Genomic DNA, 111,268 nt, shown 5'->3' with positions numbered 1-111,268 from the left:
GGTCGTCGGGTCGGTCGGATGCGCGGCGCCGACCCAGGGCCCCGGCCCCGACTACGCCCTGTCCGAGTGCACCGGCCCGGGCCCCGCCGAGCAGGCGGGCATCAGGACCGGCGACGTCATCACCGCGGTCGACGGCAAGGACACGGCGACGTTCGCCGACGTGGCCGCCGCGACCCGCTCGCTGTCCGGTCCGGTCGACTTCACGATCGAGCGGGACGGCGAGGAGCAGACGATCGTCGTCCCGGTCCAGCAGGTACAGCGCTGGGTCCAGGAGAAGGGCGAGACCGAACCGCACGAGGCGACAGTCGGTGCGATCGGCATCGGCGCGACCCCGAGCGTCGTCGAGCACTCGGCCCTTTCCGCGGTTCCCGCGTCGTTCGAGTTCACCGGCGACATGTTCGCGATGACCGCCGAGCGGATGGTGCAGATGCCGAGCAAGGCGGTCGACCTGTGGCACGCCGTGACCGGCGGCGAACGCGACCCGGAGACCCCGATCTCGGTGTACGGCGCCAGCGTCATCGGCGGTCAGATCGCCGAACAGGGCATCTGGGAAGCGTTCGTGCTGCTGCTCGCGAGCCTGAACTTCTTCCTCGGAATGTTCAACCTGCTGCCGCTGCTGCCGCTCGACGGCGGGCACATGGCGGTCACAATCTACGAGCGGGTCCGGGACTGGTTCCGCAGCAGGCGCGGACTTCCGCGCGGCGGACCCGTCGACTACATGAAGCTCCTGCCCGTCACCTATGTGGTGATCGTCATAGGCGGCGCATACATGCTCCTCACACTGACCGCCGACATCGTCAACCCGATCAAGCTCTTCCAGTGATCGCTAAACTCGGATTTGAAGCTACGAAAGAAGGCACCCACGTGACCAGCCCTGTCGGATTGGGTATGCCCGAAGGCCCGGCCGCCGTTCTCGCACCTCGCCGCAAGACTCGCCAGCTCCAGGTCGGATCTGTCGGTGTCGGCAGCGACTTCCCGGTATCCGTGCAGTCGATGTGCACTACCAAGACCCACGACGTCAACGCCACACTCCAGCAGATCGCCGAGCTCACGGCATCCGGTTGCGACATCGTGCGCGTCGCCTGCCCGCGTCAGGAGGACGCCGACGCGCTCGCGACGATCGCGAAGAAGAGCCAGATCCCGGTCATCGCCGACATCCACTTCCAGCCGCGGTACATCTTCGCGGCCATCGAGGCGGGCTGTGCGGCCGTCCGCGTGAACCCCGGCAACATCAAGGAGTTCGACGGACGCGTCAAGGAGGTCGCGAAGGCGGCGGGCGACGCCGGCATCCCGATCCGCATCGGCGTCAACGCCGGATCCCTCGACCCGCGGCTGATGCAGAAGTATGGCAAGGCCACTCCGGAGGCGCTCGTCGAGTCCGCGCTGTGGGAGGCGGGACTGTTCGAGGAACACGGGTTCGGCGACATCAAGATCTCGGTGAAGCACAACGACCCGGTGATCATGGTCGAGGCGTACCGGCAGCTGGCGGCGCAGTGCGACTACCCGCTGCACCTGGGGGTGACCGAGGCCGGTCCCGCGTTCCAGGGCACGATCAAGTCGGCGGTGGCGTTCGGCGCACTGTTGGCCGACGGCATCGGCGACACCATCCGGGTGTCGCTGTCTGCGCCGCCCGCCGAGGAGATCAAGGTCGGCACGCAGATCCTGCAGTCGCTGAACCTGCGGCCCCGGAAGCTCGAGATCGTGTCCTGCCCGTCGTGCGGACGCGCCCAGGTCGACGTGTACACGCTGGCCGACGAGGTGACCGCCGGACTCGAGGGCATGGAGATCCCGCTGCGCGTGGCAGTCATGGGTTGTGTTGTCAACGGTCCGGGTGAGGCCCGCGAGGCCGATCTCGGTGTCGCGTCCGGCAACGGCAAGGGCCAGATCTTCGTCAAGGGCAAGGTCATCAAGACGGTGCCGGAGGCGCAGATCGTCGAAACGTTGATCGAGGAAGCGATGCGAATCGCCGAGGAGATGGAGGGCGATTCGACGTCCGGATCTCCCGTCGTGACGGTCAGCTGACCCGGCGCCGGCAGCGGGCAACGAAACGTCTCCCGTTTCCGGCGAGTTCGTGGCAATCTGGTGGGCAGGTCCACTAGCTGACAAGGTTGGGTAGATGCTCAAGCTCCTCGGTGCCAAACAGTTGAGCAGTCGGGACGCAGCACACGTGCTCCGCGTTCTCGACGCCGATCCTGTCGCCGCCTGCATGGTTGCCGCTCGCGTAGAAGAGGGCGGTATCGATCCCCGGATGATCCACGGAGAGTTGTGGAGTCGGGGCGGGCCGCTCGAATCGTTGTGCTTCTCCGGTGCGAATTTCGTGCCGCTGCGCGGCAGCATCGACGACATGCGGGCGTTCGCCGATCGCGCCTGTCGCACGCCGCGCATGTGCTCGTCGCTGGTCGGGCGGGCCGAGTTGACGTTGCCGTTGTGGGAGATGCTCGAGCTGGATTGGGGGCCGGCCCGCGAGGTCCGGGCCGATCAGCCGCTGCTGGCGCTGGCGAGTACCCCGCAGTGCCGCCCGGATCCGTTGGTCCGGCAGGTGCGGATGCACGAACTCGAGCAGTATCTGCCTGCCGCGGTCGCGATGTTCATCGAGGAGGTCGGCATCGACCCCCGCGCCAACGACGGCGGTCGGGGGTACCGGCGCCGAGTCGCCAATCTCATCGCCGCCGGCCGGGCGTGGGCGAGGTTCGAGGACGATCAGGTGGTGTTCAAGGCCGAGGTCGGTTCGGTGTCCGCGCGGGTCGGTCAGATCCAGGGTGTCTGGGTGCACCCGATGTACCGCGGACACGGGTTCGGTGCGGCGGGCACCGCGACGGTCGCGGAGGCCGTGATCGCGGAGGGCCGCATCGCCAGTCTCTACGTCAACAGCTTCAACACGGTGGCCCGCAGCGCGTACGCACGCATCGGCTTCAAGCAGGTCGCGACGTTCGCCACAATTCTCCTGGACTGACGCGCTGGCCCGCCTACCGTGTCGGCGGTGTCCGCCGACATAGCATGGGCGGCAATGAACCTGCGGCCATACTCTCGCTCCCGCGTCGTCCAGTCGATCGCCCTCTGCGGCGCCGCTGTGCTGACGGTGGGTCTCGCCGCGTGCACGCCGAGACCGGACGGTCCGGAACCGGCGGCGCAGGCGTTTCTGACGGCGTTCGCCGAGCAGGATTCGGAGCAGGCTGCCGACCTGTCGGATCGCCCGGACGTGGCCCGCCAGGCCCTCGAGTCGGCGTGGACGTCGCTGCAGGCCGAATCGCTCGACGCCCGGACGACGGATGTCGACGTCAGCGGTGACACGGCCACCGTCGGGTACACGTACGAATGGCACCTGCCGAAGAATCGGGTGTGGACGTATTCGGGTGAACTGCAGATGGGGCGGCGCGGCGGCGACTGGGCCGTGCGGTGGAGTTCCACCAACGTCCATCCCCGGCTGGGGGACCGGCAGACGATGTCGCTGCGGTCCACCGCAGCCCCCCGGGCGCGGGTCAACGAGCATTCCGGTTCGGACGTCCTCGTCCCCGGCGTGGTGTACCGCGTGAAGTTCGATGCGGCGCAGTCGGGGAACGTGATCGGCAGCGCCCAGTCGCTCGCGTCGGCGCTCGTCACGTTCGACAACACGCTCACCGCGCAGTCGATCGCCGAATCGGCGACGGCGGTCAAGGGCGACTACCTCGTCACCCGGTTGCGGTCGGACGATTACGAGCAGGTCGCCGGTGTGCTCGGCGCCATTCCCGGAGTGAGCGTGTCCGACGAGGCGGACCTCGTGGCCACCGACCGGAACTTCGCACCGGATCTGGTCGGTCAGGTGAAGAAGACCGTGATCGACGAGGTCGACGGCAAGGCCGGCTGGAGCGTGGTCACGGTCAACCAGAACGGGGTCGACACGGACGTGCTCACCGAGACGGCGCCGCAGACCTCCCCGTCGTTCTCGATCAGCCTGGACCGGCCCATCCAGATCGCCGCGCAGAACGCCGTCAATGCCCGCACCGACCAGACCATGATGGTCGTCATCCAGCCGTCGACCGGCGACGTGCTGGCCGTCGCGCAGAACAAGGCGGCGGACAAGGACGGACCGGTTGCGCTGACCGGCCTGTATCCGCCCGGTTCGACGTTCAAGATCATCACCGCAGGCGCCGCGATCTCCTCGGGCATCGCGACACCCGACACGATGGTGCCGTGCCCCGGGCGCATCGAGATCGGTGAACGCAGCGTCCCCAACTACAACGAATTCGCGCTCGGCACCGTGCCCATGGCGACGGCGTTCGCCCGTTCGTGCAACACGTCGTTCGCGAAACTCGCCAGCGAGATGCAGCCCGACGCGCTGACGGTCGCGGCGTCGCAGTACGGAATCGGGCCCGACTACGAAGTGGTCGGCCTGCCCACCGACTCGGGTTCGGTGCCGCCCGCCGACGACCTGGTGCAGCGGACCGAGGACGGGTTCGGGCAGGGCAAGGTGGTGGTCAGTCCGTTCGGGATGGCGTTGGCGGCGGCGACCATCGCACACGGTACGACGCCCGTGCCACGGTTGATCGCGGGGCGGGAAACCAAGATCGACGGGGAGCACCCGCCGATCAGCCCGGAGATGGTCGAGGGGCTGCGCGGCATGATGCGTCTCGTGGTGACGAGCGGTACCGCCGAGCGGATCGAAGATCAGGGCGAGGTGTACGGCAAGACCGGTGAGGCCGAGGTCGAGGGCGGCTCGCACGCCTGGTTCGTCGGATACCGCGGCGACCTGGCGTTCGCGACGCTGGTGGTGCGCGGCGGCAGTTCCGACAACGCCGTCGCCGTCACCCGCGACATGTTCGCCGCCCTGCCCGAGGGGTACTGACCACGGTCGCTGTCCACCGATCGGGGGACGCGGAATTCATCCTGTTCGGGGGCTGATCGGCGGACAGACTTCACCGTCGGCGCCGTCCATAGTTGGTTGCAGACGGAAGAACCCGCACAGCCGGGATCGAAAAGCCAACGTGGACAGGAAGTCGGACGATGACCATCAGTGCAGAAGTGAATTGCGTGGAGACAGCGAACCGCACCCGGCGGGTGCTGTTCGTCGGGCGCCCGGGCGCCGGCACCGAGCTGACGCGGTGGGTTGCGTTGCGGCAGTGGGCTTCCGACCGCGGAATCGAATCGATCACCGAATGTGAGGGTGACGTCGTCTGCGCGATCGCGACCGAGGACGTTCTGGACGGACTCTGTTCGCCATCCGATGCGATGGCGATGCAGCTGGCGCGGGCTCGAGGGGTGCCCTGCGTCGGCGTTCGCGACGCACACGTGCTCGAGGACGCGATCTGACATGTCCTTCGAGATCATCGAGCGCGGCGAAACCCTGGTGGCCGGGCTGCCCGTGCGCAGCCCCAAGCGGGCACTGGGAAAGCTGAGCGACCCTCGTCTCGACCGCGCCTGGACGAGGGTGCTCCACCACGAGGTCGGCGGGCCACTCGCATCCACCTACATCGACTTCGCGCCCGACGTCGAGTCGTATTACACCCAGATCGTCGGGTACGAGTGCGCGACGGTGGACGACGCCACACGGGGTCACGTCATTTCGCGGATCCCGCCCGGCACGTACGCGAAGTTCACCTCGCGGGGCATGTTCCCGGACGTGATGCTGCGGCTGTGGGCGCAGGTCAGCGAGGCGGAGTCGAACGGCGATATCGAGCGGACGTACACCGGCGACCTCGAGGCGTATCCGCACGCCTACGCCGTCGACCTGTACATCCCGATCCGCGTGGACGAGTCCGCCGGATCGTCCAGAGCAACAGGTGAGAAGCAATGATCGAGATCGTCAAGAGGCAGGCCGAATCGTTTGTGGGCCTGACCATCCCCGAAGGAAGACCCGGACGTCCCGGGCCGGGCCGGGAACTCGTCGACTTCACGGTGGAGCGGATCAGGGATCGGGGGATCTCCGAGATCTTCGTCGTGTACGCGGCATCTCCGCCGCCGCGCACGTTCACGGTCGTCGTCGGATACCCGTGCGATTCGACCGACAAGATGGAGCCCGGCGACGTCCTCGTCGGCGTACGGTCCGGCTATTTCGCCCGATTCCGGTGCGAGGACGAATCGGAACCGGACGCGCTGGCCGAGACGTGGAGCGTCGCCGACTACGCGGCGGCGCGCGGCCGGATCGAACGCGCTTTCACCGAGGATCTGGAGGTGCATCATCCGGACGGGTCGGTCGAACTGTTCCTCTCGCTGCACTGAGCGGCGAACGGCCGGTCGCGGAAGCGAAAACCAGTACTGCCGTTTCACTCGTGCTCGGCGAGTTTCTCGGGGTCGATCTCGGGTCCGCCCTTGCCGAGCCGCTTGTTCACGACGACGGTCCCGGCCCACAGCACGACACCGATTCCGAGGAGGATGCCCGCGATCTGGTACTGCACGGCGGGGCGGTCGGCGAAGGGAGTGACGAGGAAGCCGCACGTGAGGGCGCCGATGATCGGCAGGATGGTCGGTACGCGGAAATGCTTGTGCTCCACCGGTTGCCTGCGCAGGACGAGCACGGTGATGTTGACGATGGTGAACACGCCCAGCAGCAGCAGCGCCGTCGTGCCGCCCAGTTCGGGGACCTCACCGACGAACGTGATGAGGCCGAACGCGAGGAGCGTCGTGAAGACGATCGCCACGTACGGGGTGCGCCTGGTGGAGTGCACGCGGCCGAGCGGGGGCGGCAGGACGCCCTCCCGGCTCATGCCGTACAGCAACCGGCTCGCCATCAGCATATTGATCAGTGCCGTGTTGGCGACGGCGAACATGGTGATGAACGCGAAGATCCCGATCGGAAAGGCGGGCGCGCCGGCCTGAACGACCTTCAGGAGCGGAGTGTCGCCCTCGCCGAGTTCGCTCACCGGCACCAGCGCGATCGCGGTGATCGACACGAACACGTAGATGCAGCCGGTGATGATGAGACCGGTCAGCAGGACCTTCGGGAAGATGCGGCTCGGTTCCTTGCATTCCTCGGCCATGTTGACCGAGTCCTCGAACCCGACCATCGCGAAGAAGGCGAGGGCGGTCCCGGCGACGACCGCGCCGAGTGCCGATCGGTCGCCGGTGTCGAACGTGGTGACCCGTGAGAACTCGCCGTCGCCGACGCCGAGTGCCCACAGCCCGATCATGATGATGATCAGGAGTCCAGACAACTCGACGCAGGTGAGTACTACGTTGGTCTTGACGCTCTCGCTGACCCCGCGGAAGTTGACGAGACCCACCAGCGTCATGAAGCCGATACCGAGCAGGGTGATGCCGATTCCGGTGGAGAAGTCGAGATGGAACGCCTCGACGAAATTGGCCGCGAACGCCCGCGACGCCGTCGAGGCGGACGTGATTCCCGAGCACATCACGGCGAACGCGACCATGTACGTGAGAAAATGCACCCCGAACGCCTTGTGCGTGTAGAGCGCGGCGCCTGCGGCCTTCGGGTACTTCGTGACCAACTCCAGGTAACTGAACGCCGTGATGATCGCGACGAGGAACGCCACCAGGAACGGTAGCCACACCGCGCCCCCGACCTGATTGGCCACCTTGCCGGTGAGCGCGTAGATGCCGGTGCCGAGAATGTCGCCGACGATGAACAACAGGAGCAGCCCCGGGCCCATGACCCGTTTGAGGCTCGGCTGTTCGGGTGAATTCGAACCCGGTGTGCCCGAATTCGTGGCGTCCGCTGTCGATCCCATGATCCACCGCCTTTCGCTACCGCCAGCGTCCCTCGTTCGAGGAGACGCGTTCGCTAGGGGAGCAGCCCGAGCCTGCGTGCGGTGACCACCGCCTCGTGCCGCGACCGTGCGTCGAGTTTGCTCATGGCGCTGCGCAGGTAGCTCTTCACCGTCTCCGGTCCGACCGAGAGTCGCTGTGCGGCTTCACTGTTGGTGCATCCCAGTGCAACGTGGGACAGGACGTCGATCTCACGCGGCGTGAGGTGGACGCCCGGGTCCTCGTCGGCGCCAGCGGCGTCCGGGCGCAGGATCCCGGCCAGTCGCTGCGACAGCCCGCGGAGGCGGGCCTGCAGCGAGGTGTCGGTGACGGTCTGCGCGACACTCCGCAGTTCCGCGTGGATGTCCCGGAGTTCCTCGGTGGTGGCGCCGCCTGCACCGTTGCCCTCGAGTGTCGTCATCATCTCGAGGCGGCGGTCGACCTCGTCCCGGATGGCGATCTCCGTACCGAGGCGCCGCGACGCGGCGACGACGATGTCCGCGGTGCGGTCGCCGATCGGCGCGCAATCGCGGATGGCGGCGTACAGCACCGCACGCGAACTGCCCTGCACCATGACGGGCACCGCCAGGATGGACCGGAGTCCCTCGCTGAGAACGGGCCGGTCGTAGTGGTGCGTGATGGTCGAGGCTCTGCCGTAGTCGTGGACCGACGCGGGTGAGCGCTGGACGACCACGCGACCGCCCAGTCCGGAACGCGCCGGGATGGCGAGCCCCCTGAGGTTGTTGGTGCGGGTGCCGACGAACTCGCTGAGGTGGAGGGTGTCGTCCTGGACCTCGCCGCCGAACAGGACCGGCGCAACGCCGTGAGCTGCGATGGCGCGCAGCTCACCACGCAGTGCGTCCCCGTCCCGAGGGCGCAGCAGCGACGGTGCTCGAGCAACCAAGTCGTCACCCCTTTCCGGGGGTAGTCACAGCGGTCTGTGAGCTAGATCATAACCGTAGTGGGTTCGGGCGACGGCCCGACCTCTTTACCTGGCCATGAGAACACGAGGAGTACCGCATGACCACCGATCCCGCCGCACGCGTGCGTGAACTGCTGGACCAGTACGACACGCCGACGGCGTCCGCCGCGGAACTGCTGTGTGATCGACACCCCGCCGACGACGTGGCGTTCACCGTCGTCGAATCCGACCTGTCGTCGACGGACCTCACCTACGGCTATCTGCGCGAGCAGTCGTCGCGGTTCGCCGCCGCACTGGCGGACCTCGGGGTGGAGCCGGGGGATCACGTCGCAACGCTGATGGGCAAGTCGGCGGAACTGGTGGTCGCGCTGCTCGGGATCTGGCGCCGGGGCGCCGTCCACGTCCCCCTGTTCACCGCGTTCGCGCCGCCGGCGATCGCGTTCCGGCTCGGTGCCAGCGGCGCGAAGGTCGTCGTCTCCGACGCCAATCAGGTCGAGAAGCTGGCCCCCGGGGAGGACATTCCCGCGGACGCGCCGTGGCAGGTCGTCGTCGTGGGTGGCGGCTCCGTCGCGCTCGACTTCGCGACGCTCGTGAACTCGCACGACGCCGCGGACGCGAAGGGTGCGGCCGTCACGGCCGGGGGAGCGGGACCCCTCGTCCAGTTGTTCACCAGTGGCACGACCGGGACCCCGAAGGGTGTGCCGGTGCCCCTGCGGGCACTCGCGTCGTTCCACGCCTACCAGGAGTTCGGCCTCGACGTCCGCAAGGACGACGTGTTCTGGAACGCCGCCGACCCCGGCTGGGCGTACGGCCTCTACTACGCGCTGCTCGGGCCGCTCGCCGCGGGCACCCGCAGCATTCTGCTGCACGCAGGGTTCTCCGCACCCCTCACCTGGCAGGTCATGGAGCGGTTCGGCGTCACCAACTTCGCCGCCGCACCCACCGTCTACCGCAGCCTGCGCGCCGACCCCACGCCGATCCCCGAGACGGTAGCGCTGCGGCGCGCGTCGTCGGCGGGCGAACCCCTCACCCCCGACGTGATCTCGTGGGCCGAGGCCAATCTGAACGTGTTCGTCCGCGACCACTACGGCCAGACCGAACACGGCATGTTCATCGCCAACGCCTGGGCCGACGGGCTGCAGGACGAGGTGCGCGAGGGGTCCATGGGCAAGCCGCTGCCGGGGTGGGCGTGCGCCGTCCTCGCGGACGATTCCGACGCCGTCGCCCCGCCGCGCACGCCGGGGCGGGTCGCCATCGACACCCATAACAGCCCGCTGATGTGGTTCACCGGCTACGTCGACGCACCGGAGAAGACCGCGCAGCGGTTCACCGCCGACGGTCGCTGGTACCTCACCGGCGACGCCGGGCAGACCGACGAGGACGGCTTCTACTTCTTCTCTGCCCGCGACGACGACGTGATCATCATGGCCGGCTACCGGATCGGGCCCTTCGACGTCGAGAGCGTGCTCGTCATGCACGACCACGTCGTCGAGGCGGCGGTCGTCGGGATGCCCGACGAACTGCGCGGTGAGGTGCTCGAGGCGTTCGTCGTCCTGCGCGACGGCATCGACGGAACCGGTGAACTCGAGGTCGAACTGCAGACGCTGGTGAAGAAGAAGTTCGCCGCGCATGCCTACCCGCGCACCGTGCACTTCGTCCCGGGCCTGCCGAAGACCCCCAGCGGCAAGGTGCAGCGGTACCTGCTCCGCCAGCGGTAGGCGGCTCCGCCGCTCGTGCGCCCTTCCGGTTGCTCCCGCTACCGGAAAGGCGCACGGGTGCGTCAGCGCGGCGGGTCCCGGGGCGCCCCGGCCAGGTGCGGGTCTAACCTGGTAGCCATGTCTGTCCGCACAGCACTGAGCCCCGGAACCGTGTCTCCCGTCCTCGCCGTACCGGCGGGGATCGAGCGTCCCGAGTACGCGTGGAAGCCCACGGCGAAGGAAGGCAACGAGCCGTGGGTCCAGACCCCGGAGACCATCGAGGCCATGCGGGTGGCGAGCAAGATCGCCGCGCAGGCCCTGCAGGAGGCTGGTAAGGCGGTGGCGCCCGGCGTCACCACCGACGAACTCGACCGCATCGCGCACGAGTACATGATCGATCACGGCGCCTATCCGTCGACGCTCGGCTACAAGGGATTCCCCAAGTCGTGCTGCACGTCGCTGAACGAGGTGATCTGCCACGGCATCCCCGACTCGACGGTGATCCAGGACGGTGACATCGTCAACATCGACGTCACCGCCTACATCGGCGGCGTGCACGGAGACACCAACGCCACGTTCCTCGCCGGCGACGTCGCCGAGGAGAACCGGTTGCTGGTGGAGCGGACCCACGAGGCGACGATGCGCGCCATCAAGGCCGTCAAGCCGGGCCGCGCACTCAACGTCGTCGGCCGCGTCATCGAGTCGTACGCGCACCGCTTCGGATACGGCGTGGTCCGCGACTTCACCGGGCACGGCATCGGCACCACGTTCCACAACGGCCTCGTCATCCTCCACTACGACGAGCCCTCCGTGGACACGGTCATCGAACCCGGCATGGTGTTCACGATCGAACCGATGATCAACCTCGGTGACATCGGCTGGGACATGTGGGACGACGACTGGACCGTGGTCACCAAGGACCGCAAGTGGACGGCCCAGTTCGAGCACACCATCGTGGTCACCGAGACCGGCAACGAGATCCTCACCCTGCCTTGAGCGAGAGCCGGTGGAGGGGCGCCCTGCTCGTCGCCGGCACCACGTCCGACGCGGGCAAGAGTGTGCTCGTGGCCGGACTGTGCCGGATGCTGGCGCGGCGGGGTGTCCGGGTGGCGCCGTTCAAGGCGCAGAACATGTCGAACAACTCCGTCGTCACGCTGGACGGCGGGGAGATCGGCCGGGCGCAGGCCCTGCAGGCCGCGGCCTGTGGGCTCGAGCCGAGCGTCCGTTTCAACCCGGTGCTGCTGAAACCGGGCAGCGACCGCACGTCGCAACTGGTGGTGCGCGGGCGGGCGGTCACGACGGTCGGGGCCCGCGACTACATCGAGCACCGGCAGCACCTGCGCGCGGTGGTGGCCGAGGAACTGGAATCGCTGCGCGCCGACTACGACGTCGTGCTGTGTGAGGGGGCAGGGTCTCCCGCCGAGATCAACCTGCGGGCCACGGACCTCGCGAACATGGGGCTCGCGCGCGCGGCGGACCTGCCGGTGCTCGTCGTCGGCGACATCGACCGCGGTGGGGTGCTGGCTCACCTGTTCGGCACGGTGGCGGTCCTCGCACCGGAGGACCAGGCGCTGATCGCGGGTTTCGTGATCAACAAGTTCCGCGGCGACGTGTCGTTGCTGGCGCCGGGTCTGGAGCAGTTGACGGCGATGACGGGTCGCCCGACGTTCGGGGTGATTCCGTTCGCCGAGGACCTGTGGCTCGACGCGGAGGATTCGCTGGGTGTGGTGGGGGACGCCCCGGTCGGGCGTCCGGCGCCACCGGTCGGCGACGACTGGCTGCGCGTGGCGGCGATCCGCCTGCCCCGCATCTCCAATTCGACGGACGTCGAGGCGCTCGCGTGCGAACCGGGGGTGTCGGTGCGCTGGGTCACCGATCCGTCGCGGCTCGAGGACGCCGACCTGATCGTGCTGCCCGGCAGCAAGTCGACGGTGTCGGATCTGGAGTGGTTGCGCCGCACCGGCATCGCGGATGCGATCACCGTGCATGCGAAACGCGGCGGCCCGGTTCTCGGTGTCTGCGGCGGCTACCAGATGCTCGGGTCCGTCATCGTCGACGACGTCGAATCCGGCCGGGGTGCGGTGCCCGGACTGGGGCTGCTCGACCTCGAGGTGGAGTTCGCCCCGGACAAGGTGCTCGCCCAGGTCCGCGGCGACGCCCACGGAGTTCCGGTGTCCGGGTACGAGATCCATCACGGGCGGGTGCGCCGCAACGGTGATCCGCCGCTGCTCCACGCGAGCAGCGGCGCCGCGGAAGGCAGTATCCGCGGCGCCGTGTACGGCACACACTGGCACGGTCTGCTCGAGACGGACCGCTTCCGCCGGATTCTGCTGGACGACGTGGCCGAGCACGCGGGGAGAACCGGTTTCGTCACCGCCCCGGACACGGACGTCGCCGCGATCCGGACCGCTCAACTCGATCTGCTGGCGGACCTGGTGGAGCAGAACCTCGATCTGCACGCCCTCGAGGCGCTGCTCGGCGCGGGCGCCCCGACCGGGCTGCCGACCATCGCGTCGACCCTGCTGCGCTAGGCCGTCGCGCGGCGGACGACCGTCCACGCGGCGAGGATGCCCGCCGCGGCGGCCAGCGCGGGCAGCCACACCATCGGCACCGATCGGGGCACGTCGGCGAACCAGTGGCCGATGTCCGGCCACCACTTCTGCCACGTGATCACGAATGCGGCGGCACCTGCGGCCAGGAGCGTGCAGACGCCGAGCGTGAACAGGCCCACCACCCGCCACCGGTGATGCAGCGCGCCCAGGAACAGTCCCGCCGCCGCGGTCAGCGGCAGGAAGGCGAAGTACGTGGCGAGCTGGATCACCGGCACGGACGTGAAATAGTCGGGTATCGCGAACATCCGCATCCCGACGCCCCATCCGCCGGTGGTCACCTCGATCAGCGACAGGCTGTAGAGCAGCACCCCGAACACGAGAACCTGGACGGCGGCGACCAGCAGGGTGGCCGCGAAGTAGTCGCGCCGGGTGACGCTCATTCCCAGTGCGAACGGGAACGTCTGCGTCATGGCCTGCAGGTAGAACGCGAGCGCGAACCCGAACAGGGAGAAGACGCCGCCGCTGAAATTGATGTCGCTGCCGGTGTCGCCGACCATCGCGAAGATGGCGGCACCGATCGTGAACGATCCGACGAGGACGCCCAGCGGCCATGCGACGAGCAGGGGCCAGGCGACGGTGTGGATGCGGGAGACGGTCAGGACCCGGTTCGTCATCGTGCGTCCTCCTTGCGGGTGGTGGTGCCGGCGGCTGTGGTGCTGCGGACCACGAGTTGTTGAAGGCTGAGGGGTTCGAACTGCAGGCCCTCGTCGACCGCCCGGTCTCGTTCGGTGTCCGACAGTGTGGTCTGTACCGTCGCCCGTTCGTGACTGCCGAGCGATTCCCGGTGCAGCACGGTCTTGTTCGAGGTGAATGCGGCCACGAGCGACGCAAGGCCGGAGACGACGACGGCGCCCCCGCGGAGTGCGTCGGCGTCCTCGTCGAGGACGATCCGTCCCTTGTCGATCAGGATCACGTGTTCGATCAGGTCGCTGACCTCGTCGATGAGGTGCGTGGACAGCACGACCGTGCGCGGGTGTTCGGCGTAGTCGGCGAGCAACCGGTCGTAGAAGAGATGCCGTGCGACGGCGTCGAGACCGAGATACGGCTCGTCGAACAGGGTGAGCGGTGCGCGGGAGGCCAGGCCGACCGTCACTCCGAGCGCGGAGGTCATGCCCCGCGAGAGTTTCTTCACCTTGCGGCACGACGGAAGGTCGAAATCCTCCATCAGCGTCTGTGCGAGTTCCTCGTTCCAGTGGGGGAGCAGGTGCCGCGCGCTCGCGAGGACGTGCCGCACCTTGAAGTCGTCCGGGTACTTCTGGCTCTCCTTGACGAAGCAGACGTCGGTGAGCACCCGGGCATTCTCGTGCGGCGCCTGCCCGAAGACCTCGACCGCACCCGAGGTCGGGAACTCCTGGCCGGTGACGATCTGCATGAGCGTGGTCTTGCCCGCGCCGTTGCGGCCGAGGAGGCCGTAGATCTTCTTCTCCTGCAACGAGAAATCGATCCCGTCGAGTGCGGCGAAGTCGCCGAATCGCTTGCCGAGGCCTCGCGCCGAGGCGATGGTTTTCGTGTCGGATACCGTGCCGATCATCGTGCTCCCTCCCATTGGTCGAGCATGGTCTTGAGTTCGGCGATGCTGACGCCGAGTTTGTCCGCCTCGGTGACGAGCGGATCGATGAACTGGCGCGCGAACCGCTCGCGTCGCCTGAAGCGCAGCGCGTTCCGGGCGCCGGACGTGACGAACATCCCGATTCCCCGCTTCTTGTAGAGGATCCCGTCGGCGACGAGCTGATTCAGGCCCTTGGCTGCGGTCGCCGGGTTGATCCGGTGGAATGCGGCGAGCTCGTTGGTGGACGGCACCTGACCTTCCTCGGGAAGGCTGCCGTCGATGATCGAGTTCTCGATGAGTTCTGCGATCTGCTGGAACAGCGGTCTGCCGTTGTCGATCATCGACGCCCGCCTCGTCGGTTGATCGGTTCATTACTCATGTAATGAACCATAGAACTAGGGCGGTCCGAGCGCAAGAGGTCCCCGATCGCGTAGTTTTTAGCCCATGGAACTGACGCACGTGGCGGTGGGAAATGGAAATTGCACGGTCCGGATCGACGGACCGGAGAGCAAACACACCGTTCTGCTGCTACCGGGGGCCGGCGACGGGCCGGATGTCTACGACGGCGTCTGCGAGCGCCTGCACAATTCGGACCTGCGCACGATCGTGCCCGAGGACATCACCGGTCTCGACGAAGCAGCGGTCATGGGCCTGCTCGACGAGCTGAAGGTCGGGTGGGTCAACCTCGTCGGCAGCCGGGAAGGGGCAGAACTGGCCTGGTCGCTGGCGGCGCGTCAGTTCGGGCGCTTCGCGAGCCTCGTCGTCGCCGACCGGGGGCATCCGGCGGCGCCCGACGCCGCGGGTGCAGTGCGCGGATCCGACTGTCCTGCGGTCGAACTCCCCACGACCGTGATGGTCGGGGACCCCGACCGGCGCGCCGAGGCGGACGCCAGCGGACGCTTCGTCTACTCCGACTTCCGCGTCGTCCAACTCGACGGTGTCAGCAACGTCCCGGCGGCCGCGGCGGCGGAACTCGCGACAGAGATCGTGCTCCGCACCAGCCCCTGGTAGGCCCGGTGCGGCCCCACGCCGAGCCCGGCCGGGCTCAGCGTGGGGCGTACATGATGACGGCCATGCCCAGCAGGCAGATGAGGGCGCCCGAGACGTCCCAGCGGTCCGGGCGGAAACCGTCGGCCACCATGCCCCAGATCAGCGAGCCCGCGACGAACACCCCGCCGTAGGCGGCGAGGATGCGGCCGAAGTTGGCGTCCGGCTGCATCGTCGCGACGAACCCGTACGCTCCGAGCGCCGCGACACCGGCGCCGATCCAGATCCAGCCCCGGTGCTCGCGGACGCCCTGCCACACCAGCCACGCGCCGCCGATCTCGAACAGCGCCGCGACGGCGAACAGCGAGACGGATTTGGCGACCGTCACTCGAACGGCACGTCGAGGCCGAGGAGAGCGTTCTCGACCACCTCGGGCATCGCCGGGTGGATCCAGTACTGTCCCCGCGCCATCTGCTGCGCCGTCAAACCGAAGCTCATCGCCTGAATCAGCGGCTGGATCACCGTCGGTGCCTGGGCGCCGATCACGTGCGCTCCCAGCAGACGCCCGGTACCCCGTTCGGCGACAACCTTGCAGAGCCCCTCGTCGTCCTCCATCGCCCAGCCGTACGCGACGTCGCCGTACGCCTGCACCTTCACCGTGACGTCCCAGCCGGCCTCCCGGGCCTCGGCCTCGGTGAGCCCGACGTGCGCGATCTGCGGGTCGGTGAACACGGCGGCGGGAACGAACCGGTGGTCCGAGGCGCGCAGCCCCGACGTGTCCTTCCACGCGTCCTGCAGCAGATTGTGCTGAACGACCCGGGCCTCGTGGTTGGCGACATGCTTGAGCTGGTACGGCGAGGAGGCGTCGCCGAGCGCGAAAACGCCTTCGGCACTGGTCCGTTGGAAGTCGTCGACCACGACGCGTCCCTCGTCGTCGAGGTCGACGCCACCGGCGGCGGCCCCGATGGCGTCCCCGTTCGACTGCCGGCCGGTAGCCACCAGCAGAACGTCGCCCGAGACGACGGTGCCGTCCTCGAGTTCGACGGCGACGCCGTCACCGTCCCGGCGCACAGCCTTCACGGCGTGCCCGCGGTGCACGTCCCACTTCTGCTCGGCGAGATCCGTGAACCGGCGGGAGACGTCCTCGTCGAGGTGGCGCAGCAGGCGTGGGCTGCGCGCGATCAGCGACACCCGGGTGCCCAGCGCGGAGAACACGTGCGCGAACTCGGCGGCGATGAATCCCGCGCCGATGATCACCATCCGCTCGGGCAGTTCCGGCAGCCGCATGATGTCGTTGTTCGTGTAAAACGGCACACCCGATTCGCGGACGACGTCGGGAATGATCGGCCGCGATCCCGCGGCGATCACCACCTGATCGGCCGTGATCACCTCTCCGGTTCCGGTGTCGAGGGTCCGCGGACCCACGAAAGTCGCGTGCCCGCGGAACAGCGTCGTGTTCGGGCTGTCCTCGGCGCGGTAGCGTTCCCCGCCGGCCGAGATCGGGTCGATGCGGCCGAAGACCCGTTTGACGATGTCGGGCCAGCGCACACCCTCGAGTTGCGCGTCGACGCCGTACTTCGCGGAACCGGTGACCGTGCGGGCCACCTCCGCGGCGTAGACGAACATCTTCGTCGGGATGCAGCCCACGTTCAGGCACGTTCCGCCGTACGTGCCCTCTTCCAGGATCGCGACCTTCATGTCCGCGAACCGTTCGTCGGGCAGCGAGTTGCCGGACCCCGAACCGATGATCGCCAGATCGAAATGTGTCACCGGTTCGCCTCCGCCGCGTTGTGGCCGTGCAGCCACTCGAGCCACAGGTCCACCTCGGCGAACGCCTCGGCGCGGGGCTGGTCGGCGGACAGGAACACGTCGTGCCGGGCGCCCGCGATCGGCACGATCGTCGTGCGGTCGCCGAGGCACCCCGCCCAGCGTGCGATCTGCCGGACGTCGAGGACGGCGTCGGCGGTGTCGACCCGGGGGTCGTACCGCGGGGCGAAGTACGACGCCTTGGAACGCAGGATCAGGGCGGGAACGCCGATGTCGAGTCCCCGGTGCAACTGCGCGTGCCCGCGTCGCACCGCGCGCAGCCACCCGAACGTGACGGGGAAACCGCTCAGCGGCTTCCAGTCGAGGTTGTAATTCCAGATGCCGTTGCCCTCCACGTGCAGGCTCACGCCGTACGTGTCGAGGCCGGTCTTCGGGATGATCGACTTGCGCTTGACCCGCCCGACCGCGTCGACGGCCACCGTCCCGACGTTCCGCAGGTACGACGGCCCCTGCAGATCGAACCACGGGCTGTTGAGGATGACCCCGCTGATGCCGCGGGCTGCGGTGCCGCCTGCCTTGCGTTGCAGGCGGTGCAGCCACAGCGGCAGCACCAGGCCGCCCGTCGAATGCGCGACCAGCAGGACCTCCCCGTCCGCGGTCTGTTCCCGGACCTGGCGCAACGCCTCGTCCAGTTCGGCGTCGTACAGGCTCAGATCGGAGACGAAGTGCGGCGTCTGCCCCGGTTCGAGCGAGCGCCCGCACTTGCGCAGATCGAGTGCGAAGAACGCGTAACCCTGTTCGGCGAAGTGCTCGGCCAGGTGCTTCTGGAAGAAGTAATCGGTGAATCCGTGGACGTAGAGCACGGCGCGGCCGGTCTTCTTCGTCTCCTGCGCGGGCTGGTAGCGGATCAGTGTCGCCTTCACCTCGCCCTCCCCGTCGGGGTCGGTGCCGAGAGGGATGGTCAGCTGTTGATAACCGTCGCCGAGTACGTCGGGAGCCCAAGTAGTCACAGATCACAATCTAATGTGCGTTTCGGGCGTGCGGGGAGGCGCACAATTGGGGCAGGTGATTTTCGCTCATACGCGCGGGTAACCTATCCGGCGAACACGGCAGGCGTATGCGCGTACGGCTATGGACAAGGAAGTCGATACTCCAGTGTCAGATCAGAATGCGGTAGAGACGAAAACGGATGTAGTGCTGGTTGGCGCGGGCATCATGAGCGCGACGCTGGGAGCGATCCTGCGTCAGGTGCAGCCCGATTGGTCGATCACCACATTCGAGCGGCTCGACGCAGTAGCCGCCGAAAGCAGTGATCCCTGGAACAACGCGGGTACCGGGCACTCCGCACTGTGTGAGCTCAATTACACCCCGCAGAACGCCGACGGCAGCGTGGACATCACGAAGGCCGTCAACGTGAACGAGCAGTTCCAGGTGTCGCGGCAGTTCTGGGCGCACGGCGTCGAGAGCGGTGTGCTGACGCAGCCCAAGGAGTTCATCAACCCCATTCCGCACGTGAGCTTCGTGCACGGCGAGGCCAACGCGAAGTACCTGCGGGCCCGCTACGACGCCCTCGCCGGCCACCCCCTGTTCGCGGGCATGGAGTACATCGACGCCCCCGACGAGTTCACCCGCCGGCTGCCGTTGATGGCGAAGGGCCGCGACTTCAGCGATCCGATCGCCCTCAACTGGACCCAGGACGGCACCGACGTCGACTTCGGCGCCCTCACCAAGCAGCTCCTCGGCTACGTCGGCGCGTCCGGCGGCATCGTCCACTTCGGGCACGAGGTCACCGACCTCACCAAGCAGTCCGACGGCAGCTGGGTGGTCAAGGTCACCAACCGCCGCAACGGTGCGAAGAAGGTCGTGCGGGCCAAGTTCGTGTTCGTCGGTGCAGGCGGCGGTGCACTGCACCTGCTGCAGAAGTCCGGCATCGAGGAGGCCAAGGGCTTCGGCGGGTTCCCCGTCAGCGGCGCATTCCTGCGCTGCACCAACCCGGAGCTCATCGACCAGCACCGCGCCAAGGTCTACGGCAAGGCCGCCGTCGGCGCGCCCCCCATGTCGGTTCCGCACCTCGACACCCGCGTGATCGGCAACAAGCCCGGACTGCTGTTCGGTCCGTACGCCGGCTGGTCGCCCAAGTTCCTCAAGCAGGGCCGCGTCACCGACCTGCCCAGCTCGGTCAAACCGAACAACCTGCTGTCGATGCTCGGCGTCGGCGTCAGCGAACTCGGCCTCGTCAAGTACCTGATCAGTGAGCTCGCGATGTCCGAGGCCGGCCGCATCGAGACCCTGCGGGAGTTCGTCCCGAAGGCGCTCGGAAAGGACTGGGAGCTGATCACCGCCGGCCAGCGCGTCCAGGTCATCCGCCGGGCCAAGGGCAAGGGCGGCGTCCTCGAATTCGGCACCGCCGTCGTCAACGCCGGCGACGGCAGCATCGCGGGCCTGCTGGGTGCGTCGCCCGGTGCGTCCACCGCCGTGCCCGCCATGCTCGACGTGCTGCAGCGCTGCTTCCCGACGCAGTACGAGTCGTGGAAGCCGAAGCTCCAGGAAATGGTGCCCTCGCTCGGCGTCAAGCTCTCCGAAGACACCGGCCTGTTCTCGCAGGTGTGGGATTGGACGTCGAAGGTGCTCCAGCTCGACACCAGCAAGGTCGAGGACGCGTCGGTCGCGGTCTGACCGACCGCCCGGCCGAGGTCCACGGGCGCGCGCACTCGCGGGCGCTGTGCGATAGTTGCCTGTCATGACGGCAACTGCAGCACTCAAGCGTTCGTGGGCACTCGATCTCGACAACAAGACGCTCTACGAGTTGCTCCAGCTCCGCGTAGAGGTCTTCGTCGTCGAGCAGGCGTGCCCGTACCCGGAACTCGACGGCCGGGACCTGCTGGCCGAGACGCGCCACTTCTGGCTGGAGCAGGACGGTCAGGTGGTCTGCACGCTCCGCCTCCTCGAGGAGCACGCCGACGGCAACAAGTCGTTCCGCATCGGCCGGCTGTGCACGGCGCGGCCGGCGCGCGGTCAGGGACACACCACGCGTCTGCTGCGCGCCGCGCTCGCCGAGGTCGGCGACGCGCCGTGCCGCATCAACGCGCAGACGTACCTGGTGGACATGTACGCCAAGCACGGTTTCCGGCCGGACGGCGAAGAATTCGTCGAGGACGGCATCCCGCACGTCCCCATGCGTCGCGGCGGCGGTGCCGCCCATGGTGCCGGCGGCGGTGCCGCCCATACGTACGAGGTTGCGGAGGCGGCCCCGTCGAGCGCGGGGAAGTGAGCGCCGACTAGGGTCGTCAGGTGAATGTCCGCGGGGAAGTCCTGTTCGAATCAGGCGCGGTCCCGCCACTGTGACGGATCTCTGACCGGCTGCCACCACCCTGGTTGCCGATCCGGTCTCCCAGCCAGATTGCCGCGGCGTTCGTACCGGCCAAAGCTCTCGGCGAGGAAACCGGGACGTGAAGGGATGCAGCGTGCGTACGGATCGTGAAGTGGACCAGGTTCGACCCGACTTTTCGTGGGGATTTCCGTTCAGTGCGGTGGTCGGCCAGGACCGGTTGCGGCTGGCGCTCGTCCTCTGCGCGGTCCATCCCGGTATCGGCGGCGTCCTCGTCCGCGGTGAGAAGGGGACGGCCAAGTCGACGGTCGTCCGCGCTCTCACCGCCCTGCTGCCCGCGGTGCAGGACGAGAACGGCACCCGCCCGGCGCGGCTGATCGAATTGCCGGTCGGGGCCACGGAAGACCGCGTCGTCGGTTCCCTCGACCTCGAGAAGGTTCTGCGCGACGGTGAGCGCGCGTTCCAACCCGGACTGCTGTCTGCTGCCCATCAGGGTGTGCTCTACGTCGACGAGGTCAATCTCCTGCACGACCATCTGGTCGACGTGCTCCTCGACGCCGCGGCGATGGGCCGCGTCCACGTCGAACGGGACGGCATCTCGCATTCGCACGCCGCCCGGTTCGTCATGGTCGGCACGATGAATCCGGAGGAGGGCGAACTCCGGCCGCAGCTCCTCGACCGGTTCGGGCTGGCCGTCGACGTCGCCGCGTCGCGGGAGGTGGACGTGCGCATGGAGGTGGTCCGGCGGCGTCTGGACTTCGAACGTGATCCCGCAGGGTTCGTCGAGCGGTACGCCGAGCAGGATGCCGCCCTCGCCGCCGCCATCCTCGAGGCCCGCGACCGGCTCGACGCCGTCGTCCTCGACGACGTCGAGCTGCGCCGAATCGCTTCTCTCTGTGCGTCGTTCGATGTGGATGGCATGCGCGCCGATCTCGTCCTCGCCCGCACCGCGACCGCGCACGCCGCGTGGCGGGGCGCCGGGGCCGTCGAGGCGGAGGACGTGCGGGTGGCCGCCGAACTGACCCTGCCACACCGTCGCCGTCGGGATCCGTTCGACGAACCCGGTCTCGACGAACAGCAACTCGACGACGCACTCCGGCAGGCCGACGAGGACGCGCGGTCCGGCGCCGGGGAACCCCCCGAGCAGGAACCCGGATCTTCGCCCGGCGCACCGCCCGCGGCGGACGGCACGGACACCGACCCGGAGGGACCCGACGATCCCGACGGGCCCGGAGGCGGCGCACCGGCACCCCCGGAGCGCCCGGCCGGGCCGACCGGCACCCAGTTCACCACCAAGCTTCTCGAGGTACCCGGAGTCGGCGAGGGCGCGCCCGGCAGGCGTTCCCGTTCCCGCTCGTCCCGCGGCCGCGCGGTGCGCTCGACCGCCGAGCAGGGGCACGGACTCCACCTGGTGGGCACACTCTTCGCCGCCGCCGGGCAGCAGGTGGCCCGCGGCCGGACCGCCGGACGGATGATCCTCGATTCCGTCGACCTGCGCGGAGCGATCCGCGAAGGCCGCGAGGGCAACCTCGTGGTGTTCGTCGTGGACGCCTCCGGGTCGATGGCGGCCCGTGACCGGTTGTCGGCCGTGACCGGCGCCGTCGTCTCACTGCTCCGCGACGCCTACCAGCGCCGCGACAAGGTGGCGGTGATCACGGTCCGCGGGCGTGCCGCGGAACTCGTCCTGCCACCCACCTCGTCGGTCGACATCGCCGTCCGCCGCCTGCAGGGAATGAAGACGGGCGGCAAATCGCCACTCGCAGAAGGGTTTCTGCGCGCACGCGAGGTCGTGCTGCGGGAACGGCTCCGCGACCCGCAGCGCCGCGCCCTCGTCGTCGCGCTGACCGACGGTCGGGCGACGGGCGGCAAGGACGCACTGCACCGGGCGAAGGTGGCCGCGGGGCTGCTCGCCGACAGCGCGGTCGCGTCGGTGGTCGTCGACTGCGAGACCGGGATGGTCCGGCTCGGGCTGGCCGCGGAACTGGCCCGCCTGCTGCGGGGTGGTTACGTCCGGCTCGGCGAATTGTCCGCGCAGCAGGTCGCGGGCGTCGTCCGCGCCGCGGCCTGACCCGGACGCAGAATTCGGTAGGGAGAGAGAAGACACATGCCCAAGGGTGTTCCCGAGAACGTTCCGAACGACGGCCTCACCACGCGTCAACGGCGCAACGCTCCCGTGCTCGCGGTCCACACCGGACCGGGCAAGGGGAAGTCGACGGCCGCGTTCGGCATGGCACTGCGCGCCTGGAACCAGGGATTCGACGTCGGGGTGTTCCAGTTCGTCAAGAGCGCCAAGTGGAAGGTGGGGGAGGAAGCGGCGTTCCGCGCCCTCGGCCAACTGCACGACGACACCGGTGTCGGCGGCGCGGTCCAGTGGCACAAGATGGGCGAGGGCTGGTCGTGGACGCGTAAGCACGGCAGCGAGGAAGACCACGCCGCCGCGGCCGCCGAGGGGTGGACCGAGATCGCCCGCAGGCTGGGCGCCGAGGAGCACCGCTTCTACGTGCTCGACGAGTTCACATATCCCCTGAAGTGGGGGTGGGTCGACGTCGACGAGGTGGTCGAGGTCCTGCGGAACCGGCCGGGCAACCAGCACGTGGTGATCACGGGCCGCGACGCCCCGCAGGCGCTGATCGACGCGGCGGATTTGGTGACGGAGATGACCAAGATCAAGCATCCGATGGACGCCGGCCGGAAGGGCCAGCGAGGCATCGAGTGGTGACCACCCTCCCCGCGGTACCCGCGGTGGTCATCGCAGCACCCGCGTCGGGCAGCGGAAAGACCACCGTCGCAACCGGTCTGGTGGGGGCCCTGCGCGAGTCCGGCTGCGCCGTGGCGCCGTTCAAGGTCGGCCCCGACTACATCGACCCCGGGTACCACGGGCTCGCGGCGGGACGTCCGGGACGCAACCTCGACCCGGTCATGGTCGGCGCAGAGCGGATCGCGCCGCTGTACCGGCACGGGAGTTCGGGCTGTGAACTCGCGGTCGTCGAGGGCGTCATGGGCCTGTTCGACGGCAAGATCGACGCCGCGTCCCACGAGCCGTCGGCGGAGGGATCGACCGCCCAGGTGGCCGCGCTGCTCGGCGCCCCCGTGGTGCTCGTGGTGGACGCCCGCGGCCACAGCCAGAGCCTGGCCGCCGTCCTGCACGGCTTCTCGACGTACGACTCCGGGGTCCGTATCGGCGGGGTGATCCTCAACCGGGTGGGCAGCCCGCGGCACGAACAGGTGCTGCGGCAGGCGTGCGACCGCGTCGGGCTCCCCGTGCTCGGCGCCGTGCCGCGGATGGCCGAACTGGAGGTCCCCTCGCGCCACCTCGGGCTGATCCCGGCCGCCGAACACGGCGCGGACGCGGTGAACGCCGTCGACGCGATGACCCGCCTCGCCGCCCGCCACCTCGACCTCCCGGCCATCCGTGCGCTCGCGTCCGCGACAGTCGACGGTCCGGCGTGGGATCCCGCCGCCGAGGTCGGACCACCTCCGCCCGGCCCGCGTCCCACCGTGGCGATCGCCGGGGGCCGCGCGTTCACGTTCGGATACGCCGAGCACCGCGAACTCCTGGGCGCGGCCGGTGCGGACGTGATCACGTTCGACCCCCTGCACGACCCGCTGCCGCCCGGCACCAGCGGCGTGGTGCTGCCCGGTGGTTTTCCCGAGGAGCACGCCGTCGCGCTCGCCGGGAACGCCGCGCTCCTGGCGCAGATCCGCGAACTAGCCGGCGCTGGGGCGCCGATCCACGCCGAATGCGCCGGTCTGCTCTATCTCGCGCGCACCCTCGACGGCCACGCCATGGCCTCCGTGGTCGGGGTCGACGCCACGTTCGGGTCTCGCCTGACACTCGGGTACCGCGAAGCGGTGGCCGTGACGGACTCCATCCTCTTCGCGGCGGGTGAGCGGGTGGTCGGCCACGAGTTCCATCGCACGTCCCTCGCCGCGGCGGAGGCGGACGGATTCGTGCCGGCGTGGGGGTGGCGCCCCTGGGACGGCGCTCCGGCGCGGGAGGGCTTCGTGCGCGGCGGTGTGCACGCCTCGTACCTGCACACCCATCCCGCGGGCCACCCGCAGGCGATCACCCGCTTCGTCGCCGCGGCCCGCACGTTTTCCGCTCGTGGTTGACGTCTGCGTCGGCGTCGGGTTCCGAGCGGCAGCGGGCCGCGCCGACATCGTCGCCGCCGTCCGGCACGTGCTGGCGTCTGCGCACCACGGTTCGGACGCGGCGCTGCACTGCCTGTGCACCCTCGACCGCAAGGCAGCGGAACCGGCCCTCCTGGACGCCGCGTCGGAGTTGGGCGTCCCCGTCCGCGGATTCGCGGCGGGCGAACTCGCCGCCGTCGAGGTGGCCAACCCGTCGGACCGGGTGCAGTCGGCGACGGGATCGCCGAGCGTCGCGGAAGCGGCGGCGGTGCTCGGCGCGGGCGGCGGGCCCTTGATCGTGACCAAGTGGTCCGCGAATGGCGTCGTCGTCGCGGCAGCCCGTAAAGTTTCGTAGGTTCGAGACGAGCCGTGCAGGAATTTCAGGAGAAACGGGGAGAGCGCGTGACTGCTGCCACCGGAGACGAGACCAACTACCTGGTCGGACTCAATTTGGCCGATCGTCGTGTGGTCGTGGTCGGTGGCGGAACGGTGGCTCAGCGCAGGCTCGGGCTCCTGATCGCGTCGGGCGCGCAGGTGCACCTGATCAGCCGCGAGGTCACGCCGGCGGTCGAGGGAATGGCGACTGCGGGACAGATCACAGTGGAACTTCGCGAATACCGGGACGGCGACCTCGCCGACGCCTGGTACGCCATCGCGTGCACGGACGAACCGGACACCAACGCGGCGATCGTCGCCGAGGCCGAACGGAATCGCGTGTTCTGCGTGCGCGCCGACAACGCCCGGTACGGGACAGCCGTTACCCCGGCGAGCGCGAGCTACGACGGCATGAGCATCGGTGTGCTGGCGGGCGGCGACCACCGCCGGTCCGCGGCCGTGCGCACCGCCCTCGTCGAGGGGTTGCAGTCCGGTGCGGTCGCCGACACCGCCGAGTCGCCCGCGGCCGGCGTCGCACTGGTCGGCGGCGGTCCGGGCGACCCCGACCTCATCACCGTGCGCGGCCGTCGACTGCTCGCCCGTGCCGACGTGGTGGTCGCCGATCGCCTCGCCCCGCCGGAACTGCTCGCCGAACTGGGCTCGGACGTCGAGGTCATCGACGCCGCGAAGATTCCCTACGGCCGCGCGATGGCGCAGGAGGCGATCAACGCCGCCCTCATCGACGGCGCGAAGGCCGGCAAGTTCGTGGTGCGGCTCAAGGGCGGCGACCCGTACGTGTTCGGGCGCGGCTACGAGGAACTGGAGGCGTGCGCCGCCGCGGGTGTGCCCGTCACGGTCGTCCCCGGCATCACCAGCGCCATCTCCGTGCCCTCGGCCGCAGGCATCCCGGTCACGCACCGAGGCGTCACCCACGAGTTCGTCGTCGTCAGCGGCCACGTCGCCCCCGATCACCCGGATTCACTCGTCGACTGGTCGGCGCTGGCCCGGTTGAAGGGCACGATCGTGTTGCTGATGGCCGTCGAACGTATCGAGGCATTCGCGACCGTCCTGATGGACGGCGGGCGTCCCGTGGACACCCCGGTCACGGTGATCCAGGAGGGAACCCTCCGGACGCAGCGCACCCTCCGGGCCGATCTCCAGACCGTCGCCGCTCGGGTCAAGGAAGAGCAGATCCGTCCCCCCGCCATCGTGGTCATCGGGCCCGTGGCCGGGTTTTCTGTGGATGCTGGGTAACGTGAACCCCCGTGTCTGAATCCCGAGTACCCGAAGGCGCGCCGGCGTCGAACCCGTCTGCAGCGAGAACCGCGGTGAATCCGCCCGCCGCCACCCGCGTGATGGGGCTGGCGATCGTGGTGCTGAGCGGGCTGCAGATGATGGTGGTCCTCGACGGCACCGTCGCCAATCTGGCGCTCGCGCCGCTGCAGGCCGACCTGGGTCTGAGCGACAGCGGCCGCAACTGGGTGCTCACGTCGTACGCGCTCGCCTTCGGTGGCCTCATGCTGCTGGGCGGACGGCTCGGTGACGCGTTCGGCCGGAAGAAGATGTTCGTCGGCGGTGTCGCCCTGTTCACCGTCGCTTCGCTGTTGTGCGGTCTCGCCGTCGGTGAGTTCATGCTGATCGCGGCCCGGTTCCTGCAAGGCGTCGGCGCCGCGGTGGCGTCGCCGACGGCGCTGGCTCTGGTCGCGACGACGTTCGCGGCCGGACCCGCGCGCAACCAGGCCATCGCGATCTTCGCGGCCATGACAGGCATCGGGTCCATCGCTGGCCTGATCATCGGCGGCGCCCTCACCGAGGTGTCGTGGCGTCTGATCTTCCTCATCAACGTGCCCATCGGGGTCGTCATCGTCGGGTGCGCGTTCGTGGCGCTGAAGGAGACCGCGGGCGAACGCCTGGCCCTCGACGTTCCCGGGGCGGTCCTCGCGACGGTCGCGGCGACGGGTGTGGTGTTCGCGCTCACCGAGGGCCCGGAACTCGGTTGGGGGAGTCCGTACGTGATCGGCGCGCTCGTCGCCGGGCTGCTGCTGTTCGGCGCGTTCCTGTACGTCGAACGGACGGCCGACAACCCGCTGCTGCCGTTCTCGCTGTTCCACGACAAGAACCGGGTGGCGACGCTCGTCGCGATCTTCTTCGCCGGTGCCGTCATGTTCACGGTCGCCGCGTTCGTCGCGTTGTTCGTCCAGGACATCCTCGGCTACAGCCCCCTCGAAGCGGGCCTCGCGTTCATTCCGTTCGCGTTCGGCCTCGGCAGCGCCGCCGCGGTGGCGTCCAAGCTCGCCGTGCGGATCCAGCCCCGGTGGCTCGTGGTCGCCGGCGCCGCGATCATGGTGGTCGGGCTGCTCTACGGGTCGACCCTCGACAGTTCCGCCACCTACCTGGCCAACCTGTTCGTGCCGGTCATCGGTATCGGGTTCGGCGCCGGACTCGCCGTGGTCCCGCTCCCGCTGTGCGCCATCGCCGGAGTGTCGGAAACGGAGATCGGGCCGCTCGCCGCCATTGCGCAGGTGGCGCAGACCCTCGGCGGCCCCCTCGCCCTCGCGGTCATCGGGGCGATGGCCACCTCGCGCACCCTGTCGCTCGGTGGCATCTCCGGCAAGGTCGCGGACATGAACCCTGCGCAACTCGAGGCACTGGGCAACGGCTACACCTTCGCCCTCGTCGGCAGTGCGGGTTGCGCCCTCATCGCCGGATTCGCCGCGCTGTTCATCCGCTTCACCCCGCAACAGGTCGCGCAGGCGCAGGCCGCCGAGAAGGCCGCGCAGCAGGCGTGAGCGTTCCGGCCCGGGTGTGGGAGACCGTCGCTAGCATCCGGTCATGGACTACAAAATCGAGCTGATCATTCTGCCGGTGTCCGACGTGGACCGGGCCAAGGCGTTCTACGCCGACCAGGTCGGCTTCGTCGTCGACCACGATCACCGCGTGGACGAGAATGTGCGGTTCGTCCAGCTCACCCCGCCCGGATCGGCGTGCTCGATCGCCGTCGGCGAAGGCCTGGTCGACACCCCGCCCGGCTCGGTGCACGGGTTGCAGATCGTCATCGACGACGCCGACGCCGCCCACGCGGAACTGTCGTCCCGCGGTGTGCCCGTCAGCGAGGTGCAGGATCTGGCGTGGGGGCGTTTCGTGTACTTCGCCGATCCCGACGGCAACCAGTGGGCGCTGCAGCAGCTTCCGCAACGCGGCTGACCGGCACGGCGGGTCGCAGAAATCGGCCCGCCCGCGCAGGCCGGGCGGAGCATGATGGTCCTGTGCTCACACCCTCCCGCACGCTCGGCACGGGGGTAGTTGCAGCAGGCCTGCTGCTGGCTTCCTGGATGGCCGGGGTTCCGGCCACCGCCGCGCCCGCCGCAGCGGACCCACGCGTCGGTCCGCTGTTCCTGGCCGGGACGCCGATCCATGTCTGCACCGGATCGGTACTGGACAGCACGGACGGCGACCTCGTGCTCACCGCCGCGCACTGCATCGCAGGGTCCGGCGGCGCCCTGTCGTTCGCCCCCGGATACGACCGCGGCGTGGCTCCGTTCGGTGTGTGGACGGTGTCCCAGATCTATGTCGACCCCGCCTGGCTGGAGTCGCAGGACCCGCAGCACGACTACGCCGTTCTCCGGGTGGCGCCGAGTGGAACCACCGTGCCCGCTTCGGTCGAATCGGTGGTCGGTGGCGGCTTCGAACTGGCGCCGGCACCGGCGGCCGAGACCACGGTGGCGGTCACCGGCTACCCGACGCTGGGCGACAGTCCGGTGTCGTGCACGGCCGCGACCACGTCGACGGACAGTTATCCGACGGTGGTCTGTGACGGTCTCGGCGACGGAACGAGCGGTGGCCCGTGGGTGGCGGGTCCGCGGGTCGTCGCCCTCGTCGGGGGCCTGGACCACGGCGGGTGCACCGACTCGGTGTCCTACTCGCCGGCCTTCGGCGCTGCCACGCTCGACCTGCTGCATCGGGCGGAGAGTCGCGGCGCGGGCGATTCGACACCGTTCGCGCTGCCGGGAACCTGCACCCGATCCTGACGGTGCCCGGGTCAGCGGGGGGCGGGACGGTACCGGCGCACGGGCCTGCCCGCGCCCCCGTACTCGAGGCGGACCTCCAGCAGTCCCTCGGACAGATAGTGCTCGAGGTAGCGGCGCACACTGACCCGCGAGAGTCCGGCGAGTTCGGCGCACTCGGTCGACGACAGTTCGCCCTTCGACCGCAGGATGTCGAGCACGAGGCGGCCGGTTTCGGCGCTGAGTCCCTTCGGGAGCCGGCTCGGCTCCGGATTCTTGCCCTTGCCCCCGAACAGGGAGTCGATCAGTGATTGGTCTGCGCCGGACTGGGATTCGAGGGCGCGGGCGCGACGCCGGAAGTTCTCGAGCTTCTCCTGCAGCTGCGTGTAGTCGAACGGCTTGACCAGATAGTCGGAGGCGCCGCCGTGCAATGCGCGGCTGACGGTGTCGATCTCCCGGGCGGCGGTGATCATGATGACGCCGACGGCGTTGCCCTCGGCGCGCAGTCGCTGCAGGACGTCGAGACCCGACATGTCCGGTAGGTACACGTCCAGGAGCACGAGGTCGGGGTTGCCGGTGCGTACCGATTCGAGGGCCTCCGCGGCGGTCCGCGCCACCCCGACCGTGGTGAACCCCGGTGTCTTGTCGACGAATCGGCGGTGGATCTCCGCGACCATGAAGTCGTCGTCGACGACCAGGACCTCATACATTGCCACGCCGTCCCGTCATGGTCGGAGAGTCTAGCTACGCGGCACGTGGACGGTGAACAAGGCACCACCGGTGCCGGGTGCGTCCGAGACGGCCGCGGACCCGCCGTGCTGGGAGCTGACGAGACGGACCAGGGCGAGACCGATTCCGCGGCCGCCGGGTGTGCCGGGCTTCGAGGTGACCCCGCGGGAGAAGATCTCTTCCCGCATCGTCTCGGGAACTCCGGGGCCGGAATCGGCGACCTCGATGAGAATGCCGTCGTCGTCGGTGATCCGGATCGAGATCCGCGCGTCCCGGCCGCCCTCGGACACGTCGACGGCGTTGTCGATGAGGTTGCCGAGCACGGTGATCACGTCGGTGGCGAGTTCGGGGTCGAGGGCGTGCAGGTGCGAATCCGGTTCCAGCGTCAGCGCCACTCCGGTCTCCGCGGCGAGCGACGTCTTCGCGATCAGCAGCGCGGCCACGGCTGGATCCGAGATACGTTGCGTGACAGCATCACTGATCTCCGCGCGTCGGCGGGTGAGGGTGCCGACGAACTCGGTGACCGCGTCGTAGTCGCCGAGCTGCGTCAGCCCCGAGATCGTGTGCAGCTGATTGGCGAACTCGTGCGTCTGCGCCCGCAGGGTGTCGGTGACGCTCTTGTGCGAAGACAGCTGGCTCTGCATCGACGCCAGTTCGGTGCTGTCGCGCATCGTGGTGACGGTGCCGATCTTGTGGCCCTGGCTGGTCGCGGCCCGGCGGCTCAGCGCGAGCATCCGCGACGACGTCGACAGCACGACGTCGCGGCCGTCCTCCCCGGTGAGGAGGTACTGCCGGACGGCGGGGTCGAGAGCGACGTCGTCGACGTGCCTGCCGACGGCGTCGCCGGTGAGGTCGAGCAGTTCCTGGGCGCTGTCGTTGAGGACGGTGATCACTCCGTCGGGGTTCACCGCGACCACCCCCTCGCGGATGCTGTGCAGCAGGGCCTCTCGATGGTCGGCGAGGCTTGCGATCTCGGCGATTTCGAGTCCGCGGGTGTGGGTCTTGATGCGGCGCGACAGCAGCCACGAGCCGAGAAGCCCCAGGCCGGCGCCGATCCCGAGGTACAGGAGCAGACGCGCACCCGCGCTGCTGAGCAGGTCCCAGATGGACGGGTAGTCGTCGCTGACGGAGACGACCGCGAGGACGTCCCCGGTCGCGGACAGGATCGGGACGTGCCCGACGATGGCGCGGCGCCCGTCGACGTCCACGTCGCCCGACCAGGCGCGTCCGGTCATGACGTCGCTGGCGCCCAGTTCCGCGGGGACCCCGAGCCGGGTCGGATCGGAGGACACGGTGACCGTCCCGTTCGGCGCGACGATCTCGGCGAGCGTGGCGCCCGACAGGTTGACGGCGCGATCGACCTCCGGTGCCAGTACCCGCTCGACCGAGCGGTCCGACAGCTGGTCGCGTACCACCGGCGTCGACGCCACGTTCTCGGCCACCGCGATCATGCGCTGCCCCTGGAGGTCGCGGAACTCCACGGTCGACTGGTGGACCGACACCGCGGCGACCGCGAGCAGCACGACGCCGACGACGACGAGTTGGAGGAGCAGGACCTGGCCCGCGAGGCTACGAACGCGGGGATGAAGTGGTGACCACAATGAACTTAAGTTCCGTTTCGTTCGCATAGGTGACGTGCATCACGCCCGAGGTTCAGTATTGCGGAAGATCACATTCATGGCGAAATGGGGAACGATGTCGAGAACAGGTAGCGGGAGCAGGGTACGGGCGCTGCTCCTGCTCGCGCTCGTGGGCTTCCTCGTGGCCGGCTGCGGGGTCACCCGCGGCGAGGACGAGGGCCTGCACAGGGTGCGGATGATGGTTCCGAACAGTCCGGGCGGCGGCTACGACCTCACGGCGCGGACCGCGGTGAAGATCATGGAAGACGAGGACATCACGGGCCGCGTCGAGGTCTTCAACGTGATCGGTGCAGGTGGGACGGTTGCGATGGCCCGGCTGATGAACGAGGCCGGCAACGACGACCTCATGATGATGATGGGTCTCGGCGTGGTCGGCGCCGGCTACACCAACGGCTCGACCGCACGTGTCTCCGATGCCACCGCGCTGGCCAAGGTGGTCGAGGAGCAGGAGGGCATTCTCGTGCCCGCGGATTCACCGCTGCAGACCATCGACGACTTCGTGGCCGCCTGGCGTGCCGACCCGGCGTCGATCACCATCGGCGGCGGTTCCTCGCCCGGCGGCCCCGACCACCTGTTCCCGATGGAGACGGCACGCGCGGTGGGAGTGGACCCGAACGCGGTGAACTACGTGTCCTACGACGGCGGCGGCGACCTGCTGACGGCCCTGCTCGGCAAGAAGATCACCGCGGGCACGTCGGGTCTCGGCGAGTACGTCGACCAGATCGAGGCCGGCCAGGTCCGGGTCCTCGCGGTGTCGGGGAACGAGCGGGTCGAAGGTGTCGACGCGCCGACGCTCACCGAGGCCGGGGTGGACCTGACCTTCACCAACTGGCGGGGCATCCTGGCGCCGCCAGGGCTGTCCGACGGCGCCAAGGCCGACATGGTCGAGGCGCTCCAAAAGTTGCACGACACACCGGAATGGAAGGAGGCCCTGGTGAAGAACGGTTGGAGTGACGCCTTCATGACGGGACCGGAGTTCGAGCAGTTCCTCCGGGACCAGGACGAGCGGGTCTCGTCCACCCTGGCCGAATTGGGGCTGACATGACCGCGCCCGCAGAACCGTCCGCCGTCTCCGCGGACACGGCGCCGAAGCGGAGGGACTACGCGCAGTTCGTCGTGTGCGCGGTGCTGGCAGTGATCGGGGTGTTCCTCGTCGTCGACGCGCTGTCGCTCAGCGAGGGCTTCGCGAAGGTGGACCCGGTGGGCCCGCGACTGTTCCCGCTCGTCATCGGTGGGGGACTGCTGGTGTTGTCGGTGGTGTTCGCCGTCGCGATCCTGCGCGGCTCGACCGGGGACGCCGACAGCGGCGAGGACGTCGACCCGGACTCCCCGGGCGACTGGAAGACGGTCGGTCTGCTCGTCGGGTTGTTCGTGCTGACCATCGCGCTCGTCGACTTCCTGGGCTGGGCGATCATCGGCACCGTCCTGTTCGCCGGGGCCGCAACCATTCTGGGCAGCAGGCACTGGGTGCGCAACATCGCCATCGGGGCCGTGCTCGGATTCGGCAGCTTCTACGCGTTCTACGTCGGGCTCGGAATACCGCTGCCCGCAGGCATTCTGGACGGAATTCTCTGACATGGACAATCTGAACTGGCTGCTGCAGGGGTTCGAGCAGGCAGCCACCCCCATGAACCTGCTCTACGCCTGCATCGGCGTCCTGCTCGGCACGGCGGTCGGTGTGCTCCCGGGCATCGGACCGGCCATGACCGTCGCCCTGCTGCTGCCCGTCACCTACAACGTCAGCCCGAGCGCCGCGTTCATCATGTTCGCCGGCATCTACTACGGCGGCATGTACGGCGGGTCGACGACGTCGATCCTGCTGAACACGCCGGGCGAATCGTCCTCGGTGATCACGGCGATCGAAGGCAACAAGATGGCGAGAGCCGGCAGGGCCGCGCAGGCCCTGGCGACCGCCGCGATCGGGTCGTTCGTCGCCGGGTCCATCGGCACGATGCTCCTGGTGCTCTTCGCGCCTGCCGTCTCGAGTTTCGCGGTCACCCTCGGTGCGCCGTCGTACCTCGCGATCATGCTGCTCGCCCTCGTCGCCGTCACCGCGGTCCTCGGAACCTCCAAGCTCCGCGGATGCATCTCCCTGCTGCTCGGTCTCGCGATCGGGCTGGTCGGCATCGACTTCCTCACCGGCCAGCCGCGTGCCACGTTCGGCATCCCGCAACTGTCGGACGGGATCGACATCGTCGTCGTCGCGGTCGCCGTGTTCGCGCTCGGTGAGGCCCTCTGGGTCGCCGCGCACCTCCGCCGCAAACCGGCCGAGGTCATCCCCGTCGGCAGGCCCTGGATGGGCAAGAGCGACTGGAAGCGGTCCTGGAAGCCGTGGCTGCGGGGCACCGCATACGGGTTCCCGTTCGGCGCGCTGCCCGCGGGCGGCGCAGAACTGCCCACATTCCTCTCCTACATCACCGAGAAGAAGCTGTCGAAGCACAAGGACGAATTCGGCAAGGGCGCCATCGAAGGTGTTGCAGGCCCCGAGGCCGCCAACAACGCGTCGGCGGCAGGCACACTCGTGCCGATGCTGTCGCTGGGTCTGCCGACCAACGCCACGGCCGCGGTCATGCTGACGGCCTTCGTGTCGTACGGCATCCAGCCGGGACCGACCCTGTTCGAGAAGGAACCGCTGCTGATCTGGACGCTGATCGCCAGCCTGTTCATCGGCAACTTCCTGCTGCTGGTGCTCAACCTTCCGCTCGCGCCGCTGTGGGCGAAGCTGCTCCGCACCCCGCGCCCCTACCTGTACGCGGGCATCCTGTTCTTCGCCGCACTGGGCGCGTTCGCCGTCAACCTCCAATGGCTCGACCTGGCGCTGCTGCTGACGTTCGGGTTGCTGGGTCTGATGATGCGGAGGTTCGGGCTGCCGGTGCTGCCGCTGATCATCGGCGTCATCCTCGGGCCGCGCATCGAACGGCAACTGCGGCAGAGCCTGCAACTCGGCGGCGGCGACTGGGGCAGCCTGTTCACCGAGCCCGTCGCGATCATCGTCTACATCGTGATCGCCGTGCTCCTCATCGCACCCCTCGTCGCCAAGGTCGTCCGCGCGCACTACCCCGTCGCGGCGCCCGATTTCCCCGACGGACCGGCCGGCGGCGACTCCACCGACACCAGAGAGAAGGCACACGCATGATCGTCGTCGGATACACCCCCGACCAGTTCGGAGGGGCGGCCCTCGAACACGGCGTCGCGGAGGCGCAGCTGCGCGGGACGTCGCTGCTCGTGATCAACTCGTCGAAGGGCGACTCCCTCGCCGATCAGTCGTTCGCCGACAACGCGCACCTGCAGGAACTCGAAGGCAAACTGGCCGCGAGCGGGATCGACCACGAGGTCCGGCAGATCGTCGGGGACGAGACCGTCGACGTGATCCTCGAGGCGATGACGGCGCCGAACGCGGAACTGCTCGTGATCGGCATCCGCGACCGCACCCCGGTCGGGAAGCTGCTGATGGGAAGCACCGCCCAGCGCCTGCTGCTGTCCTGCCGCAAACCGGTGCTGGCCGTCAAACCCGACGAGCGCTGACGCACCCGTGAGTACTTCTCAACCGCCGGCGGTTGAGAAGTACTCACGGGTGGGGGTCAGTCGGTGAGGATGATCAGCTCGCGATCCGACGCGACCTCGACGCGCAGTCCGGCCTTCGCCGCCACCCGCGCCACCCCGCGAACGTCCTGGGGTTCGGCGCGGGACACGGTGAGCGCCCGCGCGAGCAGACCCTTGTGATGCTTGTTGAAATGGCTGACGACGGTGCGGGTGCCGTCCGGCTTCTCGGTGAGAACCGTGGCGATCACGGCCTCGGGGATCGGTCCGAGCTGCTGGTACGTCCCCGACCGCAGGTCGACGACGAGTCCGTCCGCCTCGGCGGTGATCGCGCGGGACAGTTCCGGCTTCCACAACGCCCGGAGGGTGCTCAGCCCGGGAAGCTTCGATCCGCCCGACAGCCGGTAGGCGGGGATCAGGTCACCGGCGCGGACCGCACCGAACAGTGCGGACCCCATCGCCAGCCGGGACAGCGCCTTGGACTTCTGCGCCCTGGTGAACGACTTCGCGTCGAGCGCGTCGAACAGCACACCCGTGTAGCGCTCGAGTGCGGGCCGGGTGGGGGAGACCCACAGTTTGGCGTTGCGCTCGATCTCGTCGGCCTGGGTGGGGCCGAGGCCGAGCGCGAGCTGCGACGCCTCCCCGTCCGCCGCCAGCGTGACCAGCGACTGGACCAGCATTTCGCGGGTTTCGGTGAGCTGCGGCATGGACAGCTCGGCCAGGTCCAGGGGCGCGTCGGCGCCGCCGTCGGACTTGGTTTCGGAGGGAGGAAGTAGCACCAGCACGCAGGAAACCCTACCGACGCGCCCGGCCTCGTCCCAGCCGACTATTCTGGTATCCCGTGATTACCCGCCTGTCCCACCTGTTCCTCCGCACGCTGCGCGACGACCCCGCCGACGCCGAGGTCCCCAGCCACAAGCTGCTGGTCCGCGCCGGTTACGTGCGTCGAATCGCGCCCGGTGTCTACTCGTGGCTGCCGCTGGGTCTGCGCGTGCTGCGCGAGGTCGAGCGGGTGGTGCGGGAAGAGATGAACGGTATCGGTGCGCAGGAGATCTCCCTGCCCGCCCTGCTGCCGCGGGAACCATACGAGGCGTCCAACCGCTGGACCGAGTACGGCGACGGATTGTTCCGCCTGAAGGACCGCAAGGGCGGCGACTACCTGCTCGGCCCCACCCACGAGGAACTGTTCGCGCTCACCGTCAAGGGCGAGTACAACTCGTACAAGGATTTCCCGGTCACCCTGTACCAGGTGCAGACCAAGTACCGCGACGAGGAGCGCCCGCGGGCCGGCATCCTCCGCGGCCGCGAGTTCGTCATGAAGGACTCGTACTCCTTCGACCTCACCGACGAGGGCCTGACCGAGTCGTACCAGGCGCACCGCGACGCGTACGAGCGGATCTTCGCCCGGCTCGGCGTCAAGTACGTGATCGTGTCGGCGACGTCCGGTGCGATGGGCGGCAGCGCGTCGGAGGAGTTCCTCGCCGAGAGCGAGATCGGTGAGGACACGTACGTCCGCTGCGTCGAGTCCGGTTACGCCGCCAACGTGGAGGCCGTGAAGACGCTGGCTCCCGAGCCGATTCCGTTCGACGGACTACCTGCCGCGAAGGTGTACGACACACCGGACACTCCCACGATCGCGACGCTCGTCGCGTGGGCGAACGACGCAGACCTGGGCCGGACCGTCACCGCCGCGGACACGCTGAAGAACATCCTCGTCAAGACCCGGCAGCCCGGCGGCGAGTGGGAACTGCTCGCCATCGGTGTTCCCGGCGACCGCGAGGTGGACGACAAGCGTCTCGGAGCCTCGCTCGAGCCCGCGGAGTTCGAACTGCTCACCGAAGTGGACTTCGAGGCCAACCCGTTCCTGGTCAAGGGTTACGTCGGACCGAAGGCGCTGCAGGCCAACGGTGTCCGGTACCTCGTCGACCCCCGCATCGTCGACGGCACCAGCTGGATCACCGGAGCCGACGAGAAGGGCAAGCACGTGGTCGGGCTCGTCGCGGGCCGCGACTTCGTCCCGGACGGCACGATCGAGGCCGCCGAGGTCCGTGGCGGCGACCCGTCACCCGACGGCGCCGGTGAACTCGTCGCTGCCCGGGGCATCGAGATCGGTCACGTCTTCCAGCTGGGACGCAAGTACACGGACGTGTTCTCCGTGGACGTGCTCGGCGAGAACGGCAAGCCCGTCCGGCCCACCATGGGGTCCTACGGCGTCGGTGTCTCCCGCCTCGTCGCCGTGATCGCGGAACAGCACCACGACGAGAAGGGCCTGCGCTGGCCGGCCGAGGTGTCGCCCGCCGATGTGCACGTGGTGATCGCCAACAAGGACGACACTGCTCGTGAGGGCGCCGAGGGACTGGCCGCCGACCTCGACAAGGCCGGTCTCGAAGTCATCCTCGACGATCGCAAGGCGTCGCCGGGCGTGAAGTTCAAGGACTCCGAACTGCTCGGTGTCCCGCTCGTCGTGGTCGTCGGCCGCGGGTGGGGCGAGGGCAAGGTCGAGGTGCGGGACCGCTTCACCGGCGAGAGCCGCGAGGTGGCCGCCGAGTCGGCGCTGAGCGAGATCGTCAAGACCGTCAGGGGCTGATCAAACCGCCCCACGCCTTTCGTCCGGACTGTTAGCTTGGCCTGACACGTCCGGACGAAAGGCCTGCTGTGACGAACTCCCTGCTGTTCGATCCGAACTCCTACGATCCCGAGCATTTCGATCCGGAGACGCGCAGACTGCTGCGGGCGCTGATCGAGTGGTTCGAGTCGCGGGGCAAGAAGCGGCTCATCGAGGACGATCTCGAGGCGGTCTGGCCCGAGGACTTCCTGGAGTTCGTGAAACGGGAGAAGCTGTTCGCCACGTTCCTCACGCCAGCCGAGTCGGCGGGCGGCGATCCGGGCAAGCGCTGGGATGCCGCACGCAACGCCGCGCTCAGTGAGATCTTCGGGTTCTACGGGCTGGCGTACTGGTACGCGTGGCAGGTGACGGTCCTGGGTCTCGGCCCCATCTGGATGAGCGGGAACCGGGCGGCGAAGGATAGCGCCGCGCAACTCCTCGACGACGGCGGGGTGCTGGCGTTCGGTCTGTCGGAGCGCGAACACGGCGCGGACGTCTACTCGACGGACATGCTGCTGACCCCCGCCGAGGGCGACCCGGATCTCGCGTTCACCGCGAGCGGCGACAAGTACTACATCGGCAACGGCAACGTCGCGGGCATGGTGTCGGTGTTCGGCAGGCGCACCGACGTCGAGGGCAGCGACGGATACGTCTTCTTCGTCGCGGACAGCCGCCACCCAGCGTACCACCTGCAGGGCAACGTGGTGCACGGCCAGATGTACGTCAGCACGTTCCGGCTCGAGGACTACCCGGTGCGGGGAGAGGACATCCTGCACACCGGGGTCGCCGCGTTCGAGGCCGCGCTGAACACGGTCAACGTCGGCAAGTTCAACCTGTGCACCGGTTCCATCGGTATCTCCGAGCACGCGTTCTACGAGTCGATCACCCACGCGCACAATAGGATTCTGTACGGAAACCCTGTCACCGACTTCCCGCACGTGCGCGGAAACTTCGTCGACGCGTACAGCAGGCTGGTCGCGATGAAGCTGTTCAGCGCCCGCTCCGTCGACTACTTCCGCAGCGCCAGTCTCGACGACCGCCGGTACCTGCTGTTCAATCCGATGACGAAGGCGAAGGTCACCTCCGAAGGGGAGAAGGTGATCGCGCTCCTGCACGACGTGATCGCGGCGAAGGGCTACGAGAAGAACACCTACTTCCGGGAGGCCGCCCAGCTGATCGGCACCCTGCCGAAGCTCGAGGGCACGGTGCACGTCAACGTCGGCCTGATCCTGAAGTTCATGCCGAACTACCTGCTCAACCCCGCGGAGTACCCGGAGATCGGCACCCGCCTCGACGCCGCCGACGACGCCTTCTTCTGGGCGCAGGGACCGACCCGCGGTGCGGGCAAGATCCAGTTCCACGACTGGACGAAGGCGTACGAGGCGCATTCGGACGTCCCCAACGTGGCCAGGTTCCACGAGCAGGCGACGGCGCTGCGGGAACTGCTCACCACCGCCCCGCCCGACGCCGACCAGCAGAAGGACCTCGACTTCCTGCTCGACCTCGGGCACCTGTTCTCACTCGTGGTCTACGGGCACCTGATTCTCGAGCAGGCCGACATCGCCGGCATCGACCGCGACTTGATCGACCAGATCTTCGACTTCCAGATCCGCGACTTCTCCCGTTATGCCGTTGCGCTGCACGGTAAATCGTCTGCCACCGATGCTCAGCAGCAGTGGGCGCTCGGAGCGATCCGCCGGCCGGTCGTGGACGCGGAACGATTTTCGCGGGTGTGGGCGCAGGTGGAGAGCTACGACGGGGCGTACGAAATGCGGCCGTAGTCACGGCTCCACGGGGTGGGGCGGCGTCATCCCTCGGGGTGCCGCTTGCGCCCCCTGGGGTATCTGTCCGGGTGGGCGCTCTCAGCGCATTCTTATGTGGCAAGCAAAACCCCACCCCCACAGAAAGATCCACACATGGCACACACCTTCAAGCGCACCCTCTCCGCTCTCGCGATCGCGGGCTTCGCCCTCACCGCCGGAGCAGGAATCGCCTCCGCCGATCCGGGTGGCAACGGCGGCACGGCACCGGGCGGCACCTCGCAGGGTGGCAACGGAGGCACTTCTCAGGGCGGCGCCGGCGGCGCCGGCGGCAACGGCTCCGGTGGCAACGTCGTGCTGGGCGGTCCGGTCATCGGCAGCCCGGGTACCACCACCGGCCCCCAGAACGCCGGTAACGGTGGCAACGGAGGAAACGGCGGGAACGCCGGGGATGCCAATGGAGGCAATGCCGGGGATGCGAACGGCGGCTCCGCCAACGGCGGCGCGGGTGCCGGTGACACGACCACCACGGACAACACCCAGAACTGCGGGTTCGTCTTCTGCTTCTGACCGAGTCGTGATCGCTCGATCTCGCTGAACATCCGAGGGGTCGACACCGTCAGGTGCCGGCCCCTCGGTGCCATGCCCGTACCGCCCACCCCGCCTCCCTGCCACGCACTGCGAAAGGTTCTTCCCATGTCGACTTCCCTCGGCTTCTCCACTGTCCTCACCCGCACCGGTGCCACCGTCGCGGCCGCGTTCTTCGTCCTGGCGGCGGGCGCGGGCATCGCGTCGGCGGCGCCGGACACCCCGTCCGACGACCCCTCCGTGAGCACCCTTGCTCCCGGACCGAACGCACAGGGCGGCAACGTCGACATCGGCGGCCCCCACGTCGGGCCGATCGCGGTGGACGGGATCAAGGCCGGGCCCGGCGGAGCGAGCGTCGGCGGCCACGACTTCGGCGGGCAGGGCGGCCCGGGCCTTCCCTGGGGGTGACGGGTTCCCCACCCCGGGGTGCCTGGTGGTGCCCGCCCGGGCACCGCATCCTGAATCGGCAGCAGCGAACACCCTCCAGTAGCGGGCGACGGGAGGGGGATGTCCGGCATGCCCGTGTCCACCCACCCCAGGGGTGGAATGCGCGACACCTCCGGGTGCGGAGGTCACCACTGGGGGTTCTGGTTGGTGCCGACGGTGCGCGGCAGAGTAGGGGACAAGCAAGGACGTAACGCTTCACCAGCCGCGAGCGAAGAAACCGAGGAGGCCATCATGACGAACACCCCGGTTGCACATGAGCACGAAGGTCGTCGTCTCACGGTCAGGACCGACGACGGGGTCCCGCTCGCGGTTCGCGAGTTCGGTTCGCCCGACGCGGCCACCACGGTGGTGTTCGTCCACGGTCATTGCCTCCGCACCGAGTCGTGGTGGGCGCTGCGCGAACAGCTGGTTCGCTTCTGGTGCAACGACGTTCGCATGGTCTTCTACGATCACCGGGGGCACGGCGAGTCGGGGGAGGCGCCGGCCGCCACCTACACGATCGATCAGCTCGGCCGCGACCTCGGTTCCGTCCTCGACGCCGTCGCACCGCACGGTCCGGTCGTTCTCGTCGGGCACTCGATGGGCGGGATGACAGCGCTGTCCTACACGCGGCAGAATCCGCACACGATCGGCTCGCGGATCGTGGGCATGGCCCTGATCTCCACCGCGGCGTGCGATCTCGCCGAGGCCGGTCTCGGTCGCCACCTGCGCAGCCCGGCGGTGTCGCTGTTCCGCACCGCGGTGCGGCGGGCACCGCGGGTCGTGCACGGATCCAAGAGAGTTGGTCGCACCGTCTGCACCGCGATCGCCCGTGCGGCGGGCGCTCGCAACCGGGCCGTCGATCCGCGACTCGCGGCGCTGGTCTCGGCCATGGTCAACACGACGTCCGTCGTCACCATGTCGAGCTTCCTCGAATCCCTGCTCGGGTTCGACGAGCGGCACTCCCTGACGGCGCTCGCGCACATTCCGTCGCTGATCCTGTGCGGCTCGGTCGACATGCTGACCCCGTTCCAGCATTCCGTCGCGATGGCCTCGAAGCTCCCCGCTTCGGAACTCGTGAGCGTCGACGGCGCGGGACACTCGGTGATCCTCGACCGCGCGGCCGACGTCGCGCTCGCCATCATCGGACTCGTCGAGCGGATCGCCCACGGTGAGACGGCCGCGCGCGACCGCGAGCTGATGGCCGCGTGCTGATCAGAGATCGCGCTCGTTGATGATGCCGCTGCGCATGGCCCGCTCGGCCAGGCTGACCCGCTTCTGATTCTGCGGGAGATCGCCGACGCCGAACTTCGCGAACAGCGCCCGCAGGTGCGTCTTGATCGCATCGACACTGAGGAACAGTTCCTGCGCGATCTGCTGGTTCGAGGCGGGATTCGCGAACGCGGCGCCGTGCTTGTACGGGCGGCACAGCGCCGTGAGGACCGCCCGCTGGGTGTCGGTGAGGGACCGGACGTCGGGCATGTCGGTCCCCATCCGGGTGGCCTCGTCGAGAGCGCCACCGAATTCCAGGTAGCGGATCTTGGTTCCGCCGATGCGGATGCTGTCGCCCTGCCGGAGCCGGCGCCTGCCGGCGAGGCGCTCGCCGTTGACGAACGTGCCGTTACGGGAAAGACCGTCGTCGAGGATGGTCCAGTGCGAGCCGACGCATTCGAGCACGGCGTGGAGTCGCGAGACCTCGTCGTCCTCCGTGAGAAGTAGATCGGAGCCGGGGGACCGTCCGATGGTGACGCGCGCGGAAGTGGGGGAGAGGTCCACGGTGTGGTGGTGACCCTCCCTGTCGGAATAGCTCAGTCGAGACTCAACGGCTCGGTCCACGGGGACACCCCTTCCGCACGCTTCCATCGTGCCCTCCAGTGTGTCCGATGAGCAAGATCAAGAACGGAAATCGCCGATCACGGATCAGTTCTCGGAGCTTGCGGCGTCGAGGGTGTTTCCGAATGCGCACACGGCGAGTTCCTCGAGCGCCGGATCCTGCCCGGCATGCTCGGGTACCTGCATGGCGAGCAGGGTGTTGAGCAGCATTCCGTTGGCGATGAATGTGCGGGCCCGTTCGGGGCTGCAGCCGGTGCGTGTGCGGATCTGCGTGTAGAGCCGGGACATCCAGTCGCGCGCCAGTGCGCCGATCTCCGGGTTCGCGCCGGACGTGAAGCCGTGCATCATCACGAGCAGGAGGTCGCGGTCCTCGAGCAATTGGGTGTACGCGACGCCCATCGGGAGCCACGACTCGTCGTTCTCGGGGTCGGCGGCGACACCGTCGAACCAGGGCTCGAAGGTGTCGAGAATCCGGGACATCGCGCGGTCGAAGACGTCGGCGAACAGCCGCGATTTCGAACCGAACATGCGAACCACGTACGGCTGCGACACCCCCGCCTCGCGGGCGACGGCGTCGGTGCTGGTGCCGTGATACCCGTCCCTGGCGAACGCGCGGGAGGCGGCGGCCAGTACGAGTTCACGCCGTTCCGTCGCGCTCATGCGGGTCTGTTTCACGGGCGAGGCCATGTTGACATGTTATCAGTTGATTACTAGTCTCCGAAATAAGTAATCATCTGATGCTTACAACTTCTGCTTTCCTCTACCCACGACTCGGATGTGAGGTCCCGTCATGACGACACTCTCCGAACGCCTCGATCACGAATCGGCACCCCCTGGACACGGCCGCGGACGGACGGTGCCGGTGTGGCTGGCGATCGCCGCGGCGTCGATCCCGATGTTCATGGCCACCCTCGACAACCTGGTGATGACCAGCGCCCTGCCGGTGATCCAACGCGACCTGAGCGCGTCGGTGGGGCAGTTGCAGTGGTTCATGAACGCCTACACGCTGGCGTTCGCGACCTTGATGCTGACGCTGTCGGCGCTGGGCGACCGGCTCGGTCGCCGGCGTGTATTCCTCTGGGGCATAGTGCTCTTCGCGCTGGCGTCGATCGCATCGGCGCTGTCGACGACCTCCGAGATGCTGATCGCGGCGCGTGCCGTCCAGGGCGTCGGCGCGGCCGCGATCATGCCGCTCTCCCTCACTCTGCTCGCCGGCGCCGTGCCGCTCGCCAAGCGGGCCCTCGCGATCGGAATCTGGGGCGGCGTCTCGGGGCTCGGAATCGCTCTCGGCCCGGTGATCGGCGGTGCCGTAGTCGACGGGGTGTCGTGGCAGGCCGTGTTCTGGATCAACGTTCCCGTCGCCGCGGTCGCGATCCCGTTGGCGCTCTATGCGCTCGGCGAGTCGACGGGGAAGCGGCAACCGCTGGATCCGCTCGGCGTCGTGCTGGCCGGGGCCGCGGTGTTCCTCGGGGTCTGGGGCATCGTGCACGGCAACGACGACGGCTGGACCAGCGCCACGGTTCTCGGGGCTCTCGTCGCGGCGGTGGTGCTGCTCGCGGCGTTCGTGGTGCGCGAGTTGCGCACACCGTTCCCGGTGATGCCACTGCGGCTGTTCCGGTCCCGCCAGTTCTCCCTGGCCAACGTGATCGGGCTGACGTTCACGCTGGGAATGATGGGTGCCGTCTTCCTCCTGTCGCAGTACCTGCAGATCGTCATGGGGTACTCCCCGTTCGAGGCCGGCCTGCGGACGCTGCCGTGGACGGCGGCCCCGATGGTGGTGGCGCCGATCGCGGGGTTGCTCGCGCCTCGGCTGGGCGTCCGGACACTCCTCGTCACCGGACTGGTGCTGCAGGGACTCTCACTGCTCTGGATGGCGTCGCTCATCGTCCCCGGCGCCACCTACTCCAGCATGGTTCCGGCGTTCGTGATGGCCGGCGCCGGAATGGGTCTGACGTTCGCCCCCAACGCGACCGCCGTTCTCGCCGACATGCCCGAGGCCGACCACGGCACGGCCAGTTCGACCAACGCGACGCTCCGGGAGATCGGAGTCGCGCTGGGGATTGCATTGCTGACCGCGGTGTTCCTCGGGGCGGGCGGCAGCCTCACGCCGACGGGATACATCGACGCCCTGGCGCCCGCCCTGTACGTGGGAGCCGGATCCGTGGCGGTCGCGGTCGTCGCCGCCGCCCTGATGCCGGGACGGTCGAAGGCGGTCCTGGCGTCGACCTGAGCGGGCAGGACCGGTCGTTGTCAGTCCTGCCAGCCCGGCCGGACCAGGCCCCACTCATACGCCAGGACCACCAGTTGGGTGCGGTCCCGGGCGCCGAGTTTCAGCAGAATCCGGCTGACGTGCGTGCGGGCGGTGGCCGGGCTCAGGAACAGCCGCGAACCGATCTCGGCGTTGGTGAGACCCTCGGCGATCAGGATCATCACCTCGCGTTCACGATCGGTGAGGCCGTCGAGGCGACTGGACTGGGGTGGCCGTTTGGCGTGGGTCGCGAACTCCGCGACCAGTTTCCGCGTCACGGACGGCGACAGCAGGGCATCCCCGTCGGCCACCACGCGGACCGCCCGCACCAGTTCGGCGGGTTCGGTGTGTTTGACGAGAAAACCCGTCGCCCCCGCGCGCATGGCCTCGAACACGTACTCGTCCAGTTCGAACGTGGTGAGCACCACCACCCGCACACCGGACAGCGCGGGATCGGCGGCTATCCGCCGGGTTGCCTCCAGTCCGTCGAGCACCGGCATCCGGATGTCCATGAGGACGACGTCGGGAACCAGAGTCCGGGTCAGGCTCACCGCCTGCTCACCGTTCTCGGCCTGACCGGCCACGGTGATGTCCGGTTGGGCGTCGAGCAGGGCGGCGAAACCCGCCCGCACGAGGGCCTGGTCGTCGGCGACGAGGACGCGAATCGTCATGCCCGGCCCGCCGTGTCGTGGACGAGGGGGAGTGTCGCCTGCACCCGGAAGCCGCCACCAGGTCCGCTCCCGGCGGTCAGCTCACCGCCGAGGGCGCGGGCGCGTTCCCGCATGCCGGGGATGCCGTTTCCGCCGCCACCGGACGGCGCGCCGTCCGGGCCCCGGCCGTCGTCGTCGATCCGGACGCGGACGGACGTGGGCGAGTATGTCACCGTGACGTCGGCGGACGAGCCGCCGGAGTGGCGGGCCACGTTGGTCAGCGACTCCTGCACGATGCGCGCCGCAGCGACGTCGACCACGGCAGGCAACGGCCGCGGCGTGCCCTCGACGACCGTGGTGACCGCGAGACCCGCGGCACGGGCACGCTCGACCACGCCGTCCAGGTCCACGATCCCGGCGGTCGGCGCGGTGGGCGGGCTGTCGTCGCCGCCGCGCAGTGACGCCAGCAGTGCGTGGACGTCGCCGATCGCGTCGCGGCTCGCGATCTTGATCGCGGCCAGCGCCTCCTGTGACTGTTCAGGTCTGCTGTCCCACAGCTCGAGTGCGACCGAGGCCTGCACGTTGATGAGCGAAAGGCTGTGTGCCAGAACATCGTGCAGCTCGCGGGCGATCGCGAGCCTCTCCTCGCTGGCGCGGCGGCGCTGCTCGTCCAGCGTGCTGCGGTGCGCCGCCTCGGCGCGTTGCCTGCGGGCGTCGAGCGTCCCGCGGCGCTGACGGATGATCTCGGCGACGGCGAGGAGCACCAGCAGCCAGGCCGCGATGCCGGTGAGGGCGAGGAGGGACGGAACCTCGGCAAGTGACACGGCAGGCACGGCGAAGACGATCAGCACGTACCCGACCGCGAGGATCGGATACGTGCGCCATCGGGACCCGGCCGTCGCGGCGCTCAGAAACGCGACCACGAGCGACAGGAACACCGGGCCGTACCCGTAACCCCGGGCGACGTAGAGGACCGTGACGGCAAGGACCACGAGCAGGACCGTCACCGGCAACCGTCGCCGGACGAGCAGCGCGAGCGGACCGCACACCAGCAACACGAAACCTGCCGCGTCCAGCGGCGTCGCCCACGACTGGTTGTGGTTGGCGCCCACACTGCCGACCACCTGCACGATTGCGACGCCCAGGGCGATCAGGACGTCTCGCGGGGCGATCGACGTGTCCCTCCGGTCGGTGTGCACCACCCGAACGTAGACCGGATCCGGCGACGGTGTCATCGTCCGCGACACGTACGCGAGGTGACGCGCGCAGGCGGATGTGCGCGGCTTCGACGGGGCCGAGGCTGGAGCCATGACTTCCGACATCGTGGTCACCGACAAGTTGACCAAACGCTACGGCGAACACACGGCGGTCGACGCCGTCAGCCTGACCGTACGGGCGGGCGAGGTGTACGGGTTCCTCGGACCGAACGGCGCAGGCAAGACCACCACCCTGCGCATGCTCACGGGCCTGGTCCGGCCGACCTCCGGGACCGCGACGCTTTTCGGGTGCACGCCCGGTGACAGCACGGTGGCGGCCCGCACCGGGGTGCTGATCGAAGGCCCCGGCTTCTTCCCCTACCTGTCCGGTCGCGACAACCTGCGGGTGCTGAGCAGGTACCGGCGGCTGCCGGACGACGCGGTGCAGTCCGCGCTGCACCGGGTGGGCCTGCGCGATCGCGGACACGACCGGTTCCGCACCTATTCGCTCGGGATGAAGCAGCGACTCGGTGTCGCGGCCGCACTCCTCGGCGAACCCGACCTACTGATCCTCGACGAACCCACCAACGGGCTCGACCCGGCGGGGATGGCCGAGATGCGGGAACTGATAGTCGAACTCGCGAATTCCGGGCATTCCGTGATGCTCTCCAGCCACATGCTCAGCGAGGTCCAGGAGATCTGCGATCGCGTCGGCGTGATCTCACGCGGGGAGCTGATCGCGCAGTCCACCGTCGCCGAACTGCGCGGTGGCACCAGCCTGCTGGTGCGCGCCGATCCGCGGGAACGGGCCGCGACGGTGCTCGAGGAGCTGCTGGGACGCGGCGTCGTCGACACGGTGGGTGACGCGCTCGCCGTCGCCGTGTCGCCGGAACTGGCACCGAAGGTGGCCCGCGTTCTCGTCGACGCGGGAATCGACCTGCACGAATTGTCCCGGCGGGAACGATCGCTCGAAGACGTTTTCTTCGCGATGACGTCGGGCAGCAGTCCCGGCGACCGCACCGCAAGCAACGATCCGAGGAGAGTGTCATGAATGCAGTGATCGCCAGCACCCGAGCCGAGCTTCTCCGACTGCGGAAATGGCCGTCCATGTGGGTGCTGCTCGCCGCGTGGATCGTGCTGAACCTGGTCTTCGTCTACGTGTTCAACTACATCACGTTCAAGACCGGCGGCACCACCGACATGGCGTCGTCCGCGCCCCCGGACGTGCTGCTCGCGCAGATGCTGCCCGCGGCGGTGCCCCAGGTGTTCACCCAGGGCATGGCCATGTTCGGGGGTGCGCTGATGCTCATCCTCGGCGCCCTCACCATCGGCAGCGGCTACGGGTGGGGGACGTGGAAGACCGTGTTCACCCAGGGGCCTTCGCGATCGGCCGCACTCGCCGGAACCCTCCTCGCGCTGCTGACCGTGGTGATCGGACTCGTTCTCACCGTGGCGGCCGTCGACGTCGGGGTGGCCACGGTCATCGCCACGGTCGAATCGGAGCCGGCGAATCTGCCTGCCGCCTCGGCGATGCTGAAGGCGCTCGCCTCCGGGATGCTCATCCTCGCCATGTGGACCGCGGCCGGTGTCCTCGTCGGCGCCCTCGCGCGGGGGCCCGCGCTGTCCGTCGGTCTCGGGCTCGTGTGGGTGCTGGTGGTCGAAAACCTGCTCCGCGGAGTCGCCGCCGTCCTCGACCCCGTGTCGGTGGTGACGGACTTCCTCCCCGGCACCGCCGCGGGCTCGCTGGCAGGCTCGCTCCGCGACTTCGGCGGCGACACCACCCCCGGTGTCCTGAACATCCTCGACGGCGGCACGTCGGTGCTCGTCCTGGCCGGCTACGTCGCCGTGTTCGCGGCAGGCACGATCTGGCTCGTCCGCCGCCGCGACGTGAACTGAGAGCCGGCGACTCAGAACAGGGGACCGCCGCCGAACGGTTCCCGGTGCGACGGCGGAGTGCGGCCCTGCGTGTCGGTGATGCCGTATTCGACGGCCAGCTCCGCCGTCACGAACGTGTGGCCGCTGCGGTCCGGCAGGGTGGGGTCCGCGGTGAGGGCGCAGATCACCTCGCCGACGAACTCCGGAGACTCGGCGTCCGCGACGGGAAAGCCGGCGATGGTCTCCATCCCGCTGGCGACGATCATCTCCGTGCGCACGATGCCCGGCCACAGCGAGACCGCACGGACGTCGTGCGGAGCCAGCTCCGCCGCCATGTCGCTGGCCATCTTGTCCAACCCGGCCTTGGACATGCCGTAGAGCACCGAGTGCAGATGCCCCCGGGTCCCGAACGACGAGATGTTCGCGATCAACCCGGACCGCCGGGGCACCATCAACCGCGCTGCCTCCACCGACGCAACGTAGTGGGCGCGCAGTCCGACGCCGATCAGCGAGTCCCAGTCGTCGAGGGGCCGTTCCCAGAACGGTGTGCTGAACCCGCCGAATCCCTCGGGTGCGGCCCACACGTTGTTGACCAGCAGGTCGAGTCGGCCGGCCTGCTCGACCGCGATCCGGGCGAACAGCGCATGCACCTCCTCGTCGACGCGGTGATCGCAGGCCACCGCGACGCCGGTGCCCCCGGCGTCGGTGACCGCTCGCGCGGACGCCGACAGCGGGCTGTCCGCGGTGACCGGGCCGCGTCCGGTGACGTAGACGGTCCACCCGGCGGCCCCCAGCGCTGTCGCGACGCCCTTGCCGACGCCGCGGCTTCCCCCGGTGACGAGTGCTACCCGGGCGCTCACTGGACGACCACCGTGTCCTCGGTGAGCGGGCGGGTGATCGACCATCGAGTGGTGAAGTGGCATCGCGACATTCGCCATTCGCCGTTTTCGAAGCGGTAGGCGTCGTCGTACTCGCCGGCGGACACGGTCTCCGTCCGCTTCAGCAGATCGACCTGGCGGAACTGCAGCGTCCACGTACCGGTCGCCTCGGTGTCGCCGTGCAGCACGATGTCCGGATGGAAGCCGTGGTGCATGTCCAGAATCACGTGCTTGCCGTCCACCTCGTGGAGCGCGATCCTGCGGAAGACGTCCGTGAGCCGGTCGGCGTCGTCGAACCTGCCGAGTGGGCCGAAGTCGACGGACGCCCCGGACGCGACGAAGCAGGCACGGAACGCGTCCGGATCCTTGCCGTCGCACGCTCGCCAGTAGCGGTACTTGAGGGCCTTGATCGCGGTCACCCGCTCCAGGTCCGCCACACGCTGCTCCACCGAGCGTTCGTCCACGCCGCCGTCCTCCCGTTGCCGTTCAGTGTGTCGGGAGAGACGCTAAGCCGGGAGCGTGCCCGGTGGGGGCACAATCCCGGTGGGCGGGAGCCTCCGTGTCAGGGCTGGCCGGGAAACGGGTCGACCACCGGATCGGTTCCGAGGGCCACGCGCCAGGTGGCTTCCCGGACGGTGGCGTCGGTCAGCGCGGTCACCCCGAGCGTGCGGGTGTCCGCCGTTTCGCCGTGCTCGACGACCGCCCGCCACGCGACCGCGGTGTCCGCCTCGACCTGGGCCGCGAGTTGCGCGGCGGTGATCGGGTCGGCGACCGGGAAGGGCAGCGTGTAGCCCGCTTCGGCGGCCGGGGCCGTCAGACCCGCCGCGGTCAGTGTGTCCTGGAGTTCGTCCCGGCGGGCCCGGTGGGCCGCGGCGGCGGTGGCCACCTGCGCGGCCCGCGTGGGATTCGAGAAGGCGGCCACCACCCCGTAGGCGAACACCGCGGAATGTTCGGCGGCCAGCGCGTCGCCGAGGCTCTTGCCCTCGGCTTCGGTGGGTGTCGTCACGGCAGCACCACCGCCAGGTACGTTCCGCACGCGGCGCTGATCGACGCACACAGTCCCGCGCGGTACGCGGTCAGCGCGCGGGCCGAGTCGGCCGCACTGCGCTGCGACTCGGCCAGGTCGGCCCGCAACTGATCGAGACCGGGCGGAGGTGCGGGTGCGGTCGGTGTCGCGGACGGGGGAGCGGACGTCGTCGGTGCGGTGCCGTCCGGGTACGTGCCTGCGGCCCTGGCGATTTCGGCGTCCAACGCGTCGGCGTGCGCGGTGCGCTGGGCGCGGACGAGTTCGAGTGCGGCGCCGCGGTCGGGCAGCAGTGCGATGGTCGCCGCCGCGCCTGCGGCGTCGCGGCGCGCCAGACGCGACTGCGCGACGAGTGAATCGACCTCGGTGTCGGCGTCCTCGCCGTCGGCGCATCCCGCCAGCAGGGGGACGCTCGCGACGCCGAACGCGGAGGCTGCTGCGAACCGGAGAGCGGTGCGCCGGGACACGGCCGGACCGGAAGTCGGGGGCCGGGAGACGGTGGGCATGAGCACCGGTCCATGGTGCCAGGTCGGGCCGCGATCCCGGGAATCGAGCACCGGGGCTGGTCACGGGCGCCTCGAATCGGCGTTACTCTTAGATGCTCGAACCCGTCCCGGCGGGTTCGAGGTGCTGCCCTGTGCGGCACGGTGACCTGCCGACCACGACACACGACGAGCGACAACTGAAACGAGGAGCTTCCCCGATGCCGGTTCCATCCAAGGAGAGGGTGACGGAGCTCATCTCCGATCTGGTGCAACGTCAGGGCTACGACGTGGAGGACGTTGCGGTCACCCTCGCGGGTAAGCACAGCGCGGTCCGGATCATGGTGGACAGCGACGCCGGACTCGAACTCGACGCGGTCGCGAACCTGAGCCACGAGATCTCCGAGGTCTTCGATTCGGTGTCCGATTTCGGGGAGTCCCCGTACACGCTCGAGGTCACGTCTCCCGGTATCGACCGGCCGCTCACGCACGAGCGGCACTGGCGCCGGGCCCGCGGCCGCAAGGCCCGTATCGACCTCGCGCACGAGACGGTCGTGGGCCGGATCGGGGCCCTCGACGGCGACTCGGTCGCGGTGGTGATCGGCTCGCGCACCGGTCCGGACGTTCGGCGCATCGCGCTCCCGGACATTCAGAAAGCTGTTGTGCAGGTGGAATTCTCGAAACCCGACCCGAGGGAGCTGGAACTCGCGGGCGGAATACCCGAGGGTCGCGTGGCACCTGCGGACGCAGACGCGTCGGAAGATGAAGAAGTAGTAGAGGGGCTGGACAAGTGAATATCGACATTGCGGCGCTGCGCGCCATCGAAGCCGACAAGGGCATCTCGATCGAGACCGTCATCTCGACGATCCAGACGGCGCTGCTCACCGCCTACCGGCACACCGAGGGGCATCAGCAGCACGCCCGGATCGACGTCGACACCAAGAGCGGCATCGTGCGGGTGATGGCACACGACGTCGACTCCGACGGCAACATGGTCGGCGAGGAATGGGACGACACCCCGGAAGGGTTCGGCCGGATCGCGGCGACCACTGCGCGCCAGGTCATCCTGCAGCGGCTGCGCGACGCCGAGCACGAGCGGAGCTTCGGCGAGTACTCCACCCACGAGGGTGAGATCGTCGGCGGCGTGATCCAGCGCGACACGCGGGCGAACTCGCGCGGCATGGTCGTCGTGCGGATCGGGAGCGAGGCCAGCGGCGCCGAGGGCCTGATCCCGCCCGCCGAGCAGGTGCCCGGGGAGAATTACGAACACGGCGAGCGGCTCAAGTGCTACGTCGTCGGTGTCGCCCGCGGGCAGCGCGGACCGCAGATCACCCTGTCGCGCACCCACCCGAATCTCGTGCGCAAACTGTTCGCGCTCGAGGTCCCGGAAATCGCGGACGGCTCGGTCGAGATCATCGCCGTCGCCCGCGAGGCAGGCCACCGGTCGAAGATCGCCGTCCAGTCGCGGGTGCAGGGGCTGAACGCGAAGGGTGCGTGCATCGGGCCGATGGGTCAGCGCGTGCGCAACGTGATGAGTGAACTCGCCGGCGAGAAGATCGACATCATCGACTTCGACGACGACCCGGCCCGGTTCGTCGGCAACGCGCTGTCGCCGTCGAAAGTGGTCTCCGTCACTGTCGTGGACCCCGAGGCGCGGGCCGCGCGTGTCGTCGTCCCCGACTTCCAGCTGTCCCTCGCCATCGGCAAGGAAGGGCAAAATGCCCGTCTTGCTGCGCGCTTGACCGGGTGGCGGATCGACATCCGCAGTGACGCCGCACCCGCTCCCGAGTCGGCAGGCGGACCCGCCGCGACCAGTCGTTGAGCCGGGAATGCGGAGATCGGGGCAAGTCGGCGGTAGAGTGGTCAATGGTTCAGCATGAGCATCCCGATTCCGCGCGCGTTCCTACCGGTTCACCGGTCCGAACATGCATAGGATGTAGGGAGCGCGCGCTGGCTGTCGATCTGCTCAGGGTTGTGGTTAGTGAGAGCGGGCCGCAAGGTCATGTTCTCGCCCCGGACCCGAGGCGCAGGCTTCCCGGTCGAGGTGCGTGGCTGCACCCCGTCGAGGTTTGCCTGAGTCTCGCGGAACGACGCCGAGCATTCGGCAGAGCGCTGCGAGTGTCCGGAAGTGTCGACACGTCAGAAGTCGACCACTGGGTACGCGCAGGGCACCCACCCAGAGCAGTACCTCTCGAACAGAACAGGCACAAGCACTCATGAGCACACCGTGAAGCACCAGCGATGATCGTCCATCGGAGATAACCCGAGGTCGTGCGGGCCCCTCTCAGGGGAGCCTCCTGCTCGACCTCATCAGTGAGGAGAGCAGTGGCAGGCAAGGCCCGCGTGCACGAGTTGGCTAAAGAACTCGGTGTCACAAGTAAAGAACTACTCGCAACGCTCAAGGAGCAGGGCGAGTTCGTGAAGTCGGCGTCCTCCACAGTGGAGGCGCCCGTCGCCAGGCGTCTGCGGGAGTCCTTCCCGTCGGCGAAGTCGGCTGATTCCGCAGCCCGTCCGGCTGCCAAGCCCGGCGCGCCCACGCCGAGCACCCCCGCGACCTCGGCCAAGCCGGGCGGACCCCGTCCCGGCCCCAAGCCGGCAGCCCCGGCTCCGGCCGCACCCGCTGCAGCAGCACCCGCGCCCACTCCCGAGGCTCAGGCCCCGGCACCGGCCGCACCCGCAGCGAGCGCAGCCACCCCGGCAGCACCGGCGAGCAATGCTCCCAAGCCCGGTCGCCCCACCCCGGCTGCCCCGGCTCCGGCCGCACCCGCAGCTCCGGTCGCCCCGGCGGCGGCCAGTGCTCCCGCGGCTCCGTCCACGGGCGCCAAGCCCGGCGGACCCCGCCCCGGCCCGAAGCCCCCGCGCGTCGGTAACAACCCGTACTCCTCGGCTCCGGCCGAGCGTCCGGCACCCCGTCCCGCTCCCGGCGCGCCGCGTCCGGGTGCACCCCGTCCGGCTCCCGGCCAGGGTGGACCCCGTCCGGCACCGGGTCAGGGCGGTCCCCGTCCGGCTCCCGGCCAAGGTGGACCCCGTCCGGCTCCCGGCCAGGGTGGACCCCGTCCGGCACCGGGTCAGGGCGGACCCCGTCCCAGCCCCGGCTCGATGCCTCCTCGCCCCAACCCGGGCGCGATGCCTGCTCGTTCGGCACGTCCCGCTCCCGGCGGTCGTCCCGGTCGTCCCGGCGGAGCCCCCGGCGGTCGTCCCGGTGGCGGCGGCGGTGGATACCGCGGCGGCGGAGCACCCGGTGCCGGCGCAGGCGCGCCCGGTGGCGGAGCACCCGCAGGTGGTTTCCGCGGTCGTCCCGGTGGCGGTGGACGCCCCGGTCAGCGCGGTGCGGCAGCAGGTGCCTTCGGTCGTCCCGGTGGCGCCCCGCGTCGTGGTCGCAAGTCGAAGCGTCAGAAGCGCCAGGAATACGATTCCATGCAGGCGCCCGCCGTCGGCGGCGTGCGGTTGCCCCGTGGCAACGGCGAGACCATTCGCCTCGCCCGCGGTGCATCCCTGTCGGACTTCGCGGAGAAGATCGACGCGAACCCCGCAGCGTTGGTGCAGGCACTGTTCAACCTCGGCGAGATGGTGACGGCGACCCAGTCGGTCAACGACGAGACGCTGGAACTGCTCGGCGGCGAGATGAACTACGTCGTCCAGGTCGTCAGCCCGGAGGACGAGGACCGCGAGCTGCTGGACAGCTTCGACCTCACCTACGGCGAGGACGAAGGCGGCGAAGAGGACCTCGAGTCCCGCCCGCCGGTGGTCACCGTCATGGGCCACGTCGACCACGGTAAGACCCGACTGCTCGACACGATCCGCAAGGCCAACGTCCGTGAGGGCGAGGCCGGCGGCATCACGCAGCACATCGGTGCCTACCAGGTGCTGACCGAGCTCGACGGCAACGAGCGTCTCGTGACGTTCATCGACACCCCCGGTCACGAGGCCTTCACGGCCATGCGTGCCCGTGGTGCCAAGGCCACCGACCTCGCGATCCTGGTCGTCGCCGCCGACGACGGCGTCATGCCGCAGACGGTGGAAGCGATCAACCACGCCCAGGCGGCCGACGTGCCGATCGTGGTCGCGGTGAACAAGATCGACAAGGAAGGCGCGAACCCGGACAAGATCCGGCAGCAGCTCACCGAGTACGGACTGGTCGCCGAGGAATACGGCGGAGACACCATGTTCGTCGACATCTCGGCGAAGCAGGGCACCAACATCGACGCACTGCTCGAAGCGGTGCTGCTGACGGCGGACGCGGCCCTGGACCTGCGGGCCAACCCGGACATGGACGCTCAGGGTGTCGCCATCGAGGCGCACCTCGACCGTGGACGCGGCCCCGTCGCGACCGTGCTCATCCAGCGCGGAACGCTGCGGGTCGGCGACTCGATCGTGGCCGGCGACGCATACGGACGTGTGCGCCGCATGGTCGACGAGCACGGCGACGACGTGCTCGAGGCCATGCCCTCGCGTCCCGTCCAGGTGGTCGGCTTCACGTCGGTCCCCGGTGCAGGCGACAACCTGCTCGTGGTCGACGAGGACCGCATCGCCCGTCAGATCGCCGACCGGCGCAATGCGCGGAAGCGCAACGCTCTGGCCGCGAAGAGCCGCAAGCGCATCAGCCTCGAGGACCTGGATTCGGCTCTCAAGGAGACGTCGCAGCTCAACCTCATCCTCAAGGGCGACAACTCGGGAACCGTGGAGGCCTTGGAAGAGGCCCTGCACGGCATCGAGATCGACGACGAGGTGCAGTTGCGGGTCATCGACCGTGGTGTCGGTGGCGTCACCGAGACCAACGTCAACCTGGCCGCTGCGTCGAACGCGATCATCATCGGGTTCAACGTCCGCGCCGAGGGCAAGGCGACGGAGTTGGCGAACCGCGAGGGCGTCGACATCCGGTACTACTCGGTGATCTACCAGGCCATCGACGAGGTCGAGAAGGCTCTCAAGGGCATGCTCAAGCCGATCTACGAAGAGGTCGAGCTGGGCAAGGCGGAGATCCGCGCGATGTTCCGTTCGTCCAAGGTCGGCAACATTGCCGGTTGCCTCGTCACCTCGGGTACCATCCGTCGCAATGCGAAGGCCCGGCTGCTGCGTGACAACACGGTTGTCGCCGAGACCGTCACCATCTCCTCGCTGAAGCGGGAGAAGGAGGACGCTGTCGAGGTACGCGAGGGTTACGAGTGCGGTTTGACGCTCACCTACTCCGACATCAAGGTCGGTGACGTCATCGAGGCCTACGAGCTTCGGGAAAAGCCGCGCGACTAGTCGCCATCCGTTTGGGGTGACGTAGCAGCGTCATCCGGCGTGCGCTTCTCCGGCCGAGTCGATCGGCCGGGGGAGCGCACGTCTCCCCGAAGGAGGAAAGTTTGTACGTCGGTGCGCTCGAGCTCGACATCTTGCTCGGTGACGTGCGATCTCTCAAAGAGAAGCGTGCAATGGTCAAACCGGTTCTGGCGGAGCTGCGACGTTACGGCGTCTCGGCGGCGGAGACCGGGGAACAGGATCGGTACCGCCGGTCGATGCTCGGCGTCACGATGGCGAGTTCGGCGGTCGATCACGTACACGAGGTACTCGACACGTGCGAACGGCACGTCGCCGGGATGCCGGAACTGCAACTCCTTGCGGTCCGGCGAAGGATTTTCGGCCCCGAGGACTGACTCGGAGCGCCCTGCCCGCCCGCCGCGTCCGCGGCCCGGCGTGCAGAATGAACTACAGCTACACCGCAACTTCACAACTTATCGAGCGGCCAGGGAGAGGAGTCTGATTGTCATGGTGGATCCCGCCCGGGCACGCAAACTCGCCAAGCGCATCGGCACGATCGTCGCGACGGCGATCGACCACGAAATCAAGGACCCTCGCCTGGCGTTCGTCACGATCACCGATACCAAGGTGACGGCCGATCTTCACGACGCCACCGTCTACTACACCGTGATGGGCGCCGACCTCGAGTCCGAACCGGACCTCGTGTCCGCGGCTGCGGGACTGGAGAAGGCGAAGGGCGTGCTGCGCTCGAAGGTGGGTGCAGGCACCGGAGTCCGGTTCACGCCGACGCTGACGTTCGTCGCGGACACGGTCCCCGACACGGCACGGCACATGGAGGAACTCCTCGCCCGCGCCCGCGCCGCCGACGACGAGGTCGCGCGGGTCGCGGCCGGTGCGTCGCCGGCCGGCGACCCCGACCCGTACAAGGAACCCCGAGTCGAGGACGCGGACGACGCCGAAGTCGACGAGCCGTCCCGTTCCCGCCAGGCGGACTGACACGAACCGACATGACCCACACTCAGGAGACGTCCCTGTCTGATCTCGATCGTCACGAGGTGTTTCTGCCGCAGGCGGTCGCCGTTCTCGAGAACGCGACGTCGGTGACGATTCTGTGTCACGTCCAGCCCGATGCCGACACGATCGGCAGTGGACTCGCCCTGGCATTGGTGCTCGAGCGCAAGGGGATTCCGGTGCAGGTCGCGTTCGGCGCGCCCGACGAACTGCCGGAGTCGATGCGCGAACTGCCGGGCACCCACCTGCTGGTGCCGGCGGACCAGGTGCGCCGCAACGTCGATCTGCTCGTGACCGTCGACTGCGGCAGCGCCGGACGTCTCGGGAAGCTCGCCGACCGGCTCGCGAACGCGGGGGAGACCCTCGTCATCGATCACCACCGGTCCAATACCCGGTTCGGTCGGATGAACCTGATCGACGAGTCGGCGGAGTCGACGACCGCTGTCGTGGCGCAGATGTTCGACGTGTGGGGTGTGGACATCGACGCCGACCTCGCGCACTGCCTGTACGCGGGTCTCGTGACCGACACCGGCTCGTTCCGCTGGGTGCAGCCCGGCACGCATACTCTCGCGGAGCGGCTCCTCGCCACCGGCATCGACGGAGCCCGCATCGCCCGTCGCCTGCTCGACACCCACCCGTTCGGGTGGCTGCCGATGTTGTCGTCGGTACTCGGGTCGGCGACGCTGGTCCCCGAGGCGGCGGGCGGGCGTGGACTCGTCTACGCCGTCATCCGGCAGGCCTATGTCGGGGATCTGCGCTCGGAGGAGATCGAGAGCGTGATCGACATCGTCCGGACGACGTCCGAGGCGGAGGTCGCGGCCGTCCTCAAGGAGGCGGTGGACGGCACGTATTCGGTGTCGCTGCGGTCGAAGTCCGACGTGGACGTCTCGATCGTCGCCGGGTACCTCGGCGGCGGCGGTCACCGGTTCGCCGCCGGCTACACGGCGGTGACTTCGGCGGACGAGATCGTGACCGCGCTCGTCGAATCGCTCGGCTGAGGTCCGAAATCGTTGGCTGAGGTTTCGGAAGTCACGGGCGACGCGACCGCCCGGACGGTGTTCGGGCTGGCGTTGCCCGCGCTCGGCGTGCTCGCGGCCGAACCGATCTATCTGCTCTTCGACATCGCCGTCGTCGGCCGGCTGGGTGCGCTTGCGCTCGCGGGTCTTGCCGTCGGCGGTCTCATCCTCGCCCAGGTCAGCACCCAGCTGACATTCCTGTCCTACGGCACGACGGCGCGCGCGTCGCGCATGCACGGCGCAGGCGACGAGCGCGGCGCGGTCCGGGAGGGTGTGCAGGCCACGTGGCTGGCACTGGGCATCGGCGCGGTGGTGATCGCACTGGTCCACCTGTTCGGGCGGCCGGTCACGTCGGCGATCGCCGGCGGCTCCGACATCGCCGCGGCCGCCGGGAGCTGGTTGCGGATCGCGGTGTTCGGCGCCCCGCTGATCCTCGTCGCGATGGCAGGCAACGGCTGGATGCGCGGTGTGCAGAACACGGTGCGGCCCCTGCGTTTCGTGAGCGCCGGTCTCGCCGTATCGGCCGTGGCCTGCCCGGTGCTGGTGCACGGATTGTGGGGCGCGCCGCGGCTGGAACTCGAGGGTTCGGCGGTCGCGAACGTGATCGGGCAGGCCGTGTCCGCGAGCCTGTTCGTCGGGGCGCTGGTGGTGGAGCGAGTGCCGTTGCGGCCGCGGTGGCACGTCATGCGCGCCCAGATGGTTCTCGGCCGCGACCTGATCCTGCGGAGCCTGGCGTTCCAGGCGTGCTTCCTGTCCGCCGCGGCCGTCGCGTCCCGGTTCGGCGCCGCCGCGGTCGCCGCCCACCAGGTGGTGCTTCAGCTGTGGAACCTCGTGGCCCTCACCCTCGACTCCCTGGCGATCGCCGCGCAGGCGCTCGTCGGCGCCGCGCTGGGCGCCGGGCACGCCGCCGGCGCCACGCGACTGTCGTGGCGCATCACCCGATGGTCCACGATCTTCGCGACCGGACTCGCCCTGATCTTCGCGCTCGGCCACGGCGTGATCCCCGAACTCTTCACCTCCGACCGGGCCGTGCTCGACGAGATGGCGGTCGCCTGGTGGTTCTTCGTCGCGATCATGCCGGTTGCCGGTGTCGTGTTCGCGCTCGACGGCGTGCTGCTCGGGGCCGGCGACGTCGCCTTCCTGCGGAATGCCACGCTGGCCTGCGCGCTGGCCGGATTCCTGCCACTGATCTGGCTGTCGATGCTGAACGACTGGGGCCTCGCGGGAATCTGGACGGGACTCACGGTGTTCTTAATTCTTCGGATGCTTGCGGTCGTGTGGCGGGTCGGAACGGGCCGCTGGGCAGTGGTCGGGGCCGACCTGCAGGCACGGCACGGATCGGACAGCGATCCGGCGGCGGAGCACGATCGGAAAGGTGGTTGACGTGGCACCCAAACTGATGGCGGTGAGCGACACCCATGTGGGGCACCGGGGAAACCGCCCGATCACCGAGGACATCTACCCGGACTCGCCCGAGGACTGGCTGATCGTCGCCGGGGACGTCTCGGAGAAGACCGACGACATCCGGTGGGCGCTGAAACTCCTGCGCAGTCGCTTCGCGCAGGTCATCTGGGTTCCCGGCAACCACGAACTGTGGACGACGGCGAAGGACCCGGTGCAGATCCACGGCGCCGCCCGCTACGACTACCTGGTCACCATGTGCCGCGAGATCGGGGTCATCACCCCCGAGGACCCGTTCCCGGTGTGGGAGGCGGACGACGGCCCGGTGACGCTGGTCCCGATGTTCCTGCTGTACGACTACACGTTCCTGCCCGACGGCGCCACCACCAAGGAGGAAGGCCTCGCGATCGCGCGGGAGAAAAACGTGGTGGCCACGGACGAATTCCTGCTGTCGAGCGAACCGTACGGAACCCGGGACGCGTGGTGCCGCAACCGCGTCGAGACGACGAAGGCCCGGCTGGACGCCCTGCCTGCCGGCACCCGGACCGTTCTGATCAACCACTTCCCGTTGGTGCGTCAGCCGACGCAGGTGCTGTGGTACCCGGAGTTCTCCCTGTGGTGCGGCACCGAACTGACCGCGGACTGGCACACGCGGTACAACGCCGTCTGCGCCGTCTACGGGCATCTGCACATTCCACGCACCACCTACTACGACGGGGTGCGGTTCGAGGAGGTGTCGCTCGGCTATCCGCGGGAGTGGCAGCGGCGGGGACTCCCCGACAATCTGCTGCGGCAGATCCTCCCGGTGCCGGAATATCCGCCGGGAACGTTGAACAAGTGGGGTGGCCACTTCAAGGTCACTCCCGAACAGGAAGCCGAAGTGGAGAAGATGCGGGCGAGGGGGGCCCTGTGATCGAGAGAATTCTGCCTGCCGGGGTGGTGTCCTCGGAACTGTTCGAGGATCCGGCGGGGCTGCGTCCGCACCCGCAGGAGGAGGCGCTGATCGGGCGGGCGGTGGAGAAGCGGCGACGCGAATTCACCACCGCACGTCACTGCGCCCGCCTGGCGATGACGAAGCTGGGTGTGGACCAGGCCCCTGTTCTGCGGGGCGACAAGGGTTCCCCCGTGTGGCCGCGCGGTGTGGTGGGGAGCCTCACCCACTGCGACGGTTACCGCGGCGCGGCGCTCGGCTACGCGATGCAGGTGCGGTCCGTCGGCATCGACGCCGAACCGCACGACGCGCTGCCCGACGGGGTGCTGGACGCGGTGAGCCTGCCCGCCGAACGCGACTGGCTGTCGGGTGCGGCGGACTCCGGGCAGTGGCTCTCGGCCACCGGTGGTCCGGTGCACCGGGACAGGCTGCTGTTCTGCGCCAAGGAAGCCACGTACAAGGCGTGGTTCCCGCTCACCGCCCGGTGGCTCGGGTTCGAGGACGCGCACATCACGTTCGAGGCGTCCGGCGACGGCACCGGCACGTTCCATTCGGATCTCCTCATCTCCGGGGAGACCGTCGACGGACCACCGCTGGCGTCGTTCGACGGACGGTGGATGGTGTCCGACGGCCTCATCATCACCGCCATTGCGGTGCACTGATTTCGGTGCGGTGACGGCGGCTGGCAGAATCGGGCCTCGTGTCTGCACGTGAAAAGCCCTCTTCCGGTCTCGTCGGCGCCGGACTGCTCATCGTCGACAAGGACGCAGGCGTCACCAGCCACGACGTGGTGGCCCGGTGCCGCAAGCTGCTCGGCACCCGGAAGGTCGGCCACGCGGGCACTCTGGATCCGATGGCTACCGGGGTGCTGGTGCTCGGTATCGAGCGGGCGACGAAGCTACTGGGGCTTCTCGCGCTGACCACCAAGGCGTACACGGCCACGATCCGGTTGGGGCAGGCCACCACGACCGACGACGCCGAGGGTGACGTCGTCGCGTCGGCCGATGCGTCCGGCGTGAGGGATGAGGAGATCGCGGCGCAGGTGCGCACCCTCACCGGAGACATCCAGCAGATCCCGTCGAGCGTCAGCGCCATCAAGGTGGACGGCCGGCGGGCGCACGCGCTGATCCGGGCGGGAGAGGAGTTCGAACTCGCTCCCCGGTCGGTGACGGTGTCCCGGTTCGAGGTGATCGCCAGGCGCACCGAGGGCACGTTCGTCGACCTCGACGTCGAGGTGGAATGTTCGTCCGGAACCTATGTGCGGGCGCTCGCACGTGATCTGGGGATCGCGTTGATCGGCGTCGGCGGGCATCTCACGTCGCTGCGACGGACCCGGGTGGGTCCGTTCACCCTCGAGCACGCGCGCACGCTGGAACAGCTGGCCGAGGAGCCGGGTGTCAGTCTCGACATCGACGCCGCCGCGCAGACCGCGTTCCCGCACCGGCAGATCGACGCGGACGAGGCCGAAGCGATCAGTCAGGGCCGCTGGCTCGAACCGATCGGCATCAAGGGTGTCTACGCCGCGATCGATCCGAGTGGACACACGATCGCGCTGCTCCAGGAGCGGGGAAAGCGGGCGAGTTCGGTGATGGTCGTCCGTCCCGCGACCCTGAGGTAGCGGCTCACACCAGCCAGATGGCCTGGGCTGCGGGGTTTCCGAGTTCGACGGTGTCCTCCTGGACGCCGATCCGGACCGACACGGTGCCGGCGAAGTCGCGTCGCTCCAGCACCGTCACCGTGACGTCCAGTGCCACACCCACCGAGTCGAAGTACCGCAGCATGGCCGGGTCGGAGTCCGAGATGCGGGCGATGCGGCCGCTCTCGCCGTTGACGAAGTCGCTGAGCTGCCGTGCCGGGGGAGTGGGCACCGACCCGTCGACCGCGGGAATCGGATCGCCGTGCGGATCACGTTCGGGATGACCGAGCTTGGCGTCCATCCGGGAGATCATCAAATCCGAGACGGCGTGCTCGAGCACCTCCGCCTCGTCGTGCACCTCGTCCCAGCCGTACCCCAGTTCGTGCACCAGGTACGTCTCGATGAGGCGGTGCCTGCGGACCATCCCGACGGCGGCGACGCGCCCCGCCTCGGTCAGGGCGATCGACCCGTAGCGGGCGTGATCGACGAGGCCCTGGTCGGACAGTTTCCGGATGGCCTCCGACACGGTGGACGCCGACACCCCGATCTTCTCGGAGAGCAGTTTCGTCGACACCCGCTCCTGCGACCACTCCTGAACGGTCCAGATGACCTTCAGGTAATCCTGCGCCACTGCCGAGAGCGCCCCGGTCTCGGAGGTCGAGTCCTCGGTCACGCTCTGGTCATTCTTGTTCACGGCCACGCCCCCGAGCTTAGGCAAGTCTTACCGGCGAGACACATCGACACACCTGATCCGTCCCCGGGGGCCGTCACCGACGACCGCGAACCGCGAGGTCGTGACGTTTCCCCGCCACGCCCGACCGCCGGACAGGCGGTCCGAAGATGAACATCGGCGCGCGGCACCGTAGGCTGCCACTCGTGCTGAGATGGCGTGGTCTCGACGAGGTTCCTGCCGATTGGGGTCGTTGTGTTCTCACGATCGGCGTATTCGATGGCGTGCACCGAGGTCACGCCCAACTGATCAGTCGAGCGGTGGCGGCTGCCCGCACGCGTGGAATACCCAGCGTGCTCATGACTTTCGATCCTCATCCGATGGAAGTGGTTCGTCCGGGCAGTCATCCCGCCCAGCTCACGACGCTCGCCCGCAGGGCGGAGTTGGCGGAGGAGCTGGGCATCGACGTGTTCTGCGTCATGCCGTTCACCGCCGAATTCATGAAGCTGACCCCGGAGCGGTACGCCCACGAGATCCTCGTGGAGCGCCTGCACGTGGCGGATGTCGTCGTCGGTGAGAACTTCACGTTCGGCAAGAAGGCCGCCGGCAACGTCGACCTGCTGCGGCAGATCGGTGACCGGTTCGGGTTCGCGGTCGACGGTGTGACGTTGCTCGCGGAGCACGCGGTCACGTTCTCGTCCACCTATATCCGTTCCTGCGTGGACGCCGGCGACATGGCCGCCGCGACGGAGGCCCTCGGCCGCCCGCACCGCGTCGAGGGCGTCGTCGTCCACGGCGACGGTCGTGGACGGCAGCTCGGCTACCCGACCGCGAACGTCGCGCCGCCGATGTACGCCGCGATTCCCGCGGACGGCGTGTACGCCGCCTGGTTCACCGTGCTCGGGCACGGAGTCGACCTGGGCACCGTCACCTCCGGCGAGCGGTACATGGCCGCCGTGTCGGTGGGAACCAATCCGACGTTCTCCGGGCGGACGCGCACCGTGGAGGCCTTCGTCCTCGACCGGGAAGCCGACCTGTACGGCCAGCACGTGGCCGTCGACCTCGTCGAACGTCTCCGGGGGATGGAGAAGTTCGATTCCGTCGACGACCTCATCGTCGCGATGGGCAAGGACGCCGAGCGTGCCCGCGCGATCCTGGCGGCGTCGGAGGACGCGCGGTAAAGCACTCGCATTTCAGCTGGTAAAGTAGACCGCTGGCGTGCGCTGCGGTTCGCGGCGGCCGCGCCGAGTTTCGATCCTTGCACGCGAACGTCATCACCAGGAGTGAACAAGTGGCATTGACCACCGAAGAAAAGAAGCAGGTTCTGAGCGAGTACGGCCTGCACGAGACCGACACCGGTTCGCCGGAGGCGCAGGTGGCCATGCTCACCAAGCGCATCGTCGATCTCACTGAACACCTCAAGATGCACAAGCACGACCACCACTCCCGCCGCGGCCTCTTGCTGCTGGTCGGACGCCGTCGTCGTCTGCTCAAGTACGTCCAGAAGGTCGACATCGCGCGTTACCGCTCGCTGATCGAGCGTCTCGGCCTGCGTCGCTGAGTTTCGCAAACAGCGATCATTTCGATCGCAAATCACTCCGGTAGCCGGCGGGGCCTTGCTTAGACTGGGCCTCGCTGGCTATCGGCGTTAGCTGCCGAGGGCAGCACTACCGTATGCACCCGAGAATGTGGTGTCGGTCTTCGGTAGTGGTCTTCCGGACACGGTCCGGCGGACTTCGATCGACGACCGCCTCCGCACAGTGACATCCCGAGAACTCGAGAGGGGGATGTCCCTCAGGTGCGCAGTTCTCGCCAGGAGGGTGAGAACGCCCCCGCGGGTACGGCGAAGACGAGAGGGAAGTGAAAAGAAGAGATGACAGAGAATTCCGCAGTAGAGGTCGATGAGGGCGTGTTCGAATCCACCGCCGTGATCGACAACGGGTCCTTCGGAACCCGCACCATTCGTTTCGAGACCGGTCGCCTCGCGCAGCAGGCCGCCGGCGCCGTCGTCGCCTACCTGGACGACGAGACGATGCTGCTGTCCGCGACGAGCGCCAGCAAGCACCCCAAGGAGCACTTCGACTTCTTCCCGCTGACGGTGGACGTCGAGGAGCGCATGTACGCCGCGGGCCGCATCCCCGGCTCGTTCTTCCGTCGTGAGGGCCGCCCCTCCACGGACGCGATCCTGACCTGCCGCCTGATCGACCGGCCGCTGCGCCCGTCGTTCGTCGACGGTCTGCGCAACGAGATCCAGGTCGTCGTCACGGTGATGAGCCTGAACCCGCAGGACCTGTACGACGTAGTCGCGATCAACGCGGCGTCCGCCTCCACCCAGATCGCCGGACTGCCGTTCTCCGGCCCCGTCGGTGGCGTACGCGTCGCACTCATCACGTCGGACGGGAACAAGGCCGGCCAGTGGGTTGCCTTCCCCACCGTCGACCAGCTCGAGAACGCCGTCTTCGACATGGTCGTCGCCGGCCGCATCGTCTCCGGCAGCGGTGACGACGCCGACGTCGCGATCATGATGGTCGAGGCCGAGGCCACCGACAACGTGATCTCCCTGATCGACGGCGGTGCACAGGCTCCCACCGAGACGATCGTCGCCGAGGGCCTCGAGGCCGCGAAGCCGTTCATCGCTCGCCTGTGCACCGCGCAGCAGCAGCTCGCGGAGAAGGCGTCCAAGCCCACCGGTGACTTCCCCGTCTTCCCGGCGTACCAGGACGACGTGTTCGCCGCCGTCGAGGCCGCCGCAGCGGAGAAGCTCAGCGCGGCACTGACCATCGCGGGCAAGCAGGAGCGCGACGACAAGACCGACGAGGTCAAGGTCGAGGTCCTCGAGCAGGTCGCCCCGAACTTCGAGGGACGCGAGAAGGAACTCGGCGCGGCATTCCGCTCGCTGACGAAGAAGCTGGTCCGTCAGCGCATCCTGCGCGACCAGTTCCGCATCGACGGCCGCGGCATCACGGACATCCGTTCGCTGTCGGCCGAGGTCGCCATCGTTCCGCGTGCACACGGCTCCGCTCTGTTCGAGCGCGGCGAGACCCAGATCCTTGGTGTTACCACCCTCGACATGGTGAAGATGGCGCAGCAGGTCGATTCGCTCGGACCCGAGACGTCCAAGCGGTACATGCACCACTACAACTTCCCGCCGTACTCCACCGGTGAGACGGGACGCGTCGGTTCGCCGAAGCGCCGCGAGATCGGTCACGGCGCGCTGGCGGAGCGGGCACTCATGCCCGTGCTGCCCAGCGTCGAGGAGTTCCCGTACGCCATCCGTCAGGTCTCGGAGGCCCTCAGCTCCAACGGCTCCACCTCGATGGGCTCGGTGTGCGCGTCGACGCTCGCACTGCTCAACGCCGGTGTGCCGTTGAAGGCTCCGGTCGCCGGTATCGCCATGGGCCTCGTCTCCGACCAGGTCGACGGTGAGACCCGGTACGTCGCGCTCACCGACATCCTCGGTGCGGAGGACGCGTTCGGCGACATGGACTTCAAGGTCGCGGGCACGAAGGACTTCGTCACGGCTCTGCAGCTCGACACGAAGCTCGACGGCATCCCGTCCAAGGTCCTCGCCGGCGCGCTGTCGCAGGCCAAGGACGCGCGGGCGACGATCCTCGAGGTCATGGCCGAGGCCATCGACACCCCCGACGAGATGAGCCCGTTCGCCCCGCGCGTCACGGCCATCAAGGTCCCCGTCGACAAGATCGGTGAGGTCATCGGCCCCAAGGGCAAGATGATCAACTCCATCACCGAGCAGACCGGCGCCAACATCTCCATCGAAGATGACGGCACCGTGTTCGTCGGTGCGACGGACGGCCCGTCCGCGCAGGCCGCGATCGACATGATCAACGCCATCGCCAACCCGCAGCTGCCGAAGGTCGGCGAGCGCTTCCTGGGTACGGTCGTCAAGACCACCGCCTTCGGTGCGTTCGTGTCGCTCCTCCCCGGCCGCGACGGGCTGGTGCACATCTCGAAGCTGGGCAGCGGCAAGCGCATCGCCAAGGTCGAGGACGTCGTGAGCGTCGGCTCGAAGTTGCGTGTCGAGATCGCCGACATCGACAACCGCGGCAAGATCTCGCTGATCCCCGTCGAGGAAGACGGTGCTGCGGCTCCGGCCGAGCAGAGCGAAGAGGCGGCTGCCGAGAAGTAATCTTCTCCGGTCTCCGGCCGGCGGCCCCGCACGAATCTCGTGCGGGGCCGTCGGCGTTCTCGTGTCGTACGGGTGGGCGGTGTCAGGATGCGGTGGTGAACCGTCCGACATACCGCCGCTGCCAGGGCGTCTCGACCGCGTGCCGATGATAGTGCTGCCGGACGAACGCGACGGCGTCCCGCGCAGGCACCCCATCGAGGACGGCGATGCAGGCGAGCGCGGTGCCCGTCCGGCCGCGGCCGCCCCCGCACGCCACCTCCACGCGCTCCGACGCGGCGCGGCGCCACACCTCGCCCAGTGCATCCACAGTGTCGCGGCGGTCCCGGGGCAGCGCGAAATCGGGCCACCGGACCCACCGTGAGTCCCATTGCACCGGAGGCGGTGTGCGGCCCAGCAGGTACACGGCGAAATCGGGCAGGGGACCGTCGGGGAGCGGTCGTCGCAGCCCCCGGCCGCGGACGAGGCGCCCGGACGGCAGGCGGAGTATTCCGGGAGCGTCGGCGTCCCAGGTGTCGATCATGCTCGTCACTCTATGCGGAGTTCCGGTGATGCTGTTCTCGCCCAAGAGAATGCGTTCCACGGACTGACTCCCGCCTGACCGGCAGTGTCGGATACTCTCACGCGATGAAGTCGGTGGCGTCACCGTTGCGTTGGTCAGGGTTGTCGTTGATGGCTCTGTGCATGGCCTTGGGTGCCACGGGTTGTGTCGGGGCTGTTGATCGAGCGGATTTCGACGCTGCGATGCAGTCACGGGGCGGGGGCATGACGAGCGCACTCGTCCGTGACGGGTTGGCGGAGCTTGCCGCCCGGTACGGCGTTGCAGACCTGCAGGTGACGAGTGTCGATGTCGCGCCGGTGGAGACGCTGGATGTGACGGTCCGTAACCCGGCGAAGCCGGATCAGCTCGACAGGTACACCTTTGACGGCGAGTGGTTGAGCGAAGCCAGTCCGGTGATGGTCTCCGCACTGGAGGATCTCGATGCGCGGGCGTTCCGGCTCGGCGACGTGCCGGCGCTGGGTCGTGTCGAGGCACTCGTGGATGATGCCCTCGCGCACACCGGATTCGACGGGGGAGAAGTGGCCGGTATTTCGGTGAACAGGACCGAGAGGCTGTGGCCGACGGTGATGGTCGAGTCACCGCGGTCACGGGCACTGGTCGTGTTCGATGCCGAGGGAACGGTGATCGGGGTGCAGCAGCTGTGACCGGACCGGTGGAGTTGGGTGTGGAGCCCGCACCGCGGCGGCGACGCGGGGTGATGCCTGCATTGTGGTGGGTGATCGGCGCCGTGGCGGCCGTCGGCATGTTCGCAATGATTGCGTCGGTGATCTGGCCGGGCCAGGCGGTCTACCTTGCCCCGGCGTTCTGTGCACAGCCGACGGACGAGGCGATCGTCGTATCGGATACCTATACCGATGGCGATGGGACTTCCACCAACTTTGCGTTGTACTGCGTCGGCGATCGGGGGCAGACGATCGACGAGGGATGGCTGCGTCCGTTCCTGCTGCTCTGGGCCGCGTATCTGGTGGTCGTGGCAGTGGTGTTCTCGGTCGTACGCCTGTCGAGGAGGCCGCAGGCCGAGCCGGCAGGCCCCGGAACCGAAATACGGGACCACGCGGATTAGCCGGTGCCTCGTCGGTGTTGAAACCAGAAGGGAACGGGCACACCTCGTTCCCGAGGAGCAACGCACCGATGCACTCCTCACGAGGGAGTGCCTCCTCAGCGATCCGACCTGGACCGGTGGGTATCGGAGCGGTAAGGAGTGGTCATGACCATGGCACGCTCACCCGTGAGCTGTGATCCGGAAATTTGTCTCGCCCAGTATCTGCCACGCGATGTCACCCGCAGCGCGCTCGGCCACCGGCGGGTCACGATGAACCTCGACATCACCGACCACGGCACATGGACCGTCCGCGTCGACGAAGGCACCGTCACGTACCGCCGCGGCGGGGTTGCGCACCCGACGAGCACCGTCCGCACCGACGCGGCCACTCTCGGCGACCTGCTCGCCGGCCGCATCAGCGTGGCCGACGCTTTCCTGTCCGGAGCACTCGAGATCCGCGGGAGCATGACGACGGTCCTCGCGATCGGCGGTACCTTCGCGCCCGACGTCGAGTTGCCGACCCGGGCACGTGCCCGCGAGACCAGCGCCTACGGGGTGCGCACGGCATATCTCGAGGCGGGTGACCCGGACAAACGGCCGGTGGTGCTGCTGCACGGTCTCGGCGCCAACAACTCCTCCATGCTGCCGGTGCTGGCCGACCTGGCATCCGACCATCGGGTGATCTGCCCCGATCTTCCCGGGTTCGGATCCTCGGCGGCCCCGGCCTGGCGTTACACCCCCGAACAGTTGCATCGCTGGTTACGGGCCTTCCTCGATGCGATCGACGCCCGCGGTGCCGCTCTGGTCGGACATTCTCTCGGCGGCCGCGTCGCTCTCGAACTCGCGCTGCGCGACCCGGACGCTGTGACCGGGTTGGTGCTGGTGTGCCCCGCGATGGCCTTCCGTCGACGGCGCCGACTGACCTCACTGGCCCGGGTGCTTCCGCTGGATGTGGCGCGACTTCCCCTCGCCGTGCCGCCGCGACTGCTCCACGCGGGGGCCCGTGCCGGGCTACGGGCTCTGCTGGCGGATCCGGGCGTGGTGCCGCGGCACTGGTACGAGGCCGCAGCCGACGAATGGGAGCTGTCGTTGCGGCATGCCTCGCGCCGCCGGGCGCTGTGGTCGGCGCTGCTCGGCCTGTATCTCGACGAACCGTTCGGGGAGACAGGCCTCTGGGACCGGATCGCGGGCCTCGAGGTGCCCGCGCTGTTCCTGTGGGGCGACCGCGACACACTCGTTCCGGCCCGATTCGCCCGCCATGTCACGAGCGCCGTTCCCGCCGCCAGGTCGGTGACGCTGCAAACCTGCGGGCACGTACCCCAGTTCGAGCAGCCCGAAATCACGCTCCGCCTGATCCGCGAGCAGCTCGCCACCACAGCACGTGAGTCGACCCGCTCGAACCCCGCGCGCATCGCTTGAGCGCCGAAACCACAGCATGGCTCTACTGCGGTGGGACGGGGTCGATATAGCGCAGTGGGGCATGTGAATTCAGCAGCCAGGCTCCGCCCTTGGCCGTCTGCCCGATGGGGTACATGCGTGTTCCATCAGCGCGGGTGCATGCGGCCAGCCCGGTGAGGACTTCCCCGTGGGTGCACCACAGGGTGCCGTCGAGGTCGATCGTGTCCAGCGCGGCGCACAGTTCGTCGGGAACCGCATCCGGGCCGAGCAGCGGATGCTCGTGGATGGGCAAGCCGTAGCCGGCGGCCAAGGGTGCGAGGGTGTCGAGGCAGCGGGTGGTCGGGCTGCAGTACAGGACACGCAACTCGACTCCGGTGAGCGTGGCGACGAGGCCGGTGGCCTGGTCACGTCCGAGCGCGCTGAGAGGCCGGTCGGCGTCGGACCCGCTCCAGTCTTGCTTTCCTATCGCATGGGCGTGCCGGAGCAGGATGAACATCCCGGGCCTCCCTCGACGAGAGCGTGCGTGTGCGGGTCAGCATAGGCGCCGGGACACCGAGGTGTGACGCTCTTGACGTGCTCTCAATATCCTATGGCTTCGCGGATGAGAACGACGGTCCCGCGGCCGGCGATCAGCTCGCGTCCGTCGATCAGGATCTTCGAGATTCGCGAGGGTCGTCGCATTTCTCCTGCGCTCGATCCCGCAGCGGTCGTCGAACATCCCACGCGATCGGCAACGCCGCGTCATCGCCCAGCGGCGCGTCCGCTCGGCGTCAGGTTGGGCGATGATGGGATCAACCGCGGCGTCGATCTCGGACGAGCTTTCGGGAGGAGGATTTGCCGGTGAAGGCAGTCATGTACTCCGAATACGGACCGCCGGAAGTCCTCAGCGTCCGCGAGGTTGCGCGACCCACACCGAAGCCGGACGAGGTGTTGGTGCGTGTGCACGCGACGACGGTGACGAGGGCGGAGACCCTGATGCGCCGGGGGTTGCCCCGTTGGGGGCGTGTCGTCCTCGGCGTCACTCGGCCGCGGAGGAATCGGCGGATTCTCGGGCTCGAATTTGCCGGAGAGATCGACGCTGCGGGCGCGGACGTGCGCCGATTCGCTGCCGGCGACCAGGTTTTCGGATTCGCCGGATTCCATCTGGGTGCGTGCGCCGAACACGTCTGCTTGCCCGAGTCCGGATCGCTCGAACGGAAGCCCGTCGGCATCGGCTTCGAGGAGGCGGCCGCCGCGGTCGACGGACCCTCGACGGCACTGTACTTCCTTCGAGACAAGGCACACGTCCGCAGCGGCCGGCACGTCTTGGTCAACGGCGCCTCCGGGAGCATCGGAACCGCCGCGGTGCAACTCGCCAAACACCTCGGCGCCGAAGTCACCGCGGTGTGCGGGTCCCGTAACGCCGATCTGGTCACCGACCTGGGCGCCGACCACGTCGTCGACTACCACACGGAAGACTTCACCTCCCACGAGGCGGCCTACGACGTCATCTTCGACACCGTCAGCCCGACTTCGTTCGCGCGATGCCGACGGGCACTCACGCCGCACGGCTGTTACCTCCCCACAACCGGTCTGATCAACTGGCCGCTCGGTGCGTGGACTGCGCTGCGCGGCGGAAGGACCGTTCGACCGGGGATGTCCGTCGAGAAGAAGAGCGCACTTGCCTATGTGAAGGAACTGATCGAGTCCGATGGGTTTCGCGTCGTCGTCGACCGCAATTTCCCGATGGATCGGATCGTCGACGCACACCGATACGTCGACCTCGGCCACAAGGTCGGCAACGTGACGGTCACCGTCAGCGGTTGACCATCCGGCGGTCAACCGGCCTTGCGTCCTCGGAAGACCCGATCCTCGAGGACCGGTACGGCGGTGCTCCGGTCGACTTCGGCGGCGATGGCGACGTCCTCCGGGTATCCCGCTGCGCGCAATTCTCGTCCCGACGCACATGCCGCGAGAGACTGCGGGAGGGTGTCCGCGACGGCGCGACAGGCGGCGATGGCCATCCGTGCTTCCGGCGACGCTTCGGCGTCCCAGCCGGCCGCGGTCAGTGCGGACATCACGGCGCCCGCACCCCACAGGTCTTCGATCGCGGGCCGGAGTTCGCCGCCCGGCCACTTCTCACCGGCGGCGATCACCGCCACCACCGTCGTCGGCGGGTAGTGCCGGGCGATCCAGCCGGCGACCGCGGTCGCATTCCGTAGGGAGGCGCCGACGCACACCCCGGCTTCGGCGCCGAGCTCGAAGCAGATGCTCGATCCGTTCGGCGACGGGAAGACCAGCCGGCGCGGCGCGGTGGTGCGTCGAATCGTGTTCGGCGACAAGCTGATCTGGCCGTTCGTCGCTCGGCTGCGCCCGACGGCGAGGCCCAATCGAACCGCAGTCCGTAGTCCAGTTGAAGTGTTCGCGATTCACGTCGACTTCCTCGGGTTCGGTTGCTCGTCGTGACGGTTGTCCCTCGCGGTGAGCGCGACGAGAGCGGTGAGCACCGTGGTGACCGCGTCGCGTGGGGCGCCGGGCAGCAGCGCGGCACCGATGTCCCGGGTCGCCCGGGGATCGTCGAGGCGTATCTGCGCGCAGCCGGGTGGGGGAGTGTCGGCGGCCGGCATGATGCCGACGCCCAAGCCGGATGCCACCAGGCCCGACACGGTCCGCAGGTCCTCGCCTTCGAACGCGATCGTGGGGAGGGCGCCGGCCCGTGCGAACAGGTCGTCGACGGACCCGCGGAGGCCGTAGCCCGGCTTGAGCGTGACGATCGGCTCGGATGCGAGGTCGCGGATCGTCGTCGATGTCGAGGCGGCCCGCGGGTGGTCGGAGGGCACCAGGACGACGAGTGGCTGTTCGAACAGCGGCGTGACCGTCAGTCCGTCCGGCGGTGGGTTGAGGCGAGAGACGAGGGCGATGTCCGCTTCCCCGTCGACGAGGGTGTTCAGGCACGTGCGGCGCGCGCCCTGGCTGAGGACGAAACGGATCGCCGGATCCTCCGCGCGGACGATCCGAATCAACTCGGGCACGAGGTGCTCGCCGAGCGACGTCTGAAACGCGATGCGGACGGTTGCCCGCGTCCTTCGGTCCTGCGACTGGACGGCGTCGAGGCCGTCCACCACCGCCTCGAGTGCGCGTTGCGCGTACGGCACCAGTGTCCGGCCTGCATCCGTCAACCGGACGCCACGCCCGTCCGGTTCCAGGAGTGGTGTGCCGAGTTGCTTCTCCAGCCGGCGGACTATCCGGCTGACCGTGGGCTGAGGCATACCGAGCATCGCGGCGGCAACGGTCACGTGTTCGACCTCGCCGAGGGCGACGAGGACGGGAAGGTGTGGCAGCAGGGCCTTGACCGCCTCGCTATTCATGACCCAACTGTATGAGTTCTGCGCCCAACATGCATTGGATTCATCGGTCGCGTCGCTTTACCGTCGAGGGCATGTCCGCCACGCATTTCACCGAGAAGGGCACCCGCGAGCCGGTGGCCTCTCGAGAGGTGCCGACGGAGTCGAATCGGGACCGGCGACTCTCGGCGGCCCTGTGGTGTGCGGGCCTGGCGACCTTCGCGTTGATGTATGCGCCGCAGGGCCTCCTTACGCAGATCGGGCACGACGCCTCCGTCAGTGCCGCACAGGCTTCGCTTCTGGTCTCGGCGGCCACCCTCGGGCTGGCGTTGTCGGTGCTGCCGTGGGCCCGGTTCTCGGATCGAGTCGGGCGTCCCACCGCGATGCGATATGCGGCGGCAACTGCCGGGCTGCTCGCCGTGGCCGTTCCCTGGCTTCCCACGTTCGAGGCCCTGGTGGCGGGACGCTTCGTGCAGGGCGTGGCGCTCGGTGGACTACCCGCGTTGGCGATGACGCTGCTCCACGAGGTCGCGGCTCCGGCACGGACGGCGGTGCTGGCCGGTTCCTACGTTGCCGCAACATCTCTGGGTGGGCTGAGTGGTCGGCTTCTGGTCGTCCCGGTGGCGGATCATCTCGGGTGGCGTCCCGCGCTGGCGATTCTCGGAGTGGGCGTGGCGATTCTGATGGCCGTCCTGATCGTGCTGTTACCCGCCGGGCAGGGGCGGCGCTCCGCCGTCCCGTCCAGCGGCAGTCTCGCGGTTCACCTGCGGGATGTCCGGATGCTGGCACTGTTCGGCATCGGTGCGCTGCTCGTCGGCGGCATGGTGGCGGTCTTCAACTACCTTCCCTTCCGCCTCGAGGCAGCCCCCTACCATCTGGCGCCGACGGTGGTGTCGCTGATCTTCCTTGCGTACCTGGCGGGCACCGCGGGCTCCCGCGCCGCGGGCTGGATGGTGGGACGGCTCGGCCACCGAACGGTGCTCGTGCTGGCCTGCACGTTCATGGCAGGCGGGACGGTCCTGAGCCTCGACGGATCGCTGATCACGATCCTCCTCGGTCTGGCCGCGGTGACCGCCGGACTGTTCGTCGGCCACGCCGTCGCGTCCGGCATGGTCGGCGCGCACGCGACAACGGGCAGGGCGCAGGCAACGGCGCTGTACAACGTCTCCTATTACGCCGGATCCAGCCTCTTCGGCTGGGTCGGCGGTATCGCCTGGGCGAGCGGACACTGGGCCGGCGTGGCCGTGCTCGTCCTCGCCCTGACGGCGCTGGCCCTCGTCCTCTCGCTCCTCCCGAAGTCGAGCCCGCCGCGCTGAATCTCTCGGGTGGGCCCGGGGCTACTGGCCGAGGGCAGACCTGTTGTAATGGGGGACGAGACAAGGGGGAGGTCGCTTGATGCCTGACGTATTCCTGCTCGGTGCCGTGCTGTCCGGCGGCATCGGTGTCCTGGGATTGGCCGTCGCTCTGTTCGGGGGATCGGAGCCGAACTCTGTGTGCGCGTGCACATTCGACGGGCGAGCCGAAGTCTGCGACGATCGCCGGTCCTGACCGGACACTCGAACCCGGGTTGCCGGACGTCGAACCCGCGACCGGGTGACCGATGATTTTCCGCGGGTCGGGGAGTCCTACCCGGCAGACGGTGCGTCGGACCGAAGGAGAGAGCCGTGGAAGATGTCTGGTCGATGGTGCATGCGGAGCGTGCCGCGCTGATCGACGACCTCGTGAACCTCGACGCCGAGCGGTGGGACGAGCCGTCGCTCTGCGGCGAGTGGACCGTCCACGACGTGGTCGCTCACCTGGTCGACACGGCTCGAACGACGCGCCTCGGGTTCGTGGTCGGCCTCGCCCGGGCGCGGTTCGACTTCGACCGCCAGAACGCTCGCGGCGTGGAACGCGAACGCGGTGCCTCGCCGCAGGAGACGCTGGAGCGGCTTCGCCGGGTGGCGTCGCGCACGTCGACACCCCCGGCGCCCCTCGACAGCCGGCTCGTCGAGGAGGTCGTGCACGGTGAGGACATTCGTCGACCGCTGGGCCTCACCCGCTCCTACCCGGCGGAGGCAGTCGTCAGATCACTCCGCCTGCAGACGCGCACCCCGGCGTCCTTCGGCGGCGCCAAGGAACTTGTCGCTCGTGTCCGGCTGACGGCCGCGGACGCCGACGTATCGATCGGCGACGGTCCGCACGTGAGCGGCAGTGCCCTGTCCCTCCTTCTGGCCGTATCCGGCCGGAAGGTGGCGCTGGACGACCTCGACGGACCGGGAGTCGGCACGCTGGCGGCGGCGCTCTGAGATCGTCCCGCAGGGGTTCGAGAGCCGCGTCGTCATTCGAAGGTCACCTCGGCGCCCCTCAGGGTCGGCGCGCCGATGTGTGTCGTCCAGCTCGGCACGTCCTCCGGTGCCATGCCGCCGGCCTCGCCGTAGACGACATCCAGGGTGTCCTGTTCCATCTTCGAACCCGGGTAACTTGCGGGGGTGACCTGGGCTCCGTACCCGGGAACCTGATCGGGGACGCCGGCGGGCGCAGGGAAGTACTCGATGGCCGACGGTCCAGGATTCCGCGTGGGCACCTGGTAGGAGCCGTCGTTGAACGATCCGCCCGGGTATTGCGGAAACCTCCCGCCGGGTGCGGTGACGTTGTCGTAGCAAGCCGGTCCGCGGTTGTCGAGCAGGCGCGGCTCGTCCTGGTTGGGTAGGTAGCGGCCCTTCGGGTTGACGAACTGCACGGTGCCTCGCCCGCCGGGATGAGGATCGTCGAGCGCGAGCAACTCGAGGGCGATCGGCGCCGCCCGCACGAAGGCCGCCAGGGTGCAGCCGAAGCTCGGTGAGTAGCGGCCGAGGAGCTGCAGCGCCTCACGCGAGTCGGAGGCGATCGTCACGATGCTCCGGGAATTCGCCTGCAGAAGGTCCGCGGTGGACGCACTTGTCCCGGTGACTGTCGCGAGCAGCGTGGCGATCTCATTCTGCTTCTCCACCACGGTGTTTCCGGTGGTCCGCAGGTTGTCGAGGGCGTTGACCAGATCGGGCGCCGCCTCGGAATACGTCTGCGAGAAGTCCGCCAGGCCGCGCAGATCCTCCTGGATGGCGGGAAGTTCGGTGTTCAGCGCGCCGAAGATCTTTTCGAGACGGTCGAGTGTCAGCCCGAGTTCGGCGCCGCGTCCGCTCAGACCTTGGGACAGCGCCCCGAGCGTGTTCGCCAGGTCCTGCGGCGGAATCGCCTGCAGGAGCGGCAGCAGGCCGTCCAGCACCTCGCCGACCTCGACGGTGTTGTCGCTCTTGTCCTGGCGCAGCGTGTCGCCGGCCTGGATCGGCGGGGCCGTGTCGCCCTCCGGGACGATCAGCGAGACATAGCGTTCGCCGAACAGCGTCTTGGGCAGCAGCCGCGCCGTCGCGTTGGACGGGATCAGCGGTGCCTTGTCCGGCTGGATCGCGAGAGCGAGCGTGACCTCGCCCTCCTGGGAGGACGCCGAGCGCACCTCGCCGACGATGAGGCCACGGAGCTTTACATCCGCGTCGGGTGCCAATGCGTTTCCGGCGCTGTCGGTGACGAGGTCGATCTCCACGACCTTGGTGAAGGTCTTGTCGAAGATTGCGAACGAGACTGCCAGGAACAGCGCGAGGACGAGGAAGAACACCAACCCCAGTACCCGTCGGCTTACGACGGATGCCGTGTCGTTCATTCGACCACCCTCACGATCGCCGTCGGTGGTGGCCGCCGAGACCGCGTCGATATGCGCCAACCTCCCGGTCCATCGTGCCTCGCACAGGGTGGATGTGGTGCCGCATCGGCCCAGGTGCCGACAAATTCTCGGCCACTCTCGGCTTCGGCGGTGCGGTCCCCGCCGTTTCGGCGCCCGTGCGCCCGTATCGGAGCGATACGCTTGAGGGGGAAATTCGGCGGAAGGACACAATGTGGGGCAACAACGACCCGTCGCCGTACCGCGCGTAGCCGCCGTGTGATCGCACGGGGCTGCACTCCGAGTTACCGATGTACGAGCCGACCGACCTGGTCGAATCAGCAGAACGAACCCGCACAGCGCTTGCTACCGTCGTGGCACGGTTTTCGGACGCGTGGGGGTCCGGGTGCCCGCCTGACCTGTCCGCCTTCCTACCCCGCGAACCCGCTGAGCGACGTTCGATACTGATCGAACTGATCAAGATCGACCTCGAATACCGCTGGCTTCGCTACGACTTTCCCAAACGACTGACCGAGTACCGAGCGGAGTTCGCGGAACTGCAGGACGGACCGCTTCCCGCCGAGTTGGTCTACGAGGAATTTCACGCCCGGCGTCGCAGTACGCCCGAAGCCGATGCGGCCACCATGGCCGCCGAGGCTGCCACCATGGTGGGCGGCCGGGGACCCGAAGAGTTCACGGATGACTACTGCAGCACCATGATCGCTCGACCGCGCGCACAGGTTGTTCTCGGCAACATCGACGTCGGCGACCGTGTCGACGACTTCGACCTGTTGATGAGGATCGGGTCCGGCGCCTTCGCCCAGGTATATCTAGCGCGGCAACAATCGATGCAGCGACTCGTCGCGGTCAAGATTTCCCACAACCACGGCATCGAGCCGCAGACCCTCGCGCAGCTGGATCACGACTACATCGTGCGCATCTACGACCAGCGACTGATTGCCGAGGGCGAGTTGAAGTTGCTCTACATGCAGTATCTGCCGGGGGGAACGCTGCTCGATGTGGTACATCTACTGCGCTCGACGCCGACGGAACACCGGAGTGGGCAACTGCTGCTCGACGCCGTCGACGGGGTCCTTGCCGCCAAGGGCGAGGTGCGGCCGACCGAATCCGCTGTTCGAACACGGATCGCCTCCCTGACGTGGCCGGAGACGGTGGCCTGGCTGGGCCGCCGGCTTGCCGACGCGCTTCGGCACGCCTCCGAACGCGGGGTGCTGCATCGAGACATCAAACCGGCGAACGTGCTGCTGAGCGCCGAGGGGATTCCGAAGCTGGCCGACTTCAACGTCAGCTCCAGCCAACGAATCAAGGGCACCAGTCCGCTGGCGTATTTCGGTGGCTCACTGGCCTACATGTCACCCGAACAGCTCGAAGCCTGCCACCCGGGCTCACCGACCACCGCCGCCGACCTCGACACCCGAAGCGACATCTTCGCGCTCGCGGTCATGCTGTGGGAGTTGCTCACCGGACGTCGGCCGTTCGCGGACGAAACCACGGCCGGTGAGTCGGAGACGTCGCTGGCCCGCATGCTCGAACTGCGGCGCAGGCCCGTGGATGCGCAGTTCCTGTCGGAGCTTCCGCCGGATTGCCCGATGGCCCTGCGCCGGGTACTGCTGAAATGCCTGTCGCCCGACCGCGAAGACCGCTATCCGAGCGGTTCGGAATTGGCCCAGCAGTTGGACTTGTGCCTCGAGAAGCGGTCCCGGGACCTGGTCTATCCGCCGCCGAACAGTTGGCGGGCGCGACTGTCGCAGTGGCCCACCCCCATCCTGTGGACGTCGTCATGGGTAGGTGTCGGCCTTGCGACGATCTATTTCGCCGTGCACCTGCAGGAACTGCTCAACGAGCGGCTGTCCGATGCCATCTATGCGCAGCTCTACGCTGCCGTCGTCGTTTTCATCCTCTGCTTCCTCCCGCTGGCCGTCGTCATCTATGCCTATATGTCCCGCGATCTGCTCGCTGTGCCCCGCGGCCTGCGTAGCGGCAGACGCTACGACGAGGCCGTCCTCGCACGGGTTCGGTCACGAACACTGTTCTGGGGCGACCTGTGTGCGATGAACACGTTGCTGTCCTGGGTCTTGGCAACGGTGTGGGGGGTGGGGGCGATGCGGTGGTTGACCGACCTCCCTGCTCGGTTGCAGGTCCATGCGGTGACGACCACTCTGGTGGCGGCTGGGATCTCCGTCGCCTACACATTCTTCCTGTCGACGTTTTACATCGTGCGCTGCGTCTATCCCATCTATCTGCGACACGGGCTCACGACGGCGCACGACGCCGACGTTCTCGGCGGGCTGCGCCGAAGGACGACGGTGTATCTGGCGGTGACGGCATCTGTGCCGCTCGTCGGTGTCCTGGCCGGATTCAGCACCCTCGAACCCGAGGAGTTGCCACTGGTGCGCGATTCGGTCCTGGGGTTGTGCGCGGCCTCCGGGCTCGCGTTCGTCGCCGTGTACTGGCTGTACAGGAAACTGGACGCGGACGTCCGCGCACTCGAGCGGGTGGTCTGACGCAACCGAGAATCTCTGATGCGGGCCACTTTCGACGGGTGCGATCCGGTGGGCATGCGCGCAGACTGGAACCAGGAGGTCATCATGCGATTGATACGGGGCCTGCTCGATGTGGTGCTGGGAATTCTCACGGCCGTGCTCGGCACGGTGCTCGGGATCGTCGCGGCCGTGGTGTGGCTCGTCGGCGGGATACTGTGCGTGACGATCCTCCTGATCCCTCTGGGCCTGCCCGTCATGAGGCTCGCCCGCCGACTCTTCACCCTCGCCGGAAAGCTGATGCATTTACCGTGACGGCGTCTCGCCGGCCGGCGAGGGATCGCGGTCGTCGCTGCGCAGAATGAAGAAGATGAACGGGGCTTCACGGCCGAGCTGCTCGAACAGTTCCGGAGAGCGATCGCGCACGGCGGCACCGGGGCGCGGCTCCGAGACACGTTCGACGGTGAATCCCGCCGCGGTGAAGGCGTCGAACATGGCGTGCAACGGCCGGTGCCAGAACCTCATGAGGAACCTCTCACCGGACTTCACCCATTCCTCGGTGAACTCGAACGTTCCGAGGTAGTCGCCCTGCCCGGACGGCCTGAAGTCCACGAACGGGTGATGCGTCGAGATGATGACGCACCCGCCCGGCGCGAGGACCCGTCGAAACTCGGACAACGGTCCCGACCAGTCGTGGAGGTAGTGCATCACCAGCGACGCCACCACGACGTCGAAGGTCGATGACCGGATGGGCAACTGCTGGTCGAGATCTGCCTGGATCAACGGGACGTCGGGTCCCAGGCGGTGCCGGGCGATCGCGAGCAGGTTCGTGCTGAGATCGACGCCGGTTACCGCAGCGCCCGAGGCGGCGAGCGCCTGCGACAGCACACCGCTGCCGCAGCCCGCATCCAGCACCCTCCGGCCGGCGACGTCGCCGACCAGCGCCAACGTCGCCGGTCGCTCGTACAACGCGTTATATACGTTGTCCTCGATGTCGGCGTCGTACGCCGACGCGTACTTGTCGTAGTCGTTGAATATCGCCACGACCCGATCATGTCGCATCGGAGTCGCCGCCGGTTCCAGGCGCGGCGTCGCCGAACTCGTCACTGGCGGCGTCACCGCCGCAACGGGTGTCAGGGAAGGGTGATCACGATCTTTCCGAGCGCCTCACCGGAACGCAGCCGATCGGCAGCCCGCTCCTCTTTCGTCGCCCGCAGGCAGTCTGCGAACGTCTGCCCCACGACATGGTCGAGCACGACGTGTTCGGCGAGCAGGCCTGTCGGCAGCGCGCAGGCGACCTCCTTTTGTGGTGTTCGGATCGTTCAGGAGCGGCGGGTGCGCGGTGCGTGGTACTGCACGTCGGTGACTTCCTCGAGCCAGGTCGTCTCCGGCGCGCCGGAACCGTCGCCTTCCCAGATCGCAAGGTGTTCCATGAACCGCTCTTCGGCGGCGCCGTGCCAGTGCTCCTCACCGGCGGGACAGGTCACGGTCTCGCCCGGGTGGGCTGCGAAGACGACACCGTCGCGGGTGCCGACCAGCGCGACACCGGAGACGACGTGCAGGGTTTGCCCGAGGACGTGGCGATGCCAGAACGTGCGGGCGCCGGGGGAGAATCGAACCATGTTCGTCCGTACCCGCGAGGGTTCCTTACCTGCGTAGATGACGTCGTACCAGACGTCGCCGGTGAATTGTCCGGCCGGCCCCTTGCCCGTGGGGACGGGGGTGATGAACTCCATGAGGTTCTCCTCAGTTGTCGGCGGCGAGGTCGAAGTGCGCGGAGATCTGACGGGATGCGCCCGGGCAGGTTCGCGGTCTCACTCAGTAAAGGCGGGTGAGCTCGCCCGCGGGAGTGCCTGCTCTTCCGGGTAATCGCAGTACCTCCCTCGGCCCTGCGACCCGGAGCCGACGACGATGTGCTGTTCGGCGATGTCTGGACCCGCCGCGAGCTGCCTTCGCCGCGATACGCGCACTGCGGACCGTTGTCGACGAGGGAGAAGGCGCAGAAGTCTGAAGCCGTCGAATCTGCCGAGCCGGGATTCGGCCACCGCCATACAGCTGTGGCGACGCACAACACCGGCACCGGGTGAATTACTGTTCACCCCGTGGTGCACCATGATGGAGAATGCTCGACTCGATGATGTTGGTGAGGAACTCCATGGATCCCGTAGTCGCACAATCCGAATTCGCCGGTGATGGTGTCATGCTTGCCGCCGACCGGTGGGATCCACCGACACCCAGTGCCGGCGGATCAGGCGTCGACAGAAAGGGCCTGGTCCTGCTGCTGCACGGCGGCGGGCAGACCCGGCATTCCTGGCGGAACACCGGACGCAGCCTCGCGGCGGACGGCTGGTCCGCCATTGCGCTGGATGCCCGTGGGCATGGGGACAGTCAGTGGGCGCCGGACGGGGATTACGGCATCGATGCGTTGGTCGCCGACTTGACCTCGGTCATCGCAGGGCTGGGGGAGAAGCCGGTTCTCGTCGGTGCCTCGATGGGCGGTATGACGTCGTTGATCGGGCAGGGGGAGAATCCCGATCTCGCTTGCGGTCTGGTCTTGGTCGATATCGCGCCGAAGGTCGAGACGAGCGGTACCGCGGAGATCATGGCCTTCATGCGCAGTGGCCTCGAGGGTTTCGCGAGCCTCGACGACGCGGCAGCAGCGATCGCGGCGTACACCCCGAACCGTGTCCGCAAGCCCAACCCGCAGGGGTTGCGCAAGAATCTTCGCCTGCGTGATGGCCGTTGGTACTGGCATTGGGATCCGGAGTTCCTTCGCGTCGGCGACGAACCCACTCGCCAATCCGACTCGATCGTGCGATACGAACGCGCTCGGGACGCCGCGGCCGCGATCACCGTTCCCACGATGCTCGTTCGTGGCCAGCAATCCAACGTGGTGAGTGAGGAAGGCGCGAAAGAGCTGCTCGAACTGATCCCGACCGCCAAGCTGATCGACGTCACCGGTGCGGGTCACATGGTGGCCGGCGACGACAACGATGTCTTCAGCGGCGGGTTGAAGGGGTTCCTCGACGAAGACGTTGTCGCGATCCGCCGCTGAAGACATCGAGCCGCTCGAATGTAGCCGGCCGTTGGAAGCTCGTCCTGCGATTCCTCCGGTCTGCTCTCCCGTCCCACCGCCGGGCACGGCGCGCAGCGATATCAGCTGATGCGGATGAGTTTCTTGTTCACGAATTCGTCGATCCCGTATTTGCCGAGTTCGCGACCGAAGCCTGAGCGTTTGACGCCGCCGAACGGCAGCTCGACTCCTTCGGCGCCAACGGCATTGACGAACACCATGCCCGCGTCCAGCGAGTCGGCGACGCGGTCGGCCTGAGCGGGGTCGGTGGTGAAGACATACGAGCCGAGACCGAACGGGGTGTCGTTGGCCAGTTCGACGGCCTCGGCCTCGGAGCCTGCCTTGTAGACGGTCGCTACCGGCCCGAACAGTTCCTCCCGGTACGTGCGCGAATCGGGCGACACATTCGTCAGCACGGCGGGTGGGAAGAAGGCTCCCTGCCGTTCACCCTCGGACTCGAGGGTGGCGCCCTCGGCGATCGCCTGCTTCACCTGCTCGGCCAGTCGGTCGGCGGCGGCGACCGACGACAGCGGCGCGAGGCCGTCAGCAGAGGCGAGCACTTCCGCGGTGAATTTGCCGACGAAATCGTCGTACAGGTCCTCGGCGATGATGAATCGCTTCGCTGCGTTGCAGGCCTGCCCGGTGTTTTCGAAACGGCCTTCCACTGCCGCCTTGACAGTGGCGTCGAGGTCATCGGAACTGAGCACGATGAACGGATCGGAACCGCCGAGTTCCAGCACCACCTTCTTGAGATTGCGTCCGGCGATCTCGGCGACCGCCGCACCCGCACGCTCGGACCCGGTCAGCGACACGCCCTGGACCCGCGGGTCGGCGATCGCGTCGGCGATCTGCTCGTTGGTCGCGTAGACGTTGACGTAGGCGCCCTCCGGATATCCGGCGTCGCTGAAGATCTGGTGCAGCGCCGCCGCCGATTCGGGACACTGCGGTGCGTGTTTGAGCACGATCGTGTTGCCCAGCGCCAGATTCGGACCCGCGAACCGGGCCACCTGGTAGTAGGGGTAGTTCCACGGCATGATGCCGATCAGCACACCGATCGAGCGCCGCCGGATCAGCGCGGAACCGGTGCCCTCGACCAGGTCGATGGGCTCGTCGGCGAGGAACTTCTCGGCGTTGTCGGCGTAGTACTGGTAGATCGCGGCGCTGAAGTCCACTTCCCCCAGCGACTGATCGAGTGGCTTGCCCATCTCCCGCTGGATGATCTTGGCCAGTTCGTCGCGGCGTTCGGTGTGTAACTCGGCGACTCGCGTGAGCAGTCCAGCGCGCTCGGAAATCGTCGAGCGCCGCGACCACTCACGGTGTGCCTTGTCCGCCGCGGACAACGCCGCCTGCATCTCCTCATCGGTGGCGGTCGGGTATTCGCGCACCGTCTTCCCGGTGGCCGGGTCCACTACTGCGTACAGGCTCATGTCGCGTCTCCTCGGAAGGTCGGGTACCCCAGTATTACGCGCGATGAGGTGCTGCCGTGGGTAGTCACCGGGACTGTTCGGTTGTGAGCTCGTGCATGCGGCCGTGGGCGACGGAGACGGCAGCGGCCGAGCCCACCAGATCGTTGCCGTCGCGACTGACCGATGCCACCACGTCTCCAGGCCTGACATCCTGTGCCAGAACCACTCCAGAACAGCCTGGTGCCCCGATCATGCTGCCGCACCGCATGATCGAGAACTCGTCCGCCGGTCCGAGAGGGTGGTGATTCGCGACGGCGGCCGCGAGCAGCTCACCGGTCGTCACGGCTACGACCGGGGCGGCCGTCGTCCGCCGCGCGACCCTGATGGGTTGCAGTCAGTGAATAGCCGGTTCGGTCGACGCTGTCGCCGTTTGATGGCGCATACACTGGGGCAATGACACTTCCGTCAGCGCCTGTCGCTCCGTTCGGGCGCGTGCTTACTGCTATGGCTACGGCGTTCACCGTGGACGGCGAGATCGACGAGGAGGCGACTGCTCGAATCGCTCTGCACTTGGTCGACCACGGACACGACGGACTGGTCGTGTCCGGGACAACCGGTGAGGCTGCCACGACCACCACCGCCGAGGATGGTCGGATACTGCGAGTGGTCAAGGACGCGGTAGGCAACCGCGCCAAGATCATTGCCGGGGTGGGCACAAACGACACCCGCCATACGCTGGAATTGGCGCGCCAGGCCGTCATGCAGGGTGCCGACGGGCTCCTGCTGGTAACGCCGTACTACAACAGGCCGAGTCAAGGCGGGATACTGCAACACTTTCGCTACGTAGTGGATGCCGTCGATGCCCCCGTCATGCTCTACGACATTCCCAGCCGGGCCGGCACCAAGCTGGCGCCCTCGACATTCGAGGCGATGGCGGACTGGCCGTCCGTGGTCGCGGTGAAGGATGCGGCCGGCGACCCCACACAAGCGATCATGCTGCGCGAATTGGGCTACGCGGTCTACTCGGGAGACGACAGCCTCACCCTGGGTTTCCTCGCGTACGGGGCATGCGGGGTCGTCTCTGTTCTCGGCCACGTGGCGGGCGACGAGATCCGCGCCATGATCGAGGCCTTCTTCTCGGGGGACGTCGAAACCGCGCGGGAGATCAATGCCCGCCTGCAGCCGGCTCTGCGTGCGGTAATGGGTGTCCCCAATTACGGTGCGACGACGGTCAAAGGGGCGCTGCAGTTGCTCGCTGTCCTGCAGAACAGAACCGTGAGGTCCCCTCTACTTGCTCTCGACGACGGCGAGTATGAAGCACTTCGGACGGGGCTGTTGGCTTCAGACTTGCTGCGCTGACCGGGCCGAGTGTGCACTGAGATCTGGATCGACTCATGCGACCACCCACCTGCGTGGCGTCATCGATGGTGTCAGCCGTTGGCGTGGAAGGGGACGCCGTGTCCGCGGCGGCGCGGGGTGGGGCGGCGGAGGATCGTGCGGAGGGCGGCGGTGCCGCCGAGTAGCAGTATGAGCAGTGACTTGTGGATTTTCATGGAATTCCTTCTACTGGGCGGACGCCGGTGTTGTGGCGTCGGTGGTGTTACAGACCGACGACGTGTTCGAGGGTGCCGAGTTCGGTGTCGAGGTGGTCGAGCATGTGGTGCAGGTTCGGGATGGTGCGTCGGCAGCCGGTCAACCCGAACACGAGCTGGTCGTCGCTGCTGGTGCACGTGATGTTCAGGGCTTGTCCGGTGACCGGGATCGACAGGGGGTAGAGGGAGTCGAGGCGGGCGCCGTTCCAGTACAGCGGGGTGCCGGGTCCGGCGACGTTGGAGATCACCAGGTTGAACGGCGGCCGCTGTGGTCCTCGCCGGCCGAGGATCATTTCGATACCGAGTGGGGCGGCGCCGACGGCGCTCATCGCCAGCACTTGGGCGGGGCTCATCGTGCGGAGGGCGTGTTTGCCTTCGCGCATGCAGGTGCGCACGGTGTCGAGGCGGTGGGCGGGGTCGGGTAGGTGGGTGGCGAGGTTGCACATCAGGACCCCGATCCGGTTCCCGTTCGCGGATTCCACATCGATGCCGGAGGTGTTGGGGCGCAGGGACACCGGGACCATCGCGATCAGCGGATCGGCCGGCAGCGCACCGAGGTCGTGCAGGTAGCCGCGCAGTGCTCCTGCGGACATCGCCAGGATGATGTCGTTGACGGTGGCGTCGGCGTGCTTGGCGAGCAGCCGTATCCGTTCGAGTGGCCAGGTGCGGGCGGCGAATTGGCGGGCGCCCCCGATCTCGACGTTGAACATCGTGTGCGGTGCCTGCATGGATAACGGGCCGCCCTCGGCGCGTAGGGCGCGTTCGACGGTGCCGGCGAGAGCCGGTGCCAGGCCGACGACCTCGCTCGACGCGGCGCGGATTCCGCGCAGGACCTGACCCGGTAGGCCACGCGGATTCGGCGGCATCGTTGACGCATGTTCTGGCAGGGCGGTGTCGGTCGCCGTCGCGGGTGCGGCGGGTTGCCAGGGGGCGGGCATGCCCGTGCGGGTGGGGTCCTCGCTCATGCTGCGGCGCAACAGGTTCATCGCCGATGCGCCGTCGGCGAGGGCGTGGTGGATCTTGGTGTACACGGCGTAGCGGCCGTCGGCGAGGCCTTCGATCAGGTGTATCTCCCACAGTGGGCGGGTGCGGTCGAGCGCGGTGCCGTGCAGCCGGGCCACCAGTGTCATCAGTTCGGGCATGCCACCCGGTTGAGGGAGGGCGTTGCGGTGCACGTGGTAGTCGACGTCGACGTCGGTCGCGGTGTCCCAACCCCACTGTCCCAGGGTGGTCACCGATCGTCGGGCCTGCTTGCGGAAGAGCGGTGCCACCTCGTCGGAGGTTGCAGCCGTCTCGAACATCGCCCCCATGTCGGCCGCGTCGGCGCCGTCCGGTGGCGTGAATACTGCCAGCCCGCCGACGTGCATCGGATGTTCCCGCGACTCGCCGAGGAGGAACAGCGAATCGGTCGGCGACATCGGCAGCAGCATGTGAGGTGTCCCTTCCGGCCCCGCTCGCACACCCGCACTGCCACCGCGGGGGTCCCGGGAACCTAGTGTTCAGCTCTAGGTAATCGAGTCGTAAGATAACGGTCAGGTGTGGTTCATGTCACAATCTGGCATCCCTCATTCAGTTGTACAGGACGCGTGGACAACCGCGCGAGGCCGAAAGTCCCGGATAGGACAAGTCGGGCAAGTCAACCGGTCGGCCGGGCGGGGATGCGTCACCGTCGATGCCTTCTCACTGCTGACCGACCGTGCCTACCCTGTCGGCGAAACGGCTGATACCGCTGTGAGCGTAGAACTTTCCATGCTCTCCGCTCTGACGCGATCCTCGACGGAAGGCTGCAGGCATCCGCGTCGAATCGTTCCGCCGGGTCGGTAGCAGTGAAACCGTTGAAAAGTAGGTAATTCGATCGAGGACTGGCCGGCCATGAGATTGTTCGGTGTCAGGTGCGACTCTCCGGATCCGTCGACGAAGGAGCTGTATTGGAAGTCGGCGGGAGTCAGCACGCCCGCTGAAATCACCTGAACACGGTTGTATTGAAAACTTGTGCGTTCTAGGATTAGGTATGGCGACGGTCGAGCCCGACTCGGCGGTGCCGGGCGGATCCGGGACCCGCCGGTACCGCTCACCACTGCGTCGCATGCAGGCAGCGCAGACGCGGGCGGTCGTGCTCGAGGCCGCCACCCGGTTGTTCGCCGAGCGCGGCTGGGCCGGCACCGGAGTGCGGGATATCGCGCGGGCCGCGGAGGTTTCCGTCGAAACCGTCTACGCGACATTCGGATCCAAGGCCGACTTGTTGAAAGCGGCACTGGAGGTCGCCATCGTCGGCGATGACGCTCAGGTGCCGTTGGCCGACCGGCCCGTCTACACGGCGATCGGAACGGGGCGCACGACCGGTGACCGCATCGAGTCGGGTGCGCGCCTGATCGCCACGATCAACGAGCGCACCCACCGCCTGGCCGTGGCAATCCGCCAGGGTGCGACGACCGATACCACGCTCGCAGCGGTGGCCGCCGACCTGGAGGGGCAGCGCAGGCGCGCGGTCGCCGACGTCGCAGACCTGATCGTGGGTCGTCACGCCGATCCAGGTCAGGTCGACGAACTGTGGGTCCAGGCCCACGACCAGGTCTACGCCCTGCTTGTGGACGAATGCGGTTGGAGTCGCCTCCGCTACGAGTCATGGCTGATCGACCGCATCGAAGAAATCCTCGACCGCCCGGTGTGACACACCGGCGCCATTGTCTGGAGTAAGTCATGACAACCGACACTCTGCAACCTGTCGACACTCGCATCATGCGCATCGTCCACAACGCACTGCGCCGTGATATCGCTCGCTCTGCGCAGGTATTGCGCACAGCACCGCCGCCCGCGCAGACCCAACGGGTCGCTCTCGCAGATCATCTCGTGTGGATGATGCATTTCCTGCACCTGCACCACAGCGGTGAGGACCGTGGGCTGTGGCCGCTGGTCCGTGAGCTGAACCCGGACGCCGGGGCACTGCTCGACGCGATGGACGCCGACCATGCGCGGATCCGCCCCGAGATGGAGCGGGTCACCGCTGCGGCAACCGAATACCGTGTGCATCCGACTGCCCGAGACGGACTTTCGCATGCTCTCGCCGCTCTCGAACAGGTTCTGCTGCCGCATCTGCAGCGTGAGGAGGACGAGATGATGCCGGTCGTCGCCCGAACCCTGACCCGTCGTCGGTGGGACGACGTCGAAGAGCAGGTGTTCATCGCCTCGAAGACCAAGCGGGAGCTGGGGATCGAAGCTCACTGGATTGTCGACGGTGTCGATTGGGAAGACTACGACGTCACCGTTCACAAAGTCGGTCCCGCTACCCGGTTCATGTTGCTCCATGTGTTCAAGCGACCATATCGGCGGGCGTGTGCCGCTCGATGGGGCACCGACCTCGACGTGAGCCCCCGGATCCACCAGTCACCCCGCACCGAGGGCTCGGTGGAGGTGTGGATCGACGTCCCGGCACGGCAGCTGTACGACGTGGTCGCCGACGTCACCCGCATCAACGAACGCAGCCCCGAGTGCCGCAGTTGCGGCTGGCTACCGGGACGGTCGCCGGGGACCGTGGGCGCCCGATTCCGGGGACGCAATCGCGCACATCACATGCGATGGTCCCGGGTCTGCGAAGTGGCCGCGTCCGATCCGGGCAGGAAATTCGAATTCCACACCGTGTCGGATCGGCGCAACCCGCTGTACCACGACTCGACCACCTGGTCATACACCTTCAGGGCGGACGGTGACGGGACCCGGGTGACGCATTCGTATCGGATCGACGTACTGCCGTACCGCCCGCTGCTCTCGCTCTACGCACGCCTCCAGCCGCAGCACCGGGACATGCGGCCGCAGATGCGGCAGAATCTCGAGGCGCTGCGGCGGCAGGCACACGCGGGCGCGCCCACAGGGTCCCTGCCCCGAACGGCCTAGGAAGCATCGGCTTGCGCGCGGGGGCTCACGTCCGTTGCCTTATCCGGGTATGCGGGGTAGACCTGAGGTACGGATCCACGACAGACCAAGGTCGGACCGGAAGAGAAGATTCCACCTCTCGGTCGTGGCGCCCAGCACGAGTTGTAGGCACCCACGCAAAAGCACGGCCCACTAACTGGGCTCAGCGCGGTGGGCTTGCGTCAGGCGGGGGGATGCCCGACGCCGAGGCCACATTTGACCCCGCGCAACCATGCAGCTTGGTAACCAGATGTTCGTGCTCGCGGGCGGCGTCCCCTTGATCAGGGGCGCCGCCCGACGTATGTCTGTGGAACGTCCGCGTAGCTCTGCAGGCGGAGTACCCGATGGGTGCAGCGGAGACCCGGACGAGGTGATTCGATGGTGGCTATCGATTCCCACAGAAGGAGAGCACATGCTGGTGGCATTCAGCGTCAGCCCGATGGGCGGGGACTCCGACAGTGTCGGTGCTGCCGTCGCCGCGGCCGTGCGGGTGGTCCGCGAATCCGGGCTGCCCAACGAGACCACGTCGATGTTCACCACCGTCGAGGGTGAGTGGGACGAGGTAATGGCAGTCGTGAAGCGCGCGACAGACGTTCTGCTGGAACAGTTTCCGCGGGTCAGCCTGGTGCTGAAGGCGGATATCCGGCCGGCGCGCAGCGGTCAGCTGCGAGCGAAGGTCGAGACCGTGGAGCGTTACCTGGCCGACTGATCGTCCTCGCCGGCGTACCGGTGGGCGAGTTCTGTGCCGATTCGGGCGAGTTCGGCGCGGACCGCCCGCGGTTCGAGGACTTCGACCATCGAGCCCCAGCCGGCGAGGTTTCGGGCGATGTCCAACGGGGTCGGTGCGGCGAGGCGCACCCGGGCGCGACCGTCGTCACCCTCACCGTCGGGGTGGCAGTGCCGCCCGAAGTGGTCACGAAGAATCGGCACGAACCTGGCGTCGATGAGCACCGTCGCCCACGTCGTGGAACGCCGCTGCTCCACCTCGCCGACCACTTCGTCCCACGCCGCGGCGAGCGTGAAGTCGTCGGGGCGCTCGGCGGGTTGCTCCGTCGATTCGGCGTCGACGATCCGGTCGACCCGGAAGGTTCGCTGACCCCGTTCGGTGCCGGCGAGCAGGTACCAGACGTCGTCCTTGTCGACGAGACCCCACGGGTCGACGAGTCTGTCGGACCGCTGCCCGGCGCTGGTGGTGTAGGTCAGACGGACTTTCCGGCGCCGGATGACGGCGGCCTGCAGCAGGTCGACCATCTCGGGTCTGCGGCGGTCATGCTCGCCCCACCGGGTGGGGTCGATCATGGTGGCAGTGGCGGCGGCCTCGGCGTCGGCCCGGAAGGTCTGTGGCAGCGCCCGCACGAGTTTGCGCAGCGCCGCCTTGGCCTCTCCCGAGACGGCGGCGGCCGGTCCGACCAGCAGGGTCAGTGCCTGCGCCTCGGTGGCGGACAGCCCGCTGAGGTCGGTGCGAGCGCCGCCGAGGAGCGACCACCCGCCACCGCGCCCGGACTGCGGGTAGACCGGGATCCCCGCTGCGGACAACGCCTCCAGGTCTCGGCGCGCCGTGGCGACGGACACCTCGAGTTCCTCGGCGACTTCGGCGGCGGTCACCCGACCCCGGGATTGCATCAGCAGGAGGGTGGCGACGAGTCGGTCAGCGCGCATGCTCACAGTTTCCCTCGGAAAGTGCTCAATAGGTGAGCACTTTGAGTCGGAGGATGGATCTTGTCACCGACCGAGGAAAGGATCCACCCATGTTGCGAGGACTCACCACCGTCAGCTTCTACGCCGACGACCTGACGGCCGCCCGGGCCTGGTACACCGAACTGCTCGGAGTCGAGCCGTATTTCGTGCGCTCGGTGGCGGGGGCGCCCGCCTACATCGAGTTTCGGATCGGCGACTACCAGCACGAACTCGGCATCATCGACAGCCGATTTGCCGGACCGGACCGTTCGCGTGACGCCGAGAACACGATGACCTACTGGCACGTCGACGATGTGGAGGCGAGTGTCGAGCGGCTGCTGTCCCTGGGTGCCACCCTGCACGGGAAGCCGGTCGAGCGCGGGCCGGGATTCGTCACCGCGTCCGTGACCGACCCGTTCGGGAACATACTCGGCGTGATGTTCAATCAGCACTACCTGGACATTCTCGCGTCGAAGGCGGGGGTGTGACGTGGACACCGTCGTCGCTCGCACGGCCGCACAGTGGCGTGCATGGCTCTCGGAGAATTGCCGGTCCGAGAAGGAGGTCTGGCTGGTCATCCCCCACAAGGACAGCGGGAGGCCGAGCATCCGCTATCACGAGGCGATCGAACAGGCGCTGTGCTTCGGATGGATCGACGGCCTGCACCGCACACACGACGCCGACAGTTCGCGCCTGCGCTTCACGCCCCGCACCGCGCGCAGTTCCTGGAGCCGGGTCAACCGGCAGCGCGCGGCGAGCATGATCGAGCAGGGACTGATGACCGAGGCCGGTCAGGCGGCCATCGATCTGGCCAAGTCCAAGGGGACCTGGGAGAACGCGGCGAACGGCGACAACTCGGTGGTCCCCGGCGATCTGCGGGCAGCGTTCACGCGAAACGAGGTTGCACACGCGAACTTCGAGAAGTTTCCGCCGTCTTCGACACGGTTGATCCTGCAGTGGATAGCGTCAGCCAAGACGCCGGACACGAGGAAGCGGCGGATCGAACGGACGGTCACGCTGGCTGCGAGAAATCTGCGGGCCAACCATCCGGGTGTTCGGATCCGGGACGGTGTGCAGTAGTAGATCATTCCGGCGACCGGGAGAGAGGAGAATCGAATGGACTGGCCGCACGAACTCGCCGATCAGCTCGATTGGCACTGGGAGCATCAGTTGCGCCCACGGCTGGCGGGGCTGACCGACGACGAGTACTTCTGGGAGCCCGCCCCGGACTGCTGGAGTGTGCGGCCGAGAGGCCGCTCGCAGGCTCCCGTTCAGGCCGGCAGCGGCGAGTTCACCATCGATTTCGCCTTTCCCACGCCGGACCCGCCCCCGATCACGACCATCGCCTGGCGGCTCGGGCACATCGTCGTCGGCGTCTTCGGCATGCGGATCGGCAATCACTTCGGCGGGCCGGCCATGGACTATGAGACGTTCGACTACGCCGGCACCGCTGCGCAGGCGCTCACTCAGCTCGACGAGCAGTACGACGCCTGGTGTGAAGGCGTACGGGGCCTGGGGACCAGCGGTCTCGCCCAGCCGTGCGGGCCCAGCGAGGGACCGTTCGCGGACTACCCGATGGCGGCGCTGGTGTTGCACATCAATCGCGAGGTCATCCACCACGGTGCCGAAGTGGCGCTGCTGCGAGATCTGTACCTGCGACGACCGGCCTAGCGTTCGCCGGCGACGCGGGCGAGTCGGCGGACGAGAGTCCGCACGACCGGGCCGTAGGTGACGCCGAGCACCGCATCGAGCGGCCCCGGCGCGGACATCGTCATCGTGATCCGCGAACCGGTGCCGCGGGGCTCGACGAGGTGATCGAGCGTCATCGGTCCCACCCGCCACGTCCAGGAGCGGCCCGGTGTCTTGGCGGAGATGGATGCGGGAACCGGCACGATCCAGAGCAGTCGTGCCGCGCCGCATCTGCCGGCTTCGATTTCGGGGAATCCGAGACCCCACGCGCCGCGCACGTGCGGAGCCCACTCGGGCCAGCGCGACGGCCGTGCGACGAGCGCCCACATCGTGTCCACCGGGGCGTCGGAATCAGCTGAGAAGGAATGCGGCACGGGGGAGGAGTACCCGTTTTCGGCCCCGGCCGACAGCGCGGAGGGGGTGGACGTGAACAACGGGTGAATTGGGCCGTGTCGAGTTGCGTGTAACTCGCGGTACTGGCCACGCTTGTAGGGAACGGCGAGGGAGGGAGCCGATCATGCTCGTTCGTCTACCCGGGGTGTATCGCCCCCAGCGCGACACGTGGCTGCTCGCCGAGGCGCTGGCCGCCCGAGATCTCGGTCCGGGCACCCGTGTGCTCGATCTCTGCTGTGGCACAGGGGCGTTGAGTGTCGAGGCGTGCGCGGCGGGGGCCGGCTGGGTGACCGCGGTCGACGTGTCGCGCCGCGCCGCGATCAGTACGTGGCTCAACGCCAAACTGAACCGCCGGACCATCCGTGTGGTGCGGGGCGACCTGGTGGACGCCGTCCGGACGCTTCGATTCGACGTGGTGGTGGCCAACCCGCCCTACGCGCCCGCGACCGACGACGGAAGGCCGGGCCGGGTACTCGCGCGAGCCTGGGACGCCGGCGTCGACGGGCGCGCCGTACTCGACCGGATCTGCAGCGAAACCCCGGACCTCCTTGCTCCCGGCGGCACCCTGCTCCTCGTCCAGTCGACGCTCAACGGGGTGGACAAGACGCGGGCGATGCTGGAAGAGCGGGGACTGCGGGTGGACGTGGTCGCGTCGGAGGACGTGCCGTTCGGTCCCGCGCTCGCGTCCCGCACGAGGATGCTGGAGTCGCGGGAGCTGATCCGGCCCGGCCAGCGCACCGAGCGGATTGCGGTGCTGGCGGCGACCGACCTGCGGTCCGGCACCACCCGGCATCGACACACCCGACGCTGAAAGCCGCGCCCCGGCTATGGGTTGCGCGGTGGTGGTCGGCGAGTTCACCGGTTCGCCACCCCGTCGTCGAGGCTGGTGAAGCGCTGTCTGGCGCCGCGTGTAAAGTTTGCCGTTCGACGACGCCCAGCTTTCGAGGACCGCTGAACCACTACATGGCCAAGATCGATCGCAGCCGCACTGCCGCACTCACCCAAGCACCGACCCTGCACGAGCCGGATGCAGGCGTCCGGCGCACCGTGCTCCCCGGCGGGCTCCGGGTGGTCACCGAATACGTTCCCGGTGTCCGATCCGCGTCCGTGGGCGTCTGGGTGGGTGTCGGATCACGCGACGAGCAGCCCACCGTCGCCGGTGCGGCGCACTTCCTCGAGCACCTGCTGTTCAAGGCCACGCCGTCTCGCAGTGCTCTCGACATCGCGCAGGTGATGGACGGTGTCGGCGGCGAACTCAACGCCTTCACGTCCAAGGAGCACACCTGCTTCTACGCGCACGTGCTCGACGACGACCTGCCGCTCGCCATCGACCTCGTCAGTGACGTCGTCCTGCGCGGTCGCTGCCGGTCGTCCGACGTGGACGTGGAACGCCAGGTGGTCCTCGAAGAGATCTCGATGCGCGACGACGACCCGGAAGACCTCCTCGGCGACGCGTTCCTGACCGCCCTGTACGGCGACCATCCGGTGGGCAGGCCGGTGATCGGCAGCGTCGAATCCATCGAATCGATGACCCGCACCCAACTCCACTCGTTCCACGTGCGGCGCTACACGCCGCCGCGCATGGTGGTCGCCGTCGCCGGCAACGTGGAGCACGACCACACGGTCGAACTGGTGCGGCGCGCGTTCGCCGGGCACCTCGAATCGGCGTCCGAACCGGCTCCCCGCCGCGCCGGCACCCTGCGCCTGCGGACCGAACCGGCACTCAGCCTGACCAACCGGGACAGCGAACAGGTCCACCTCTCGCTCGGGGTGCGCGCGTTCGGGCGGCACGAGTCCCACCGCTGGGCACTGTCGGTACTCAACGCCGCTGTCGGCGGCGGGCTCAGTTCCCGGCTGTTCCAGGAAGTGCGGGAGATCCGCGGCCTGGCATATTCCGTGTACTCGGGCATCGACACGTTCTCCGACACGGGTGCGTTCTCGATCTACGCCGGGTGTCAGCCAGAGAACCTCGGCGAGGTCACCACGGTGATCCGCGAGGTGCTCTCGAACGTGGCCGCCGAGGGCATCACCGACGCCGAATGCGCCCGCGCCAAGGGTTCGCTGCGGGGCGGACTGGTTCTGGGGTTGGAGGATTCGGGTTCACGGATGCACCGCATCGGTCGCAGCGAGCTCAACTACGGCAATCACCGCAGTATCACTGAAACCCTGAGCAAGATCGACGCGGTCACCACCGACGAGGTGCGCGACGTCGCGAGGGTCCTGCTGCAGCGCCCGTTCGGCGCCGCCGTCGTCGGACCGTATCGTCGCAAGCGTGACCTGCCGGCCTCGGTGCGCGGCATCGTCCGGTAACGAGGATTCGCCGACCACCGACAGGAGCAGCCCGAGATGAAGATCCGTGGAGCGGTACTCGAGGAGATCGGGAGAACGCGCCCGTTCGCCGAGTCGGCGCCGATCTCGATCTCCGAGCTCGACCTCGACGAACCCGGTGCAGGCGAGATCCTCGTCCGGATCGAGGCCGCGGGTCTGTGCCACTCCGATCTGTCCGTCGTCGACGGCAACCGGGTGCGCCCGGTCCCGATGCTCCTCGGGCACGAGGCAGCGGGACGGATCACGCAACTCGGCGCCGGAGTCGACGACGTCAGGGTCGGGCAGCGCGTGGTCATGACGTTCCTTCCGCGCTGCGGGGAGTGTGAGGGCTGCGCCACGGACGGCCGCATGCCGTGCGTGCCCGGAACCAGCGCCAACAACGCCGGAACCCTGCTCGACGGGGGAGCGCGACTGCACCGCGGCGACGACCCCGTGCATCACCACCTCGGGGTGTCCGGATTCGCGACGCACGCCGTCGTCAACCGGCGGTCCGTCGTTCCCGTCGGCGACGACGTCCCCGCCGACGTGGCGGCCGTGCTCGGATGCGCCGTCCTCACCGGCGGCGGCGCCGTCCTCAACGCCGGCGATCCGCGTCCCGGCCAGGCGGTGATGGTCGTCGGGCTCGGCGGCGTGGGAATGGCCGCAATCCTGACCGCCGTCTCCCGGGGCGCCGGCGAGGTCATCGGCGTCGATGCCGTACCCGAGAAACTGCAGACCGCACGCGAACTCGGAGCGACGGCGGTCTACACCCCGGCGGAACTCGAGGAGGCCGGTGTCCGGGCGCCCATCGTCATCGAGGCCGCCGGAAACGCCCGCGCCTTCGAATCGGCCGTTCGCGCAACTGCTCCCGGCGGCAAGACGATCACCGTCGGACTGCCGTCCCCGGACGCGCGGTCGTCGATCTCCCCGCTCATCCTGGTGGCCGAGGCCCGCACGATCATCGGCAGCTACCTCGGCTCGGCCGTGCCGTCCCGGGACATCCCGATCTACGAGGACCTCTGGCGCTCCGGGAAGCTTCCCGTGGAGAAACTCATCTCCTCCCGCATCACGCTCGACGACATCAACCGCGGCATGGACGAACTCGCCGACGGAAAGGCGATCCGGCAGATCATCGTGTTCGACTGACCCGGCGGGTCGGCGCGGGCAGAATTCTGCCCATGAGGTTTCGCACCACCATCGAGTTGGGCGGCAAGACCGCGACCGGGTTCCGGATCCCGGAGAGCGTCGTCGCGGACCTGGGATCGGGCAAACGCCCCGCGGTCCGGATCACGATCGGCGGCTACACCTACCGCACCACGGTCGCACCGATGGGCGGCGTGTTCATGATTCCGCTCAGCGCCGAGAACCGGGTCGGTGCGGGCGTGGTGGCAGGCGACGAGGTGGATGTGGACGTCGAACTCGACACCGAACCCCGGATCGTCGCCATTCCGCCCGACTTCGCCGAGGCGCTCGACCGGCAGCCGGACGCGCGGAAGGCGTTCGACGCGCTGTCGTACAGCAATCAGCGCAGGCACGTGCTGTCGATCGAGGGCGCCAAGACGGACGAGACCCGGCAGCGCCGGATCGGCAAGGCCGTGGACACGCTGCGCGAGGGCTGAGGCGGGTTCGCGCGAACTCCGTCAGCGGGCGTCGCCCGGACGCCCCGTGACGTCTTCGACGGACAGTGCCGACAACGCGATCAGGCCGGCCAGAAAGCCCGCGCGCTCCCGCCCCGGCAACCTGGCGAGCAGTCGCTCCTCGCCCCGCCGGATCGCTGCCTGCGCCGAATCGCGCACCCGATGCCCGTCCGGGGTCAGCGACAGCAGCCGGGCCCGGCGGTCCGCGGGATCGCGCTGCCGGTCGATCAGACCGCGATCTTGCAGTTCGTCGAGCACGCCGATGATCCGGGTCTTGTCGGCGCCGATCGCCTCCGCGAGCGCGGCCTGGGTGCGGAGCGGGTGCTCGTCGAGTGCCAGGAGCACGACGTAGCCCCACATGGTCAGCCCGTGCTCTGCGAGCACGGGGAGTTCCGCCGCCACCAGCGCCCGGTTCAGGGCGGTCGTCATGGCGGCGAGGTCGGGGCGGGTGCGCTCGTGCTGTCCGTTCGTCGGGTCGGGGCTCGGCATATCGCAGAAAGTACACCTTGACCGATCATCTACCCGAGTAGATGATAAGCAGGAGCTTATTAATTCGATTCGGAGGACGAGGTGCCAACGATGAATGTGGACGAGGTCCGGCGCTGGGATGCCCGCGCCGTGGAGGCGAGTGTGGAGATCGTGTCGCACGTGACGAGCCGCGACCTGCAGCGCGCGACACCGTGCGCGCAGTGGACCCTCGGCGAACTGTTGGCCCACATGACGGTGCAGCACCTGGGGTTCGCCGCAGCGGCCGCGGGCAACGGGCCCGACCTGTCGCACTGGCGGCCGCACGCGTCGGCCGACCCCGTTGCCGGCTACCGCGCGGCGGCGGACGCCGTCATCGGGGCCTTCGCCCGCGACGGCGTCGGGGAGCGGCAGTTCTGGCTGCCGGAGATCAGCACGGAGTTCCCGTTCCCCGCGGCCACCGCCGTCGGGTTCCACTTCCTCGACTACGTCGTCCATTCGTGGGACGTCGCACGGTCACTCGGGCTTGACTTCGTACCCGAATCCGGCATGGTGGCCGCGGTTCTCCCCATCGCGCGCCTGGTGCCGGACGGTGCGGACCGACTGCGCGAAGGCGCCGCGTTCGCGCCCGGACTGCCCGCCGGCGCCGACTCCGCCGATTTCGACGCCGTCCTGTCGCTGCTCGGCCGGTCATCGCAGTGGCACGCCGAATACGAGACCCGCCGGGTGTGAGGACGAGACGCAGGTCTCCCGCGCCGCCCCTGCGCAGCGGTCGGCACCCGGCGATTGCGTAGGCTTTCGGGCGAATCGTTGTGACTGGACGGAGCGTGGAGAAGTGAGCGCAGCAGCACCCATCAGGGTCGGGGTTCTCGGGGCCAAGGGCAAGGTCGGCCGGGCGATCTGCGAGGCGGTGGAGCAGGCGCCGGACCTCGAACTCGTCGCGAAGGTCGACCACGGCGACCGGCTCGAGTCGTTCGTCGAGGCCGGAACACAGGTCGTCGTCGACTTCACCCACCCCGACGTGGTGATGGACAACCTGAAGTTCCTCGTCTCCAACGGCATTCATGCCGTAGTGGGCACCACCGGGTTCGACGACACCAGGCTCGACACCGTGCGGTCGTGGCTGACCGAGCGCCCCGAGGCCGGGGTCCTGATCGCCCCCAACTTCGCGATCGGCGCCGTCCTCTCCATGCGCTTCGCCGAGGCGGCAGCACGATTCTTCGATTCCGTCGAGGTCATCGAGCTGCACCACCCCAACAAGGCGGATGCGCCGTCCGGCACCGCCTACCGGACCGCCGCCCTCATCTCGGAGGCACGCCGCAAGGCCGGCGTCGGACCGAGCCCCGACGCCACCACCACCGAGCTGGATGGGGCGCGCGGTGCCGACGTGGATGGCGTGCGGGTGCATTCTGTGCGGCTGGCAGGTCTGGTCGCACATCAGGAGGTCATCCTCGGCACGCAGGGCGAGACGCTGACCATCCGCCACGATTCGATCGACCGCAACTCCTTCGCCCCCGGCGTCCTGCTCGGTGTGCGGGAGATCGGCAACCGCCCGGGGCTCACCGTCGGTATCGACCCCCTTCTCGACCTGTGAAGGACGGCTCGACCAGGACCGTCGTCACGATCGGACTGCTGGTCGCTGCCCTGGCGTTCTACTTCGTCCTGCTCGGGCAGCGCGGCATCGAACTGATCCAGGACGGCGGGGTAGCGGCGATCGGGCTGGGCATCGGCGTCCTGATCCTGCCGTTCCTGGGCGCCTGGATCGTCTACGCCACGCTGCGTGCCGGATTCCAGCACCAGCACCTGTCCCGCCGCATCGCCGAGGAGCGACTCGACCTGGACGTCTCCGATCTGCCGAAGCGTCCGTCGGGCCGCATCGACCGGGACGCGGCCGACGCACTGTTCCAGCAGGTCAAGTCCGAATGGGAAGCAGACCCGGACAACTGGCGGAACTCGTACCGGCTCGCGCGCGCCTACGACTACGCCGGCGACCGCGGACGGGCACGGGAAACGATGAAACGAGCCGTGGAACTCGAACGCGTCGAACGGGAAGCCGGGTCCGGCCGGTAGGGCGCGGAACCGGTCGTACGCTGACGACTGTGAAGTCGCTACTCGTCGTCCACCACACGCCGTCGCCGGTGACCCGTGAGTGCCTCGAAGCCGTGCTGAAAGGCGCCCGGGACCCCGACATCGACGGGGTCGAGGTGAAGTCGATCCCCGCACTCGGCGCGACCGTCCCCGACGTCCTCGAAGCCGACGGATTCCTGTTCGGGACCTCCGCCAACTTCGGCTACATGTCCGGTGCGCTGAAGCACTTCTTCGACACCGTCTACTACCCGTGCCTCGACGCGGTCGCCGGACGTCCCTACGGGCTCTGGGTGCACGGCAACAACGACACCGCCGGGGCCGTGAAGTCGGTGCAGAAGATCGTGACCGGGCTGGCGCTCACCCAGGTCGCCGAGATCCTGGAACTGACCGGATCCCTCGACGCGAGCGCGCGTGAGCGGTTGTACGAACTCGGTGCGACGGTGGCGGTCACGCTGGCCGAGGACGCCTGACCGCGTCGCCGTCGACTGTGTCGGTGGCCGATGGCAAGCTTCGGGCATGCGTGAGATGACCGCCGCCGCTGCCCGGAGATCGGCGCTCTGGGCGCAGGGGTTCGCCGACCGGAAGCCTGCCGGTGCACCGACGCGCAGGCACGTCCGATCGGTTCTCGACCGCGTGCGGTTGTTCCAGATCGACTCGGTGTCGGTGGCTGTGCGCGCCCACTACGTCCCGCTGTTCAGTCGCCTCGGGGTGTACGACCGCGGGCTGGTCGATTCGGCGGCGTGGTCGCATTCCGCCCGCGCGCCCCGCATGCTGGCGGAGTACTGGGCGCACGAGGCGGCGTTCATCCCGGTCGAGGACTGGCCCCTGCTGCGCTGGCGGATGCACCGGTACCGGCACGGACGCTGGTCCGGCGAATCCCGGGTACTCGACCGCAATCCCACGCTCGCCGCCGACGTGCTCGACGTGATCGGCGCCGTCGGTGCGTGCAGCGCGGGCGACGTGGAGAAGCATCTCGAGGTCGACCGGCCCGACCGCAAGGGTCCGTGGTGGGATCGCAGCGACACCAAGGTGGTGTGCGAGCAGTTGTTCGCGTCCGGCGCGCTGGCGGTCGACAAGCGCGTCGCCTTCACCCGTCACTACGACCTCACCGAACGGGTCCTGCCGAAAGCGGTCCTCGCCGAGGATGTTTCGGAGGAGGACGCCGTTCGTGGCCTGGTGCAGCGGTCCGCGCGGGCCCTCGGTGTGGCCACCGAACCCGATCTGCGCGACTACTACCGGCTGTCGCCGGCGCAGAGCGCCGCGGCCGTCGAGGACCTCGTCGAGGACGGAGTGCTCGAACGGGTCGGGGTCCGGGGCTGGGAGGCACCGGCATTCGTCCACCGCGACGTCCGGGTTCCCCGCAAGGTGGAGGGGGCGGCGCTGCTGTGTCCGTTCGATCCGCTGGTCTTCTGCCGTCCCCGCACCGAGCGGGTATTCGACTTCCGGTACCGCCTCGAGATCTATACCCCCGCGCACAAACGTGTCCACGGCTACTACGTCTTCCCGTTCCTGCTGAACGGTGAACTGGTCGCGAGGGTCGATCTCAAGGCCGACCGCGCGTCGGGAACGCTGGAAGTGCGATCCGCGTTCGTCGAACCCGACCGGAGTCCGGGGCACGTGGTGGAGGCGCTGGTTCCGGAACTGCGAAGAATGGCAACGTGGTTGGGCCTGGACGACGTCCGGGTGGACGATCGCGGCAACCTCGGTGCCCTCCTCGCGGCCGAGGCGTCACGGCCGCGAGGAGGGTAGAGGGCCTACAGGCTCTCGACGAACTTCGTCAGGCCCTTGCTCGCGGTCTCGAGCGCCGTCTTCTGCGCCTTCTTCACGAGGAACCCCGGCAGCGGAATCTTCGGGTCGACCGTCAACTCGAACGTCACCTTGGTGCCTGCGCCGGACTCGGTGAGGACGTACGACCCGTCCTGAGCGTTCTGCTGGCCGCTCTCGACGAGGTGCCACGACACCGTGTTGTCGCCCTCGAACGTGTAGTCGACGACCTGCTCGTCGCTGATCCCGAGGATGGAGACACTCATCCGGACTCGGTGGGGGCGGCCGTCGTCGTGTGTGCTCTCGATGGTGACCGACTTGTGGGCCGAGGACCACTCGGGCAGGCGATCCACCGCAGCGATCGCGGCCATCACCGTGGCCGGATCGGCCTTGATCTCGAATTCCTTGACGCCGGAAACGGCCATGTTCTTCGCTCCTTCGAGCCCGTGGCGACTCTCACCGTGTGGCTGATGCGACGTAATTACATCACCGCCGCCGACGGGCGCGTGGAGTGAGTGCACCGCCGCTCAGAAATCGCCTCTCCCGTTCCGTCGCATCTGGTCCTTGAGCGCGCCCTGGACCGCTTGCGACACCCAGGAATTGAGCGACACCCCGTTCTGGGAGGCGGCCTCCTCGGCCTTCGACTTGATCTGATCCATGAGACGCAGGGTGACGCGGCTGATGTCACCGGTGACGTCATCAAAGGCGGCACCGAGGTCCTCGGCGGTGGCGGTGCGTTCGCCGTCCGGCCCGGGCTGGGCGGGGGTGCGGTGCACGTCGACCGCCACCTCGCTGCCGTCCAGGCGCACACCGACGGTGCGATTGCCGAGTTCGGAAGACACCTCGCCGGCAAAGTCGGTGAGCGCCGAGAGAAGAAGCAGGCGCGCGGCGGGTTCGACCGCGGCGGCGAGCGCCGCAGCGGTCGCCCGAGTCTGCTCGTCGCCGAGTGCGGCTGCTGCGTTCAGGTCGTCTCGCAGCCGGGAGACGTAGATGCCGAGGTCCATGACGCCATCATGACGTCAAGAGTGACGTCAGTCAAGAAGTCGTGACTTCAGTTTGGTGATGTCACCGTCGGACAGTTTCAGTCCCTCCGACACGTACGCGTCGAAGCTGCCGTACGTGGCGACGGCCGTGTCGAAGGCGCTGTCGAGCCAGGCCTGGTCGACACCGTCCAACCCCGGATGTTCCGGGTCGGCGCCGCGATAGGTGTTACTGAGCAGATAGTCCGCGTTCACCGTCTCGCGCGGGACTCCCAGGACGGTGAGCAGCACGGCCGTCGCCCACCCGGTGCGGTCCTTGCCCGCGCTGCAGTGATAGATCACCGCGCCGTCCGATTCCGCGATGTCGTGCAGAACCGCAGAGAACGCCTCGTTCGCCCCCCCCGGGCCCGTCACGAAGGCGCGGTAGGCGGCGGGCATGTCGACCAGGGTGGTGATCGGCGACTGCCCCAGAACGTCGTACCAGTGCCCGTCCGCTCCGGCCGGAAGCCGGTCCGGCGCGAGAGCCCGCTCGTACGTCGTGCGGAGATCGTCGACGACCGTCACGTTCGAGGATTCGAGCTGCGCGAGGTCACGCGGAGTCAGCCTGTCCAGCGCATCCGTGCGGAACACCACACCGGAACGCACCACGCCGCCGTCGGCCGTCGGGTATCCACCGATGTCGCGGGCGTTGCGGGCCACTGCGGTACTGCACAGGAAAGTCTCCCTCGCGGATCCAGAGCACCACGAAACTGTGGGCGAGACGAGACTGGCACGCGCAGGTGAACGCGGGGGAGCCGGGCCGGGGCACGCCGCGCCCCACGCCGGCGCTGCGACTAGGGTCGATGCATTCAGGAGGGACTCCCGACCAGGGAGTTCGGTAGGAGGATCAGCGCAGTGCCGCAGACCGTGCCGCTCAGGGTGCAACTCGTCGCGAAGACGGAGTTCTTTCCACCGGCGGACATCCCGTGGGAGACGGACGCCGACGGCGGTGAAGCGCTGGCGGAATTCGCGGGCCGGGCGTGCTACCAGAGCTGGTCCAAACCCAACCCCCGCACCGCGACCAACGCCGGCTACCTGCGCCATCTGCTCGAGGTCGGGCACGAGTCGGTCCTCGAACACGGCACCGTCAGCTTCTACATCACCGGCATCTCGCGGTCCTGCACCCACGAGCTGATCCGGCACCGCCACTTCTCCTACTCACAGCTGTCCCAGCGCTTCGTGCGGGAGAACGACGGGAAGGTCGTCGTCCCGCCGGCGATCGCCGGCGACCCGGAACTCGAGGAGCTGTTCGCGAAGGCCACCGACGCCAGCCGGACGGCGTACGCCGAACTGCTCGAGGCCCTCGAATCGAAACTGGCCGACACGTCCAGCGTGCCGCTGCGCAACAAGCAGGCGAGGCAGGCCGCGAGGGCCGTCCTGCCCAACGCGACGGAGACCCGGGTGGTGGTCACCGGCAATTACCGGGCCTGGCGGCACTTCGTCTCCATGCGGGCCACCGAGCACGCCGACGTGGAGATTCGCCGTGTCGCGGTCGAGTGCCTGCGGCAGCTGCAAGCGGCCGCACCGAATGTCTTCGGCGACTTCGAGGTACTGGACTGGGGCGACGGCACGGAGGTGGCGAGGAGCACGTTTTCCGCCGACGCGTGACTGGTGTGCAAAAGTATCTGGGTCACCGGGTAGCCTTCTGACCATGACCTACGGTGATTCCGCTTCTCCAGTCGAGCGTCCGTTCGGCACCGTGTCCACAGCGATGGTGACGCCGTTCACCTCGGACGGAAAGCTGGACGTCGACGCCGGTGTCCGCCTCGCGGCGTACCTCGTCGACAACGGGTGCGACTCCCTCGTGCTCGCCGGCACGACCGGTGAGTCGCCGACGACCACCGAAAACGAGAAGCTCGAGCTGCTCCGGGCGGTCATCGACGCGGTGGGCAACCGCGCGAAGATCATCGCCGGCGCGGGCAGCAACGACACCGCGCACAGCGTCGAACTCGCCCGTGATGCCGCCCGCGCGGGCGCGCAGGGTCTCCTCGTCGTCACGCCCTACTACTCGCGTCCGCCGCAGGCCGGACTGTTCGCGCACTTCACCGCCGTCGCCAATGCCACCGACCTTCCGGTCATGCTCTACGACATTCCACCCCGCTCCGTGGTCCCCATCGAGACGGAGACCATCCGGCGTCTCGCCGAGAACCCGCGCATCGTCGCGGTCAAGGACGCCAAGGGCGACCTCAACGCGGGCGCCGAACTGATCGGCACCACGGACCTCCAGTTCTACTCGGGGGACGATCCGCTCAACCTGCCGTGGCTGTCGGTGGGCGCGACGGGATTCGTCAGCGTCATCGGGCACCTCGTGCCCGGCCGGCTGCGTGAACTGCACACCGCCTTCGCGGCCGGGGACATCGCCCGTGCCCGCGCCATCAACCTCAGCCTCATCCCGGTCATCCGCTCGGTGGCGCGTCTCGGAGGCGTGAGCGCCTCGAAGGCGGGGCTGCGCCTGATCGGCCTCGACGTCGGCGAACCCCGGTTGCCGCAGGTGGCGCCCACGCACGATCAGATCGATCTCCTGGCCGCCGATCTGCACGCTGCGGGGGTGCTCGCGTGACCCGACCGCCTCGTCGTCGCAGCGCCAGCCGCCAGGCAGGTCCCCCTTCCCCCACAGCGAACGAGCCGACGAAGTCGGCGCCCGTAGCTGCGGAACAGCCGAAGTCGGCGCCCGTTGTCGCCGACGAGCCGAGTGCCCCGAAGTCGGAGCAGGCCAAGTCTGCGCCCGTGAAGGCCTCGTCCACGAAGGGGGGCGCCGCCAACAAATCGTCGTCACGCTCCGGCCGTCGCGGCGGCGGCGGCAAGCGTCAGGACACGCGACCGGCCGCGGTCGATCCGACGGCTCGTCTCGGCGCCCCGCCGAAGGCCCCGTTCAAGGGTCTGCGGGTGGTGGCTCTCGGCGGCATCGGCGAGATCGGTCGCAACATGACCGTCTTCGAGCACCAGGGCAAGCTGCTCATCGTCGACTGCGGTGTGCTGTTCCCGGAAGACCAGCAGCCGGGTGTCGACCTGATCCTCCCGGACTTCCGGCACATCGAGGACCGCATGGACGACGTCGAGGCCGTCGTCCTCACGCACGGCCACGAGGACCACATCGGCGCCATCCCGTTCCTGCTGCGCCTGCGCCCGGATCTGCCGGTCGTGGGTTCGCGGTTCACGCTCGCGCTCGTCGCGGCCAAGTGCCGTGAGCACCGCCAGCGCCCCAACCTCGTCGAGGTCGTCGAGGGGCAGCGCACCGAACACGGCCCGTTCGAGTGCGAGTACTTCGCCGTCAACCACTCGATCCCCGACGCCATCGCTGTGGCGATCCGGACCGACGCCGGCGTCGTGCTGCACACCGGCGACATCAAGCTCGACCAGTTGCCGCTCGACGGCAGGCTCACCGACCTCGCCGGCTTCTCCCGCCTGGGCGACGAGGGCGTCGACCTGTTCCTCGTCGACTCGACCAACGCCGAGGTTCCGGGATTCGTCACCCCCGAACGTGAGATCGGGGGAGTGCTCGACAACGTCATCGGCAAGGCCCGGCAGCGCGTGATCGTGGCGTCGTTCGCCAGCCACGTGCACCGCATCCAGCAGGTCGTCGACGTCGCCCACCGGTACAACCGGCGGGTCGCGTTCGTGGGCCGGTCGATGGTCCGCAACATGCAGATCGCCCAGGACCTCGGATATCTGAGCGTGCCGGACGGTCTGGTCGTCGACATCGACACCGCGGCCAACCTGCCCGACGACCGGCTCGTCCTCATCTCCACCGGCTCGCAGGGTGAACCGCTGTCGGCGCTGTCGCGGATGGCCCGCGGCGAGCACCGGCAGATCAACATCCGGGCCAACGACCTCGTCGTGCTGGCCTCGTCGCTGATCCCCGGCAACGAGAACTCCGTGTTCGCCGTCGTCAACGGCCTCGCCAAGCGCGGCGCCACCGTCGTCACCCAGCAGAGCGCGAAGGTGCACGTCTCCGGTCACGCCTCGGCGGGCGAGCTTCTGTACCTGTACAACGCGGTCCGGCCCACCAACGCGATGCCGGTCCACGGCGAATGGCGCCACCTGCGCGCCAACGCCGCCCTGGCGAAGGCCACCGGTGTGCCGGAGGAGCGGATCGTGCTGGCCGAGGACGGTGTGGTGGTCGACATGGTCGACGGACTCGCCGAAATCGTCGGGCAGGTTCCCGTCGGGCACGTCTACGTCGACGGACTGTCCGTCGGTGACGTCGGCGACTCCACGCTGTCGGACCGGCTTGTCCTCGGTGAGGGTGGGTTCATCGCGATCAACGTCGTCATCGACGATCACACGGGCCGTGCGGTCAGCACTCCCGAGGTGTCCGGACGCGGATTCTCCGACGACCCGACGGCCCTCAAGGACGCGGCGCAGTTGGTCGAGGCGGAGCTGCTGCGCCTGGCCACCGAAGGCATCAACGACGCTCACCGCATCGCCCAGGCGATCCGGCGTGTCGTCGGCCGATGGGTGGCCGACAAGTACCGTCGCCGGCCGATGATCGTCCCGACCGTCATCGCGGTGCCGTCGGCGGAGGGCAAGTAGTTCTCCGACAGGTACATTCGGTCGGGTGACCTTCGCCCGAGATGAACGCCTCGCCCTCGTCGACTCGATGGCCGAATTCGGTCCCGACGCCCCGACCCTCTGCGGGACGTGGACCAACCGGGATCTGGCCGCCCACCTGATCGTGCGCGAACGGCGCCTCGACGCTGCCCCGGGCATCGTCGTGGGCCTGCTCGCCGGGTACACCGAACGCGTCCAGAACGAGACGGCGACACGTCCGTGGAGCCGGCTGCTGGACGAGGTCCGGTCGGGTCCGCCGAGGTGGTCGCCGATGTACTGGGTGGACGCGCAGGTGAACCTGGGGGAGATGTTCGTTCATCACGAGGACGTGCGCCGCGCCCACGACGGATGGGAGCCGCGCGTGCTGCCCGGCGAGCGTCAGGACGCGCTGTGGGGTCTGGCGCGCAAGGTCGGCAAACTCGGCTACCGGCACGCCCCGGTGACGGTGGTGCTCGAGCGGCCGTCCGGGGAGCAGGCCACCGTCCGCACCGCCGGCACCGGCCGGGTGATCCTGCGGGGGGAACCGTCGGAACTCGCCCTGCACGCGTTCGGCCGGAACCAGGTGCGGATCGAGACCGAGGGTGAGGCTGCCGACATCGAGGCCGTGACCTCCCTCGACCGAGGGTTCTGAGGCCATTTCGACGCAGCTCTGCCGCTGTTACGGGTGTTGCGGATGGTCCGGAAGGTGCCGTAGCGACTAATCTGAGAGCCATGGCAGGTAAGGCGAGCGCCCGCGGTTCGAGCACTACGTCCACGGCGAGGACGGGCGTGCGAGGCGGCTCGGCCACGTCGTCCAAGCCCAAGTCCCGCACGACCCGCACGGTCAGCGCTCCGCGAGATTCCAAGTCGCCGCGTGGCGGCGGCTCCCGCGGCGGAGCCCGGAGGCCCGCCGCGGAGAAGGCGTCCGCATCCGTTCCGCTGAAGTCGGTGGGCCGGGGGATCGGCGCCGGCTGGTCGCTCGTGGCGAAGGGCGTCGGGGCCACCACCCGCACCGTAGGAAAGGCGGCCGAGATCGAGCAGGGCCACCGGCGCGACGGCATCGCCCTCGGACTGATCGCGATCAGCGTCGTCGTCGCCGGCGGAATCTGGTTCTCCGCGGGCGGTCCGGTGGGCGAATGGATCGAGACCGGAGTCCGCGCCGTGTTCGGCGGGGCGTCCGCCGTCCTGCCCCTGATCGGTGTCGCCGTCGCGGTGATCCTGATGCGCACCGAGCCGAAACCCGAGATCCGGCCGAGGCTGGTGCTGGGGTCGCTGCTGGTCGGTCTGCCGGTTCTCGGCCTGTGGCACATCGCGACCGGTTCGCCCACCGACGCCGACGGCAGGGCCCGCGGCGCCGGTTTCGTCGGATATGCGGCGGGCGGTCCCCTGACCGACGGCATCACCGTGTGGCTCGCCGCGCCGCTGCTGCTGATGGCGGCACTGTTCGGCGTCCTGCTCCTGACCGGAACCACGATCCGCGAGGTGCCCGGCAAATTGCAGTCGTACTTCGGAACGTCGTTCGGCCGCGACCATTACGCCGACTACGACAGCGAGTACTACGAGGACGGCGAGTACGACCCCACCCTGTTCGACGCCGACGGCTACCCCGTCGACGACTACAAGAGCGGGGTCCGGGGTGCGCCGGCCGACAACTATCCCACCGACGAGTACGACGTCGGCGACACCGCGAAGACGGAGGTGCTCAGGCTGTGGGAGGCCGAGCCCGCCGCGGAACCCGTCCCAGCCCCGGCCCCGAAACCGGCGCGCGCCAAGGCCAAGCCCGTCGTCGCCCCGAAGCCGGAACCCGAACCGGAACCGCTGCCCGACGTCGACAAGTTCGTCACCGACCGGGTGGTCGAGGGCGACTACACACTGCCGCCGACGTCCCTGCTCATCGATGGCGATCCGCCGAAGATGCGCAGTTCGGCCAACGACGCGATGATCGAGGCCATCACCGAGGTCCTCGAACAGTTCAAGATCGACGCCGCCGTCACCGGATTCACCCGCGGCCCGACCGTCACCCGCTACGAGGTGGAACTCGGCCCGGGTGTGAAGGTCGAGAAGATCACCGCGCTCGCCCGCAACATCGCGTACGCCGTCGCGACCGACAACGTGCGCCTGCTCGCGCCGATCCCGGGCAAGTCCGCCGTCGGTATCGAGGTGCCCAACTCCGACCGCGAGATGGTTCGCCTCGCCGACGTGCTCACTGCCCCGAGCACCCGCAAGGACCACCATCCGCTGGTGATCGGTCTCGGCAAGGACATCGAGGGCCACTTCGTCAGCGCCAATCTCGCGAAGATGCCGCACCTGCTCGTGGCCGGTTCCACCGGGTCCGGTAAGTCCAGCTTCGTGAACTCGATGCTGGTGTCGCTGCTGTCCCGCGCCACACCCGACGAGGTGCGGATGATCCTCATCGACCCCAAGATGGTGGAGTTGACGCCGTACGAGGGCATTCCGCACCTCATCACGCCCATCATCACCCAGCCGAAGAAGGCCGCCGCCGCGCTGGCCTGGCTGGTGGAGGAGATGGAACAGCGCTACCAGGACATGCAGGCCAACCGGGTGCGCCACATCGACGACTTCAACTCCAAGGTGAAGTCGGGTGAGATTACGGCGCCGCTCGGCAGCGAACGGGTCTACCGGCCGTACCCGTACATCCTCGCCATCGTCGACGAACTCGCGGACCTCATGATGACCGCACCGCGCGACGTCGAGGACGCGATCGTCCGCATCACCCAGAAGGCCCGCGCCGCCGGCATCCACCTCGTGCTGGCCACCCAGAGGCCCTCGGTGGACGTCGTGACGGGTCTGATCAAGACCAACGTGCCGTCGCGGCTGGCCTTCGCGACATCGTCCCTGACCGACTCCCGGGTCATCCTGGACCAGCCCGGCGCCGAGAAGCTGATCGGTATGGGTGACGGGCTGTTCCTGCCGATGGGCGCGGGCAAGCCGACCCGCCTGCAGGGTGCGTTCATCACCGACGAAGAGATTTCCGCCGTCGTCGATTTCAGCAAGAACCAGGCGGAGCCGGAGTACACCGACGGCGTCACCGCCGCAAAGGTCGGGGAGAAGAAGGACGTCGACCCCGACATCGGCGACGACATGGACGTGCTGCTGCAGGCGGTGGAACTCGTCGTCTCCAGCCAGTTCGGGTCCACGTCGATGCTGCAGCGCAAGCTGCGGGTCGGATTCGCGAAGGCGGGCCGGCTGATGGACCTGATGGAGACCAGGGGAGTGGTGGGCCCCAGCGAGGGCTCGAAGGCCCGCGAGGTCCTCATCAAGCCCGAGGAACTCGACGGCCTGCTGTGGTCGATCCGCGGCGGCGACCCGGACGAGGCGCCGTCCGACCAGGAATGACACCCGCTGCGCGTGTCCGAAATGTGCGGTTCGCGCGCACTGTGGTTGAATGGTGACCGAATTGGAGGGGAGTATCCCCACCTCTGTGACAGCATCGTCAACACGATCGGCACCATTGCCGATCCGGGGCTGTCAGTCGCTCGGGCAGTGATTCCGGTGCGGCGGGAGAGACCTCCGGTACCCGCTAGGTCTACCGGAGGTCTGTGTAAATGCATGTGTCACCGCTGGTCTGGGTCATCACCTGTGTGGTGATTCTCGGACTGTTCGTGTTCGACTTCTTCGCTCACGTGCGCACCCCGCACGCCCCCACGTTCCGTGAGTCGGCGTTCTGGTCGTCGGTCTACATCGGCGTCGCCATCCTCTTCGGCCTGATCGTGATGTGGCTGTGGGGAAGTCAGTACGGCGGCGAGTATTTCGCCGGCTACGTCACCGAGAAGGCGTTGTCGGTCGACAACCTCTTCGTGTTCGTCATCATCATGGGCACGTTCGCGGTGCCACGGGAGTACCAGCAGAAGGTGCTGCTGATCGGCATCGTGATGGCGCTGGTGATGCGCGGAATCTTCATCGGCGTCGGCGCCGCGGCGATCAACGCCTACAGCTGGGTGTTCTACCTGTTCGGCGCGTTCCTCATCTACACCGCGTACACGCTGGTGCGTGATCACGGGCACGAGAAGGAGGTGGAGGAGGAACGCGACAGCAAGATCGTGGCCATCGCGAAGAAGATCCTCCCCACCACGGACACCTACGACGGCGACAGGCTCGTCACGCGGATCAACGGCAAGCGCGTCGTGACGCCGCTGCTGCTCGCGCTGGTCGCCATCGGATTCACCGACGTGCTGTTCGCGCTCGACTCGATCCCCGCGATCTACGGGCTCACCCAGGAGCCGTACCTGGTGTTCACGGCGAATGCGTTCGCGCTGATGGGTCTGCGTCAGCTGTACTTCCTGATCGGCGGCCTGCTGGATCGCCTGGTGTACCTGTCGTACGGCCTGTCGATCATCCTGGCCTTCATCGGCATCAAGCTGGTTCTGCACGCTCTGCACGAGAACACGCTGGGCTTCATCAACGGCGGGGAGCACGTGGCCGTGCCGGAGGTGTCGACGGTGTTCTCGCTCGCCGTCATCATCGGTGTGCTGGCAGTGACGACCGTCGCCAGCCTCCTCAAGACGCGGAACACGACGCCGGCGAAGTAGCTTCGCCGGGCGTCGTGCTCGAGGGGTCCGGTGCTTGGCGGTTCAGGAGCTGAATGCGCCGAGTACCGGAACCCATTCGACGATCCGGGTG

General features: G+C 68.5%; 118 protein-coding genes (2 of these 118 cut by a window edge). 79 read left to right on the top strand and 39 right to left on the bottom strand.

Features of this window, described 5'->3' with window-relative positions; genetic code table 11:
* The 7 genes from JWS13_RS08330 to JWS13_RS08300 form a co-directional block, all read left to right on the top strand.
* Window positions 1-823, top strand: partial view of a M50 family metallopeptidase gene (locus JWS13_RS08330; RefSeq protein ID WP_206005255.1) — the 3' portion only. It extends 398 nt beyond the left edge of the window; 823 of the gene's 1,221 nt are visible here — the last part of the coding sequence; the start codon falls outside the window, past its left edge; its stop codon occupies window positions 821-823.
* 41 nt (window positions 824-864) lie between these two features.
* The gene (gene ispG / locus JWS13_RS08325; RefSeq protein ID WP_124392797.1) at window positions 865-2,022 is read left to right on the top strand and encodes a flavodoxin-dependent (E)-4-hydroxy-3-methylbut-2-enyl-diphosphate synthase; all 1,158 of its coding nucleotides are present in this window, start codon (window positions 865-867) and stop codon (window positions 2,020-2,022) included.
* A gap of 94 nt (window positions 2,023-2,116) precedes the next feature.
* Complete coding sequence (locus JWS13_RS08320) at window positions 2,117-2,953, top strand: GNAT family N-acetyltransferase (RefSeq protein ID WP_206005254.1); 837 nt, start codon at window positions 2,117-2,119, stop codon at window positions 2,951-2,953.
* 54 nt (window positions 2,954-3,007) lie between these two features.
* Window positions 3,008-4,822, top strand: coding sequence for a penicillin-binding transpeptidase domain-containing protein (locus JWS13_RS08315; RefSeq protein ID WP_206005253.1), 1,815 nt, complete (start codon window positions 3,008-3,010; stop codon window positions 4,820-4,822).
* A gap of 158 nt (window positions 4,823-4,980) precedes the next feature.
* Window positions 4,981-5,286, top strand: coding sequence for a hypothetical protein (locus JWS13_RS08310; protein WP_124392798.1), 306 nt, complete (start codon window positions 4,981-4,983; stop codon window positions 5,284-5,286).
* A gap of 1 nt (window position 5,287) precedes the next feature.
* Entirely contained in the window at window positions 5,288-5,770 is a 483-nt protein-coding gene (locus tag JWS13_RS08305) for a GyrI-like domain-containing protein (protein WP_206005252.1), read from the top strand.
* Window positions 5,767-6,195 carry a GyrI-like domain-containing protein gene (locus JWS13_RS08300; RefSeq protein WP_206005251.1) on the top strand — a complete coding sequence of 143 codons (429 nt, stop codon included), beginning with the start codon at window positions 5,767-5,769 and terminating at the stop codon, window positions 6,193-6,195. The genes JWS13_RS08305 and JWS13_RS08300 overlap by 4 nt, the downstream gene beginning before the upstream one ends.
* Before the next feature lie 44 nt (window positions 6,196-6,239).
* Here JWS13_RS08300 and JWS13_RS08295 read toward each other — a convergent pair whose 3' ends face one another.
* Both JWS13_RS08295 and JWS13_RS08290 read right to left on the bottom strand, forming a co-directional pair.
* A complete protein-coding gene (locus JWS13_RS08295) occupies window positions 6,240-7,661 on the bottom strand; it encodes an APC family permease (protein WP_206005250.1) in 1,422 nt (473 codons plus the stop codon).
* Between the two features lie 53 nt (window positions 7,662-7,714).
* Window positions 7,715-8,581 carry a helix-turn-helix transcriptional regulator gene (locus JWS13_RS08290; protein WP_206005249.1) on the bottom strand — a complete coding sequence of 289 codons (867 nt, stop codon included), beginning with the start codon at window positions 8,579-8,581 and terminating at the stop codon, window positions 7,715-7,717.
* Between the two features lie 116 nt (window positions 8,582-8,697).
* Between JWS13_RS08290 and JWS13_RS08285 the strand changes: the two genes are divergently transcribed.
* The 3 genes from JWS13_RS08285 to JWS13_RS08275 all read left to right on the top strand — a co-directional run bounded on the left by JWS13_RS08285 (window position 8,698) and on the right by JWS13_RS08275 (window position 12,827).
* Window positions 8,698-10,317 carry an AMP-binding protein gene (locus tag JWS13_RS08285; protein ID WP_206005248.1) on the top strand — a complete coding sequence of 540 codons (1,620 nt, stop codon included), beginning with the start codon at window positions 8,698-8,700 and terminating at the stop codon, window positions 10,315-10,317.
* 117 nt (window positions 10,318-10,434) lie between these two features.
* The gene (map, locus tag JWS13_RS08280) at window positions 10,435-11,292 is read left to right on the top strand and encodes a type I methionyl aminopeptidase (protein ID WP_072937841.1); all 858 of its coding nucleotides are present in this window, start codon (window positions 10,435-10,437) and stop codon (window positions 11,290-11,292) included.
* Window positions 11,289-12,827, top strand: a complete 1,539-nt coding sequence (locus JWS13_RS08275) for a cobyric acid synthase (RefSeq protein ID WP_206005246.1) — start codon at window positions 11,289-11,291, stop codon at window positions 12,825-12,827. Before map ends, JWS13_RS08275 begins: the two co-directional genes overlap by 4 nt.
* Here the strand turns inward: JWS13_RS08275 and JWS13_RS08270 are convergent.
* The 3 genes from JWS13_RS08270 to JWS13_RS08260 are packed head-to-tail and all read right to left on the bottom strand — an operon-like array spanning window position 12,824 to window position 14,798.
* Window positions 12,824-13,522, bottom strand: a complete 699-nt coding sequence (locus JWS13_RS08270; protein WP_206005244.1) for an ABC transporter permease — start codon at window positions 13,520-13,522, stop codon at window positions 12,824-12,826. The genes JWS13_RS08275 and JWS13_RS08270 overlap by 4 nt on opposite strands.
* Entirely contained in the window at window positions 13,519-14,439 is a 921-nt protein-coding gene (locus JWS13_RS08265) for an ABC transporter ATP-binding protein (RefSeq protein WP_206005243.1), read from the bottom strand. Before JWS13_RS08265 ends, JWS13_RS08270 begins: the two co-directional genes overlap by 4 nt.
* On the bottom strand, window positions 14,436-14,798 hold the full coding sequence (locus JWS13_RS08260) for a GntR family transcriptional regulator (protein WP_124392807.1): 363 nt from the start codon (window positions 14,796-14,798) through the stop codon (window positions 14,436-14,438). The genes JWS13_RS08265 and JWS13_RS08260 overlap by 4 nt, the downstream gene beginning before the upstream one ends.
* A 103-nt stretch (window positions 14,799-14,901) precedes the next feature.
* Between JWS13_RS08260 and JWS13_RS08255 the strand changes: the two genes are divergently transcribed.
* Window positions 14,902-15,468 (top strand): alpha/beta fold hydrolase, encoded by a 567-nt coding sequence (locus tag JWS13_RS08255; RefSeq protein WP_095860754.1) that lies wholly within the window; start codon window positions 14,902-14,904, stop codon window positions 15,466-15,468.
* Window positions 15,469-15,502: 34 nt separating this feature from the next.
* On the opposite strand, the gene JWS13_RS08250 is transcribed toward JWS13_RS08255, so the two are convergent.
* Genes JWS13_RS08250 through JWS13_RS08240 form a run of 3 tightly spaced genes read right to left on the bottom strand, consistent with a single transcriptional unit; the run spans window position 15,503 to window position 18,221 of the window.
* The gene (locus JWS13_RS08250; RefSeq protein ID WP_206005242.1) at window positions 15,503-15,832 is read right to left on the bottom strand and encodes a YnfA family protein; all 330 of its coding nucleotides are present in this window, start codon (window positions 15,830-15,832) and stop codon (window positions 15,503-15,505) included.
* A complete protein-coding gene (gene mtr, locus JWS13_RS08245; RefSeq protein WP_206005241.1) occupies window positions 15,829-17,214 on the bottom strand; it encodes a mycothione reductase in 1,386 nt (461 codons plus the stop codon). The genes JWS13_RS08250 and mtr overlap by 4 nt, the downstream gene beginning before the upstream one ends.
* On the bottom strand, window positions 17,211-18,221 hold the full coding sequence (locus JWS13_RS08240; protein WP_206005239.1) for an alpha/beta hydrolase: 1,011 nt from the start codon (window positions 18,219-18,221) through the stop codon (window positions 17,211-17,213). Before JWS13_RS08240 ends, mtr begins: the two co-directional genes overlap by 4 nt.
* A 121-nt stretch (window positions 18,222-18,342) precedes the next feature.
* Between JWS13_RS08240 and mqo the strand changes: the two genes are divergently transcribed.
* From mqo to JWS13_RS08190, 10 genes are all read left to right on the top strand, one after another.
* A complete protein-coding gene (mqo, locus tag JWS13_RS08235; protein WP_206005237.1) occupies window positions 18,343-19,887 on the top strand; it encodes a malate dehydrogenase (quinone) in 1,545 nt (514 codons plus the stop codon).
* A gap of 64 nt (window positions 19,888-19,951) precedes the next feature.
* On the top strand, window positions 19,952-20,482 hold the full coding sequence (locus tag JWS13_RS08230) for a GNAT family N-acetyltransferase (protein ID WP_206005236.1): 531 nt from the start codon (window positions 19,952-19,954) through the stop codon (window positions 20,480-20,482).
* A 211-nt stretch (window positions 20,483-20,693) separates the two neighbouring features.
* The gene (locus JWS13_RS08225; RefSeq protein WP_206011537.1) at window positions 20,694-22,607 is read left to right on the top strand and encodes a magnesium chelatase subunit D family protein; all 1,914 of its coding nucleotides are present in this window, start codon (window positions 20,694-20,696) and stop codon (window positions 22,605-22,607) included.
* A 36-nt stretch (window positions 22,608-22,643) separates the two neighbouring features.
* A complete protein-coding gene (gene cobO, locus JWS13_RS08220; RefSeq protein WP_124392813.1) occupies window positions 22,644-23,258 on the top strand; it encodes a cob(I)yrinic acid a,c-diamide adenosyltransferase in 615 nt (204 codons plus the stop codon).
* Complete coding sequence (locus JWS13_RS08215) at window positions 23,252-24,652, top strand: cobyrinic acid a,c-diamide synthase CobB (RefSeq protein ID WP_206005235.1); 1,401 nt, start codon at window positions 23,252-23,254, stop codon at window positions 24,650-24,652. The genes cobO and JWS13_RS08215 overlap by 7 nt, the downstream gene beginning before the upstream one ends.
* The gene (locus JWS13_RS08210; protein WP_206005234.1) at window positions 24,645-25,025 is read left to right on the top strand and encodes a cobalamin biosynthesis protein; all 381 of its coding nucleotides are present in this window, start codon (window positions 24,645-24,647) and stop codon (window positions 25,023-25,025) included. The genes JWS13_RS08215 and JWS13_RS08210 overlap by 8 nt, the downstream gene beginning before the upstream one ends.
* Window positions 25,026-25,072: 47 nt before the next feature.
* Window positions 25,073-26,299: a uroporphyrinogen-III C-methyltransferase gene (gene cobA, locus JWS13_RS08205; protein WP_206005233.1), complete on the top strand. Its 1,227-nt coding sequence runs from the start codon at window positions 25,073-25,075 to the stop codon at window positions 26,297-26,299.
* A gap of 101 nt (window positions 26,300-26,400) precedes the next feature.
* Entirely contained in the window at window positions 26,401-27,834 is a 1,434-nt protein-coding gene (locus JWS13_RS08200) for an MFS transporter (RefSeq protein WP_206011536.1), read from the top strand.
* Window positions 27,835-27,877: 43 nt separating this feature from the next.
* Entirely contained in the window at window positions 27,878-28,249 is a 372-nt protein-coding gene (locus JWS13_RS08195; protein WP_206005232.1) for a glyoxalase superfamily protein, read from the top strand.
* 62 nt (window positions 28,250-28,311) lie between these two features.
* The gene (locus JWS13_RS08190; RefSeq protein ID WP_206005231.1) at window positions 28,312-29,073 is read left to right on the top strand and encodes a trypsin-like serine peptidase; all 762 of its coding nucleotides are present in this window, start codon (window positions 28,312-28,314) and stop codon (window positions 29,071-29,073) included.
* Window positions 29,074-29,084: 11 nt separating this feature from the next.
* On the opposite strand, the gene JWS13_RS08185 is transcribed toward JWS13_RS08190, so the two are convergent.
* Window positions 29,085-29,759: a response regulator gene (locus JWS13_RS08185; RefSeq protein WP_087555714.1), complete on the bottom strand. Its 675-nt coding sequence runs from the start codon at window positions 29,757-29,759 to the stop codon at window positions 29,085-29,087.
* A gap of 30 nt (window positions 29,760-29,789) precedes the next feature.
* A complete protein-coding gene (locus tag JWS13_RS08180; protein WP_206005230.1) occupies window positions 29,790-31,406 on the bottom strand; it encodes a sensor histidine kinase in 1,617 nt (538 codons plus the stop codon).
* A 67-nt stretch (window positions 31,407-31,473) separates the two neighbouring features.
* Here JWS13_RS08180 and JWS13_RS08175 point away from each other — a divergent pair, with 67 nt between their 5' ends.
* Genes JWS13_RS08175 through JWS13_RS08160 form a run of 4 tightly spaced genes read left to right on the top strand, consistent with a single transcriptional unit; the run spans window position 31,474 to window position 34,943 of the window.
* Entirely contained in the window at window positions 31,474-32,463 is a 990-nt protein-coding gene (locus tag JWS13_RS08175; protein WP_206011535.1) for a Bug family tripartite tricarboxylate transporter substrate binding protein, read from the top strand.
* Window positions 32,460-32,993 (top strand): tripartite tricarboxylate transporter TctB family protein, encoded by a 534-nt coding sequence (locus tag JWS13_RS08170; protein WP_206005229.1) that lies wholly within the window; start codon window positions 32,460-32,462, stop codon window positions 32,991-32,993. Before JWS13_RS08175 ends, JWS13_RS08170 begins: the two co-directional genes overlap by 4 nt.
* A gap of 1 nt (window position 32,994) precedes the next feature.
* Window positions 32,995-34,554 (top strand): tripartite tricarboxylate transporter permease, encoded by a 1,560-nt coding sequence (locus JWS13_RS08165; RefSeq protein ID WP_072937858.1) that lies wholly within the window; start codon window positions 32,995-32,997, stop codon window positions 34,552-34,554.
* Entirely contained in the window at window positions 34,551-34,943 is a 393-nt protein-coding gene (locus JWS13_RS08160) for a universal stress protein (protein ID WP_160098946.1), read from the top strand. The genes JWS13_RS08165 and JWS13_RS08160 overlap by 4 nt, the downstream gene beginning before the upstream one ends.
* 56 nt (window positions 34,944-34,999) lie before the next feature.
* On the opposite strand, the gene yaaA is transcribed toward JWS13_RS08160, so the two are convergent.
* Complete coding sequence (yaaA, locus tag JWS13_RS08155) at window positions 35,000-35,743, bottom strand: peroxide stress protein YaaA (RefSeq protein WP_206005228.1); 744 nt, start codon at window positions 35,741-35,743, stop codon at window positions 35,000-35,002.
* A 56-nt stretch (window positions 35,744-35,799) separates the two neighbouring features.
* Between yaaA and JWS13_RS08150 the strand changes: the two genes are divergently transcribed.
* From JWS13_RS08150 to JWS13_RS08130, 5 genes are all read left to right on the top strand, one after another.
* Entirely contained in the window at window positions 35,800-37,545 is a 1,746-nt protein-coding gene (locus JWS13_RS08150; protein ID WP_206005227.1) for a proline--tRNA ligase, read from the top strand.
* A 68-nt stretch (window positions 37,546-37,613) separates the two neighbouring features.
* The gene (locus JWS13_RS08145) at window positions 37,614-39,344 is read left to right on the top strand and encodes an acyl-CoA dehydrogenase family protein (RefSeq protein ID WP_206005226.1); all 1,731 of its coding nucleotides are present in this window, start codon (window positions 37,614-37,616) and stop codon (window positions 39,342-39,344) included.
* 135 nt (window positions 39,345-39,479) lie between these two features.
* Window positions 39,480-39,893: a hypothetical protein gene (locus JWS13_RS08140; protein ID WP_192581894.1), complete on the top strand. Its 414-nt coding sequence runs from the start codon at window positions 39,480-39,482 to the stop codon at window positions 39,891-39,893.
* Between the two features lie 126 nt (window positions 39,894-40,019).
* A complete protein-coding gene (locus JWS13_RS08135) occupies window positions 40,020-40,319 on the top strand; it encodes a hypothetical protein (protein WP_206005225.1) in 300 nt (99 codons plus the stop codon).
* Window positions 40,320-40,589: 270 nt separating this feature from the next.
* Entirely contained in the window at window positions 40,590-41,552 is a 963-nt protein-coding gene (locus JWS13_RS08130; RefSeq protein ID WP_206005224.1) for an alpha/beta fold hydrolase, read from the top strand.
* Here JWS13_RS08130 and JWS13_RS08125 read toward each other — a convergent pair whose 3' ends face one another.
* Both JWS13_RS08125 and JWS13_RS08120 read right to left on the bottom strand, forming a co-directional pair.
* Window positions 41,553-42,200, bottom strand: a complete 648-nt coding sequence (locus JWS13_RS08125; protein WP_087555723.1) for an FHA domain-containing protein — start codon at window positions 42,198-42,200, stop codon at window positions 41,553-41,555.
* 57 nt (window positions 42,201-42,257) lie between these two features.
* On the bottom strand, window positions 42,258-42,857 hold the full coding sequence (locus JWS13_RS08120) for a TetR/AcrR family transcriptional regulator (protein WP_124392830.1): 600 nt from the start codon (window positions 42,855-42,857) through the stop codon (window positions 42,258-42,260).
* A gap of 103 nt (window positions 42,858-42,960) precedes the next feature.
* On the opposite strand from JWS13_RS08120, the gene JWS13_RS08115 reads away from it, so the two are divergent.
* Entirely contained in the window at window positions 42,961-44,400 is a 1,440-nt protein-coding gene (locus tag JWS13_RS08115) for an MFS transporter (RefSeq protein WP_206005223.1), read from the top strand.
* Between the two features lie 20 nt (window positions 44,401-44,420).
* On the opposite strand, the gene JWS13_RS08110 is transcribed toward JWS13_RS08115, so the two are convergent.
* Both JWS13_RS08110 and JWS13_RS08105 read right to left on the bottom strand, forming a co-directional pair.
* Window positions 44,421-45,089, bottom strand: coding sequence for a response regulator (locus JWS13_RS08110; RefSeq protein WP_206005222.1), 669 nt, complete (start codon window positions 45,087-45,089; stop codon window positions 44,421-44,423).
* Complete coding sequence (locus tag JWS13_RS08105; protein WP_241032138.1) at window positions 45,086-46,378, bottom strand: sensor histidine kinase; 1,293 nt, start codon at window positions 46,376-46,378, stop codon at window positions 45,086-45,088. Before JWS13_RS08105 ends, JWS13_RS08110 begins: the two co-directional genes overlap by 4 nt.
* On the opposite strand from JWS13_RS08105, the gene JWS13_RS08100 reads away from it, so the two are divergent.
* Window positions 46,377-47,315 carry an ABC transporter ATP-binding protein gene (locus tag JWS13_RS08100; RefSeq protein ID WP_206005221.1) on the top strand — a complete coding sequence of 313 codons (939 nt, stop codon included), beginning with the start codon at window positions 46,377-46,379 and terminating at the stop codon, window positions 47,313-47,315. The genes JWS13_RS08105 and JWS13_RS08100 overlap by 2 nt on opposite strands.
* Window positions 47,312-48,160 carry an ABC-2 transporter permease gene (locus JWS13_RS08095; RefSeq protein ID WP_206005220.1) on the top strand — a complete coding sequence of 283 codons (849 nt, stop codon included), beginning with the start codon at window positions 47,312-47,314 and terminating at the stop codon, window positions 48,158-48,160. The genes JWS13_RS08100 and JWS13_RS08095 overlap by 4 nt, the downstream gene beginning before the upstream one ends.
* A gap of 11 nt (window positions 48,161-48,171) precedes the next feature.
* Here JWS13_RS08095 and JWS13_RS08090 read toward each other — a convergent pair whose 3' ends face one another.
* The 4 genes from JWS13_RS08090 to JWS13_RS08075 all read right to left on the bottom strand — a co-directional run bounded on the left by JWS13_RS08090 (window position 48,172) and on the right by JWS13_RS08075 (window position 50,547).
* A complete protein-coding gene (locus JWS13_RS08090) occupies window positions 48,172-48,999 on the bottom strand; it encodes an SDR family NAD(P)-dependent oxidoreductase (RefSeq protein ID WP_206005219.1) in 828 nt (275 codons plus the stop codon).
* Complete coding sequence (locus JWS13_RS08085) at window positions 48,996-49,481, bottom strand: nuclear transport factor 2 family protein (protein WP_206005218.1); 486 nt, start codon at window positions 49,479-49,481, stop codon at window positions 48,996-48,998. The genes JWS13_RS08090 and JWS13_RS08085 overlap by 4 nt, the downstream gene beginning before the upstream one ends.
* 98 nt (window positions 49,482-49,579) lie before the next feature.
* Window positions 49,580-50,023, bottom strand: coding sequence for a ferritin-like domain-containing protein (locus tag JWS13_RS08080; protein ID WP_206005217.1), 444 nt, complete (start codon window positions 50,021-50,023; stop codon window positions 49,580-49,582).
* Complete coding sequence (locus tag JWS13_RS08075; RefSeq protein ID WP_206011533.1) at window positions 50,020-50,547, bottom strand: hypothetical protein; 528 nt, start codon at window positions 50,545-50,547, stop codon at window positions 50,020-50,022. Before JWS13_RS08075 ends, JWS13_RS08080 begins: the two co-directional genes overlap by 4 nt.
* A gap of 197 nt (window positions 50,548-50,744) precedes the next feature.
* Between JWS13_RS08075 and rimP the strand changes: the two genes are divergently transcribed.
* The 11 genes from rimP (at window position 50,745) to truB (ending at window position 61,747) form a co-directional block, all read left to right on the top strand.
* Window positions 50,745-51,317: a ribosome maturation factor RimP gene (rimP, locus tag JWS13_RS08070; RefSeq protein WP_206005216.1), complete on the top strand. Its 573-nt coding sequence runs from the start codon at window positions 50,745-50,747 to the stop codon at window positions 51,315-51,317.
* The gene (gene nusA, locus JWS13_RS08065) at window positions 51,314-52,345 is read left to right on the top strand and encodes a transcription termination factor NusA (RefSeq protein ID WP_072937876.1); all 1,032 of its coding nucleotides are present in this window, start codon (window positions 51,314-51,316) and stop codon (window positions 52,343-52,345) included. The genes rimP and nusA overlap by 4 nt, the downstream gene beginning before the upstream one ends.
* 44 nt (window positions 52,346-52,389) lie before the next feature.
* Window positions 52,390-52,743, top strand: a complete 354-nt coding sequence (locus tag JWS13_RS08060; RefSeq protein ID WP_072937877.1) for a YlxR family protein — start codon at window positions 52,390-52,392, stop codon at window positions 52,741-52,743.
* Between the two features lie 105 nt (window positions 52,744-52,848).
* Window positions 52,849-55,773: a translation initiation factor IF-2 gene (gene infB, locus JWS13_RS08055; RefSeq protein ID WP_206005215.1), complete on the top strand. Its 2,925-nt coding sequence runs from the start codon at window positions 52,849-52,851 to the stop codon at window positions 55,771-55,773.
* Between the two features lie 101 nt (window positions 55,774-55,874).
* On the top strand, window positions 55,875-56,165 hold the full coding sequence (locus JWS13_RS08050; RefSeq protein WP_015890369.1) for a DUF503 domain-containing protein: 291 nt from the start codon (window positions 55,875-55,877) through the stop codon (window positions 56,163-56,165).
* 112 nt (window positions 56,166-56,277) lie between these two features.
* Window positions 56,278-56,766, top strand: a complete 489-nt coding sequence (rbfA, locus tag JWS13_RS08045; RefSeq protein WP_015890370.1) for a 30S ribosome-binding factor RbfA — start codon at window positions 56,278-56,280, stop codon at window positions 56,764-56,766.
* 11 nt (window positions 56,767-56,777) lie between these two features.
* Window positions 56,778-57,779: a DHH family phosphoesterase gene (locus JWS13_RS08040; protein WP_124392840.1), complete on the top strand. Its 1,002-nt coding sequence runs from the start codon at window positions 56,778-56,780 to the stop codon at window positions 57,777-57,779.
* A gap of 12 nt (window positions 57,780-57,791) precedes the next feature.
* A complete protein-coding gene (locus tag JWS13_RS08035) occupies window positions 57,792-59,180 on the top strand; it encodes an MATE family efflux transporter (protein WP_206005214.1) in 1,389 nt (462 codons plus the stop codon).
* Between the two features lies 1 nt (window position 59,181).
* Window positions 59,182-60,111: a metallophosphoesterase family protein gene (locus JWS13_RS08030; protein WP_124392842.1), complete on the top strand. Its 930-nt coding sequence runs from the start codon at window positions 59,182-59,184 to the stop codon at window positions 60,109-60,111.
* Window positions 60,108-60,791, top strand: a complete 684-nt coding sequence (gene npt, locus JWS13_RS08025) for a 4'-phosphopantetheinyl transferase Npt (RefSeq protein WP_206005213.1) — start codon at window positions 60,108-60,110, stop codon at window positions 60,789-60,791. Before JWS13_RS08030 ends, npt begins: the two co-directional genes overlap by 4 nt.
* Window positions 60,792-60,829: 38 nt before the next feature.
* Window positions 60,830-61,747, top strand: coding sequence for a tRNA pseudouridine(55) synthase TruB (truB, locus tag JWS13_RS08020; RefSeq protein ID WP_206005212.1), 918 nt, complete (start codon window positions 60,830-60,832; stop codon window positions 61,745-61,747).
* Window positions 61,748-61,751: 4 nt separating this feature from the next.
* Here the strand turns inward: truB and JWS13_RS08015 are convergent, their stop codons facing one another.
* Window positions 61,752-62,465 (bottom strand): metal-dependent transcriptional regulator, encoded by a 714-nt coding sequence (locus JWS13_RS08015; protein ID WP_124392845.1) that lies wholly within the window; start codon window positions 62,463-62,465, stop codon window positions 61,752-61,754.
* Between the two features lie 176 nt (window positions 62,466-62,641).
* On the opposite strand from JWS13_RS08015, the gene JWS13_RS08010 reads away from it, so the two are divergent.
* The 3 genes from JWS13_RS08010 to JWS13_RS08000 all read left to right on the top strand — a co-directional run bounded on the left by JWS13_RS08010 (window position 62,642) and on the right by JWS13_RS08000 (window position 66,582).
* Window positions 62,642-63,616: a bifunctional riboflavin kinase/FAD synthetase gene (locus JWS13_RS08010; protein WP_206005211.1), complete on the top strand. Its 975-nt coding sequence runs from the start codon at window positions 62,642-62,644 to the stop codon at window positions 63,614-63,616.
* 110 nt (window positions 63,617-63,726) lie between these two features.
* Window positions 63,727-63,996: a 30S ribosomal protein S15 gene (rpsO, locus tag JWS13_RS08005; RefSeq protein ID WP_015890377.1), complete on the top strand. Its 270-nt coding sequence runs from the start codon at window positions 63,727-63,729 to the stop codon at window positions 63,994-63,996.
* A 312-nt stretch (window positions 63,997-64,308) separates the two neighbouring features.
* On the top strand, window positions 64,309-66,582 hold the full coding sequence (locus JWS13_RS08000) for a polyribonucleotide nucleotidyltransferase (protein WP_206005210.1): 2,274 nt from the start codon (window positions 64,309-64,311) through the stop codon (window positions 66,580-66,582).
* An 82-nt stretch (window positions 66,583-66,664) separates the two neighbouring features.
* On the opposite strand, the gene JWS13_RS07995 is transcribed toward JWS13_RS08000, so the two are convergent.
* Window positions 66,665-67,102: a phosphatase domain-containing protein gene (locus JWS13_RS07995; RefSeq protein WP_206005209.1), complete on the bottom strand. Its 438-nt coding sequence runs from the start codon at window positions 67,100-67,102 to the stop codon at window positions 66,665-66,667.
* Window positions 67,103-67,344: 242 nt separating this feature from the next.
* Between JWS13_RS07995 and JWS13_RS07990 the strand changes: the two genes are divergently transcribed.
* The 3 genes from JWS13_RS07990 to JWS13_RS07980 all read left to right on the top strand — a co-directional run bounded on the left by JWS13_RS07990 (window position 67,345) and on the right by JWS13_RS07980 (window position 69,602).
* The gene (locus JWS13_RS07990) at window positions 67,345-67,785 is read left to right on the top strand and encodes a hypothetical protein (RefSeq protein WP_225927930.1); all 441 of its coding nucleotides are present in this window, start codon (window positions 67,345-67,347) and stop codon (window positions 67,783-67,785) included.
* Window positions 67,782-68,204, top strand: a complete 423-nt coding sequence (locus tag JWS13_RS07985; RefSeq protein WP_241032137.1) for a hypothetical protein — start codon at window positions 67,782-67,784, stop codon at window positions 68,202-68,204. The genes JWS13_RS07990 and JWS13_RS07985 overlap by 4 nt, the downstream gene beginning before the upstream one ends.
* A 144-nt stretch (window positions 68,205-68,348) precedes the next feature.
* Window positions 68,349-69,602: an alpha/beta fold hydrolase gene (locus JWS13_RS07980; RefSeq protein ID WP_241032136.1), complete on the top strand. Its 1,254-nt coding sequence runs from the start codon at window positions 68,349-68,351 to the stop codon at window positions 69,600-69,602.
* Between the two features lie 22 nt (window positions 69,603-69,624).
* On the opposite strand, the gene JWS13_RS07975 is transcribed toward JWS13_RS07980, so the two are convergent.
* A complete protein-coding gene (locus JWS13_RS07975; protein WP_206005207.1) occupies window positions 69,625-70,077 on the bottom strand; it encodes a SixA phosphatase family protein in 453 nt (150 codons plus the stop codon).
* Window positions 70,078-70,421: 344 nt separating this feature from the next.
* Between JWS13_RS07975 and JWS13_RS07970 the strand changes: the two genes are divergently transcribed.
* Window positions 70,422-71,387 (top strand): NAD(P)-dependent alcohol dehydrogenase, encoded by a 966-nt coding sequence (locus tag JWS13_RS07970; protein ID WP_206005206.1) that lies wholly within the window; start codon window positions 70,422-70,424, stop codon window positions 71,385-71,387.
* 11 nt (window positions 71,388-71,398) lie between these two features.
* Here the strand turns inward: JWS13_RS07970 and JWS13_RS07965 are convergent, their stop codons facing one another.
* Complete coding sequence (locus tag JWS13_RS07965) at window positions 71,399-71,950, bottom strand: 2-phosphosulfolactate phosphatase (protein ID WP_241032135.1); 552 nt, start codon at window positions 71,948-71,950, stop codon at window positions 71,399-71,401.
* A 39-nt stretch (window positions 71,951-71,989) separates the two neighbouring features.
* Complete coding sequence (locus JWS13_RS07960) at window positions 71,990-72,928, bottom strand: LysR family transcriptional regulator (RefSeq protein WP_206005205.1); 939 nt, start codon at window positions 72,926-72,928, stop codon at window positions 71,990-71,992.
* 71 nt (window positions 72,929-72,999) lie between these two features.
* Here JWS13_RS07960 and JWS13_RS07955 point away from each other — a divergent pair, with 71 nt between their 5' ends.
* The 3 genes from JWS13_RS07955 to JWS13_RS07945 all read left to right on the top strand — a co-directional run bounded on the left by JWS13_RS07955 (window position 73,000) and on the right by JWS13_RS07945 (window position 75,192).
* Window positions 73,000-74,220: an MFS transporter gene (locus JWS13_RS07955; RefSeq protein ID WP_241032134.1), complete on the top strand. Its 1,221-nt coding sequence runs from the start codon at window positions 73,000-73,002 to the stop codon at window positions 74,218-74,220.
* Window positions 74,221-74,299: 79 nt separating this feature from the next.
* Window positions 74,300-74,452, top strand: coding sequence for a hypothetical protein (locus JWS13_RS07950; protein ID WP_206005203.1), 153 nt, complete (start codon window positions 74,300-74,302; stop codon window positions 74,450-74,452).
* Between the two features lie 116 nt (window positions 74,453-74,568).
* On the top strand, window positions 74,569-75,192 hold the full coding sequence (locus JWS13_RS07945; protein ID WP_206005202.1) for a maleylpyruvate isomerase family mycothiol-dependent enzyme: 624 nt from the start codon (window positions 74,569-74,571) through the stop codon (window positions 75,190-75,192).
* Window positions 75,193-75,224: 32 nt separating this feature from the next.
* Here JWS13_RS07945 and JWS13_RS07940 read toward each other — a convergent pair whose 3' ends face one another.
* Complete coding sequence (locus JWS13_RS07940) at window positions 75,225-76,580, bottom strand: MCE family protein (protein WP_206005201.1); 1,356 nt, start codon at window positions 76,578-76,580, stop codon at window positions 75,225-75,227.
* 308 nt (window positions 76,581-76,888) lie between these two features.
* On the opposite strand from JWS13_RS07940, the gene JWS13_RS07935 reads away from it, so the two are divergent.
* Both JWS13_RS07935 and JWS13_RS07930 read left to right on the top strand, forming a co-directional pair.
* Window positions 76,889-79,102 (top strand): serine/threonine-protein kinase, encoded by a 2,214-nt coding sequence (locus tag JWS13_RS07935; protein ID WP_206005200.1) that lies wholly within the window; start codon window positions 76,889-76,891, stop codon window positions 79,100-79,102.
* 84 nt (window positions 79,103-79,186) lie between these two features.
* On the top strand, window positions 79,187-79,393 hold the full coding sequence (locus JWS13_RS07930; RefSeq protein ID WP_124392857.1) for a hypothetical protein: 207 nt from the start codon (window positions 79,187-79,189) through the stop codon (window positions 79,391-79,393).
* Here JWS13_RS07930 and JWS13_RS07925 read toward each other — a convergent pair.
* The 3 genes from JWS13_RS07925 to JWS13_RS07920 form a co-directional block, all read right to left on the bottom strand.
* Complete coding sequence (locus JWS13_RS07925; RefSeq protein ID WP_206005199.1) at window positions 79,385-80,122, bottom strand: class I SAM-dependent methyltransferase; 738 nt, start codon at window positions 80,120-80,122, stop codon at window positions 79,385-79,387. The genes JWS13_RS07930 and JWS13_RS07925 overlap by 9 nt on opposite strands.
* A gap of 89 nt (window positions 80,123-80,211) precedes the next feature.
* Window positions 80,212-80,334, bottom strand: a complete 123-nt coding sequence (locus JWS13_RS45965) for a hypothetical protein (protein WP_259375212.1) — start codon at window positions 80,332-80,334, stop codon at window positions 80,212-80,214.
* 66 nt (window positions 80,335-80,400) lie between these two features.
* Window positions 80,401-80,814, bottom strand: coding sequence for a (R)-mandelonitrile lyase (locus JWS13_RS07920; protein ID WP_206005198.1), 414 nt, complete (start codon window positions 80,812-80,814; stop codon window positions 80,401-80,403).
* A 419-nt stretch (window positions 80,815-81,233) separates the two neighbouring features.
* Between JWS13_RS07920 and JWS13_RS07915 the strand changes: the two genes are divergently transcribed.
* Window positions 81,234-82,133, top strand: coding sequence for an alpha/beta fold hydrolase (locus tag JWS13_RS07915; protein WP_206005197.1), 900 nt, complete (start codon window positions 81,234-81,236; stop codon window positions 82,131-82,133).
* 101 nt (window positions 82,134-82,234) lie between these two features.
* On the opposite strand, the gene JWS13_RS07910 is transcribed toward JWS13_RS07915, so the two are convergent.
* A complete protein-coding gene (locus JWS13_RS07910; RefSeq protein ID WP_206005196.1) occupies window positions 82,235-83,578 on the bottom strand; it encodes an NAD-dependent succinate-semialdehyde dehydrogenase in 1,344 nt (447 codons plus the stop codon).
* 64 nt (window positions 83,579-83,642) lie between these two features.
* Window positions 83,643-83,900 carry a hypothetical protein gene (locus JWS13_RS07905; protein WP_206005195.1) on the bottom strand — a complete coding sequence of 86 codons (258 nt, stop codon included), beginning with the start codon at window positions 83,898-83,900 and terminating at the stop codon, window positions 83,643-83,645.
* Window positions 83,901-84,010: 110 nt separating this feature from the next.
* Here JWS13_RS07905 and dapA (JWS13_RS07900) point away from each other — a divergent pair, with 110 nt between their 5' ends.
* Window positions 84,011-84,916: a 4-hydroxy-tetrahydrodipicolinate synthase gene (gene dapA, locus JWS13_RS07900; protein ID WP_206005194.1), complete on the top strand. Its 906-nt coding sequence runs from the start codon at window positions 84,011-84,013 to the stop codon at window positions 84,914-84,916.
* 71 nt (window positions 84,917-84,987) lie between these two features.
* Here the strand turns inward: dapA (JWS13_RS07900) and JWS13_RS45960 are convergent, their stop codons facing one another.
* Together JWS13_RS45960 and JWS13_RS07895 are read right to left on the bottom strand one after the other, a co-directional pair.
* Window positions 84,988-85,110, bottom strand: coding sequence for a hypothetical protein (locus tag JWS13_RS45960; protein WP_259375211.1), 123 nt, complete (start codon window positions 85,108-85,110; stop codon window positions 84,988-84,990).
* A gap of 47 nt (window positions 85,111-85,157) precedes the next feature.
* Window positions 85,158-86,579, bottom strand: a complete 1,422-nt coding sequence (locus JWS13_RS07895; protein ID WP_206005193.1) for a WS/DGAT/MGAT family O-acyltransferase — start codon at window positions 86,577-86,579, stop codon at window positions 85,158-85,160.
* A gap of 581 nt (window positions 86,580-87,160) precedes the next feature.
* Here JWS13_RS07895 and JWS13_RS07890 point away from each other — a divergent pair.
* The 3 genes from JWS13_RS07890 to JWS13_RS07880 all read left to right on the top strand — a co-directional run bounded on the left by JWS13_RS07890 (window position 87,161) and on the right by JWS13_RS07880 (window position 89,767).
* Window positions 87,161-87,820: a TetR/AcrR family transcriptional regulator gene (locus tag JWS13_RS07890; protein ID WP_206005192.1), complete on the top strand. Its 660-nt coding sequence runs from the start codon at window positions 87,161-87,163 to the stop codon at window positions 87,818-87,820.
* 29 nt (window positions 87,821-87,849) lie between these two features.
* A complete protein-coding gene (locus tag JWS13_RS07885) occupies window positions 87,850-89,040 on the top strand; it encodes a hemerythrin domain-containing protein (protein ID WP_206005191.1) in 1,191 nt (396 codons plus the stop codon).
* Window positions 89,041-89,470: 430 nt separating this feature from the next.
* Window positions 89,471-89,767: an MTH1187 family thiamine-binding protein gene (locus JWS13_RS07880; protein ID WP_206005190.1), complete on the top strand. Its 297-nt coding sequence runs from the start codon at window positions 89,471-89,473 to the stop codon at window positions 89,765-89,767.
* Here the strand turns inward: JWS13_RS07880 and JWS13_RS07875 are convergent.
* Window positions 89,752-90,717 (bottom strand): helix-turn-helix transcriptional regulator, encoded by a 966-nt coding sequence (locus tag JWS13_RS07875; RefSeq protein ID WP_206005189.1) that lies wholly within the window; start codon window positions 90,715-90,717, stop codon window positions 89,752-89,754. The two genes, JWS13_RS07880 and JWS13_RS07875, sit on opposite strands and share 16 nt — an antisense overlap.
* An 89-nt stretch (window positions 90,718-90,806) precedes the next feature.
* Between JWS13_RS07875 and JWS13_RS07870 the strand changes: the two genes are divergently transcribed.
* The 3 genes from JWS13_RS07870 to JWS13_RS07860 are packed head-to-tail and all read left to right on the top strand — an operon-like array spanning window position 90,807 to window position 92,406.
* Window positions 90,807-91,223, top strand: a complete 417-nt coding sequence (locus tag JWS13_RS07870) for a VOC family protein (RefSeq protein ID WP_206005188.1) — start codon at window positions 90,807-90,809, stop codon at window positions 91,221-91,223.
* 1 nt (window position 91,224) lies between these two features.
* On the top strand, window positions 91,225-91,815 hold the full coding sequence (locus JWS13_RS07865) for a YdeI/OmpD-associated family protein (RefSeq protein ID WP_206005187.1): 591 nt from the start codon (window positions 91,225-91,227) through the stop codon (window positions 91,813-91,815).
* Window positions 91,816-91,851: 36 nt separating this feature from the next.
* Entirely contained in the window at window positions 91,852-92,406 is a 555-nt protein-coding gene (locus JWS13_RS07860; RefSeq protein WP_206005186.1) for a DinB family protein, read from the top strand.
* Here the strand turns inward: JWS13_RS07860 and JWS13_RS07855 are convergent.
* The gene (locus JWS13_RS07855) at window positions 92,403-92,858 is read right to left on the bottom strand and encodes an SRPBCC family protein (protein ID WP_241032131.1); all 456 of its coding nucleotides are present in this window, start codon (window positions 92,856-92,858) and stop codon (window positions 92,403-92,405) included. The two genes, JWS13_RS07860 and JWS13_RS07855, sit on opposite strands and share 4 nt — an antisense overlap.
* An 83-nt stretch (window positions 92,859-92,941) precedes the next feature.
* On the opposite strand from JWS13_RS07855, the gene JWS13_RS07850 reads away from it, so the two are divergent.
* The 4 genes from JWS13_RS07850 to JWS13_RS07835 all read left to right on the top strand — a co-directional run bounded on the left by JWS13_RS07850 (window position 92,942) and on the right by JWS13_RS07835 (window position 96,743).
* A complete protein-coding gene (locus JWS13_RS07850) occupies window positions 92,942-93,628 on the top strand; it encodes a HemK2/MTQ2 family protein methyltransferase (protein WP_206005185.1) in 687 nt (228 codons plus the stop codon).
* 152 nt (window positions 93,629-93,780) lie between these two features.
* On the top strand, window positions 93,781-95,127 hold the full coding sequence (locus JWS13_RS07845; protein WP_124392872.1) for a M16 family metallopeptidase: 1,347 nt from the start codon (window positions 93,781-93,783) through the stop codon (window positions 95,125-95,127).
* Window positions 95,128-95,163: 36 nt separating this feature from the next.
* Complete coding sequence (locus JWS13_RS07840; protein WP_206005184.1) at window positions 95,164-96,270, top strand: alcohol dehydrogenase catalytic domain-containing protein; 1,107 nt, start codon at window positions 95,164-95,166, stop codon at window positions 96,268-96,270.
* A 32-nt stretch (window positions 96,271-96,302) separates the two neighbouring features.
* Entirely contained in the window at window positions 96,303-96,743 is a 441-nt protein-coding gene (locus JWS13_RS07835) for a YdeI/OmpD-associated family protein (protein WP_206005183.1), read from the top strand.
* Window positions 96,744-96,764: 21 nt separating this feature from the next.
* On the opposite strand, the gene JWS13_RS07830 is transcribed toward JWS13_RS07835, so the two are convergent.
* A complete protein-coding gene (locus JWS13_RS07830; RefSeq protein WP_206005182.1) occupies window positions 96,765-97,250 on the bottom strand; it encodes a MarR family winged helix-turn-helix transcriptional regulator in 486 nt (161 codons plus the stop codon).
* A 90-nt stretch (window positions 97,251-97,340) separates the two neighbouring features.
* Between JWS13_RS07830 and JWS13_RS07825 the strand changes: the two genes are divergently transcribed.
* The 5 genes from JWS13_RS07825 to JWS13_RS07805 all read left to right on the top strand — a co-directional run bounded on the left by JWS13_RS07825 (window position 97,341) and on the right by JWS13_RS07805 (window position 101,063).
* Window positions 97,341-97,958 carry a TIGR03086 family metal-binding protein gene (locus tag JWS13_RS07825; RefSeq protein WP_206005181.1) on the top strand — a complete coding sequence of 206 codons (618 nt, stop codon included), beginning with the start codon at window positions 97,341-97,343 and terminating at the stop codon, window positions 97,956-97,958.
* A 103-nt stretch (window positions 97,959-98,061) separates the two neighbouring features.
* The gene (gene dapB, locus JWS13_RS07820; protein ID WP_206005180.1) at window positions 98,062-98,820 is read left to right on the top strand and encodes a 4-hydroxy-tetrahydrodipicolinate reductase; all 759 of its coding nucleotides are present in this window, start codon (window positions 98,062-98,064) and stop codon (window positions 98,818-98,820) included.
* A complete protein-coding gene (locus tag JWS13_RS07815) occupies window positions 98,817-99,296 on the top strand; it encodes a hypothetical protein (protein WP_124392878.1) in 480 nt (159 codons plus the stop codon). The genes dapB and JWS13_RS07815 overlap by 4 nt, the downstream gene beginning before the upstream one ends.
* Before the next feature lie 29 nt (window positions 99,297-99,325).
* Window positions 99,326-99,784, top strand: coding sequence for a flavodoxin family protein (locus JWS13_RS07810; protein WP_160101486.1), 459 nt, complete (start codon window positions 99,326-99,328; stop codon window positions 99,782-99,784).
* A 46-nt stretch (window positions 99,785-99,830) separates the two neighbouring features.
* A complete protein-coding gene (locus JWS13_RS07805) occupies window positions 99,831-101,063 on the top strand; it encodes a winged helix-turn-helix domain-containing protein (RefSeq protein WP_206005179.1) in 1,233 nt (410 codons plus the stop codon).
* A gap of 5 nt (window positions 101,064-101,068) precedes the next feature.
* On the opposite strand, the gene JWS13_RS07800 is transcribed toward JWS13_RS07805, so the two are convergent.
* The 3 genes from JWS13_RS07800 to JWS13_RS07790 form a co-directional block, all read right to left on the bottom strand.
* Window positions 101,069-101,503 (bottom strand): SRPBCC family protein, encoded by a 435-nt coding sequence (locus tag JWS13_RS07800; protein ID WP_015890414.1) that lies wholly within the window; start codon window positions 101,501-101,503, stop codon window positions 101,069-101,071.
* Between the two features lie 102 nt (window positions 101,504-101,605).
* Window positions 101,606-102,082 (bottom strand): toxin-antitoxin system HicB family antitoxin, encoded by a 477-nt coding sequence (locus tag JWS13_RS07795; RefSeq protein ID WP_124392881.1) that lies wholly within the window; start codon window positions 102,080-102,082, stop codon window positions 101,606-101,608.
* 27 nt (window positions 102,083-102,109) lie between these two features.
* Window positions 102,110-102,757, bottom strand: coding sequence for a tyrosine-protein phosphatase (locus JWS13_RS07790; protein WP_241032130.1), 648 nt, complete (start codon window positions 102,755-102,757; stop codon window positions 102,110-102,112).
* Between the two features lie 195 nt (window positions 102,758-102,952).
* Here JWS13_RS07790 and thyX point away from each other — a divergent pair, with 195 nt between their 5' ends.
* The 6 genes from thyX (at window position 102,953) to JWS13_RS07760 (ending at window position 111,177) form a co-directional block, all read left to right on the top strand.
* Window positions 102,953-103,705, top strand: coding sequence for an FAD-dependent thymidylate synthase (thyX, locus tag JWS13_RS07785; protein ID WP_206005178.1), 753 nt, complete (start codon window positions 102,953-102,955; stop codon window positions 103,703-103,705).
* A gap of 43 nt (window positions 103,706-103,748) precedes the next feature.
* The gene (dapA, locus tag JWS13_RS07780) at window positions 103,749-104,657 is read left to right on the top strand and encodes a 4-hydroxy-tetrahydrodipicolinate synthase (protein ID WP_124392883.1); all 909 of its coding nucleotides are present in this window, start codon (window positions 103,749-103,751) and stop codon (window positions 104,655-104,657) included.
* Window positions 104,654-106,630, top strand: coding sequence for a ribonuclease J (locus JWS13_RS07775; protein ID WP_275957296.1), 1,977 nt, complete (start codon window positions 104,654-104,656; stop codon window positions 106,628-106,630). Before dapA (JWS13_RS07780) ends, JWS13_RS07775 begins: the two co-directional genes overlap by 4 nt.
* Window positions 106,631-106,655: 25 nt before the next feature.
* Window positions 106,656-107,279, top strand: coding sequence for a TIGR03085 family metal-binding protein (locus JWS13_RS07770; protein WP_206005177.1), 624 nt, complete (start codon window positions 106,656-106,658; stop codon window positions 107,277-107,279).
* Between the two features lie 80 nt (window positions 107,280-107,359).
* Window positions 107,360-109,984: a DNA translocase FtsK gene (locus tag JWS13_RS07765; protein WP_206005176.1), complete on the top strand. Its 2,625-nt coding sequence runs from the start codon at window positions 107,360-107,362 to the stop codon at window positions 109,982-109,984.
* A gap of 209 nt (window positions 109,985-110,193) precedes the next feature.
* A complete protein-coding gene (locus tag JWS13_RS07760) occupies window positions 110,194-111,177 on the top strand; it encodes a TerC family protein (protein WP_124392887.1) in 984 nt (327 codons plus the stop codon).
* A 42-nt stretch (window positions 111,178-111,219) separates the two neighbouring features.
* On the opposite strand, the gene JWS13_RS07755 is transcribed toward JWS13_RS07760, so the two are convergent.
* A protein-coding gene (locus JWS13_RS07755) for a YciI family protein (protein WP_124392888.1) crosses the window boundary here: on the bottom strand, window positions 111,220-111,268 show its 3' portion. It continues 236 nt past the right edge of the window; only the last 49 of its 285 coding nucleotides appear in the window; the start codon falls outside the window, past its right edge; the stop codon is at window positions 111,220-111,222.

This window comes from Rhodococcus pseudokoreensis (assembly GCF_017068395.1).
Classification (GTDB): Bacteria; Actinomycetota; Actinomycetes; order Mycobacteriales; family Mycobacteriaceae; genus Rhodococcus_F; species Rhodococcus_F pseudokoreensis.
Note: the sequence above shows the minus strand (reverse complement) of the source record. Positions and strands in the feature narration are given on the sequence as shown.

Excerpts from the sequence above, each read along its gene's own strand:
- JWS13_RS08320 (WP_206005254.1), top strand. The coding sequence starts at position 2,117 with ATGCTCAAGCTCCTCGGTGCCAAACAGTTGAGCAGTCGGGACGCAGCA.
- JWS13_RS08315 (WP_206005253.1), top strand. The coding sequence starts at position 3,008 with ATGAACCTGCGGCCATACTCTCGCTCCCGCGTCGTCCAGTCGATCGCC.
- JWS13_RS08310 (WP_124392798.1), top strand. The coding sequence starts at position 4,981 with ATGACCATCAGTGCAGAAGTGAATTGCGTGGAGACAGCGAACCGCACC.
- JWS13_RS08305 (WP_206005252.1), top strand. The coding sequence starts at position 5,288 with ATGTCCTTCGAGATCATCGAGCGCGGCGAAACCCTGGTGGCCGGGCTG.
- JWS13_RS08300 (WP_206005251.1), top strand. The coding sequence starts at position 5,767 with ATGATCGAGATCGTCAAGAGGCAGGCCGAATCGTTTGTGGGCCTGACC.
- JWS13_RS08295 (WP_206005250.1), bottom strand. The coding sequence starts at position 7,661 with ATGGGATCGACAGCGGACGCCACGAATTCGGGCACACCGGGTTCGAAT.
- JWS13_RS08285 (WP_206005248.1), top strand. The coding sequence starts at position 8,698 with ATGACCACCGATCCCGCCGCACGCGTGCGTGAACTGCTGGACCAGTAC.
- map (WP_072937841.1), top strand. The coding sequence starts at position 10,435 with ATGTCTGTCCGCACAGCACTGAGCCCCGGAACCGTGTCTCCCGTCCTC.
- JWS13_RS08270 (WP_206005244.1), bottom strand. The coding sequence starts at position 13,522 with ATGACGAACCGGGTCCTGACCGTCTCCCGCATCCACACCGTCGCCTGG.
- JWS13_RS08265 (WP_206005243.1), bottom strand. The coding sequence starts at position 14,439 with ATGATCGGCACGGTATCCGACACGAAAACCATCGCCTCGGCGCGAGGC.
- JWS13_RS08260 (WP_124392807.1), bottom strand. The coding sequence starts at position 14,798 with ATGATCGACAACGGCAGACCGCTGTTCCAGCAGATCGCAGAACTCATC.
- JWS13_RS08255 (WP_095860754.1), top strand. The coding sequence starts at position 14,902 with ATGGAACTGACGCACGTGGCGGTGGGAAATGGAAATTGCACGGTCCGG.
- mqo (WP_206005237.1), top strand. The coding sequence starts at position 18,343 with ATGGACAAGGAAGTCGATACTCCAGTGTCAGATCAGAATGCGGTAGAG.
- JWS13_RS08230 (WP_206005236.1), top strand. The coding sequence starts at position 19,952 with ATGACGGCAACTGCAGCACTCAAGCGTTCGTGGGCACTCGATCTCGAC.
- cobO (WP_124392813.1), top strand. The coding sequence starts at position 22,644 with ATGCCCAAGGGTGTTCCCGAGAACGTTCCGAACGACGGCCTCACCACG.
- JWS13_RS08200 (WP_206011536.1), top strand. The coding sequence starts at position 26,401 with ATGGGGCTGGCGATCGTGGTGCTGAGCGGGCTGCAGATGATGGTGGTC.
- JWS13_RS08195 (WP_206005232.1), top strand. The coding sequence starts at position 27,878 with ATGGACTACAAAATCGAGCTGATCATTCTGCCGGTGTCCGACGTGGAC.
- JWS13_RS08185 (WP_087555714.1), bottom strand. The coding sequence starts at position 29,759 with ATGTATGAGGTCCTGGTCGTCGACGACGACTTCATGGTCGCGGAGATC.
- JWS13_RS08180 (WP_206005230.1), bottom strand. The coding sequence starts at position 31,406 with ATGCGAACGAAACGGAACTTAAGTTCATTGTGGTCACCACTTCATCCC.
- JWS13_RS08175 (WP_206011535.1), top strand. The coding sequence starts at position 31,474 with ATGTCGAGAACAGGTAGCGGGAGCAGGGTACGGGCGCTGCTCCTGCTC.
- JWS13_RS08170 (WP_206005229.1), top strand. The coding sequence starts at position 32,460 with ATGACCGCGCCCGCAGAACCGTCCGCCGTCTCCGCGGACACGGCGCCG.
- JWS13_RS08165 (WP_072937858.1), top strand. The coding sequence starts at position 32,995 with ATGGACAATCTGAACTGGCTGCTGCAGGGGTTCGAGCAGGCAGCCACC.
- JWS13_RS08160 (WP_160098946.1), top strand. The coding sequence starts at position 34,551 with ATGATCGTCGTCGGATACACCCCCGACCAGTTCGGAGGGGCGGCCCTC.
- JWS13_RS08140 (WP_192581894.1), top strand. The coding sequence starts at position 39,480 with ATGGCACACACCTTCAAGCGCACCCTCTCCGCTCTCGCGATCGCGGGC.
- JWS13_RS08135 (WP_206005225.1), top strand. The coding sequence starts at position 40,020 with ATGTCGACTTCCCTCGGCTTCTCCACTGTCCTCACCCGCACCGGTGCC.
- JWS13_RS08130 (WP_206005224.1), top strand. The coding sequence starts at position 40,590 with ATGACGAACACCCCGGTTGCACATGAGCACGAAGGTCGTCGTCTCACG.
- JWS13_RS08125 (WP_087555723.1), bottom strand. The coding sequence starts at position 42,200 with ATGGAAGCGTGCGGAAGGGGTGTCCCCGTGGACCGAGCCGTTGAGTCT.
- JWS13_RS08120 (WP_124392830.1), bottom strand. The coding sequence starts at position 42,857 with ATGGCCTCGCCCGTGAAACAGACCCGCATGAGCGCGACGGAACGGCGT.
- JWS13_RS08115 (WP_206005223.1), top strand. The coding sequence starts at position 42,961 with ATGACGACACTCTCCGAACGCCTCGATCACGAATCGGCACCCCCTGGA.
- JWS13_RS08110 (WP_206005222.1), bottom strand. The coding sequence starts at position 45,089 with ATGACGATTCGCGTCCTCGTCGCCGACGACCAGGCCCTCGTGCGGGCG.
- JWS13_RS08100 (WP_206005221.1), top strand. The coding sequence starts at position 46,377 with ATGACTTCCGACATCGTGGTCACCGACAAGTTGACCAAACGCTACGGC.
- JWS13_RS08105 (WP_241032138.1), bottom strand. The coding sequence starts at position 46,378 with ATGGCTCCAGCCTCGGCCCCGTCGAAGCCGCGCACATCCGCCTGCGCG.
- JWS13_RS08095 (WP_206005220.1), top strand. The coding sequence starts at position 47,312 with ATGAATGCAGTGATCGCCAGCACCCGAGCCGAGCTTCTCCGACTGCGG.
- JWS13_RS08075 (WP_206011533.1), bottom strand. The coding sequence starts at position 50,547 with ATGCCCACCGTCTCCCGGCCCCCGACTTCCGGTCCGGCCGTGTCCCGG.
- rimP (WP_206005216.1), top strand. The coding sequence starts at position 50,745 with ATGCCGGTTCCATCCAAGGAGAGGGTGACGGAGCTCATCTCCGATCTG.
- JWS13_RS08060 (WP_072937877.1), top strand. The coding sequence starts at position 52,390 with ATGGTTCAGCATGAGCATCCCGATTCCGCGCGCGTTCCTACCGGTTCA.
- rbfA (WP_015890370.1), top strand. The coding sequence starts at position 56,278 with ATGGTGGATCCCGCCCGGGCACGCAAACTCGCCAAGCGCATCGGCACG.
- JWS13_RS08040 (WP_124392840.1), top strand. The coding sequence starts at position 56,778 with ATGACCCACACTCAGGAGACGTCCCTGTCTGATCTCGATCGTCACGAG.
- JWS13_RS08000 (WP_206005210.1), top strand. The coding sequence starts at position 64,309 with ATGACAGAGAATTCCGCAGTAGAGGTCGATGAGGGCGTGTTCGAATCC.
- JWS13_RS07995 (WP_206005209.1), bottom strand. The coding sequence starts at position 67,102 with ATGATCGACACCTGGGACGCCGACGCTCCCGGAATACTCCGCCTGCCG.
- JWS13_RS07990 (WP_225927930.1), top strand. The coding sequence starts at position 67,345 with ATGACGAGCGCACTCGTCCGTGACGGGTTGGCGGAGCTTGCCGCCCGG.
- JWS13_RS07980 (WP_241032136.1), top strand. The coding sequence starts at position 68,349 with ATGACCATGGCACGCTCACCCGTGAGCTGTGATCCGGAAATTTGTCTC.
- JWS13_RS07975 (WP_206005207.1), bottom strand. The coding sequence starts at position 70,077 with ATGTTCATCCTGCTCCGGCACGCCCATGCGATAGGAAAGCAAGACTGG.
- JWS13_RS07960 (WP_206005205.1), bottom strand. The coding sequence starts at position 72,928 with ATGAATAGCGAGGCGGTCAAGGCCCTGCTGCCACACCTTCCCGTCCTC.
- JWS13_RS07955 (WP_241032134.1), top strand. The coding sequence starts at position 73,000 with ATGTCCGCCACGCATTTCACCGAGAAGGGCACCCGCGAGCCGGTGGCC.
- JWS13_RS07950 (WP_206005203.1), top strand. The coding sequence starts at position 74,300 with ATGCCTGACGTATTCCTGCTCGGTGCCGTGCTGTCCGGCGGCATCGGT.
- JWS13_RS07940 (WP_206005201.1), bottom strand. The coding sequence starts at position 76,580 with ATGAACGACACGGCATCCGTCGTAAGCCGACGGGTACTGGGGTTGGTG.
- JWS13_RS07935 (WP_206005200.1), top strand. The coding sequence starts at position 76,889 with ATGTACGAGCCGACCGACCTGGTCGAATCAGCAGAACGAACCCGCACA.
- JWS13_RS07930 (WP_124392857.1), top strand. The coding sequence starts at position 79,187 with ATGCGATTGATACGGGGCCTGCTCGATGTGGTGCTGGGAATTCTCACG.
- JWS13_RS07920 (WP_206005198.1), bottom strand. The coding sequence starts at position 80,814 with ATGGAGTTCATCACCCCCGTCCCCACGGGCAAGGGGCCGGCCGGACAA.
- JWS13_RS07915 (WP_206005197.1), top strand. The coding sequence starts at position 81,234 with ATGGATCCCGTAGTCGCACAATCCGAATTCGCCGGTGATGGTGTCATG.
- JWS13_RS07910 (WP_206005196.1), bottom strand. The coding sequence starts at position 83,578 with ATGAGCCTGTACGCAGTAGTGGACCCGGCCACCGGGAAGACGGTGCGC.
- dapA (WP_206005194.1), top strand. The coding sequence starts at position 84,011 with ATGACACTTCCGTCAGCGCCTGTCGCTCCGTTCGGGCGCGTGCTTACT.
- JWS13_RS45960 (WP_259375211.1), bottom strand. The coding sequence starts at position 85,110 with ATGAAAATCCACAAGTCACTGCTCATACTGCTACTCGGCGGCACCGCC.
- JWS13_RS07895 (WP_206005193.1), bottom strand. The coding sequence starts at position 86,579 with ATGCTGCTGCCGATGTCGCCGACCGATTCGCTGTTCCTCCTCGGCGAG.
- JWS13_RS07890 (WP_206005192.1), top strand. The coding sequence starts at position 87,161 with ATGGCGACGGTCGAGCCCGACTCGGCGGTGCCGGGCGGATCCGGGACC.
- JWS13_RS07885 (WP_206005191.1), top strand. The coding sequence starts at position 87,850 with ATGACAACCGACACTCTGCAACCTGTCGACACTCGCATCATGCGCATC.
- JWS13_RS07880 (WP_206005190.1), top strand. The coding sequence starts at position 89,471 with ATGCTGGTGGCATTCAGCGTCAGCCCGATGGGCGGGGACTCCGACAGT.
- JWS13_RS07875 (WP_206005189.1), bottom strand. The coding sequence starts at position 90,717 with ATGCGCGCTGACCGACTCGTCGCCACCCTCCTGCTGATGCAATCCCGG.
- JWS13_RS07870 (WP_206005188.1), top strand. The coding sequence starts at position 90,807 with ATGTTGCGAGGACTCACCACCGTCAGCTTCTACGCCGACGACCTGACG.
- JWS13_RS07860 (WP_206005186.1), top strand. The coding sequence starts at position 91,852 with ATGGACTGGCCGCACGAACTCGCCGATCAGCTCGATTGGCACTGGGAG.
- JWS13_RS07850 (WP_206005185.1), top strand. The coding sequence starts at position 92,942 with ATGCTCGTTCGTCTACCCGGGGTGTATCGCCCCCAGCGCGACACGTGG.
- JWS13_RS07845 (WP_124392872.1), top strand. The coding sequence starts at position 93,781 with ATGGCCAAGATCGATCGCAGCCGCACTGCCGCACTCACCCAAGCACCG.
- JWS13_RS07840 (WP_206005184.1), top strand. The coding sequence starts at position 95,164 with ATGAAGATCCGTGGAGCGGTACTCGAGGAGATCGGGAGAACGCGCCCG.
- JWS13_RS07835 (WP_206005183.1), top strand. The coding sequence starts at position 96,303 with ATGAGGTTTCGCACCACCATCGAGTTGGGCGGCAAGACCGCGACCGGG.
- JWS13_RS07830 (WP_206005182.1), bottom strand. The coding sequence starts at position 97,250 with ATGCCGAGCCCCGACCCGACGAACGGACAGCACGAGCGCACCCGCCCC.
- JWS13_RS07825 (WP_206005181.1), top strand. The coding sequence starts at position 97,341 with ATGAATGTGGACGAGGTCCGGCGCTGGGATGCCCGCGCCGTGGAGGCG.
- JWS13_RS07805 (WP_206005179.1), top strand. The coding sequence starts at position 99,831 with ATGCGTGAGATGACCGCCGCCGCTGCCCGGAGATCGGCGCTCTGGGCG.
- JWS13_RS07800 (WP_015890414.1), bottom strand. The coding sequence starts at position 101,503 with ATGGCCGTTTCCGGCGTCAAGGAATTCGAGATCAAGGCCGATCCGGCC.
- JWS13_RS07795 (WP_124392881.1), bottom strand. The coding sequence starts at position 102,082 with ATGGACCTCGGCATCTACGTCTCCCGGCTGCGAGACGACCTGAACGCA.
- dapA (WP_124392883.1), top strand. The coding sequence starts at position 103,749 with ATGACCTACGGTGATTCCGCTTCTCCAGTCGAGCGTCCGTTCGGCACC.
- JWS13_RS07765 (WP_206005176.1), top strand. The coding sequence starts at position 107,360 with ATGGCAGGTAAGGCGAGCGCCCGCGGTTCGAGCACTACGTCCACGGCG.
- JWS13_RS07760 (WP_124392887.1), top strand. The coding sequence starts at position 110,194 with ATGCATGTGTCACCGCTGGTCTGGGTCATCACCTGTGTGGTGATTCTC.